The organism is Opitutus sp. ER46, from assembly GCF_003054705.1.
Lineage (GTDB): Bacteria > Verrucomicrobiota > Verrucomicrobiia > Opitutales > Opitutaceae > ER46.
The window spans coordinates 634,386-725,000 of record NZ_QAYX01000024.1; the positions used below are offsets into that span (position 1 = coordinate 634,386).

The following is a 90,615-nucleotide window of genomic DNA, read 5'->3' on the forward strand; positions in this document are numbered from 1 at the left end:
GGAGTGGGGGCGCGAGGTCGGCTGCAAGGTCCGGTTCAACGACCAGACGAGTCGCGACACGCTCATCAAGTTCGTCACCGACGGCATGCTGCTCGCCGAGCTGCAGAACGATCCGATGCTGCGTGAGTACGACACCATCATCATCGACGAGGCCCACGAGCGCTCGCTCAACATCGACTTTCTTCTCGGCCACCTGCGCACGCTCCGCTTCCGCCGGCCCGAGCTGAAGATCATCATCACCTCGGCCACGATCGACACCGAGGCGTTCAGCGCCGCCTTCGACGGCGCCCCCGTCCTGCTCGTCGAGGGCCGCACCTATCCGGTCGAGGTCATCTACGCGCCGCTCGACGAACTCGGCTCCGATTACACCGAAAACGACGAGAACGACTCCCGTCCCGAAGGCACCAGCGCCGCGTCCGTCCGCGCCGAGGCGTTGCACTACATCGATGGCACCGTCGAGGCCGTGGAGCGGATCTGCCGCGAAAGCGCCACCGGCGACGTGCTCGTCTTCCTCCCGAGCGAGCGCGACATCCGCGAGGTCGGCGACCTGCTCGATGGCCGCCGGCTCCGCGGCACCGAGGTCGTTCCGCTCTTCGGCCGGCTCTCCATGGCCGAGCAGCAGCGCGTGTTCGCCCCGTCCACCCGCCGTAAGCTCGTCCTCGCCACCAACATCGCGGAGACGTCGCTGACGATCCCGGGCATCCGCTTCGTCGTGGACACCGGCCTCGCGCGGATCAGCCGCTACTCCGCGCAGTCCCGCACCCGCCGCCTGCCCATCGAGGAGATCGCGCAGTCCAGTGCCGACCAGCGCAAGGGCCGCGCCGGTCGCGTCGCCGAGGGCGTCTGCATTCGGCTGTACTCGGAAAAGGACTTCCTCGAGCGGCCGCGATTCACCCAACCCGAAATCCAGCGCGCCAACCTCGCCGACGTCATTCTGCGGATGAAGGCCTTCGGACTCGGGGACATCGAGCGCTTCCCGTTCATCAACATGCCCGCGACCAAGGCCGTTCGCGCGGGCTACAGCCTCCTCGAGGAACTCGGGGCGATCGGTGAGGCAGAGGCCGGAAGCCGGAAGCCGGAGGCCAGAAGCCAGAGGCCAGAAGCCAGAAGCCAGAGGCCAGAGGCCGGAGGCCAGCCTGTCCTCCGAAGCCTTGGCGAAGGAGGAAAGCCAGAAGCCGGCCTGTCCGCCGGAGCCTGGGCGAAGGAGGATGGTCAGACGTCAGAGGTCAGACGTCAGAAGTCAGAGGAAGGAAGCCGTAGCCCGGCGGCGAGGGAGCCGGTCGGCGAGGCGGATGTGGGCGGCGCGGCGTTTGCCACACATGTGCTGACGTCGATCGGGCGTGAGCTCGCGCGGCTGCCGGTCGATCCGACCGTCGGTCGCATGATCCTCCAGGCGCGCGCCGAGAAAGCCCTGCGCGAGGTCATCGTCATCGCCGCCGGGCTTTCCATCCAGGACCCGCGCGAGCGCCCGCTCGACAAGCAGCAGCAGGCCGACACCGCACACCGGCGGTTCGCGCACCCGGACTCCGACTTCCTCACGCTGCTCAACATCTGGACGTCGTACCACGGCGAGTTCGAGTCGCTCTCCCAGGCCAAGCTCCGCCGTTTCTGCCGCGATCACTTCCTCAGCTACACGCGCATGCGCGAGTGGCGCGATATCCACGCCCAGCTCCTGGAGGTCCTCGAGCAGCGCGACGATTTCCGCCTCACTTCCGCGCTCGACGCCGTGGCGCGCCAGGGCGAGCGCACCGTCCGCGCCACTGAGGGCCACGGCCACGGGCGCCGCGGTGACACGCCGCCCGCCCGGCCCAACGCCCCCGGCAAGCCGGACCCTCGCGCCCGCGCCGCCGGGCCCGAGCCCAAGCGCTCTGGCGGTCCCGCCGCCCCCGCCGGCGGGCGTCGTCCTGCGGCCGAGCCGGGCGATCCGCTCGCGTTCGGCACGCCTGCCTACCGCGCGATCCACCGGAGCATCCTCGCCGGCCTTCTGGGCAACATCGCCGTGATCGACGAGGAGAACGGCGGCTACAGGGCCACCCACGATCGCAAGGTTTCGCTCTTCCCGGGCTCCGTGCTCTTCCGCCGCGAGGACCCGAAACGCAAGGGTGCCGCCGCCAAGCCCGCCGACGCCGGCGAGTCCGCCGCCCGCCGCAACCCGCGCTGGATCATGGCTGCCGAGATCGTCGAAACCGCGCGGCTCTACGCGCGCACCTGCGCCCGCCTCGACCCGCAGTGGGCGCTCGACCTTGGCCAGCACCTTGTCCGCGTCGCCCACAGCGAGCCGTTCTGGAACGAGGCCGCCGGCCGCGTGATGGTCCGCCAGCGCACCCGCCTCTACGGGCTCGAACTCGAGAGCCGCGCCGTCGGCTACGGCCGCATCGATCCGGATCACGCCACCGAGATCTTCATTCGCGAGGGGCTCGTGAATGACACCATCCGCTTCCCGCTCGATTTCATCCCGCACAACCGCGCCGTCCGCGACGAGGTCGAAGACCTCCTCACGCGCGCTCGCGACAGCGGTTATCTCAACCTCGACGAGGCGGCGTACCGCTTCTACGCCGCCCGGCTGATGCCCGACGCGCTCGCCGCCACCGCCGCGCCGGGATCCGGCGAGTCCCCTGCGAATCCCGCAGAATCGTCCGGAGCGGAAGCCGTGGCTCGCACTGAACCCGCACCCGCCGCCGCCCCACGCGCGCCGAAGCCTCTGCCTGCTGCGGTATCGTCGGTTCCCGAACTCGTCGACCTGGTCCGCCACCGCCGCACGACCGATCCGCGTTTTCTATTCATGGCCGCCGAGGACCTGCGCGATCCCGCGACGCTCACTGTCGATGCGGATGCGTTCCCGAAATCGGTCCCGCTCGAGAACACCGCCCTCCCGCTGAACTACGCCTATAAGCCGGGCCAGCCCGACGATGGGGTGAGCGTGAACGTCACGGTGCGCGAGGCGGAGGCGCTCACGCCGGCCGCGCTCGACTGGGCTGTGCCGGGACATCTGGAGGCCAAGGTCGAGCACTACCTGCGGGCGCTACCCAAGGAGCTGCGCCGCGCCTTCGTGCCGCTCGGCGAATCCGCCAAGACCCTCGCCGGCGAACTCACGCACCGCGAGCTCTCCGATCGCCCGCTGACCGATGCACTTTCCCTGCTGATCGCGGAAAAGTACCGCGTGGCCGTTGATCCCGCCGTCTGGGCCGACAAGCTGCCGCCGGAGCATCTGCGCGTGCGCATCCGCGTCGTGGACGCCGAGGGCCGCGAACTGTGCGCCAGCCGGGAGCTCGCCGAGATTCGCGCGGCCCTGCTCGCCCAATCACGCGAAGCCAGCATTGCCGTCGCCCGCGAGGAGCCCGCCGCCTGGCGCGCCGCCCGCGCGCAGTGGGAGACGCCCGAGTTCGGCTCCTGGGCTTTCGATTCGATTCCCGAGCGGGTGCTCGTCGCGGAGCAGGGTGGGGCGCCCGTGTACGCATTCCCGGGACTACTCGCCGGCGCCGGCGGCGTGGCGCGCCGGTTGTTCAAGACGCCGGAAGAGGCCGACGCCGCCACCCGCCGCGCCGTGAGTTTCCTCCTCGAGCGCCAGCTCGGGCACGACCTGATGTGGACGCAGCGCGACTTGCGCTCCGTGCGCGAGGTCGGGCCGCTCGCCGCCACGCTCGCATCCGTCGAGTCTCTCCAGGAGCAGGCCTTCGTAGCCGTGCGTCGGTGGGTCACCGATCCTGCCCGCGCTCTGCCGCCCGCCGCGCGCAGCCGCGAGGGTGCCGCCGAGGGCCGGCTCCTGCCCGATGGCGCGGGCTTCGCTGCCGCCGCCGAGCAGGCGAAGACCGACCTGCGCGGACTCGTGCCGCGGCTGGTGGATCTCCTGCGCGAAATCCTCGGGCTGCGCCTGGAATTGCTGGTGCTCAAGGATCCGCCAAAGGGGCTCGGCGAGGACCTGGCCGCGCTCTTGCCGGCCGACTTCCTCGCCAGCACCCCGTACGAGCAGCTGCGCCATTTTCCGCGCTACCTGAAAGCGATGAAGCTTCGTGCCGAGCGCTGGCGGAAGAATCCCGGCAAGGACTCCGAGCGCGCCGCCCAACTCGCGCCGTACGAGAAGGCGCTCGCCGAACTGCAGCGGCGCCCTGGCACCGATGCCGCCGCGCTCGCGGCGTTCCGGTGGCAGCTCGAGGAGTTTCGCGTCAGCCTCTTTGCCCAGGAGCTCGGCACCGCGGAGCCCGTCTCTGCCGTGAAACTCGACCGTGCGATCGGCGCGCTTCGCGCCGGTCCCGCTGCGGCCAGGGCCGAGAGCCCCGCCACCGCCTCAGCCGCCCGGCCGATCCTCACCGCGCCGATCGTCCCGCGCGAAAAGAAGTCCGCACCGCTCAAGAACCTCGGCGCCCTCGACAAGCTGTTCGGTCGGTAGGGAACGGACAAGGTCTGGAGCTTGAGGCGTGAGGTGCGGGTTCCGCGCACCGGCGGGCGTTATGCGTTCACAATCAGGGAGGCTCCCACCGGGTTACATCCACCGCGTGGCTGTGTCCACTGGCGCCATGGCAAAGCAAGGATTGCCGTCCCATGGAAATCAGTTCTCCTACTTCGCGCGTTTCCAGTCGCTTATGTCGATCCACACCGACGCCCGGCCCGGTGCGACGGATGCGTTCCCACACCCATGCCCAAGATCCTGCTCGTTGAAGACAATGAAATGAACCGTGACATGCTCTCGCGCCGCCTGCTGCGCCGGGGGTATGAGGTGATCATCGCGGTGGATGGCCAGCAAGGGGTCGACCTTGCGGGCACCAGTATGCCCGACCTGATCCTGATGGACATGAGCCTGCCGGTGATCGACGGCTGGGAAGCGACGCGCCGGCTCAAGGCGAGCGACGTCACGAAAAAGATCCCCGTGATCGCGCTCACCGCGCACGCCATGGCCGGGGATCGCGAACAAGCGCTCGCCGCGGGATGTGACGATTACGATACGAAGCCGATCGAGCTGGATCGCCTGCTGCCGAAAATCCAACGGTTCCTCGGTTCCGCCGCCGCCTGAGCCGCGCGTTTCGCCGTTCCTAACCGGGTTCATTGATGTCCCCCGCGCCTTCCGAGGCCCGCGCGCCTTTGTCGCATTTGCGGCACGACCTGCGCACGCCGATCAACCAGATCATCGGCTACAGCGAACTGCTTGCCGAGGAGGCGCTCGACGCCGGGCACGACGCCTACGCCCCCGATCTCCAGAAGATCAATGGCGCGGCGCGTGCACTGCTGGCGCTGATCAACGCGAATCTCACTGATGATCGGCTCACGTTGAACGGGGCGGTGGCAGCGGGCGCAGCGCTCGCACCTTCACCGGCAGCCGCCGAGCCCGCCGAGTCCGCGGCTGCCGACGACCCATCGGAGGGCGACCCCCGGCCGGCGCCGACGCCGGGTCGCATTCTCGTCGTCGACGACCAGGAGGGGAATCGTGAGGTGCTCCGGCGGCAGCTCGTGCGCCAGGGCCATACGGTCACCGCTGTCGAACACGGCCAGGCGGCGCTGGAGGCACTGCGCGGCGAGCCTTTCGACCTGGTGCTCCTCGACATGATGATGCCGGTGCTCGACGGCTACAGCACGCTGGTCGAGATCAAGAACGATCCGGCGGTGCGGCACCTGCCGGTGATCATGATCTCGGCGCTCGATGAACTGGGCAGCGTCGTGCGCTGCATTGAGCGCGGCGCCGAGGACTACCTGCCGAAGCCCTTTAATCCGACGCTGCTGCGCGCGCGCATCGGCGCCGGGCTCGAGAAGAAACGCTTTCGGGACCAGGAACGCCAGTACGTCGAGGCCATCGAGCGAACCCAGCGCCGGCTGCACGCCGAGCTGGCTGAAGCCGAGAACTACGTCCGGTCCATCCTGCCGGCGCCGCTGACGACCGGACCGGTTCACACCGACTGGCGGCTGGTGCCGTCGACCGAACTCGGCGGCGACTCGTTCGGGTATCACTGGATCGATGACGATCATCTCGCCGTCTATCTGCTGGACGTGTGCGGCCATGGCGTCGGCGCGGCGCTCCTGTCGGTCACGGCGATCAACGTCCTGCGCAACGCCGCGCTGCCGGCGGTGGACTTTCGGGATCCGGGCGCGGTGCTCACCGCGTTGAACGAGGCGTTCCTGATGGAGAAGCAGAACGGGATGTACTTTACCGTCTGGTACGCCGTGTGGCGGCCGTCCACCCGCACGCTGTGCTTCGCCAGCGCGGGCCACCCGCCGGCCGTGCTCGTGACGAACAGGGAGGCGGAGCGGCGTCACGCGGAAGTGCTGAAAGGCGGGGGGCTCATTCTGGGCGGCATGTCGGGCGTCCGGTACCGCTCGTTCACCGCGACGGTCGACCGGCCGGCGGTGCTCTACGTCGTCAGCGATGGCACCTTCGAGATCACGCGGCCGGACGGGTCGATGTGGAGCTTCGCCGCCCTGCAGGAGTACCTCGGAACCATGCCGGCCGCCGGCGAGGCGGATCTGGACCGGCTGTTCAGCCACGTGAAGGAGCTGCACGGGTCGGATTCGCTCGAGGACGATTTTTCGATCATGCGGCTCGCGCTTTGAAGCCGCCCTCCCGCCCCCGGCATCGAGCCCCCCCTTTCCTCCATGAAGATCTCTCGTTTCCTGCCCAAGACGATCGGCGCGCGGCTCATGGTCGCCGGTGGGATGGCATCCGCGCTGGTCATCGGGAGCATTTCGCTGATGGCGTACCACAAGGGCCGCTCCGCGCTGGAGGCCCAGGTCGAGGCTGAGGCCTTCACGGAGGTGCAGACCGCCGCCGCGGCCGTCGACGAGGCGCTCAACCGGCTGGCGTACGTGCCGCGGATGCTGGCCGCGTACCAGGCCGGGATCGGCCGCGAACCGGCGCCGAATCTCGAATCGGTCATCCGCAATCTCCTCCGGCGCATTCCGGCGCGTGAGATCTTCGGCCTATACATCGCGTTCGAGGCGAAGAACGCCTATGACCCGCAGGGCATGGTATGGATGGACCGCGCCAGCTGGCCCGCCCTGCGGCGGGTCGACTACGACTACCACGACCCCGCGAATGGCTGGTACGCCCGCGCGAAGGCGAAAGGCAGTCTGCACCTGACGGAGCCGTTCTTCGATCGGGGCGGCTCGGATCACACGATGGTTGGCATCACGTTTCCCGTGTTGGTGAACGGCGAGTTCGTTGGTGTCACCGGCATCGATCTGCCGCTCACGGAAATTGCCGGCCTGCTGAAGTCCATCCATCACCAGGCGACGAATCGACGCGCGTCGGCCGCCTCCGAGTTTCTCTTTCTCGCCGGCGGTTCCGGCCAGCTGCTCGTGCACCCGAATGCCTCCCTGCTGCTACGCGAGGACTTTGCGGGTACGTCGCTGTCCACCCTGCCGCAGGGCGCGCGGCTCGCGGCGGAAGCATCCGGGACCACGCGTTACCGCGGCGCGGATGGCGAGCGGATCATATTCTGGGCCATCGCCCCAACCACGGGGTGGAAGGTCGTGCTCGATCAACCCGCGTCGCTCGTGCTGGCTCCGGTTCATGCGCTGGCGTGGCGGACCGCCGCCATCGGGGGCGGCGGGCTCGTGGTCCTGCTGGCTTTGATCGGCTTCATCGCCCGGCGCGCCACCCGCCCGATCGTCACGCTCGAGCAGGCGGCCAAGGCCCTGGAAAGCGGCTCGTTCCGCGTGGCCGAACTCGAGCCCCTCACCACCCGCGCCGACGAAAGCGGCCGGCTGGCCCGCTCGTTCCTCAGCATGGCCCGCGAGATCCAGGCGCGCGAGGAACGGCTGGCCGACTGGAACCAGAACCTGGAGCGCACGATCGAGGAGCGGACCGCGGACCTCCGGCTCGCGCGCGAGGCGGCGGAGGAGGCGAGTCGCACCAAGAGCGCGTTCCTTGCGAACATGAGCCATGAGCTGCGCACGCCGATGAACGCGATCATCGGCTACAGCGAGATGCTCATCGAGGAGGCGGAGGACGCCGACCAACCCGATTTCATCCCCGACCTGAAGAAGATCCACGGCGCCGGCAAGCATCTGCTCGGACTGATCAACGACGTCCTCGACCTGTCGAAGATCGAGGCCGGCAAGATGACCGTGTACCTCGAGCAGTTCGCGGTGCCGGCGATGATCAACGAAGTGACGGCCACGATCCAGCCGCTGGTCGACAAGAACGCCAACCGGCTCGTCGTAACGTGTCCGCCGGAGATCGGCACGATGCGGGCCGACGTCACGAAGATCCGGCAGACCTTGTTCAATCTCCTCAGCAACGCGGCGAAGTTCACGCACGAGGGCACCGTCTCCCTCACGGTTGAGGAAATCGCCCGTGGTGACGTGGACTGCATCGCGTTTCGCGTCACCGATACGGGCATCGGCATGACCCCGGAGCAGGTGAGCCGGCTTTTCGGCGCGTTCGTGCAGGCCGACGCATCGACGACGCGGAAATACGGTGGCACCGGACTCGGGCTCGCGATCAGCCGCCGGTTCTGCCGGCTCATGGGCGGCGACATCGAGGTCGCCAGCGCCCCGGGCCGCGGCACGACCTTTACGGCCGTGGTGCCCCGGATGGTAGCCGACGCGGCCGCTCCCACGCAGCCGCCGTTCGCCGGCCACACCGCCCAACCCGCCGACGCCGTGCCGCGAAGCCCGGATGCGCCGCTGATCCTCGTGGTCGATGACGACCCGACGGTGCTCGATCTGCTCAGCCGGACCTTGAACCGCGAAGGTTATCGCGTGCGCACGGCGGCCAACGGTGCGGCGGCGCTGACGGCCGCCCGCGAGCTGCGGCCGAAGCTCATTACCCTGGACGTGATGATGCCGAGCATGGACGGGTGGTCCGTGCTGACGGCCCTCAAGGCCGATGCCGCCACGCGGGATATTCCGGTCGTCATGGTGTCGATCGTCGACGACAAGCAGCTCGGTTTCGCCCTGGGCGCCGCGGACTACCTGACGAAACCGTTGGATCGCGATCGCTTCACCGAAATCCTCGCCAAGCATGCGCCGCTCGCCCGCGAACGGCTGGCGCTCGTGATCGACGACCTGGAAGACAACCGGGCGATGCTGCGCCACGCGCTCGAGCGCGAAGGGTGGTCGGTCCTCGAGGCCGAGAATGGTCGCGCCGGTCTCGCCCTGGTGACCGATCATGCGCCCGCGCTCATCCTGCTCGACCTGATGATGCCGGTGATGGACGGCTTTGAGTTTCTGCGCGAGTTGCGCGCCCGGCCGGACGGCCGCGCCGTCCCGGTGGTCGTCGTGACCGCGAAGGAGCTCTCCCCGGCCGAGCGGGATCTTCTCCGCGCGGGCGTGGAAAACATCGTGCAGAAGGGGACCGTCAGCCACGAGGCGCTGCTGGCCGACATTCGCGAGAAAATCGCCCGGCCCGCGCCGCCGGCCTCCCTGCGCACCCCCTGAATTCAATCCGATGAACACCTTCGTATTCCGCCCTGCGGTCGCGCTGCTTGCCGCCGCCCTGCTGTTCACCGCCAGTGCATCCGCCGCGCCGCGAATTGGCGTCCTGTTGAAAGGTCGCACCGATTTCTGGACGGCCGTGGAGAAAGGCTGCGTGGCCGCGGCTCCGGGCGGACGCGCCGAGGTGACCGCGAAAATGCCGCCGTCGGAGTCCGATATCGACGTGCAGATCCGGATGCTTGATGCGCTCGTCGCGCAGGGCATCGACGCACTCGTGATCGCGCCGTGCAGCACCACGGCCCTGTCCGGCCCCGTGGCTGCGGTCGCGGCCAAGGGCGTCAAGATCGTCGTCATCGACACACCGCTGGAGGGCGAGATGCCGGCCTTCATCGCCACCAACCACACCGCCGCCGGCGCCGCCGCGGGCAAGCTGCTCGCCTCGCTGGTGGCCGATACCGACGAAGTCAGCATTCTGAAGCATTCGCGGACCAGCGGTGCGACCACCCTGCGCGAGGTGAGCGCCTTCGCCGAATTGCGCCGCGCGCATCCCGGCCTCGTGATCCATCGCGACATCTTCAGCGGCACCGTGGCCGGACGCGAAGTGGAGCAGGCCCGGCGCCTCCTGACCGAACATCCGCGCACCGGCGGCATCCTGGCCTCCGGGACTCCGGGTTCGATGGCGATGTTGCGGGTGCTGCAGGAGTCCGGCCATGCCGGCCGGATCCGGTTCGTGGGTTTCGGCTTCAATCTCAATCCGACGGCCGCGGCTGCGCTCGAAAACGGCACGATGGATGGCTGGATTGCCCAGTTGCCCGGCGAGATCGGCGCGCGGGCGATCAACGCCGCCCTCGCGCTCCTGCAGGACCGGCCCGTGGCGGAAGTTTCGTTCTGTGACTTCCTCGTGATCACCCGCGCAAATCTCCACGAACCGCGCGTCCAGGCGCTTTTGTCCCAATGAGGCCGCCTCCCGTGTGCCTTGCCGTCGCTGCGCTCGCGCTGGCGGGGTGTGCCCGCGAGCCGGTCACCCTGGTGAGCGCCGCGTCCGCCGCTCCCGGCGCCGCCGCGGAAGGCGTGGCGGCGTTGGGTCGCATCATTCCGGGCGACGGAGTCGTGGAACTGAGCGCGCCGTATGCATCCACCGGCGGCCCGTCGCTGATCGCCGAGATCAAGGTGCGTCGGGGCGAGGCGGTCAAAAAGGGGCAGGTTCTCGCGGTCCTCGGCTCGCAACCCGCCGCGCTCGCCGACCTCGAGACGGCGAGGGCGCGGGTGGCCGTCCAGGAAGCGGCGCTGGCGCGGGTGCGCGCCGGCGCCAAGCCCGGAGCGATCGCGGCGCAGCGGGCCACCGTGGAGATGCGGCGGGCGGAGCTGGAGCACGCGCGCGAAAACCTGACCCGCACGTCCACGCTTCGCCGCAGCGCGGTCGCGGCCGAAATGGATCTCGAGGCCGCGACGACGCAGTTGACCGTCGCGGAAAAGGCGCTCGCAGCCGCGCTGCACGAAGCGGAGGCGATGGCGGAAGTGCGGGACGTCGATGTGCGGCAGGCGGAGTACGAGCTCGCGTTGGCCCGTGCCGAGGCGGTGGCGGCGGAACGCCGTTGCGACCTTTCCGTGCTGCGCTCGCCACTCGATGGCGCCGTGCTCGAAATCCTGCGCTGGCCGGGTGAGTTGGCGAGCGGGGGAACGATCATGGAACTCGCGGAGGTGTCCCGGATGGGCGTCGAGGCCTTCGTGTACGACTCCGACGTGGCGCGGGTCCGTCGTGGCGCCGACGCGGTGGTGGCCGGTCCCGCCTTCACCGGGGTGCTGCACGGCAAGGTCGACGAGGTGGGTGGCGTCGTCATGTCCAGCCCGACGCGGGCCGTGAATCCGGACGCGCCGGTCGATCGCCGCGTCGTCCGGGTCCGCATCGCGCTCGACCCCGCGGATGGCGCCCGCGTCGCCGCGCTCAACCGGCACGAGGTCTCGGTCGTGATTGCGCGATGAAGGGCCGGTTGTTTCCCCTCGGTGCGCCGCTGTCGTGGCTGCAGTTGCGGAGCGATCCCCACCGGTTCGCGACCGCGGTTGCGGGCGTCGCGTTCGCCGCCGTGATGATGCTGTTCCAGCTCGGTCTCGTGCACGAGCTCTTCGCGCGCGCCGTCGCCCTGCACGAGCGGCTGAACGCCGATCTCGTCATGGTGGGCCGCGAATACAGCTCGCTGGCGTTCAGTTTCCCGTTCGCCGAGGAGCGCTTGTACCAGAGTCGCGGCGACGCCGCGGTCGCGTCGGTTTCACGCTTGTACGTCGCGTTCATGCCCTGGCGGAACCCGGCCACCCAGCAGCGTCAGGCCAATGTGATGGTCCTGGCCTTCCGGCCGGATGAGACGCCGCTCGCGCTCCCGGACCTCGTCCGGCAGGCGGCGCTGCTGAAGCGCGTCGGCACCGCGCTCTACGATCGCGACGCGCGCCGCAATCTCGGTCCCGTGGCCGAGCTCCTCCAGGCGCAGGGGCCCTTCTATGCGGAGCTCCAGCAGCGCCGGCTCCAGATCGCCGGAACGTTCGCGCTCGGCCCGACCTTCTCGATCGATGCCAGCGTTGCCATGAGCGAAGAGACGTTCCTTGAGCAGTTTTCGAACCGGCGCGGCGGGCTGGTCGATCTGGGGCTCATCCGGCTCCGGCCCGGCCGCGACCCCGCGGCGGTCGCGCGCCACCTCGAGCGGCGCGCCGGCCCCGACGTGCGCGTCCTGACCAAGGCGGAGTTGATCCGGCTCGAGCAGAAATACTGGCGTGAGCGGACCCCAATCGGGTTTACGCTGCTCGCCTCGATGCTCGTCGCGTTTTTCGTCGGCGCCGTCGTCGTGTATCAGATCCTCTACGGCGACGTCGCGGAGCACCTGCCCGAATATGCGACGCTCAAGGCCATCGGTTTCGACGATCGTTTCCTGGTGCGGCTGATCATCGAGCAGGCGCTCACGTTGTCCGTGGTGGGCATGTTGCCGGCCGTGCTGGCCGCGACCGGCTTGAGCGGGATCATGCACGCCGTGACCGGCCTCACGCCGGCGGTGACGTGGAGCCGGTTCGGGGTGGTGTTCGCGCTCACGGTCGGCATGTGCGGCATCGCGGGCCTGCTCGCGACGCGGAAACTCCGGCACGCGCGGCCGGCGGAGGTGTTCTGACATGACCACGATCCCCGTCATTTCGGTGCGTGGTCTCCATCACGCGTACGGTTCCGGGGCGCTGGAGCGCAAGGTCCTGCACGGGCTGAATGTCGATTTCCATCCGGGCGAGATCACGATCGTCATGGGCCACAGCGGCTCGGGGAAATCCACCTTTCTCACCCTCGTCGGCGCGTTGCGCACCGTCCAGACGGGGCAGGTGAGGGTGCTCGACCAGGAATTGGGCGGCGCAACTGCCAGCCAGCTTGTGCGCGTGCGCCGCTCGATCGGGTTCATCTTTCAACGGCACAACCTCCTCGCGGCGTTGACGGCGCGGCAGAATGTCCACCTCGCCCTCGCGTTGCACCACCCGGCCGCCGTGGCCGCCGATGCCGACCGGCTGCTCGCCCGGGTCGGACTCGGGGCGCATGGCCACAAACGGCCCCGGGAGCTCTCCGGCGGACAACAGCAGCGGGTCGCCATCGCGCGCGCGCTGGCGGGACACCCGCGCGTGTTGATCGCGGACGAACCGACCGCGTCGCTCGATCGCCAGAGCGGGCGCGACGTCGTCGAGCTCATGCGCGCGCTGGCCCGCGACGAACAGTGCGCGGTGCTGATGGCGACGCACGACCCGCGCATTCTCGACATCGCCGATCGCATCCTGACGCTGGAAGATGGGGTGATGACGGAGACGGATGCGGCGTTGCAGCGGCTGGCGGATGAGCTCGCGGAACTCGTCGGAGTGCTGACGCAGTACCCGGCATGTTTTCCGGCGGAACGGACGGCGCCCACGGCGGAGCTTCCGCCGCTGCGGGAACGATTCAGTGCCGGAGCCACGACGCTCGCGGTGCAGACGGCCGACTACGTGCACCTCCGACTCCGGCCGGGACTCGCGGACAAGGCGGGCGCGACGCAGCAGCTCGCCGCGACGGTCCAGACCCTCGAGCAGACGCTCGTCGATTTCCTGGCCACGCTGCGCGCGAGCCCGGCCGATCTGCAGTCCGGCTTGGGCGACCGGCTTTTCCAAGCGATGGAGGTCCTGCTGTTCGCGACGCTCGATGCCGCGCGCTCACGCAGCCGCGCGGACACGGACATGCTGGGCGAGCTCACGCGGGATCGGGGCCACGCCATGCGGCGGCTGCGTCAGACCTACCTGACGGCGGGCGAAACCGGCAGCGAGGAACGTCGCGCGGCGGTGTTTCAGCTCACGCAGGGATTCGAGCGGCTGGTTTTTCTGTTGAGCGAAATGGCCCGGTTCGTTGCCCTCGCGCCGCAGGATTCCCCCCAACCCTGACCCCCCGTGTCCTCACCCGCCGTGCAGACCCTGGAATTGCGCAGCGAGCTCGCCGAGATCGAGCGCCTGGCGGCATTCATCGAGAGCTTTGGCGAGGCGGCAAAGCTCGGGCCCGATGATGTATTCTCGCTGCAGTTGGCGCTGGAAGAAGCCGCGACAAACGTGATTACCCACGGGTACGGCGCCCCGGGCCAGGTCTTCACCGTGACCCTCGCCGCCGGGCCAGACGCGGTCACGGCCACGCTCTCCGACACGGCGGCACCCTACGATCCGCTGGCGCGCGCGGACGTGGTTACGAATGCTCCGCTCGAGGATCGCGCGGTGGGCGGGCTGGGCGTGCATCTGCTGAAGAGACTGATGCACCGGGCCGAATATGAGCGGCGCGGCGACACCAACGTGCTGACGCTGACCCGCAACCTCGCGCCGCGGAGGTGAAGATTTATGGACATGACTGAAACCAGACACGACACGACGACTGTTCTCGCGCTGAACGGGCGCCTTGACGGCATCGCAAGCCCGGGCGCTGAACGCCGGATCGACGGGCTGATTGCGGGCGGAGTTCGCCGGCTCGTGTTTGATTGCAGCCAGTTGAGCTATGTCAGCAGTGCCGGGCTGCGCGTGTTTCTGACCGCGGCGAAGAAGCTGAAGGCAACCGGCGGCCAGGCGGTGTTTGCGGCGCTGACACCCCCGGTCGCCGAGGTGTTCGAACTCGCTGGGTTCACCGGCATTCTCGAGGTCCATGCCAGCGTCGCCGAGGCAGCCGGCGGGGGACGTAACGATTGAAGAAGTAACAGGTGCCAAGCGCCGGCAGCAGCTGGCGCCGCTGCCCTGTACGGCGCCGGCGCGGCTCGGCGCCGGGACAAAATCGGGCTCCGGGTTGCGGGCCGCCCGAGCCCGGCGACAGTGTGCGCCTACCCACCCCGCACCCATGAATGTTCCCGTCTCTGCCTTGCTGGAGCGCAAGGGTCACGGCGTCTTCTCCGTCACGCCCCAAGTCACGGTCTCCCAGGCCGTCGCCGAAATGAACCAACACCGCGTCGGCGCCATGCTCGTGCTCGAGTCGGGCCGGCTTGTCGGCATCTTCACCGAACGCGATGTGCTTCGCCGCATCGTGGGCCCCGGCCTCGACCCCCACCAGGTCCTCGTGAAGGACGTGATGACGACGCGCGTCACGACGATCTCGCCGGACGCCACGATCGACAACGCGATGGCCTTGTTCACCGAGGAGCGGTTCCGGCACCTGCCGGTCATGGATGGCGAGCGGCTCATCGGCACGATCTCGATCGGCGACGTCACCCGCTGGATCTCGGACCACCACCGGATGGAGGCCGAGCATCTCAAAAACTACATCGCGGGCGGGCTCGCGACCTGAGTTCCGGCGCCGCCTTTCTGCGCGCATTTCGCGTCCGTCCTGTCCCGGCCGGAGACGCGAGTCCGCGCGGCGCGCACCTCACCCATTTCCCACACCATGAAGCTCCTTGCCTGCCTATGCCTCCTTGGCGCCGCCCTCACGGCCCAAGCGAAGATTGTGACCCGCGCCGTGCCCTACGAACACAACGGCGTGAAGCTCGAGGGCTACCTCGCCTACGACGACGCGAAGAGCCGCTCCGGCCGCCTGCCCGGCGTGCTCGTCCTGCCCGAATGGTGGGGCCTCAACGAGTACCCGAAGAGTCGCGCCGAACAGCTCGCAAAACTCGGCTACGTCGCCTTTGCGGCCGACATGTACGGCGCGGGCGTGACCACGACCGACGCGAAGAAAGCGGGTGAACTCGCGAGGCAGTTCTACGGCAAATCGCTCATGGCCGAGCGCGCCCGCGCCGGACTCGACACCTTGCTCGCCAGCGGGCTCGTGGATCCGCAGCGCGTCGCCGCCATCGGCTACTGCTTCGGCGGCGCGGCCGCGCAGGTTCTCGCGTGGAGCGGTGCGCCGCTCGCCGGGATTGTCAGCTTCCACGGCAGCCTCGTGCCGCCGCCGAGCGAGCCGGGCCGCGTCAAGGCCCGCATCCTCGTCTGCCATGGCGCGATCGATCCCTTCGTGAAGCCGGAGGAGCTGGCGAAGTTCAAGGACGCGCTGGATGTGGGCGGGCTCGATTACCAGTTCATCCAGTACGCGGGCGCGGTGCATGCGTTCACCAATCCGCGGGCCGACGACGTTGCGCGCGCGGCCGGGCTGAAGGGCATCGGTTACAATGCCGCGGCGGACCGGCGTTCCTGGCAGCACATGCAGGACTTCTTCGCGGAACTGTTTGGGCCGCGGCCGTAAAGGGACTGCGAACCTGAGGCAAAAAGGCCGGCGGCTTGCCTTGGCCGCCGGTTTGGCCTTTCTCGCGGGACATGGATCTCGAGACCGCTCGTCAGATAACCAAGACGTACGTGGACCGAATGCGGGTCGCGTACCGGCAGCCGGTTTTTGACGAATGGGCGATCCTCGGCGTGACGGCTGGTACGGGCGGTGTGCTGGCCTACACGGGTCCGCGCGCCGAACAATTCCGGGCCAATGTTCCGAACGATGCCGAGCTCCTCAGCCGAGGCACCAAGGGCAAGCCGCTGCACGACGGTGATATCGAATTCGTCAGCGACGCCCATGGCACGCAGTACGACGCGCTGATGAAAACCGGCGCGACGAGTTATCTCGTTTTGAATCACACCACGAAGACGCTCGCCGATATTCGCGCCGACGTGAAGTGGCTCGCGGTGCAATCGATCCTCTTCGAGCTCAGCGAAAGATTCCGCGCGGATCCGCTCGAACTCTGAAGAATTTCCTTCGCCCTCCGCGTTCGCTTTTGCGCGCGGGGCCGCAGGATTTCTTCACGAAATCGTACGCGCTTTCGTCTTGGCGCGCGCAAAGACGAAAGAGCTTCGAGCGAAAACCCGCGCGCTCCGCGTCACAATTCTCGCCAAGCTCCTTTTGTTTTCGCCGCCGGCGAAAACAAAAGATCCGGACATTATGAAAAAGTATCCGGACATTATGCTGGAGTATCTGGACATTATCCCGGAAGTGCCATGTGCGTAGCGATTTATAATTGTTGCCCTCGTCCCCTCGTATCGAGGGTTTTTGCTACCGCAGAACTGAAAGCTGAGGGCTTTGCGACCAAGCTGCTGGGGATCGCGCATGAAGCGGGGGCGCGAGGAGGGCGCGAAAAGGGCGGCCCGGGGCAGTGCCGGGGGCGGCAAGTGTGACGAAACGGGGCCGCGAAGGGGCGAGACGCGGCCCGATCTGCGCGCCCCAAAGGGCGCGGATCCGGGCGCGAAGTCCCGCCGGTTGGGGCAGGGCCCACCAACTTCGGGTCGCCCCTCTGTTGGCTCCCTTATCTCCTGTGAGATGCCCTGGAATTCCGTGGCTCGAATCTCCAAGTCCCGATCCGCCTTACAGGAGGCAACAGAGGCAACGGAGGGTTTGTTTCAGGATGCCCAACCTCGGATCGGATCCTCTGTTGCCTCCGTTGTCTCCTGTGAGATGCCTTGGAATTTCGTGGTTCGGATTGCCCAATCCTCGCAAGGGAAGGTTCGTCCAACGGGCCCGAACCATCGATGCGCTCCGACGAGTGGCGAAGGGGCGCAATTCCGGCATCGTGCGCGCATGAGCGTGCGCATTGTTCGCCTCGGAACTCCCCGACATCCTCACGAAGGTCTGCGACTCGGCACGGTGCGGCGGCCGCCGCGCGGCGTGCCCAAATCTGAGTTTGCCGCGCAGAACTGGTACGACGTTTGGTTTCCCAATCTCGCGCCCAGTCTCGCATCCATGCAGCAGGCGCTGCGCGCCGAAAACCCCGCCCAGTGGAACGCGTTCGTGCGCAGCTATCGGAAGGAAATGGCCGCGCCCGCGGCCACGCATGATCTCGAGCTTCTCGCCCGGCTGTCGCACACCACAGACTTCTCCGTGGGCTGTTACTGCGAGGACGAGAGCCATTGCCATCGCTCGATCCTTCGCGAGTTGCTCCGCGCCCACGGCGCATCGTTTGCGGACGACGACGCGCCGCCCGCGAAATCCGATCCCGCGCGGTGAGCCGTGCGAGTGGGCGAGGCGGCCGCGCCCGTTCAGCCCAGGAGCCCAACGCCGACAAACCACGCGTACGCGCCCAGCAGCGGCCAGCCCATCCAGCGCGGCAGGCCGTCGGCAAACGCCACGCACAAGGCGTGGACGACCGCGACGATCACCAACAGCGCGAGGCCGGGCGCGAAGAACGCCGGCACCTTCACGGGATGCAGCATCGCGCTCAGGCCGATGCACAGCGGGATGCAGATATGTCCGTCGCCGACCTGTGAGGCGAAGGCGATGTCGGCGCGGCCCCGCGCCGCGTAGTAGAACGCGAGCAGCGCGTTGGGCAGCACCATCAGCCAGCCGGTGATCCAGCCGAGATGCGCGGCGTTGACGAACGCGCCCTGCTGCGCCGCCAGCCAGGTCACGAGCCAGTCGAGGCTCACGTACACCCCGAACGCCCCCACGAGCACCACGGCCACGTCGAGGTAGAACATTGAAGAGAAGCGCTGCCGCTGCCGCACGTTGTGCTTCAGGACGTCGAAGACCTGGAACGTCTGCCAGAAAAGGAAGAGCCCGACGAGGACCAGCCCGTCGCTCAGGTCGAGCACGCCGTCACGCGCCAGCGCCCAGGACACGCCGCTGAAGAAGCCCACCGCCGCGAGCGTGAGCAGGAGCGAGAGCCGGTTGAGCTGCCGGCTGGTCTCGTCGTCCTTGCCGCCGCCCGTCTTGCCGGCGCCCGCCGCCTTGCGCTTCCCCGCGCCGCCGGCGGGGCGTTTCCGCGCGAGGGTCAGCCCCCAGAACAACGTCGGCAGCCCGAGCACCAGCGTGAGATTGGTCGCGTTGTTCACCAGACAGTTGGTCAGCACCTCCTGCCCGGGCCCGCCTTGCATGCCGATGATTGCGACGAAGAGCAGATTTCCGAGCCCGGAGCAGTACGGCATCACCACCGTGCCGAGCGCAGTGCCTTCGAGCCCGTGCGCGAGCAGCGCCTCGAGCCGCCAGATCATCAGCAACGACGCCGCGAGAAAGAGCCCGAAATAGGTCCACGCGCTCGTCAGCCCGAGGGTTTCGATCGTATCGGTGAGCGGGTTCACGCGCGCGCAAACTGCAGGGCGTACCGGCCGTCGGGGCGCCGGGATAGCGTCAGCGCCGCGCCGAAGGTGGTGCTGAGCAGCGCCGGCTTCAGCACCGTGCGCCGCGGACCGGCCGCGATGATCCGGCCCTGCCGCAGGAGGAGCGCATGCGTGAAGGCCGGCATGATTTCCTCCACGTGGTGCGTGACGAGCACAAGCGCCGGGGCGCCGCGCCGCCGCGCGAGCCGCTCGATGAACTGCAGGAAGTGTTCGCGCGCCACCGGATCGAGCCCGGAGCAGGGTTCGTCCAGGATCAGCAGCCGGGGGCGCAGCATGAGCGCCCGCGCGATCAGCACGCGCTGCCTTTCGCCTTGCGAAAGAAACGCCCACTCGCGCTCCGCCAGGGCCTCGAGTCCCACGAAGCGCAGCCACCGCCGCGCCTGCGCCCGGTCCTCCCGGCTCACACGATGCCAGAGGTCGAGCTGCGCGAACTTGCCGCTGACGACCGTGTCGAGCGCCACCTCCGCCGGCGGGATCGCCGCGATGAAGGCGCTCGTCACCACGCCCACTTTGAGCCGCAGGTCGCGCCAGTCGCTGGCGCCGTAACGCTGGCCCAGCACCATGATCTCGCCGGACGTCGGCGGCAGGTAGCCCGTCAGCGTCTTGAGCAGCGTGGTCTTGCCGGAGCCGTTGGCTCCCAGGATCACCCAGTGCTCGCGGGGCGCGACGCGCCAGGACACGTCCGCGAGGATCGCGGTGCGTCCTCGTGTCACGCATAAACTGGATACGTCGAGCAGGGCCGGCATGGAAGGGCCGGTAGCATGGGCGTCTGGTCCTCTCTGCGTCAAACCGCCCTTCGCGCCCTTCTCTTTCTCCTACTCTTACTCGTTCTCTTTCTCTCCCAATCTGCGCCACCTCTCGCCCGTCCCGCCCCGCGGCGCGTCCAAACGCGCAAAGCCCGCGGTACCGGGCGAGCGTAGGATGTGCGCGCCACCGGTCGCGGGCTTCCGGTCTCAAACTAGGTCGGGGGCGTCCGTTATCGCGCGTCGACCCGGATGTTGCCGCCACTCGAACGGAGCTTCAACAGCGGGCCGCCGCCATTGACGGCACCGATGAGCTTGTCCCGGTCGCGCCGGCCGGTCTCAGCTTCGATGGAGAGGCCGTTGCCGCGAACCGTCCCGCCCCCCGTGGCCGCGTCGAGCCGGAAGGCGGCCGACGCGTCGATCGTGAGAATGATGCCGCCGCCGGACGTGGAGAGTTCGCAGTCTCCGGCGAGCTTGCCGACGAAGCCGACGCGGACGTTGCCGCCGCTCGTATGCGCGAGCACGCGGTTCCTGACCGACTCGATCTCGATGCTGCCCCCGGAGGTGCGTACATCGACTCCGGCACCGATATTGCCCAATCGGATGCTGCCGCCCGACGTGCGCGCTTCCACGTTTCCGCCCAAGTCGCCGACGATGATGCTGCCGCCGCTCGTGTGCAGATTGGCGGCATAGGCCGCCGGCACCGAAGCAATGAACTCCACCGAGACCGAGGAGGTGTCGGAGCCGGTTTTGTCCGCCGGCCCGCATTTCGCGGTCGCCTGCACGTCATTTCCGCTCTGGTCGAAGGCGAGCTCCACATTGGCCAGCAGCTTTTCGGCCTGGGCCTCGGAGTCCGCCCGGGCGGTCTGTTTGGCGACGATGGTCACAACTCCGTCTGGGCCCGCGGCCACGCGGATCGTGCCGCCGCAGGTGTTGAGCCGGAGCGTGCCGGCGCCTGTGACGGTGAAGGTCTTTTCGACGGTCCGCTCGGTTTTGGCGCCGAGCGGGAGCACGGCGAAGGACAGCGCGGCGGCGATGGCGAGGTAGGAGGGAAGTTTCATGCTGGTTTGTGGCTCAAGAACACGGCGTGGCGCAATTAGTTGCACGCGCCAGCGAAAAACCTTCGACCCCGCGTTGGGAGAGAAGGCCTCCCAATGCAAAAGCCCGCCAAACCGGCGGGCGCGAAGGCGCCGCCGGTCGCGGGCTTCTGGGCTCAGGCTGGGCGGGCTGGCGTGCTTACCGCGCGTCGACCCGGATGCTGCCGCCGCTCGAGCGGAGCTTCAGGAGCGGGCCGCCGCCGTTCACCGGGCCGGAGAGCTTGTTCCGGCTGTGGTGCCCGTTCTGAAGCGTCATGGTAATGCCGTTGACGTTCACGCCACCGCCGCTGGTGGAGGCGTCGAGTTGGAAGCTGGCGGCCTTGTCGACGGTGACGCTGACGCTGCCGCCGGAGGTGGAAAGTTCGCAGTCGCCGTTGAGCTTTCCGGCGATGCCGGCGCGCACGCTGCCGCCGCTGGTGTGGGCGTTCACGCGGTTGCTGACGGACTCGATCTCGATGCTGCCGCCCGAGGTGGAGAGGTCGGCGGTGCCGGCGACGTTACCGACTTCGATCCGGCCGCCCGAGGTGTTCAGCTTTACGTTACCGCTGGCCGAACGGAGCGTGATGCTGCCGCCGGAGGTGTGGGCGTCCACGTCATTGCCGATGCGGCCCAGCCGGATCCCCCCGCCGGAGGTGCGGGTTTCGACGCGGCCGTTGAGATCGCCGACGGTGATGCTGCCGCCGGAGGTGCGCAGATCGGTCACGTAGGCGGCGGGGACGGTGGCGATGAATTCGACGACCACCGGGCTGCCTCCCCAGCGGAAGAAGCCGCTGACCGGCCGGTCATACTTCGCCGACGCCTGCACGTCGTTGCCGTTCTGCGCGAACGTCAGCTCCAGGTCCTCCAGCAGCTTGTCGGCCTCCGCGTCGGAATCGGCCCGGATCGTCTCCTTGGCGACGATCGTCACGACGCCATCCGGCCCGGGCGAAACCCGGATCGCGCCGCCGCTGGTGTTGAGTCGGAGCGTGCCGATGCCTGTGACGGTGAAGGTCTTTTCGACGGTTCGCTCGATCTTGGCGGACAGCGGGAGCGCGGCGCAGGTGAACGCCGCGACGAAGGCGAGGGTGGTAAGGGCTTTCATGCAGGTTGGTGGCCCAAGAACACTACGACCGCCCCAAAAGTTACAGCCGGCACAGCAGTTTCTGCTGGTCGGCTGTAAGTGAGGCGCGGAGCAAGGCGCAGTCGCCCGCGCGCGGTGTGTACGGAGGTGCAGGGATTATTGGCGTGCTGGCGTGGCGGGCGCATTGCCGGCCAGGGCGTCGATGCGCGCGACGGCGGCGACGTAAGCCTGGTACTCTGCCGCCACTTGGCTGCGCTTTTCGTCCCAGTTTTGTTCTGCGCCGCGTCCGGCCGAGCGGAGACTCTTTTCGAGCGACTTCTCCCGGGCGCGCGCCTCGGCGTCGGCAGCGTCGAACGCCGCGCGGCCCTCGGGGCTCATTTCGCCGCGGGAGCGCCGATATTCGCGCATCGCGACCTGGCTCTCGCGCACGCGCACCCGGACGCTGTCGATCACCTCGTCGCGGCGGGTGCCGGCGGTGTTTTGAATGAGGGTCTGAACCTGCGGCGCGTCGAGGGTGGCGGCGGCGGCGATCACCGGGCGGCCCGTGGGCAGCAGCCCGGGCGCGACGGTCGGCTGCAGAATCGCGAACGCCGGGGGCGGCGCCGCAAACGGCGCTGGCGTGCTCGCAGGCGTGTTGGGCGGCACCGTCTCGTCGAACGCCTGGCCGTTCGGCGGCAGTGCGTCGTCCTGCGGACGAAAGGCGAGGAAGGGCGCGCGGCTGTAATTGCTGCCGTCGGGCACGGCGGGGATGGCGATCACGACCGGCGCGCTGGCGCGTTTCGGAGTGCCGGCGGAGAGAGTCGGGGCCAGGGCAAGCGAGCCGGCCGCGGAGGTAAGCAACAGAGTGACAAGGGTGTTTTTCATGTGAGCTCCCGTTCGAATTCGCGGCATAGAGCCCGGCCTCCGGCGTACGTTGCGCTACGGCCGGCAGGACCCACCGCATTCGCCGATGGGCGGGGCTCGAGACCCACCGGACCCCGGGTCTGCGCCGCGTACGGCGGGCGGTCCGCGCCCCAGGCCGGGCCGCGTCTCTCGCGTTTCACTCGTGGTCCGGCGCGTGCCAGCTTCGGGATTGTTTCGCCTTCGAAATCTGACTCAGTGGCGGGGCTTCCCATGCGCATCACCGGTCTTGCCCTCGTCCCGCCGCCTTCGGCCGCCGACCTGCCGAAGGTTACGCCTGAACTCCTTGCGTCGGTGCTCGCGCGCTATTCGCGCAGCAACGAGGGCATCGCCTCGATCCTCTCCAAGGTCGACGTCACCAACCCCGACGCCTCGATCGACCGCATCCTGAAGTTCGTCGACTACGGCCATGCCTCGATCGGCGGCCTCACCGGGGGGCTGGCGATCGCGCTGGACGGAGTGTCGATGTGGCTCGCGTACAAGATCTTTGAGATCGCGCAGATGGCCGACGGCCAGGAGTCGAGCACTCGCTACATCGCGATGGATGCGGCGAACCTGCCGACGGCGGAGGAACTGGGCGTCCCGGCTGACCTCGCGGGCCGGTGGCACGACGTGCTTGCCCGCGCGTTTGCCGCGTACCACGCGGAGTACGACCGGCTCGACGCGCTCGCGAACGCCGAGCCCGGCCGCGTTCGGCTCCCGGCCGACGCCAAGCCCGCCGTCGTCACGCGGCTGCGCAAGAACTACGCGCTGGACCGCGCGCGGTACTTCGTGCCGCTGGCGACGCGGACCAACCTCGGCCTCGTGCAGAGTTCCCGCATGTGGGCGATCACCGTGAAGCAGCTCGACTCACTTGCGCATCCCGAGGCCAAGGCGGCCGCGCGGCTGATTCGCGACGAACTGCTGAAGCAGTCGCCGCGGCTCATGCGGCACAGCTCCGCGGAAAAATCTTTTGAGGAGCAGGCCCGGCAGGAGCTTCAGACGTCGCTCGCGCTCGGTCTCGAGCGGCTCTCGGCGGACGCGTTGCCCGACGAGACCTGGGTGCACGTCGACCGCGCCACGCCGCCGTGGCTCGCGGAGCGTCAGTCGCTCGCCGAGGCGCTGCGGCATCGCACGAACCGCTATGGCCAGCAGGGCACCGCGACGCGCCGCATGCGGGTGACGTTCGCCTGGAACAACCTGGCGCTGGCCGAGCTGCGCGACCTAAACCGCCACCGGACGGGGCATCGGTACACGCCGCTGATCCAGGCCGGCTTCTATCTGCCGCCGGAGATCGACCGCGGGACACATGCCGCGCTGTTGCGGGATCAACTCGCCCTGACGCGCGAGCTCATGACGCGCAAGTCGCCGGCCTACGTGTACTCGCTCCTGCTCGGCGCGCAGACGCCGTTCGAGCACAGCACGCATGCCGACAAGTTCATCTACGAAGCCGAGCTGCGCACCGGCATGGGCGCCCACTTCCGCTACGCCGAACACCTGAGCGCCGCCCTGAAGGAGTTCTTCCGTCAGGTCCCCGAAGCCAAAGAGTGGGTGGTGGAGGGTACCGCCGAGCCCGAATAAGCCCCGAGCAATCCCGGCCCGGCCCTTCATCGTTCTCGTTCTCTTTCTCGTTCTCCCCGTCCATCCCCCCGCCGTACTCTTTCTCTTCCTCTTACTCTTCCTCTTTCTCTCATCTGTCAGCCCCTCGTCCTCACCGCCTGCGCTTACGGTCCCCGATCCCGAGCCCGAGCCCGAGCCCGAGAACGAGAACGAGAACGAGAACGAGAACGAGAACGAGAACGAGAACGAGAACGAGAACGAGAACGCGCGCGTCGGCTACCTCAACGCGCGCTGACCCTCAATCCTGCGGTTCTCGGCCCCACACTCCCTTCATCCCTCACTCCCTGCGCGCGGCGAGCCGCTGCGCCGCGCGCCCAAAAGGGGGTTGCGAGCCGGATTCCGGGGTTCATCCTCAGCGGCGCGCCGTCATGCCGGTTTTCTCCCGTCTCCCCATGGGCTTGGCCTTGCGCGGCAGGGAAATTCCCGCCGCCGCCAGCCGCGCGACCACGCCATGAAACCGCTGCGGGTGCTCCAGTTTAACATGCAGTTCGGCCAGGGGTGGGACGACGCCGATCCCGACCACGCGCCGATCCGGCTTGAGGACACGATCACGGTGATCCGGGAGCAGGACGCCGACATTGTCTTCCTGCAGGAGGTCGAGCACGCGCAGAACGGCGGAGTGCAGATTACGCCGCCGCCCAACTACACACGCCTGCTCGCAGAACTGTCCGGTTACCACGGCTGCTTCACGTACCCGCGGGCAGACCCGCGCGAGCTGCCCTTCGGCATCGGCCTGGCCATCCTGACGCGGACGCCCTTGCGCGGGGTGACGGTGCGCGACCTCCCGTCACCACCGGTGACCTTCGATTTCTATGGGCGGAAGACGACGCCGACGGATCGCGTCATGTTGCGGGCGGACACGACGATCGGCGGTCGGGAGCTGCGGCTCCTGAACACGCACCTGCTCGCGTTCTTCATGCTCGGGGCCAGCAGTGCCGACCACCCCGGCCAGCGACAGCGGGTAGCCGAGGAACTCGCCGCCGCGCCCGGCCCAATGCTCCTCGCCGGTGATTTCAACGTCAGCCACCACGAGTCGCTCGTCGCCCAGTTTGCGGCGCAAGGCTTCCGCACCGTGCAGGACCAGGAGATCACCTGGCGGCGCCGGCCGTACGTGCTCGACCACATCTTCTTCAACGCCCCGCTGGCGCGCGTCGCTCACCGGGTCATCCCCACGCCCGCCAGCGACCACCACGCGTTGGTGGCTGAGTTCGAGTGGGTGAAGTGAGCCGCGTGTCGCCGACGTCCGGTGGCGCCGCTCTGTTATCCCCGTTTCCCCGCGTGCCGTCGCGGAACTCGCTCGTACCGAGTGTCACGCAATACGTGACACTGGCACGGGGCGCCACGAGGGAGCGGAAGAAAAAGTGTCACGTATTGCGTGACACTTAGCGGAGCCAATTTTTCGGTCCGGTCGGGCCTGTGCCGGCGGCGACCCGGGGTGCGGCATCTCCTTCGACCTGAGCGGCATGCCCGGGAATTCGCCGCGGGTGAGGGCCGATCGCGCTGACGGGCACGAGCGCCGGCGCGGCAAGCGGGCTGACGCAGGGCGGTTGCAGGACAGAAATTCGATTTGCGCGGCGGACAAAATCCGCGACCTTGGCGCCGTCTAGCGCGAACACGATCGCGACCGGACACTCAAAACCACAACTCATCCTTCCTCGGGACCCGAGGCTTCATCGCCATGCGACAAGCACCCATGTCCTCTTCCGCCGCCTGCCCGCCGGTTTTCCGAAGTCGGAAAACAGCGAAGGCCAGGTGAAGACGATCCTCGATTTGGCGCGCGCAAAGCGCGAACAGCAGCCGATTGTAATGTTGACGGCGTACGACGCGCTCATGGCGCGCATCGTCGCAGCCTCGGAAGCCGACCTCATTCTCGTGGGCGACAGCGTGGCCATGGTCGTCCATGGCTTTCCTTCCACCGTGCACGCGACGCCGGAAATGATGGCCGCCCACGTGGCGGCGGTGCGCCGCGGGACGCCCGACATGGTCGTGGTGGCCGACATGCCTTTCCTCTCGGTGCGCCGCGGGACCGCGTACGCCGCCGAGGTGGCGGGCCAGTTGATGCAGGCGGGTGCGACTGCCGTGAAGGTGGAGGGCGTCACCGGGCACGAGGAGGTGATCTCGCATCTCGTGGGCAGCGGCATTCCCGTGATGGCCCACCTCGGGCTCACGCCGCAGTCGGTGCACCAGTTTGGGGGTTACCGTTTCCAGGGCCGCAGCGCCGCCGACGCCGAGCGGCTGCGCGACGAGGCGCGACAGGTCGAGGAACTGGGCGCGTTCGCCCTCGTGCTCGAGTGCGTGCCGTCCGCCCTCGCGAGCCAGATCACCGAGGAGCGTGCGATTCCAACGATCGGCATTGGCGCCGGCGCGGGGACTTCGGGTCAGGTGCTGGTCATCTCGGACCTGCTCGGGCTCGATGCGCAGTTCCAGCCGCGCTTCGCCCGTCGGTACCTCGAGGGCCACCAGTTGATCGGAGAGGCCATAAACCGTTTCACCCGCGACGTGCGGGGCGCCCGGTTCCCCGCGCGCGAGGAGGTGCTTGCATGAAGATCCAACGCGAACTCGGAGTTCCACCCCGGCCGGACGTCCCGCCGGTCTACACCCGGCGTGCCGGCTGGCAGGCGGTGCGCGGCGATGCCGCCTGGGCAGGCCGCAGCATCGGCTTTGTCCCAACGATGGGGGCGCTGCACGCCGGACATGAGGCGCTGCTCGCCCGCGCGCGCGCCGAGAATGAACGCGTGGTGCTCAGCATCTTCGTCAATCCCACCCAGTTCAACGATCCGACCGACCTGGCAAAATACCCGCGCACGCTCGAGGCCGACCTCGCGCTCGCGCGGTCGTATGTTGACGCCGTCCTCGCGCCCGAGCCGGAGGAGCTGTATCCGGATGCCTATCGCTACCGGGTCACCGAAAACGAGCTGAGCCGCCGCTGGGAGGGTGCGCATCGCCCGGGTCACTTCGACGGCGTGCTCACGGTTGTCCTGAAGCTCTTCAATCTCGTGCGGCCCACGCGGGCCTACTTCGGTGAGAAGGACTGGCAGCAGTTGCTGCTGGTGCGCGGCATGGTCCAGGCCCTGTTGTTGCCGATCGAGGTCGTGCCGTGCGCGACCGTGCGCGAGGCCGACGGGCTCGCGATGAGTTCGCGCAACCGCCGGCTGGCTCCCGCCGATCGCGCGCGCGCCCCGGAGTTTGCCCGGGCCTTGCGCGAGTCGCCCGACGCCCCCACCGCCGCCGCGCGGCTGCGCGCCGCCGGTTTCGAGGTCGATTACGTCGAGGATGCCGACGGCGTCCGCATGGGCGCGGTTAGGCTCGGCGACGTGCGGCTCATCGACAACTGCCGCCTGCCCGCGGCGCGGTGAGCGCGGCCGCGCCTTCTCCTTCCGCTTCCAGCTTCCATGAGCAACGTTCTGTTCATCCTCACCGGCTCGATCGCCTGCTACAAGGCGTGCGAGGTGATTTCCCAGCTCGTACAGCGGGGCCATCACGTGCGCCCGGTCGCCAGTGCGGCCGCCTTGCGCTTCGTTGGCGCCACCACCCTCGAGGCCCTCACCCACGAAAAAGTGCGCACCGACCTTTGGGCCGAAGGTGAGGCGCTCGATCACATCAATCTCGACCGCTGGGCCGACGTGACCGTCGTGTGTCCCGCCACCGCGAATACCCTCAACGCGCTCGCGGCCGGCCTGGCGGACAACCTCGTGGGTTCGCTGCTCCTGGCGCACGATCCGCACAAACCGCTCCTCGTCGCCCCGGCGATGAATCCGGCGATGTGGAAACACCCGGCGACGGTGGCGGCGAGCCGGCGGCTCCGTTCCTGGGGCGTGCAGTTCATCGAGCCCGCCGCCGGGCGCACTGCCTGCGGCGAAGTGGGCGAGGGGCGTCTGGCCGAACCGGAGACCATCGTCGCCGCGATCGACGCCGCCCTGGTGCGACCCGAACACCGGCTCCGCGTCCTCGTCACCAGCGGCGGCACCAGCGAGCCGATCGACGGTGTCCGCGTGCTAACCAACATCAGCACAGGCGCCACCGGCGCCGGCATCGCTGAGCATTTCTCCCGGCTCGGCCACGACGTGCTGCTGGTGCGGGCCGCTACGTCCGTGCCGTTGTCCGCTCCGGGCCGCGAGGAGACCTACGGGAGCTTTGGCGACCTCGATGCCGTCCTGGAGCGCCGGCTCCGCGAAGAGCACTTCGACGTCGTCATCCATGCGGCGGCCGTTTCCGACTACGCGATCGAGGCGATCGAGGTGGACGGGCAGACGTGGCGACCCGGCGCCGGCAAGATCCCGTCGCAGGCCACGCCGCTGATCCGGTTGCGGCGCAATCCCAAGCTCCTCGACAAACTGCGGAGCTGCAGCCTCAACCCCGCCATCCGCGTCGTGGCTTTCAAGCTGACCAAGGAGGCCGACGACGCCGCCATGCGCGCGGCGGTCGAGGCGATCCTCGCCCACGGGACCGCAGATTACGTCGTGCAGAACGATCTCGCGCAGCGTGAGCCGGACGGGGCGTTTCCCGCCGACATCTGGGGCCCGCAGCGCACCATCGTCGCCCACTGCCGCGACCGCGCCGACATCGCCTTGGCCCTCGCAACGCTCCTGTCGTAGCCGGCTCTTTCTCTTACTCCTACTCTTACTCTTTCTCTCCAACTCCGTCAGCCCGCCGAATCCTGAGGATACCGGCACAAACTCGGAGAGAGTAAGAGAAAGAGGAAGAGTAAGAGAAAGAGTACGATCAGACGGGCTCCACCCACTCTCACTCTCACTTTCACTCCGAAGGCACTCGTACTTTTTTGCCCCATGCTCCTCTGTCTCGATATCGGTAACTCCCAGATGCACGCGGGCGTGTTCGATGGCGACACGCTGCGTCTCCAGTTTCGCAAGACGACGCACCCCCTCGGGGCGTCGGACGAGTTCGGCGTGTTCTTCACGTCGGTCCTCCGGGAAAACGGACTCGATCCGCGCGCGATCACGCAGGTCGCTCTCTGCTCCGTCGTGCCGGCGGCCGTGTATCCGATCCGCAACGCCTGCCTGAAGTACTTCCACCACGAGCCGTTTGTGCTGCAGGCGGGCGTCAAGACCGGTCTCCGCGTCCGCTATCGCAACCCGCTCGAGGTCGGCGCCGATCGCATTGCCGGTGCCATCGCGGCGGCGCAGCGCCGGCCGGGCGGCAATCTCATCGTTGTCGATTGCGGCACCGCGACGACCTTCGATGTCGTCACCAGCTCAGGCGACTACCTCGGCGGTGCGATTCTCCCCGGCATCGGCATCTCGGTGGAGACGCTCGCCGGCCGCACCGCCAAGCTGCCTTCCGTCGAGATCGCGCGTCCCGCGGCCGCCCTCGGGCGCTCCACGGTCGAGAGCATCCAGGCTGGCGTCTATCACGCGCATGTCGGCGCCATCCGACACCTCGTCGCCGAGCTCAGCCGCGAAGCCTTCGACGGCAACCGGCCGTTCATCGTCGCGACCGGCGGATTCGCGCGGCTCCTCCTGACGGAGAACCTGTTCGATGAGGTCGTGCCCGAGCTGGTCCTGCTCGGCATCAAGCGCGCCGCCGAACTCAACCCCGAGACTGCCGCCACCCCCGCCTGATTTCCATGCAACTGACACTTCTGAAATCGAAGCTGCACCGCGCCACGGTGACAGCGGCCGACCTCCATTACGAAGGCTCGATCGCGCTCGGGCCCGACCTGCGTGCGGCGGCCGGGCTGCTCGAGTTCGAGCGGGTCGAGATCTACAACGTCACGAATGGCGCGCGCTTTGCCACCTACGTGATCGCCGGTCGCTCGCGCGGCGAGGTCATGCTCAACGGCGCCGCCGCCCGGCTCGTGCAGCCTGGCGACCACGTTATCATCGCCGCCTACGCGCAGTTCACGCCCGAGGAGGCCGCGAAGCACCAGCCGACCGTCGTCCTCCTCGACGCCAAGAACCGGCCGAAGCAGAAGAGGGCCCCGGCGCGGGAGTGAGCGGCCCAAGTCTTTCTCTTACTCTTAATCTTCCTCTTTCTCTCAAGCGTTGCGCCGGACCGGCACTTTTGGCCGTCCCGAAGCGCTGGCTCGCCTCGACGACCGACCGGCTGAGACTGGGAGAAAGAGGAATAGTAAGAGAAGGCGGTGCAGAGCGCCCCCGTGCCGGTTTGGCGCGGTGGCGTGACACGCTGTCCACCGGCGGCACACCCCGGGGCGGCATTTGCCGAGGGCGCCGCGCGGGGCTATCTTGGCGCGCCGGCTGCGAAGGAGGATGCACTATGGATTTTGCCAAACTCACCCAGAAGTCGCGCGAGGCGGTCGCGGAGGCCCAGAACCTCGCCCGCCGTCAGTCGCACAACGAGGTTGATACCTGGCACCTGCTCGCCGCGCTGATCGAGCCGGAGGACGGCATCGTCAACGGGCTCCTGCACAAGCTGAACTCGACTCCGAGCGCGATGCAGCTCGCCGTCAGCCGCGAGTTGGAGCGGCTGCCCAAGGTGTCCGGCAGCGTCGACACCTCCAAGGTTTACGTCACCCAGGCCGTCAACGAGGTGCTCACCCGCGCCGAGGAGGAGGCCGACAAGCTCAAGGACGAGTACGTCTCGGTGGAACATCTGTTTCTGGCGCTGCTCGACGTGGGCAAGCCGGATGCCCTCAAGAAGCTGTTCAAGAGCTTCGACCTCGACCGCGCGAAGGTGCTCGCGGCGATGAAGGAGATCCGCGGCTCGCAGCGCGTGACCACCGACAACCCGGAGAGCACGTACCAGGCGCTCGAGAAGTACGGCACCGACCTCGTGGCCCTCGCGCGGAAGGGCAAGATGGACCCCGTCATCGGACGTGATGAGGAGATCCGCCGTACCATCCGCATCCTCTCCCGCAAGACGAAGAACAACCCCGTGCTCATCGGCGAGCCGGGCGTCGGCAAGACCGCCATCGTCGAAGGGCTCGCCCAGCGCATCCTGCGCGGCGACGTGCCTGAGGGGCTGAGGGACAAGACCCTCTTCGCCCTCGACATGGGCGCGCTCGTCGCTGGCGCGAAATACCGCGGCGAATTCGAGGAGCGCCTCAAGGCCGTCCTGCAGGAAATCAAGCAGAGCGAGGGGCGCATCATCCTCTTCATCGACGAGCTCCACGTCATCGTCGGCGCCGGCAAGACCGAGGGCGCGATGGACGCCGGGAACCTGCTCAAGCCGATGCTCGCGCGCGGTGAGCTGCACTGCATTGGCGCCACCACGCTCGACGAGTATCGCCAGCACATCGAGAAGGACGCCGCGCTCGAGCGCCGCTTCCAGCCGGTCGTCGTGGACCAGCCGAGCGTGGAGGACGCGATCTCGATCCTCCGCGGCCTGAAGGAGCGCTTCGAACTGCACCACGGCGTGCACATCCAGGACAACGCGCTGGTGAGCGCGGTCACGTTGTCGAACCGCTACATCTCCGACCGCTTCCTGCCCGACAAGGCCATCGACCTGATGGACGAGGCGTGCGCCATGATCCGCACCGAGATGGACTCGATGCCGCAGGAGCTCGACGAGCTCACGCGGCGCGTGCTCCGGCTCGAGATCGAGGAGACCGCGCTCGCGAAGGAAAAGGACGAAGCCAGCGCGCGCCGCCTTGAGGCCCTGCGCCACGAACTCGCGGAAGCGCGCGAGCAGGCGAAGGGCCTCAAGCTCCAGTGGGAGCGCGAGAAGGCCGCCATCGACCACACCCGCAAGCTGCGCGAGCAGATCGACGCCGCCCGCCTCGAGATGGAAAAGGCGGAGCGCGCGTACGACCTCAACCAGGTCGCCGAACTCCGCCATGGCCGCATCCCGCAGCTCGAGGCCGAGCTCAAGCGCCTCGAGCAGAAGAGCCGCGACCAGGTTGCGTCACTGTTCAAGGAGGAGGTTTCCCAGGAGGAGATCGCCGAGGTCGTCGCCAAATGGACCGGCGTGCCGGTCACCCGCCTGATGGAGGGCGAGAAGGAGAAGCTGCTCCGGCTGGAGGACGTGTTGCACCAGCGCGTCGTCGGCCAGGAGGAGGCGGTCTCGCTGGTCACCGAGGCCATCCTGCGCGCGCGCAGCGGCATCAAGGATCCGCGGCGCCCGGTGGGCAGTTTCCTGTTCCTGGGTCCGACCGGTGTCGGCAAGACGGAGCTGGCCAAGACTCTCGCCGAGACGCTCTTCGACACCGAGGCGGCCATCGTCCGGATCGACATGTCCGAGTACATGGAGAAGCACAGCGTGGCCCGGCTGATCGGTGCGCCTCCGGGCTACGTGGGCTACGAGGAGGGCGGCCAGCTCACCGAGGCCATTCGCCGCAAGCCGTACGCGGTCGTCCTCTTCGACGAGATCGAGAAGGCGCACCCCGACGTATTCAACGTGCTGCTGCAGGTGCTCGACGATGGCCGCATCACCGATGCGCAGGGCCGCACGGTCGATTTCAAGAACACGATCATCATCATGACGTCGAACATCGGCTCGCGCTTCCTGCTCGATGGCGTGCAGGGCGATTCGATCCCCGACAGTGTGCGCGAGAGCGTCATGGCGGAGCTGCGCCGGTCGTTCCGGCCGGAGTTCCTGAACCGCATCGACGAGACAATCCTCTTCAAGCCGCTCACCCTCGAGGAGATCACGACCATCGTGGATCTGCTCGTGGCGGACCTGAACCGGCGGCTCGCCGAGCGCCGGGTCACGGTCGCGCTCGACCCGAAGGCCAGGGAGTGGGTGGCGGAGAAGGGCTACGACCCGGTGTTCGGCGCCCGCCCGCTGAAGCGCTTCCTGCAGCGCAACATCGAGACCAAGCTCGCCCGCGCGCTCATCGGCGGCGAGATCGCCGAGGACAGCACCGTGACGTTCTCGATCCACGGGGACGAGCTGGTGATGTCCGGTGCCGGCGCCGCGTCGCGCCCTTCCCCCGCCAAGCGCGCCCGCTGAAAACTGTCACGCAATACGTGACAGTTCCCGCCCGCGGCTCCGGCGCACAGTGTCACGTAATACGTGACACTGGAGCGCGCACGCCAGAGGGGGGATCCGGGAAAACTGTCACGTAATACGTGACCGTGGGCGCGCGCGGCGGACGGCGAAAGTGTCACGTAATACGTGACACGATATCTCACCACGGGAGACCGGGGAAAGCGCGATGCGGGCGTGTGGGCCACGCGTCGGGACCCGAAGCGGCGCGGTTTCGGCGTCAGCTCAGAATTTGGCGCAGGCTTTCGAGATCGAGCACGCTTGCGAGCGATTCCTCCTGCACCACGGCGGCGGCGAGGGCTGCCTTTTCCTTCTGCAGGGCGCGGATCTTCTCCTCGATCGTGTCGCGCGCGAGGAGGCGGTAGGCGATCACCTGGTTGCGCTGCCCGATCCGGTGCGTGCGGTCGATGGCCTGCGCCTCCACCGCGGGGTTCCACCATGGATCGAACAGCACCACGTAGCTCGCCGCCGTGAGGTTCAGGCCCGCGCCGGCCGCTTTGAGCGAAAGGAGGAAAACAGGAATTGCCGCGCCGTTCTGGAACCGGTCGACCAGCTCCTGCCGCTTCTCCGTCTGGCCGGTCAGCATCAGGTGGGCGATGCCCCGGGCCGTGAGTTCGTCGCGAATCAGCTCCAGCATCGTGACGAACTGAGAGAAGATCAGCACCTTGTGGCCTTCGGCCGCGAGCGGCTCGACGGTATCGAGGAGGGCCTCAAGCTTGGCGGAGGCTGGGTCGGCGGCGGGCGCGGTGGCTGTGGCGCGCCGGCGGGCGGGGCGGGGCGCTTCCCCCACGCCGACGAGCCGCGGATCGCAGCAGATCTGGCGCAGTCGCAGCAGCGACTGGAGGATGTTGAAGCGCTGCCGGTCGAGCTCGCGTGCGGACTTCACGCGCAGAAGCAGCGCGCGGGCGCGCTTCAGCTCGGCGTCATAGAGGGCGCGTTGGGTGCCTTCCAGTTCGACCACCAGATCCTCTTCGATGCGCGGAGGAAGGTCGCGGGCCACTTGGGCTTTGGTGCGGCGTAGGAGGAAGTGTTTCACCCGCTGCGCTAGGCGCGTGCGGGCGGAGGGGTCGTTCTTGTCGTTGTAGAGCCGCTTGAAGGCTGCTTGGGGGCCGAGGAGTCCCGGTTGCGCAAACGCGAGCAGGCTCCAGAGGTCGAGGAGCCGGTTCTCGATCGGTGTCCCAGTGAGGACGAGTCGGTGCGCCGTCCGCAGCTCCCGCGCTGCCTGCGCGGTGGCGCTGGCGGGGTTCTTGATGTTCTGGCCTTCGTCGAGGATGACGGCGTCCCAGCTCTTCGCAGTGAAGGCCGGAGCGTGGAGCCGGAGCTGGGCGTAATTGACGACGAGAATGTGCGCATCGAATGGCGCCAGACGCGCGCTGTCGCCGGAGCCCGCGCCGCGCTTCGGCGGAGGCGTAACCAGGCCGGAGTGAAACACGACCGTCGTGAGGCCCGGGGCGAAACGCGCGGTCTCGAGTTGCCAGTTAACCATGACGGACTTGGGGCAGACGACGAGTGCGCGGAACGGCTGAGCACCCCGGGAACGGGCCGCAAGGGCGAGGAGCCATGCCAGCGTCTGGAGCGTCTTGCCCAGGCCCATGTCGTCGGCGAGCACGCCGCCAAAACCGTTCTCCGAGAGGAAGGACAGAAAGTGAAAACCCTCCTGCTGGTACCCACGGAGCTCCGCGACCAGCCCTCCAGGGACGGGAGGCGGAGGGAGCGCGCGCAGCGTGGCGGCGCGGGCGCGGACTTGTTCCCAGATCTGCGCCGGCAACGCGTCGCGTAGGGCGTCATCGGCAAGCTGCAGCGCATGGAAGCGCAGTGGCTCGCGCCGGGTCTCCGCGGTCGCAGTGACGGGATCCAGGCCGAGGTGCTCCAGCTTTTCCTGCGCGGCAGGCGTTTCTTCGACGGCTAGGCGGCGCCAGCCGCGGCCCGCCAGCCGTACGAAGCGTCCGCGCGCGGCGTGGAGCAGCGCGACCTCCTCCGGCGTGAGCGTCGTGTCCTCGGCGCGCAGCGCCACGCGCACGTCGAACCAATCCACCCCCCAGGCCGCGCTCGGGGTGAGATCAATGGCATAGTGGGCCCGCGTCGGTGCCTGAGCGAAGGCGGCGAGTTCAGGCGCGAGATCAATCAGCGTGGCGGGGGGAAAGGTGGCGAGCCACGCGGAGAAGGTTTCCGGAAACGTGGCGGACGCGATCTCGACGTGACTGCGCGGGCCTTCTGGATGCCACGTATCGACGAGCCGGGGCAGCCGACCAAACACCTCGACGGCGGCTCGTGTGGGATCGAAGTCAGAAACAATAAAGGCCGCATCCGGGGGCAGCGGTGACAGGCCGGGACCGGTGCGGCGCCACCCGGCGCCCTCGAGGAGGGCGCGAACGGCGCCATCAGGGGCCAGCGCGGCCAGTTCCAGGAGGAGGACGTCGTCTCCCGCCGGCGCATTGGGACGGCGGGGGGCAAGCCAGGCCCGAAGCCGGGGGCGGAGGACCTCGTGCCGGAAACGCCCGGCGGTATCTCCGGGCAGCACGAGACCGGCCCGGGCGGCAAAGCGGCCCGCTTCGGGCAGGGCGAGGGCAGCCCGCGGAAGCGCCACCGGCACCGTCAAATCGTCCTCGCTCGGCGCGTACTTCGTGGTCGGCGGCGGCAGGCCGGAGAACAGCGTGTTCTCGTGCAGGTAGAGCGCTGGATTCTCCGACAAATGCTGGAGCGGGCTGGGGACCGGCGTGCCGTCGGCGAACGCGAGTTGCGCCTGGACCAGGTCGGGGTCGGTCGGGTGGTCGCGAAAGTGCCAGATCAGGCGCCGGGGATCGCGTACGATGGGAAGGCCCTGGCCGCCGACGACGCACTCGCGTGCCAACGGGTGCTGAAGCACGCGACCGAGAAACGCGCGGTCTTCGGCGGCTCCGGGGCGGAGGGTCGTGCGCCCCCGCGCGCCAAAGTGGGCGCGGGCCATGGCGGCAAACGACACTGAGACGGAGGCGAGGGGCGCATTCTCCGCGTTTTCCAGAAGTTCGCGGAGTTCCGCTCCCGCGAGCGGGTTGTAGGGAGAATCGATGGCCGCATTGGTGGAGATTTCCCAAACGGGCTTCTTCTGTGCCAAGCGGAGGCGGAGATGGCGCAGGACGGGAGGCGCGTCGTTTGTGGCGGCACCGGAGGCGCCGGCCAACGCTTCCAGTTGCGCGAACCGCTGGCGCCAGGAATCGATCTCGCGTTGGCGAAGGTGGCCCGCGACTGCGGCGCGGGCCCACGCGAGATCGGTGAGCCTCTCCATGAACGGAGGTGCTGGAACCCCTCTCTCGGTCAGGATCAGCGCCAGATGGGACCACAATTCGAGGGGAGTGCCCGGCCGCTCCGCCCAGCGGTTGGTAAACGGATTCTCGTAATAGCGGAAGCAGCGGTACCGATACGACGTCGGAACCAAATTCTGCAGGGCCTGAAAATCAATGTTGCCCGCGTGCACGCTGCGATGCAGCGCGAGGAGATGACGCAGGTAGTTGAGCTGCTTGCGAACCGGCGCGATGCCGTTCGCCCGGGTAAATTGGGCGGCGAGCGCCTGCTCGTCGGTCGGTCCGGCCGCGTTGGCCGGCGAGGAAAACTTGCTGACATCGGCGTCCAGGAGTTCGTCCAACAGCAGGGCGCCGACGGCGTAGAGGTGTTTGCACGCGATGCCGATCGGGCAGGAGCACTTGCCATCCCAGCCGCGCCCGGGAGCGTGGGCGAGCGTGCAATCGTAAGGCTCCGAACCGCTCACCGAGGCCTCGACGTAGGTTTCATCATTCTCCGTCGACACCTCGAGCGGGCTCACGCGGCCGCTTGCATAGTAGGCGCGCCCCTTTGCGCGGGTGGCGATCGGGAAATTATCCAGCCACCCAGAGAGCGAAACCCGCAGCGGCGATTGAGACAGGACGCGACCGGACATGGGGGTACGATCGAACACACCCTCCGGCGGGCGTCACGCCGGAATCCTGCGCCGCCCAAAAAGCGACGCCGGGTTGCGACGGACCCTTCCCGCGTGGGGCGACGGCGCCGCGTCGGCCCGCTGAAAGTGTCACGCAATACGTGACACTGGAGCGCGCACGCCAGAGGGGGATCTGGGAAAACTGTCACGTATTACGTGACACTGAGCGCGCGCGGCGGACATCGGGAGTGTCACGTAATACGTGACACTTTGCCGGGGGACATCTCACCACGGGAGACCGGGGAAAGCGCGATGCGGGCGTGCGGGCAACGGGGCGGGCGTGCCTCGGTCTAGGTGGCGATGAACAAAGAAACGGTCCTGATCACAGGCGCCTCGAGCGGCATCGGGCTCGCGCTGGCGCGTGAATTTGCCTCGCAAGGTCACCCGCTCGTCCTCACGGCCCCGGTGGCGGCCGAGTTGCGCGACGTCGCCGCGGATGTCGGCCGCTCCTACGGCGTGAGCGTGCGGACGATCGCCAAGGATTTCGAAACGATCTCTGCCTCCGAGGAGATCTTCGCCGAGCTCGCGGCGGACCGGGTGTCCATCGAGATCCTCGTGAACAACGCGGGCTTCGGCCAGCGCGGCAAGTTCTGGGAGACGCCGCTCGATCGCGACATCGGGATGCTGCGGGTGAATATCGAGGCGGTGGTGCGGCTCACAAAGCTCTTCCTCCCGGGCATGGTGAAGCGGGGCCATGGCCGCATCCTCAACACGGCCTCGGTGGCGGGCTTCGAGCCCGGCCCGATGCTGGCGGTGTACCACGCCACGAAGGCATTCGTGCTCTCCTTCTCGGAGGCGATCGCCACGGAACTTGAGGACACCGCGGTCACCGTGACCGCCTTGTGTCCGGGGCCGGTGGACACGGACTTCTTCCCGAAGGCGGACATGATCGACACCCAGGTTTTCCAGCGCGGCAAAGTCGCCGCCCCCGCCGAAGTCGCCAAGGCCGCGTACCAGGCGCTCATGGCTGGCGAGCGCGTGATCGTTCCCGGAGGCGTGAACAAGGCCATGGTGTTCCCCCGTCGCTTCATGACCGAGTCGGCCCAGGCGAAGATGAACGAGAAGATGTACGAGGACGCCGACCCGGCGAAGCGGAAGCGCGAGCGCGGCGACATCGAGGCGGAGCAGTCGAAACCCAAGCCGCACTAGACATTAGGCAGGACGAGGGGTGCGCTCGAGCCAGGGAAGGACGGGGAGACCGAGAACGATTAAGAGAACGAGAACGATAGCGGGGCGCCCCGGCCCTTGCCAAACCCCGGGGTTGTGCCCCGGCCGGGGTTCTGTTTCGTTGCGCGCCGAATGGCCGAACCCATCCGTTTCTACAATCGCTACACCCGTAAGATCGAAGCCGAGAAAATGTACGGCGAGCGCTGGGTGCGCATGGCGTACGAGAACCCCGTCGGCCGCTTCTTTGTGTGGGCGATGGCCCGACGCGCCGCATTCTCGCGTTACTACGGCACGAAGATGAACAAGCGCGTCAGCGCGCTGCGGATCCTGCCGTTCATCGCGCAGTACGACATCAACCCCGACGAGTTCGCGAAGTCGCCGTTCGACTACAAAACCTTCAACGAGTTTTTCTTCCGTGCCCTGAAGCCTGAGTGCCGCCCCATCGCGGCGGGCGAGAAGGTCGCGGTCTTCCCGGCGGACGGACGCCACCTGGCTTTCCAGGACGTCGCGCAGGCGCCGGGGTTCTACGTCAAGGGCGTGACCTTCACGCTGGCGGAGCTTCTCGGGGAGGCGTCCCTGCCGGCGGACCAGCAGACGCTCGCCAAGACGTTCACCGGCGGGGCGATGGTCATTTCCCGGCTCTGCCCCGTGGACTACCACCGTTTCCATTTCCCTGTCTCCGGACTGCCCGCGGAGTCCCGCCGAATCGACGGCTGGCTGTACTCGGTCAGCCCGGTGGCGCTGCGGCGGAACCTGCGCTACCTGATCGCCAACAAGCGCGAAATCACGCTCATCGACTCCCCGCAGTTCGGCCAGGTCGCGATGATTGAGATTGGCGCGACCAACGTCGGCTCGATCAGCCAGACCTTCGTGCCGGGCCGCGAGGTGAAGAAGGGCGACGAGAAAGGCATGTTCGCCTTCGGCGGTTCGTGCGTCGTCACCGTTTTCCAGCGCGGCCGCATCCGGTTCGACGCTGATGTGCTCCAGCAAAGCGCGGAGCACATGGAAACGTTTGCCCGCATGGGCGACCGGCTCGGCGAGGCGCCCTGACGTCCGCGCGCCGGCGGGGCCGCCGCCTTACGGTGACGGCAGCACGAGCACTTCGAGTCGGGAGGCCGCCTCGGGCGATCGGTAAACGCGATGCGTCTGCCGGCGGTAGTCCTCGGGTTTCGCCTTCGCGATGTCCACAAACGTCTGTGGGTTGCGGTCGATCAGCGGAAACCACGAGCTCTGCACGTGCACCATGAGCTTATGGCCGCGGCGGAAGGTGTGGCAGATGTCGGGCATCGTCAGCTCCACCTTTGTGACCTTCCCGGGCACGAAGGCCTCGGGGTGCTCGAAACTGTTGCGGAAGCGGCCGCGCATCACATCGGCGCGGACGAGCTGCTGGTAGCCGGAGTAGATGACGCCGGTCGGATTCGGGTCGGGGTTGGCGGTGTCACCGGCGTACACGTCGATCACCTTCACCACCCAATCCGCGTCGGTTCCCGTCGTCGCCACCTGCAAGGTCACCTTGATCGGCCCGGCGATCGTGAGGTCCTCCTCCAGCACGCCGGTGGTGTAGGCGAGGACGTCGGGACGTGACGTCGCGAAGCTCTGGTCCTCCACCGGATAGTCCTTCGGGTAGCGCGTGGTCCGCGTCATCGTGTACGGCACGGGCTTGGCCGGATCGCTGACGAACTCATCGCACGCGCCCGCCTCGGCGTCCGGGGCGGCGAAACCGATCGTGCCCCCCGCGCCGAGGTACAGCGTGCGCGGCTGGGCGGCCTTCGGCGGCCAGGCATCGAACTTGCGCCAGCGGTTGGTGCCGGTCTCGAACATCGTGGCCTCCACCGGCTGGTAGCTCTGGTCACCCTTCAGGTAGCGGCGGAAGAACGGCAGCTCGATCTCACGCAGGTAGTATTCGGAGGTCTTGGCGCGAAACCCCACGTCGCCCAGCCGGTCGCCGGGGGTGCGACTCCAGCCGCCGTGGATCCAGGGGCCGATCACGACGACGTTGGTGATGCCGGGGTTCTGCTGCTCGGTGCGGCGGTAGGTGTCCAGCGTCCCGGGGAAATCCTCCGCATCGTACCAGCCGCCGACGGTGAGCACGGCGCAGCGGACATTCTTCAGGTGCGGGCGGATGTCGCGTGCCTGCCAGAACGCGTCGTAGTTCGGGTGGGCGAGCACGGTGTTCCAGAACGGGGAGCGCCCCTTCAGCAATTGCGCGTCGGAATTGGCGAGCGGTCCCATACGCAGGAAGTAGTCGTAGCCGTCGGCCGTGCCGAACGTGTAGCCGGGGCCCGACTCGTGCAGCGGATCCGCGACCTTCTGGTCGATGGCGGCAAAGAAGCTGAAGTTCTGGACGAGGAGGAGTGCGCCGTTGCGGTGCGCGTCGTCGTTGATGAACCAGTCGGTGATGGGGGCCTGCGGGGACACCGCCTTCAGCGCCGGGTGGGTGTCGATCATGCCCATCGAGGTGTAGAACCCGGGGTAGGAGATGCCGAACATGCCGACGTTGCCGTTGTGGTTGGGGAGATTCTTCACCAGCCAGTCGATCGTGTCCCAGGCGTCGGAGCTTTCGTCGACCTGCTGTGGGGTGCGTTTTTCGACTTGGAACGGTCGCACGTGCTCGAAGGTCCCCTCTGAGCCGTACCGCCCGCGCACGTCCTGCGTGACGAGGATGAACTTGTCCTTGGCGAACGACAGGAGCGAGCCCTCGGGGGCATCGTAGTTGTCGGTGCCGTAGGGTTTGAGCGAGTACGGCGTGCGCGTGAGGAGGATCGGCCAGCGCTGCGAGGTGTCCTTCGGCAGGTAAACCCGGGTGAAGAGCCGCACGCCGTCACGCATGGGGATGCGGTATTCGTACTTCGTGTAGTGCTCGGCCATCCAGCGGGCGCTGGATTCGGCGGGTTTGTCGTCAGCCCGGGTCACCGGCACAAGCGCCAGGAACGCGAGGCAGAGAAGGGTGCAAGGACGCATCATGATGAAAGTGGTGCCCGAGGCGGGACTCGAACCCGCACGCCTTACGGCAAAGGCTTCTAAGACCTTCGTGTCTGCCATTCCACCACCCGGGCGGGGGCGAACGGGGGGCAGACTGCCGAGGGCCCATTCCTGAGGGCAAGAGCGAAGACAGGGGGGCGGGCCTGGGATGACGCAGGCGGCCGGACGATCCGGGCAAAAAAACAGGCGGGTGGCCGCCGCAGCAGCCACCCGCCCGGGTTTCGCGCCGCGGGGGTTTAGCGCGCGAGTTCCTGCCAGAGCCAGGCGCTCATGCGCTGGCCGGCGGCGAAGCAGTCGAGATCGAGCCGCTCGTCGGGCGAATGGATGTTCGCGTCGGGCAGCGCGATGCCCAGCAGGAGGGTGTCGACGCCGAGGACCTGCTTGAAGTCGTTCACGATCGGGATGGATCCGCCCTCGCGCGTGAGCACGGGCTTCTTGCCGAAGCCGGCCTGCAGGGCGCGCAGCGCGGCCTTGGCGTGGGTGCTCGTGGGCTCGACGAGGTAGGGCGTGGAACCGTGGGCGTCGGTGATCTCCATCCGCACAGTCGGCGGGCAGAGCTTCTTGAGGTAGGCGATGGTGGACTTGAGCACCTTCTCCGGCTTTTGGCCGGGGACGATGCGCAGCGTCAGCTTCGCGCGGGACCACGCCGGGACGATGGTCTTGCCGCCCGGGCCCTGGTAACCGCTGGTGAGCCCGTTGATCTCGAAGGTCGGGCGGGCGACGGTGCGCTCGATCGAGCTGTAGCCGGCCTCGCCGTGGAGCTTGGGCACGCCGAGCATGCGGCGGTACTTTTCCTCGGAGCCGAAGATGCGACGCAGCTCCTTCCGCTCCAGCGCGGAGAGCGGGCGGACGTCATCGTAGAAGCCGGGAATGGTGATCCGGCCCTTGGCATCGTGCATCTGCGCCAGCAGGCGGCAGAGCGCGGTGGCAGGGTTCTCGACGGAACCGCCGAAGATGCCGGAGTGGAGGTCGCGGGCGGGCCCGCGAAGCGTGACCTCAAGCGCGACGGTCCCGCGCAGGCCGTAGGTCAACGCCGGCATGTCCTTGGCGGGCATATCGCCGTCGGAGACGACGACTGCATCGCAGGCGAGCTGCTTGCGCATCTGGCGGAGGAACGGCGTGAGGCTTTCGCTGCCGACCTCCTCCTCGCCTTCGAAGACGAAAATCAGGTCGCACGGCAGTTCGGTGCCGGTCTTCAGGTAGGCCTCGACGGCCTTCAAGTGGGCGAAGAGCTGGCCCTTGTCGTCAGCCGAGCCGCGGGCGAAGAGGTTGCGGCCGCGGCGCGTGGCCTCGAACGGCTGCGAATGCCACAACTCGAGCGGGTCCGGCGGCTGCACGTCGTAGTGGCCGTAGATCAGGACGCGCGGGCGGCGGCCGGAGCGCGCCGGCGTGCGCGCGAGCACGATCGGATTGCCCTTGGTCGGGCAGAGCTTGGCCGTGAGGCCGATGCTGGCGCAGTGCTGGGTGAGCCACTTGGCGCAGGCGAGGAGATCGCCGCGATGTTCGGGCTGCGCCGAGATGCTCGGGAACCGGAGAAACTCGCCCAGCTCCTCGAGGAAGCGGGGCTGGTTCACCTTCAGATAGTCGAGAACGGTTTTCATGAGTTGTGATGGCGCGGCACGAAGCGGCGGGAGCCGCCGCGGGGCCGGGCTGGTGGGCCCGGCGCCGGTCGTGTCGATGCGCATGTCTGCGACGAGTCCGACACAATCCGCGGCGCCGCACAAATCAGATGTCAACGGTGCTGGAGGGGGCTCGATGCACCCGCCGACGGATGGCGTTCTCCGGCGGACGGCGCGCTGGCGCGGGCATCACGGCACCGGCTCGAATTCGCGGTGCGGGACGGGGGGCGCCGGCAGTTCGGGCGGGGGGCCTGCCGGCGCGGGCGGTTGCGACAAGGTGATCGTCCAGGCGTCGTTTTCGCCGCCGAGCGAGACGATCGTGGTGGGCCGGCCGCGATGCGCGGCGAGGAGGGCGTTGATCCAGGGCTCGATCGCGGGGTCGGACGCGCCGGGCGCGTCGCCGGCAAGGACGATAAGGTCGGCGTCGAGCGCGGCGGTCACGGCGCGATCGGCCCAGTAGGAACTCGCGAGTTGCGCGAAGCGCCACAGCCGCGGCTGGATCTCCACGCGGAGGCCGGCGCGACGCACCACGTGTCCGACGATGCCCGTGGCGCGCCGGGCGGCCGCGATGTCGGCGTAGCCGATGAAGACACGGAAGGGGACCACAGGCAGGGGACGCCGCCGGCTCAGGCTCCGGGGACCAAGGTGACGGGCGGCGGGCGGGGTTTTCATCTCGGCCCAGCGTACCGAACGCGGCAGCGTCCTCGCAGTAGGTGGAGCCCGTAGCCAGAGGCGGGTGCCCGGATGGGCGCCCGGCGCGGCCGGTGGAGTAGGCCAAGACCCACCTGTAAACGGGGTGAAGACCGCAGCGTCCGTTTTGGCTGAGGCGCGGACTAACCGGCCACGCGCGACCGCCGGGAACGCGCCCAACCCAAACCACGCATGTACTCGTTATCCGTCCTTACGGCGCTCGTGCGCCGGATCAGCGAACGCGCGCTCTCGCCGCTCGCTGCTGCTTGTCTGTGGCTCGTGCTACTGGCCGCGCCGCACTCCGTCTCCGCGCAGACGTTCCTGGCGGAGTGGGGCTTCGATGACATCGGGCGCATCGGGCCCACCGGGCTCGCGTTGGATACCTCCGGCTCCACGACCCTCCTCTACGTGGCCGACCAGCCGGGCGGGCGTATCCTGAAAATCGATGCCGCCACCGGCGCCCGGCTGGCGGTCTGGGGCCAGACCGGCAACGGCCCGCTCGAGTTCAACAGCCCGTACGGCGTCGCGGTCGATCCGGTGTCGCACGACATCTACGTGGCCGAGCGGACAAACCATCGCATCCAGCGCCTCACCGCCAACGGCGTGTTCGTGATGGGCTGGGGCGAGCTCGGCACCGAGCCCGGGAAGTTCGACGGCCCGATCGGCGTCGCCGCGGACGCGCAGGGCAATGTGTACGTCGTCGATCACAACAACAACCGCGTGCAGAAATTCCACGTGCAGGGCAGCGCCGGCAACGGGTCGGCGCAACTCGTCACCACGTGGGGCGGCCCCGGCTCCGCAGCCGGCCAGTTCAACGCGCCCTACGGCCTCGCGCTCGACGCGCAGGGCAACGTCTGGGTGGCGGATGGCGGCAACCACCGCGTCCAGAAATTCGATGCCAACGGCCAGTTTCTCGCCGCGATCGGCACGTTCGGGACGGGGCCAGGCCAGTTCGTCACGCCGGTCTGGGTGTCGTTCGACAGCGCGGGTGCGCTCTACGTGAGCGAGTCGAATTCCGATCCGACCAACCCGGCGGCGCCCGATCTCGCCAACCAGCGGGTGCAGAAATTCAAGGCCGACGGCACCTATGTGCTCGGCTGGGGCACGTACGGCGAGGGGCCGACCAACTTCAAGCTACCGTTCCAGGTGGTGGTCGACGCGCAGCAGAACGCGTATGTCTCGGACTACTACAACACCCGGGTCGTGAAGTATTCGCTGAACGCCGCGCCGGCGGGGGGCCGCTTCGTGAACATCTCCTCGCGCCTGCGGGTCAGCTCGGGGCGCTCGCTCATCGCGGGGTTTGTGATTTCCGGCACCGCGCCGAAGCAGGTGCTGATCCGTGGCGTCGGTCCCACGCTCAGTGCGCTCAACGTGAGCAACCCGCTCCCGAATCCGGGGCTGCGCGTGTACTCGGGGCAGACGGTGATCGCGAGCAATGAAGACTGGGGCGGGAACGCGGACGTCGCAGCCGCGGCCTCGCGGCTGTATGCGTTTGGCCTGCCGGCGACGAGCAAGGATGCCGCGCTCCTGGTCACGCTCCAACCTGGGCTCTATACCACGCAGGTGACGGACAATGGCGGCGACGGGGTGGGATTGGTCGAGGTTTACGATGCCGACACCTCGCCCGGCTCGAGCCTCGTGAACGTTTCCACGCGCGGCTACGTCGAGCCGGGCGACGCCGGCGTGCTGGTGGCGGGCTTCGTCATCTCGGGCACCGCGCCGAAACGCGTGCTGATCCGCGCGGCTGGTCCGTCGCTCACCCAGTTGCAGGTGCCCGACGCGCTGCCTGATCCGGTCCTGCGCGTGTACAACTCCGACTCGAAGCTGATTGCCCAGAACGACAACTGGGAGGTCGGCATGACCGTGACCGGGGGCGTCACGGTTGGCACCCTTGCCGAGCTGCGCACCGCGACCACGGCGACGGGGACGTTTGGCTTTGGCGCCGGGGGCAAGGACGCGGCGGTGCTGCTCACGCTTCCGCCGGGGCTGTACAGCGCCATGGTCAGCACCAACGGCACCGCCGGCACCGGACTGGTGGAAGTTTACGGCGTACCGTAATCGGACCTCGGTGCGTCGGCCAGAGTCGCGTCGCTCCCGCGGCGGCGCGGCTCCGGTATGCACGGAACCCCGCGTGGGCGATGCGGACAGTTGCGGATCATGCCACGATCCACGACCAACCGATCCATGCGCGTTGAACGGCCGGTGAAGGCGTTGCGCCAAGCGCCCACCGATGCCGGCGAAACCGACGAAAAGAAGGCAGCCGGCGCAAACGGGACGGGCAGCCGGATGCGGCGGCGGCCCGGTCGCGCCGCCTCGCTGCGATCAAGTTCGAACCGCACCCGCTCGCAGCGCTGGCGCGTGCCGAAAAAGGGCGCGCGGCGGATGCGCCGGGGCAATGCGGTGAGGAAGGGTGCGAAGTAGCGACCAGGCCGCGGGGCCGTCACGGCGGTGCAGATGACGTCCGCCCGCTCGACGTCCGCCGCGTTTGCCCAGAAACAAAAAAAGCCCCGCACGAATGGCGGGGCTTTGCTTTGGGCGCGCTGCGGGCCGGCGGAGCCGATGACCGCGGCGCACAAACGCGAACTCAGACGCTCTCGAGCAGCTTGTTCAGCCGGGCGACCATCGCGGTCGCGTCATCGAGCAGTCCGGCGCTGATCAGCGCGTTGTCGAGGAGCTGCTCGGCGACGAGCTTGGCCTTCTCCGGCTGCGCGGTGTGCGTCTCGAACAGCCGCTTGATGACGGCGTGGCGCGGGTTGATCTCGAGGTTCACGCGCAGCGGGGTCTCGGCGTCCTTGTTCATCGCCTTCATGATGCGGCGCATGTGCGGGGACATGAACTTGTCGGCATTGAGCGCGATGACCGGCGAGTCGACGAGGCGGTCGCTGGGCTTCACCTCGGAAACGCGTTCGCCGAGGGTGTCCTTGAGCCACTTGGTGAGCGTGGTGACGTCCTCGTCCTTCAGCGCGCCCTCGGGCTTCGGCAGGTCGGCGAGCTTCACGTCGGCGTGGTCGGCGGCGGTGAGCTTCTTGCCGTCGAATTCGCGGACGTTGTTCATGACGTACTCGTCGACCGTCTCGTAGCAGAACAGCACCTCGAGGTTGCGGGCCTTGAAGCCCTCGAGGTACGGACCGGACTCGATGGAGGCGCGGTTCGGGCCGACGAGGTAGAAAATCTCCTTCTGGTCGGCGCCCATGCGGGAAACGTAGTCGGCGAGCGAGGTGGTCTTGCCCTTCTCGGTGAGCGAGGACTCGAAGCGGAGCAGCTTCACGAGCTGGTCCTTGTGGGTGAAGTCGAGCGCGGCGCCCTCCTTCAGGAATACGCCGAACTCCTTGTAGAACTCGGTGTAGCCCTCGGCCCGGTTCTTGGCTTCCTCCTCCAGGAATTTAAGGAAGCGCTTCGTGATGACCTTGTTGAGTTTCTCGAGGAGCGATTTGTCCTGCATCGTCTCGCGCGAGATGTTCAGCGGGAGGTCCTCGCTATCGACGACGCCCTTCAGGAAGCGGAGCCACTCGGGCAGGATGTCCTTGGGCTTGGCGTCGATGAGGACCTTGCGGCAGTAGAGCGAGACGGACGGTTCGAGGCGGGAGAAGCCGAGCTTTTCAGTGTTCTCCTTCGGCACGAAGAGCAGCGCGTTGATGGCGAGCGGGGCGTCGGCCGAGAAGTGCAGCCGGAGGCGCGGCTCGTCGAAGGCGTGGGCCTGGAACTTGTAGAACTCGGTGTACTCCTCGTCCTTGACCTCGTTCTTGTTGCGCAGCCAGAGGGCCTGGACGGTGTTGATGCGCTTGCCGTTGAGGTTGATCGGGAACGAGACGAACGCGCTGTAGCGCTCGAGGATCTCCTTGATCTTCCAGTCCTGGGCAAAGTCGGCGCAGTCATCCTTCAGCTCGATCACGATCTTGGCGCCGCGGCGCTGGCCCTCGGCCTCCTCGATCTCGTAGGTGCCGCTGCCGTCGCTGGACCACATGTGGCCGGGGGCGTCCTTGCGCCAGGAGTGCGTGTACACCTTGACGGACTTCGCAACCATGAACGCCGAGTAGAAGCCGACGCCGAACTGGCCGATCAGGTTGGAGTTCTTTGCGCCAGATTCGCCGAGCGCCTGGAGGAAGGCCTTCGAGCCGGAGTGGGCGATCGTGCCGAGGTTCTCGACGAGTTCCTCGCGCGTCATGCCGACGCCGAAATCCTGAATCGTGATCGTCTTCGCCTTGTCGTCGGTCGTGACGTTGATCTCGAGCGTCAGGTTGTCGTCGAAGACCTCCTTTTCGGTCAGCTGCGTGTGGCGTAGCTTTTCCAGCGCGTCGGACGCATTCGAGACCAGCTCGCGGACGAAGATTTCCTTCTCCGTGTAGAGCGAGTGGATCACGATATCGAGCAGCTGCTTGATCTCGGTTTGGAACTCAAATTTCTGCGGAGTGGAGTTGGACATGCTTGATGCGATGTGAGGTTGGAAAGGAACGCCGGACGGTCCGGCGAGCCCGCTAGTTTAGCGGCTCAGAGGAAAAATCAAGCCACGCGAACGCGCGGCACGAGCCGGACGGCGCGATGGGGACGAACGGGTAAAGTGTCACGTATTGCGTGACACTGGCGCGGGGCTGGTTGCGACGTTCAGGGTGCGGAACCTGCTATAGAGCGGACGGTTGTGTATCAAATGTGCGCGCGGACAGGCGAATGAAGTGTCACGTAATACGTGACACTGGTGCCGCCGCTCGTGCGACCCCGTTCGGCGGGAGGTGGGATGCAGTGCGGGCGGTCAGACGGTGCGCTCGACGGGGGCGCGTTCGATCTTCACGCGGCGGACGCGCTCGGCGCTGACGTCGACGGCGGTGACGCGGTAATCGCCGGTGACGAAGGATTCGCCGCGCTTGAGCGGGCGGCCGCGGCGGCGTTCGGCCCACTCGCCTACGGTCTCGCGGCGCTCCCATTCGAGATCCCAGCCGGTTTCGGCTTGGAGTTCGCGCATGGTGAACCGACCGCTGACCACGATCAGGAGGTCGGTCTGCTCGAAGACGGGGCCCTCGCCGAGGTCGAGTTCGTCGCGGATGTCGCCGACGATCTCCTCGAGCACATCCTCGAAGCTGATGAGGCCCGCGGTGTTCTGGCCGTCGTCGAGGACAATCGCCAGGTGGCTGCGGGAAGTGCGGAAATGCTCGATCATCGCGTGGATAGGAGTCCGCAGGGTGAAGGTGAGGTACGGGCGGATGAGCGGCTCGTACGAGGCCTCGGGGCCGAGCGCGAGGGTCTGCCACAGCCATTCGCGGACGAGGACGACGCCCTTTACGTCGTCGAGCGATCCTTGGCAGACGGGCAGGCGGCTGAAGCCGGCGGTCTGGGCGATGCGGAGGTTCTCGGCGAGGGGCTTGTCGAGCCAGAGGGCAACGATCTGGTCGCGCGGGCGCATGACCTGCTGGGCGGTGGTCGTGCGCAGCCGGAGCGAGCGGACCATGAGTCGGTTGATCAGCGCATCGCCGGGATGCGAGTGTCGCGCGTGGCTGAAGACGTGTTCCAGCTCGTCAGCGGAGAATTCGTGTTCGCCCTCAGTCGCGGGCTGGAGTCCGCCCCAGCGCAGGAAGGTGTTGGCGGTGCCGTTGAGCGCCCAGATGAACGGGTACAGCAGCCGGTAGAAGATCATCAGCGGGCCGGCGGTGTTGAGGGCCACGCCTTTGGGGCGCTGGATGGCGAGCGACTTCGGCGCGAGTTCGCCCAGAACGATGTGGAAGAAGGTGATCGTCATGAACGCCACGCTGATCGAGATCGACGAGACGGCGCCGGGATCGGTGATGCCGACGTACCGCAGGAGCGGAGCGAGACGGTGGGCCAGGAACGGTTCACCCAGCCAGCCGAGCCCGAGGCTGGCGAGCGTGATGCCGAGCTGGGTGGCGGAGAGGGCGGCGTCGAGATGGCGGGTGGCCTGGATGGCGACCTTGACACGCCAGCCACCCTGCTTGGCGAGAGGCTGAAGCTGGCTCGTCCGGACCTTCACCAGCGCGAACTCGGCGGCGACGAAGAAGCCATTCGCCGCCACCAGGGCGAAGATGGCCAGGAGTTCGAGGATGATGACGAAGACTTCGTGCATGAACGAGTGGGCGGCCGGCGTGGGCGGGCAGGGAAATGCTGGGACGGAAACCGGCCGGCACAACAGGTTTTCGCAGCGGGAAATCCGCCGCGAAGGGTGCGGCAACGGAGCCGCTGCGCGGACAGGGCCTCAGGGCTTGGCGGGCCGGAGCGGGATGAGGGAGACGGGACCGAGGAGTCCGGACGGAGTGACGGGCCAGTTCGAGGCGTCGAACGGCTGGTAGTTGATGTTCACGAAGTTGATCTCGCGCATGATCTTCCAGTCCACGCCCCGGCGATCCAGATCGCGGATACGGTTGGCGGCCAGATTCGTGACCTCGATTTCGAGGACATTGCGCCCGGGCTTGAGCAGGTGACCGACACGCAGGCGGAAGGGGAGGCTCCAGGCGGTGCCGACCGGCTGGCCGTTGAGGCGCACGCGTGCGCTCTCACGGACGTCGCCAAGCGCGAGGTCCCAGTCCTCGGCACTGGCCGTCGGCGCCTCGAACTCAAGACGGTAACGCGCGGTGCCGGCGAACCGCTCGGCGTCGGTGCCGGCGAGTTCGGTCCAGGGCTTCAGCGTGGTCGTCTTCACGGTGGCGGGGAGCGCGGGGCCGCCCTTGATGAACTCGAGCTGCCATTCCCCCGCGAGCGGGACGGCGGCGCCGGCGGTCTGCCGGTACGGCCAGGCGGCGAGCGCGGGGCTCGCGGCGACGGAGCCGCTGCGCGCCAGGAGGGATTCGCCGGGGACGAGCTGGAGGTAGATTTCGGTGTGGCCGGCGTGCTGGCGGAGGGCCGCGCGGCCGGCATGTCCGTTGAGCGGGTCGAGGATGACGACCGATTCCGCGCGCCGGCCGAGCGGCATCCAGCCATCGAGCGCCTGGCCCGTGAGGTTGGCAAAGAAGTAGTCGTAGCCGGTGCCGTTGGCGCGGCGGATGACGCTGATGCCGTGTTGGGCGACCGGTTCCCGGGCCACGCCGAATTGCTCGAGCGCCGCGAGGGCACTCGCGGGCGCAAGCTGGAGGTTCGTGCCGGGCGCGGCGGCGGCTTCGCGGAGGGCGGCCTGGAGTTTTTGGAACTCGGCGCGGCGTTGGGCGAGACGGCCGAGTCCGGGTACGTCCTCGGGCACGGCCTGGAAGATGATCTTCGCGCCCTGGCGGCCGAGCTCGAGGATCTGGCGGAGGGTCTCGACCGGCATGCGCCGGGCGGCGGGGACGAGCAGCACACGATAGCGCGCGCCGGGGGTGACAAGGGCGCCGGCTTCGACGTGGGTCTGCTGGAGTTGCGCATCGGAGATGTAGTCGAAGCTGTAACCCTGAGCGAGCAGCGCGCGGGCGGTCCGGCCGACCGGGTGTTCGGTCAACCAGCTCACGTTGTGCACGCCGAGCTGCATCATGAGGCCCTTCGGGTTTTCGAACACGTCGGCGATGGGCCAGTAGAGCAGCACCTCGTTGTCAGGCGTGCCGCGCTGGAGGACCGACTGTACGCGTGCGACGTAGCGGGTGAGGGCGCTGAAGTCGTCCCACCACGGGTTGTTGGGGTTGAACTGGGTGGAGGCGTAGAAGAGCCAGCCCGGCCACGCGGCGTCGCGGGGCGAGAAGACGGTGCCGTGAAAGACGATGTGGTTGATGCCGTCGGCGAACAACCGGTCGATCTCGGGCTTCGCGAAGGCGAGGGAGACCTTCCAGTGGTCGCGCAGCCAAGTGCAGGTTTCGCTGGAGGTGAGCGGATGGCCGGCCACGTGCGAGGCCGAGGAGGCCATGCGAATCACGAGCGTCTCGGGCAGGTCCTGGTCGTGGCGCACATCCTCGGGCGCGCGGCGGAGGCCGGGGATCGGGAAAGGCGTGGAGCCGAAGACTTCGGTCTCGGCGATGTCGGCGTTGGCGTAGAGATCGAGCAGGTTGCCGGGGGCGCCATGCGACTGGTTGCGCACGAGGAAGCCGTTCTGGTGTGACCAGACGACCCAGGCGTGCAGGAAATCGAGGTGCATGCGCGCGAGTGTGGCGCGGTAGTCGCCTTTGAGACGTCCGAGGGTGTCGGGGTCGGCGGGCTTCTGGCCGAGCAGTTCGGCGGCGTGCTCCTGGATATCGTAGCCGTGCATCTCCTTGAACACGGCGGGGAGCAGGGGCGACCAGCTGGCGGAAAAGTACTCGAAGGAATCGTGAAACTGGCTGCGGATGAGCGGCCGCGGGAAACCGGCGAAGGCGCGGTCGAAGCGCGCGAGGTACCGCTGGAGCGCATCGGGCGAGTAGGGGTCGACGACGAGACCCTCACCGCCAGGCGCCGCGCGTTTGACCATCATGCCGGTCGGCACGCCGGTGAGGGTGCCCTCGATGAGAGCGACTTTCTTCAGGGCGTTGCCCTCATCGATCCAGGGGCCGCCGAACGGCCAGCCGGTGCCGGTGGCCATGTCGACCCCGAGCCCGAGCCGCTGGGCCTCGGTGCCGGTGTGCTCGAGCATCTGCATCCAGCGTTGGGAAAGAAAATCGATGTAGCGGTCCTCGGCGCCCTTCGCGCCGTAGATCGGCGTGATCTCGACGCCGCCGAGCCCGGCGCTGGCGAATTGCTCCAGCTGATACGTGAGGCTGGCGCGGTCGACGGCGCTGCCGGGCCACCACCAGCGCGTCCACGGCTTGTTCTCGCGCGTGATCTCGGGCCACGCCGAGGCCGGAGTGGCGGAGGTCGGCGCGGCGGGGGCGGCGAAGGCGGAAGCGCAGGTGAGGAGGGCAGCGGCGAGCGACGCGACGAGACGGGGTGAGCGCATGCTCGCACCTTTGGTCATCAGCGGGTTGGCGCAACCACCGGCCCGCGTTGACAGTCCAGCCACGCGCGGGTCATCCGCCCAGGTAGGCGGCCTTCAATTGTGGGTCGGCGCGCAACCGGCCGCTTTCGCCTTCCATCGCGATGCGGCCCGTTTCGAGGACGTAGGCGTAGGTGGAGATCTCGAGCGCGAGGTTGGCGTTCTGCTCGACGAGGAGGATGGTGATCCCGTGGTGGCGGTTAATCTCCACGATCTTCTCGAAAATCGTGCTGATCAGCCGGGGCGCGATGCCGAGCGAGGGCTCGTCGAGCATCAGGAACTTCGGACTGCCCATGAGAGCGCGCCCGATGGCGAGCATCTGCTGTTCGCCGCCGGACAGGGTGCCGGCGGTCTGGTGGAGCCGCTCGTTGAGCCGCGGGAAGATGCTGAAAACGTAGTCCCGGTTGCGGGCCTTGACCGCCGGGTCCTGCTCGAGGAAGGCGCCCATCGCGAGGTTCTCGTTCACCGTGAGGTTGGAGAAGATCATCCGACCCTCGGGCACGTGGCAGAGCCCGCGCGCGACGATTTCGTGGGCAGGGAGCGTGGAGATGTCCTCGCCGAGGAAGGTGATCAGCCCCGACTGCGGACGCAGAAGCCCGGAGATGGTGCGCAGGGTGGTGGTCTTCCCCGCGCCGTTGCCGCCGATCAGTGTCACGATCGAGCCCGGTTTGATGGCGAAGGAGATGCCGTTCAGCGCGGAGATGGCGCCGTAGGAAACGTGGAGATCGGAAACCTCGAGCATCGGGAAGGGGCGACGGGCGGGAACGCCGAAGCGTCAGTGGTGCGAAAGGCTCTGCTGGTGATCCTCGCCGAGGTACGCCTCGATGACCTTGGGGTCGCTCTGGATCTGGGCGGGAGTGCCCTCGGCGATCTTCACGCCGTAATCGAGCACGGCGATCCGCTGGCAGCACTTCATGACCACCTTCATCGAGTGCTCGACCAGGAGGATCGAGAGCTGGAACTGCCGCTGGACCTCCTGGATGAGGCGTACGAGCTCGACCTTCTCGGTCGGGTTCATGCCGGCGGCGGGTTCGTCGAGGAGGAGCAGCTTCGGCGCGGTGGCGAGACAGCGGACGATCTCGAGCCGGCGCTGTTCGCCGTAGGGGAGACTGCGCGCGGGGGTGTCGCGGAAGCGGCTGAGATTGAACATCTCGAGCAGCGTCTCAACCCGCTGCGCGATGGCGCCCTCGTCGCGCCGAAACCCGCCGAGCCGCACGAGGGACTGCCATGCGCCCGACCGGCGGTGCAGGTTGCAGGCGACGCGGACGTTGTCGAAGACCGAGAGCGAGCCGAACAGCCGGATGTTCTGGAACGTGCGGGCGATACCGCGCGCGACGATGTCATCGACCCGCAGGCCCTTGAGATCGCGTCCGCCGAACCGCACGGCTCCGTCGGTGGGTTGGTACACCCCGGTGATCAGGTTGAAGACGGTGGTCTTGCCCGCGCCGTTCGGGCCGATGAGGCCGCAAAGCTCGCCGGGGTTGACGGTGAAGTCGACCGCGTTGACGGCGGTCAGGCCGCCGAAGCGGATGGTGACGTGATCGAGTTGAAGGAGAGGGTCGGCCACGGCGACGGATCAGAGTTTGGCCTGGCGGCCCTGCGGACGGTGAAAATTGAAGAGACCCTGCGGGCGCACGAGCATGAGCACCACCAGGAGGAAGGAGTAGATGACCATCCGGTATTCCGCGACCGGACGCAGGAGCTCCGGCAGGAGCGTGAGCAGGATGGCCGCGAGGATGACGCCGACCGTGTTGCCCATGCCGCCGAGGATGACCATGACGACGATCTCGATGCTCTTCGTGAAATCGAAGCCCGTCGGCGTGATCGTCATCTTGAAGTGACCGTAGAGTCCGCCGGCGACGCCGGCGAAGAAGGCGCCGATGACGAACGCCACGATCTTGTAGTGCGTGGTGTTGAGGCCGACCGCCTCGCTGGCGATCTCATCGTCGCGGGTGGCGAGGAAACCACGGCCGTAGGTCGAGTGCACGAGGCAGACGACGACGAAGATGGTGATGGCGGCAACGCCGAGCACCCAGCCGATGGTGGTGTAGGGCGGAATGCCGTTGAGGCCCAGGGCGCCGCCGAGCACGTCGACGTTCTGGAAGATCACCCGGATGATCTCGCCGAAGCCGAGCGTCACGAGCGCGAGGTAGTCGCCCTTGAGGCGCAGCGACGGCACGCCCACGAACCAGCCGGCGATGGCGGCGCACACGCCGCCGCAGAGCAGGGCCAGGAGGAACATGCTGCCCTGCTGCATCGCGGTGCCGCCGCTTTCGCCGAGCAATTTCGGGCCGAGGTAAAGGCTCACGGCGGCGGACAGGTAGGCGCCGATGGACATGAAGCCGGCGTGGCCGAGCGAAAACTGCCCGGTGTAGCCGTTCACCAGGTTGAGCGAGACCGCGAGGATGACGCTGATGCCGATGCCGGTAAGCACATCGAGAAAGTAGGGATCAATGGAATCGGCGAACTGGCCAAAGCCGAAGGCCAGGGCGAGCCCGACGAGAAGGACGAGATGAGGGCGCGGGAGCATGGTCGGCGGGGCGAGCTAGACCTTCTCCACGCTGAACTTGCCGAGCAGGCCGGCCGGGCGGAACAGCATGATCAGAATGAGGACGGCGAAGGCGATGGCGTCCTTGTAGGTCGACCACTCGCTGCCGTTCACGAACGTCTCGATCGTGCCCAGGATGAGCCCGCCCAGCGCGGCGCCGGGAATGTTGCCGATGCCGCCGAGCACGGCGGCGACGAATGCCTTCAGGCCCGGCATGACGCCCATCAGCGGATCGATCGACGGGTAGTTCATCGCGTACAGGATGCCGCCGGCGGCGGCCAGGGCGGAGCCGAGGCCGAAGGTAAACGAGATCACGATGTCGTTGTTCACGCCCACGAGCTGGGCGGCCTGCGGGTTGAGCGCCACCGCGCGCATCGCGGTGCCCATCTTGGTGCGGAAGACGATCAGCTGGAGCCCGATCATCAGCACGATCGCGAGCACGATCACCGCGAGCTGGTTGGTGGAGATCACGAGCCCGCCGAGGTCGAACGACTTCATCGGAAAGATCTGCGGGAACGTGCGGGGCGCGGCGCCGAAGAAGACCTGGCCGCTGTACTCCAGCAGGAGCGACACGCCGATGGCGGTGATCAGCACGTTGAGCGTCGGCCGGCCGCGCAGCGGGCGATAGGCGAGCCGCTCGATGATGATGCCGAGCACGGCGCAACCGAGCATGGCGAGGAGCAGCACGCTGAGGCCGCCCCAGAGTGTCCCCTCGGGCACGAGCTTGCCGGCGTAGTAACCGATGAAGGCGCCGACCATGAAGACGTCGGAGTGCGCGAAGTTGATGAACCGCAGGACGCCGTAAACCATGGTGTAGCCCAGCGCGATGAGCGCGTAGATGGCGCCCAGCGAGAGGCCGTTCAGAAGCTGTTGCAGGAATTCAGACACGGGGAAGGCGCGGGGCCGGAAGCGGAGGTGGGGACAGGCGCCGGGAGCCAAGCACGGCGGTCCCTCGGGGAGCGACTGGTTTCTGCGGCTCGGGGTGAGGCATCAGGGGGCGCCGATACTCAGTGCCAGACTCGGACTTCTGCAAGAGCGGGGACATCCCCATGGCAAACGGACGGCAACGGGGCCGGCGCACCGACCGTGATCATGGGGTGACGGACTCGAAGAACTCGGTTCGCCCCTGGCGGACGACGAGCATGACCGCGGCCTTGGCGCTGTTGCGCTTCTCATCGATCGTCGTGCGGCCGGTGACCCCGGGAAAATCCTTCGTGGCGGCAATGGCATCGCGGAGCGCGGGAGCATCCGTCGTGCCGATACGCGTGATGGCCTGGGCCACGAGCCGGAGCGCATCGTAACCGAGGGCGGAGACGGCCTCCGGCGTCTCGCCGTTCCATCGCGTTTGGTAACGCTGCACAAAGGCGCGGACCTCGGGGGCGGTGTTCCCGGCGGAGAAGTACGTGGAATAGTACGAGCCCTCGACCGCCTTGCCCCCGAGCTCGGTGAGCTGAGGGGCCTCCCAGCCATCGCCGCCGATAAACGGCACCTGCAGGCCGAGTTCGCGCGCCTGGAGGCAGACCAGGGCGGCCTCGGTGTAATAGCCCGTGACCGCGATGACGTCCGGCCGGGTGGAGCGGATGGCCGTGAGCTGGGCCCGGAAGTCCTTGTCGCCATCGGCGTACCGCTGCTCGGCGACGACCTCGCCGCCCAGGGCGATGAAGCGTTCGCGCAACACGCGGGAGAGCCCGACGCTGTAGGGGGCGGTGGCGGCGGTGAGGATGGCGAGCCGCTGCGCGTGCAGGGAGCTGCGGGCAAACTTGGCGAGGACGGCGCCCTGGAATGGATCGATGAAGCAGATGCGGAAGATGTAGTTGCCGACTTCGGTGACCGAGGGGCTCGTGGACGAGATCGCCATCATCGGGATATGCGCGCGCTGGCAGATCGGGGCGGCCTCGAGCGAGTTGGCGGTGGCGTTGGCGCCGAGGACGGCGATGACGCGGTCGCGGGAAATCAGCTTCTTCGTGGCTGTGGCGGCTTCGCCGGGCTTGGACTGGATGTCCTCGACGAGGTACTCGATCGGGCGCCCCAGCACGCCGCCCGCGGCGTTGATCTCCTCGACGGCCAGCAGGATACCCTTGCGGGTCGCGTTGCCAAACGCGGCCTCCTTGCCGGTGAGCGAGGCAATATGGCCGATGCGGATCGGCTCGGCGGCGCGGCTGGCCGCGGTGGCGAAGAGCGCAAGGGCGCCGAGTACGAGAGCGCGAACGAGGCGGTGGACAATCATGAGCAAGGAAATGGCGGAACGGGCGAGGCCGGACGCGACGACCGGCCAGCATCGCGCCGCCGATTGCCGGCGTCCACGTCGCACTGTGTCACCAAACCGGCGTTCGCCGTCGCGCGGCGCCGGTGCGCTTAGGGCTCGATCGACTGGAGGAGCCGGAACCGGCCGCTCTCCACCGCGATGATGGTGGCGGGCTTGGAGGCGTCGCGGCGCGGGTCGATGGTGGTGCGTCCGGTGATGCCGGGGAACGCCTTCGTCGCCGCGAGGGCGTCGCGCACGGCAGGTCCGTCGGTCGTGCCGGCGCGGTGCAGGGCGTCGGCCAGGATCAGCATTGCATCGTAGGAGAGGGCGGCGAGGGAGTCGGGCGTGGCGCCATCGAAGCGGTGGCGATATTTTTGCACGAACGCCTGCGCGGCGGGCTCAGTGCTCTCGGCCGAGAAATGCGAGGAGTAGAACGTGCCGTTGACGGCGGCGCCGCCGATCTGGACGAGCTCCGGCGCCTCCCAGCCGTCGCCACTGACGAGCGGGCAGCTCAGGCCGAGGTCGCGGGCCTGGCGGCAGATCAGCGCGCCCTCCGTGTAGTAGCCCATGGCGGCGATGGCGTCGGGTTTCAGCCCGCGGATGGCGGTGAGCTGGGCGCGAAAGTCCTTGTCGCCCTCGGCGTAGCGCTGCTCGCCCACGATCTCGCCGCCGAGCGCGATGAAGGCGTCGCGGAAGGCGCGGGAAAGGCCGACGCTGAACGCGGAGGACACCGAGGTCAGGAGGGCGACGCGCCGGGCCTTGAGGGTGTCGTGCGCGAACCGGGCGAGGACAGCGCCCTGGAAGGTGTCGGTGAAGCAGGTGCGGAAAACGTAGTTTCCCATCTCCGTCAGCGGCGGGTTGGTGGCGGTGGTCGCCACCAGTGGGATACGGGCATGCTGGCAGATCGGCGCGCTCTCCGTGCATTGGTTGGACGTGCCGCCATTGACGACGGCGACCACGCGGTCGCGGGTGATCAGCTTCTTCGTGATCGTGGCGGTGTCACCCGGCCTGGACTGGTTGTCGTGCGTGACGAGTTCGAGGCGCCGGCCGAGAACGCCGCCGCGGGCGTTGATCTCCTCGACGGCGAGCACGATGCCCTGATGGGAGGACTGGCCGAAGGCGGCCTCCTTGCCGGTGAGCGGCTCGACCTCTCCGATCCGGATGGGTGCGGCAGCCAGCGCGACGGGCAGGAGGAGCAGGCTGAGCCGGAGGATGCAGGTGAAGGAGCCGAGCGTGCGGCGGAGGTCGGAGCCGAAACGGAAGTGCTGGAGGGTCATCGGCGAAAGGAGGTGGCGGACGGTTGGGGCGGATCGCACTCTTTCTCTTACTCCTACTCTTTCTCTTACTCTCCCGATCGGTGGGTTGCCACGAGTTTGGCGAGCGGCGGATCGGAGACGCGGGGAGGGCTGGGGACGTAGGAAATGAGAGTAAGAGAAAGAGGAAGAGTAAGAGAAAGACGTGTTGAGCGGCCCGGAGAACGAGAACGATTCTATGGGGCGACAGTCCGCAGGAAGGTGATCCTGCCGTCCTTGATGACGTTGATGGAGGCGGCCTTTGACGCGTTGCGCTGGGCGTCGAGGGTGGTGACGCCGGTCACGCCGGCGAGATCCTTGGTGGCGGCGATGGCGTCGCGCAACTTGGGGCCGGCGGTGGTGCCAGCGCGTTCGATCGCGCGCGCGATGATGTAGACGCTGTCGTAGCCGAGGGCGGAGAACGCGCCGGGGAGCTCGCCGCCCCAGCGGGCCTTGTACTTGGCGACGAAGGCGACCACGGCGGGATCGGAGTTCTGCGCGGAGAAATGCGTCGAGTAGTAGCAGCCATTCATCGCGCTGCCGCCGGTCTTCATCAGTTGATCGTCCTCCCAACCGTCGCCGCCGATGAAAGGCATGGTGAGCCCAAGGTCGCGGGCCTGGCGGACGATGAGCGCCGCCTCGGTGTAGTAGGCGGGAACGAAGACAACGTCGGGATTGGTGGCCTTGACGGCGGTGAGCTGGGCCCGGAAGTCCTTGTCGCCCTCGGAGAAGCTGTTCTCCGCCACAATCTCACCGCCGGCGGCGGTGAAGGTTTCCCGGAACACCTTGGCGAGACCGAGGCTGTAGGCGTTGGAGACACTCGACAGGATGGCGACGCGCTTCGCCTTCAGATCCTCCTGCGCGAACTTCGCCATGACCTGGCCCTGAAACGGATCGATGAAGCACGCGCGGAAGATGTAGTTGCCCTTCTTGGTCACCTCAGGGTTGGTCGCCGCCGGGGCGATCATCGGGACGCGGAACTGCTGTGCGATGGGAGCGGCCTCCAGGGAACGGGAGGAGGACACCTCGCCGATCAGCGCGACAACCTTGTTGCGCGAGATGAGCTTCTTGACCGCGGTGGCGCTCTCACCGCCCTTGGTCTGGTTGTCCTCGTAGACAAGTTCCAGCTTGCGGCCGAGAATGCCGCCGGCGGCGTTGATTTCCTCGATGGCGAGAATGACGCCGTGGTGGGAGGTCTGGCCGAAGCCGGCCTCCTTGCCGGTGAGCGAGGCGTATTCGCCGATGCGGATGGGGTCGGCGGCGTGGAGGGCAGGGAGCAATCCGGCGAGCAGGGCGGCGAGGTGGAGCAGTCGTTTCATGTGGGAAAAGTGAGAGTGGGCGCGACGGTGGAGGGGGCGGGAACGATGGCGCGAGGGGCGTCGAGGGGGCTACGGGGTGATGGTTTCGATAAAGTGGAACTTGCCGCCGCGGACCTGGAGCACGACGGCGGACTTGGTGGGATTGCGCTGGGCGTCGAGCGTGATGGTGCCGGTGACGCCCACGAGGTCTTTGGTCGCGGCCAGAGCATCGCGCAGTTTCGGAGCATCGGTCGTTCCCGCGCGCTGCAGCGCGTCGGCGAGCATCATGACAGAGTCGTAGCCGAGGCCCGCGAGCGTGTCGGAGCCGACGCCCCAGCGCTTCTGGAAGCGGGTGTTGAACGACACGACGGCGGCGGCGGAATCCTCGGGCGAGAAATGGGTGGCAAAGTAGGCACCCTCCACGGCGGCTCCCCCGAGCCGCACCAGTTCGGGTGACTCCCAGCCGTCGATGCCGAACAGCGGTATCTGCAGGCCCAGCGCGCGGGCCTGTTTGCAGATGAGTGCGGCTTCGACGTAGTAGCCCGGGATGAAAAGTGCGTCCACGCCCGCGGCGCGGACGGCGGTGAGCTGGGCGCGGAAGTCCTTGTCGCCATCGGCGTAGCGCTGCTCCAGCGCCACGGTGCCGCCGTCGCGCGCGAACTGCTCCCGAAAGTAGCGCGACAGCCCGACGCTTTCGGCGGAGGTGATCGAGCTCATGATGCCGACGCGCTTCGCGTGCAGGGTGTGTTGGGCAAAGCGCGCCATGATCGTGCCCTGAAACGGATCGATGAAACACGCGCGGAAGATGTAGTCGCCGCGGGCGGTCACCTCCGGGGCCGTCGACGCCGGCGAGATCATCGGAATGCGTGCAGCCTGGCACACCGCGGCGCCTTCGAGGGATCGGCTCGAGGCCACCTCACCGATCACGGCGATGACTTTGTCGCGGGAGATCAGCTTCTTGACGATGGTCGCGGCCTCGCCGGGCTTGGACTGATCGTCCTCGGCCACGAGCTCGAGCCGCCGGCCGAGGATGCCACCGGCGGCATTGAGCTCCTCGACGGCCATGACGACACCGCGGTGCGCGGACTGGCCAAACGTAGCCTCCTTGCCGGTGAGCGAGGCATATTCGCCGAGCTTGATCGGTTCGGCTGCGGGCGCGGCAAGCGGGCCGGAAACCAGGAGGGCGAGGGCGAGGAGCCGAAGGGGGCCAGGCATTGGGGACGAAGCGGCGGCAGCCAAGGTGAGGACCGGGGGCTTTTCAACCAAACGTTTGGACGATGGTCCGCGCCGCCGCGCGCGCGTTCCCGGCGGCATGGCGTTCGCGGGAGCGGATGGAGGTGTCGAGATCGGAGCGTTGCACGAGAGTGGGTTGGCCGTTCGGGGGAGCACGCCGTGGGCCAAGCGGGCAGCCCGGGGCAACGTGGACCGGCGGGGCGGCGCGGACGTGCGGGCTGGGTTTTGGGCTTTCCGCGGGAAGAGGGGACGCTTTGATGGCCCCGCGTTGAACACTTTCGACCGGCACCTCCTCCGCGAATGGCTGCAGATCCTCGGGCTCGTCCTGGCGGCGACCTGCGGGCTGCTGGTGATTCAGGTGCTGTACGATGATTTTCAGGACCTGCGGGGCTACGGCGCCCGGGGCTGGGTGTTCTGGCAGTACCTCGGCGTGACGCTTCCCAGTTTCCTGGCGATCGTCCTGCCGCTCGCGCTGCTGGTCTCGCTGCTCTACGTGCTGGGCAAGCTGCACCGCGCGAACGAACTCACGGCGATGCGCGCCGCGGGCGTGAGCATCTTCCGCATCACCGCGCCCGTCTGGTTCGTGGGCATCCTGTGCTGCGGCATCTCGTGGTGGCTCAACACGACCGTCGTGCCCTGGTCGGTTGCGCAGTCGCGCGCGATGCGCGAGACGCTGGAGTTTCGGCAGCAGGCGAAGAACGCCCTCCCGGAGGACCGGCGCGGGGCGGTGGGCAGCGTCGCGTTCGACAACTCGAAGGACGGCCGGATGTGGTTCTTCAACCGGTTCAGCAAGTACACGGGCCACGGATACGGGGTGGCGGTGTCGGAACTCGATCGCCAGCGCCGCGAAGTGCGCCGCTACGTGGCCGCCGAGGCCTGGCCCATCCCAGAGGGGGGCTGGGTGTTCATCAACGGCCGCACGCTCACCTACGCGCCCGAGACCGGCGAGATGATCGGGTCGAAGCCGTTTGCTCGCTTCGTGGCCCCGACCTTTCGGGAGGATCCGGCGCTGATGCTGCTGATTGACCGCAAGGCCTCCGATCTCTCCCTGCACGAGCTCAAGAACCTGATGGCGTACCTTGAGGCCGAACGGAGCCCAAAGCTCGTCAGCTACGCGGTCCGCTACTACTCGCTGATCGCCGGCACGCTTGGGCCGTTGATTGTGATCGCCATCGCCATCCCGTTTGCCGTGTCGGGCGTGCGGGTGAATCCGGCGGTGGGGGTCTCGAAGTCCATCGGCCTGTTCGTCGTGTACTACCTGCTCTCGAACATCTCCGCCTCGCTCGCGACCAAGGGGCTGGTCGACGCCTCGGTGGCGGCCTGGCTGCCGAACATCGGGATGTGCGCGCTCGCGGCCTGGCTCTTCACGCGGATCCGCTAGCGCGGCGCCGGTGGTCCGCGTCCGGGCGGCGGAATTTTTTGTGCGGTGCCCGTCGAGGCGGCTACTTACCCTGACGCCACCATGACCGAGGATGCTGAACTGCTGCGCCGGTATGCCCAGGAAAGGACGGAGTCGGCCTTCGCCGAGTTCGTGCAACGGCATGTGGACTTCGTGTACGGCTGCGCGGTGCGGCGGGTGGGCGGCGACGCGCATTTCGCGCACGATGTGACGCAGCAGGTGTTCGTGACCGCGGGGCGCGAAGCGGCGGTGCTGGCGCGGCATCCCGTCGTGACCGGCTGGCTCTACACGGCCACGCGCAACATCGCGGCGCAGCTGGTGCGTTCCGAACGTCGCCGGCACGCCCGAGAACTACAGGCCCAAGTCATGGAAGAACTCACCCGAAACGAGGACGCGAACGTTGACTGGGCGCGACTGCGTCCGGTGCTGGACGAGGCGATGGACGGATTGAGCGAGGCGGACCGGCAGGCCGTGCTGTTGCGGTATTTCGAGGGGAAGTCGTTCGCCGAAGTGGGCGGGCGCCTGCGCCTGGCGGAGAATGCGGCGCGGATGCGCGTGAATCGTGCGCTCGACAAGCTCGCGGCGGCGCTGGAGCGGCGCGGCGTGACGTCGAGCGCGGCGGCCCTCGCGGTGGCGTTGGCGAGCCAGCCGACGGTGGCAGCGCCGGCGGGATTGGCGGCCGCGGCGACCGGGGCGGCGCTGGCCACGGGCGTGGGCGGCGGCGGGGCGATCGCAGTCTTTATGGGCATGACCAAGCTACAACTCGGGTTGGCCAGTGCAGTCGTCGTGGCGGGCACGACGGGCTTTGTGGTGCAGTCGCAGACCCTTTCCTCCCTGCGCGCCGAATCGGCGCGGCTTGAGCAGCAGGTGCAGGCGGGCGCTGAGGTGGAGAAGGAGAATGCGCTGTTGCGCGACACGCAGCGCGAGGCCGATGCGCTCGCGCGTGCCCGCGCGGAGGAACTGGCGGCGCTGCAGCAGAAGATTGCTGACGCCCGCGCCAAACTGCAGGCGGCGAGCGACGCCCGCATGGCCGCCATCACTCGCACGACGGCCGGGAGCGCGGTGGTCCTAACCGGCCAGCTGTACGACCTCGCCGCACTTTCGGTGAAGCCCAATGCCACATTCCGGAGCCCGCCGAGCTATCCGGTCGAACTGCGAAAGCTCGGCATCACGGGCGAGGCGATGATGGACTTCGTGGTCGATGCTTCGGGAGCCGTGCAGAACCTCCGCGCGATCAAGGCCACGCACCCGGAGTTCGCCGAAGCTGCGGTGGCGGCGGTGCAAAATTGGAGATTCGAGCCGGGCCGGAAAGACGGCGCCGCGGTGGCGACGCATATGCAGATGCCGGTCAGGTTCACGTTGTCGGACGGAAAATCGAAGTCCGCCGAAAAGCGGACGCCGGTCCTGCCCTGGTTCTGACCATGACCTCGAAATTTGGCTGGGTGATCACCCTTGGGCTCGCCATGGCGGCTGGCGCGCTGGTGCTGGCGCGGTGGCGCGATGTGGGCGTGCTGCGGGCCGAAGTGGCCGGGCGCCAGTCGGCCGTGGCCCGACTCGAAGATCTCCGGCGCGAGAACGAACAACGCCGGGTGCGCGCGACGCAGGCGCCATCGGTGGCGGCCGATGAGGCGGCGATCGCGAAGGCGCAGGCGGAGCTCAAGCCACTGGAGGCGCGGCTCGCGCGGGTGTCCGGAATGAACCTCGGTGCCGGCGACAAGGCGGGCGCGGAGCGGTTTGCCGCCGGCCGGAAGGTCCCCGTGAAGGACTGCCGGCAGGCGGGGTACGCCACGCCACAGGCCGCGTTCGAGACGGCTCTCTGGGCGGCGGCGGGCGGTGATGTGGACGCCTTCGCGCGCTCGATCTTCTTCGTCGATGATCGCACGCGAAAGGCAGCGGCCGACCTGCTGGCGAGCCTGCCCTTTGATGCCCAGCAACGTTACCAGACGCCGGAACGGCTGGTCGCGGAGCTCACCATTCCGAACGTGCCGCTGGGCCAGTTTGAGGTGAATGGCTGGGGCGAGGCGAAGGACCTTACGATCACGACGGTGGCAGGGCGCTTCTGGTCCGCGGAAGGCGAGGCCAGCGGCAAGACCACCGTCGTGCCGTTTCGGCGTCAGGGTGACGAATGGAAGGTGATGGTGCTGCCCCAGGTCGTGGCGCACTTCGCCGCCCAATTGCAGGGTGGCGCCACGAAGTGACGTTCTGCTTTCTGCGTCTGAGGGGAAGCGGAACGGCGGCTAGATGCCGCTGGCGTCGCGCTCGGCCGCCTCGGCGAGGCGCTTGCGCAGCTGCGAGGCGCGGTTGAGCACCGTCTGCTCCGCGCAGCCGATGACCCGGGCGATGCGGCTCGGGCTTTCGTGCGCCAGGACGCGCCGCTCGAGTTCCCGCACCTGTGCCGCAGTGAGCCGATGGCGCACGCGGTCCGGCGTGGTGAGCAGGTTGTTCGCCCGGGCGAAGGCATAGGCGAAAGCACGTGCATCCCGAAAACCGTACCGTTTGGGGAGGGCCCGGAGCATCCGATCCAGGAGGGCACGACGGTCGGCCTCCTCGCGCGGATGACGCTTCCGTTGCTTCGCGCCATAGGGGCTCGGCAGCGCGATCACGTTGTCGCGCTGTGCGTCGATCGTATCGAGCTCCTCGTGGAGCCGATTCAATTGCCAGGTAACGAACGAAGGCGTCACAGAGCCACCACCGTAAGGAGGCGGCCCGAGGCGGAGCAAGATTGCCACCCCTCGACTGGCCCTTCGGGGTGCGACAAAGAAGCCGGCCGGCCGCCAACTATAAGTGACAAGACTCGGGCGCGATGTCTTCCCGCCGATGAGTTGCCACAACCGGCCGCCGAAAGCGTATCGGCGCGCCGCCCCAGCCGCAGAAGGCGGCGAAAGCCGTCAATACTGCCGGATGTGGGTCAGCGCGATGGTCTGGTTCTCGAACTGGACGTCCCGGTGCTTCGTCTGGGCGTACTCGTAGGAGAGCATGAGCGCGGTGTCCGGCGCGATGGCACGGATGAAGGCCAGCCGCGCGCCGATCGTGCGGGCGTCGGCCGCGTAGGCGGTCATCGGATCCTTGAACGTATCGACGAGCTTCTGGTGGTGGGCGACGGCGGCGAGATCGGGCCGGTTATACTGGGCGTGGGTGACGACGTCACCCTGGCGCCAGCGGCCGGTGAGCGTGACGCGCATGTCCTCGCTGAAGTCGTGACCGATCTCGATGGCGGTCTCGTGGCTGCGACTGTCGAAGACGACGTCGCCAGCCTTGTACGCGTCGAGACGTTCGCGGAGGGCGGCGCGCCAGCCGCGCGCGAAGCGCTGGTCGACGCGGAATGTGACGGTGCCGCCGAAGCCGTTGCGGTCGCTTTCGCCCGTGATGGCACCATCACCCGCCAGCTCCGCCGTGAAGACCGGGGCGAGCGCACTGGTGCCGAAGGTGTGCTGCCAGTCGGCGCGCCCCCCGAGCGTGCCGCGGGCGAGCGCGTTGAACCGCGGAAAGTACTCGCCCCCCAGGTGGGTGCTGAGGTGAAACGCGTCCGCCGTCGACAGCTCGCGGCGCGACGTCGCGAGGTAGTCGAAGGCGAGCTGGAGCGTGCTGATACGGTCCCACACCGCGCCGCCGTTGGTGACATTGCCCTGCCACGCGACGACGCCGGTGATGTTCGGCGCCCAGTCGGTCGAGGGCGTGGCGGCGAAGAGGCTGGCGGGTAGGAGCAGGAGTGGCAGGAGGCGTTTCACAGCAAGGGACGAAGGGTTTTCCAGACGGTCTCGGCAACGAGTCGGTGGCCGGCGGCGGTCGGATGAATGCCATCGGCCTGATTCAGATCGGGGTGGCCGGCAACTCCTTCCAGCAGAAAGGGCAGCAGCACGGCGTCGGCATCGCGGGCGACGGCCGGGAAAATCGCGCGATAGCGGTCAATGTAGGCCTGGCCCATGCCCGGGGGCATTTCCATGCCGGCGACGATGACGCGAGCGGTGGGATTGCGGGCGCGGACGCGCTGCAGGATCTGCGTGAGGTTGGCCTGGGTAACGGCGGGGTCGACGCCCCGGAGACCGTCGTTGGCGCCGAGGGCGAGAACGAACACCTGGCAGGGCTGGCGCAGGATCCAGTCGACCCGGCGCAGGCCGCCGGCGCTGGTTTCGCCGCTGAGCCCGGCATTGACGGCGCGCCACCGGACGCCGCTTTCGTCGAGCTTCTGCTGAACGAGGGCGGGATACGCTTCTACGCCAGGGTTATCCAAGCCGTAGCCAGCGGTAAGGCTGTCACCGAAGAAGATGATCGTCGACACGGCGGTTGGGTCGGCGGGAGAAGGGGGCGCGGCGCGCATCGAGAACGGACAGACAGAGGCGATGAGCAACAGGAGTGTCAGCGCAACGTGGCGGCCAACCGGTCGTGGAGCATTCGGGCCATTCAGCATCAAGGGCTTCCTTTCGGAGACTTTGTGGGTTTTGTGAGCGATGGGCATGAGTGTTCAACCGATGCTGAAAGTCGAGCGGCTCACCAAGACGTACGCTGCCGCGCATGGCCCGCTGACCGTGCTGAAGGAGGTGAGCTTCGCGCTGGCGGCGGGCGAGAGCCTGGCAATTGTCGGCCCGAGTGGCAGCGGGAAGACAACCCTCCTTGGGCTTTGTGCCGGACTTGACCAACCCAGCACCGGCGAGGTGGTTCTGGCGGGCGAGTCGCTGGGCCGCCTGGGCGAGGACGATCGCGCGCGGGTGCGCAACCGCCATGTCGGCTTCGTTTTTCAGAACTTCCAACTGGTGCCGACGCTGACGGCGCTGGAGAACGTGCTCGTTCCGTTGGAGCTGCGGGGTGAGGGTGGAGCGGCCGCGGAGAAGGACGCGGGCGAGTTGCTGAACCGCGTCGGCCTGGGCGAACGCTTTGATCACTACCCGGTGCAGTTGTCGGGTGGAGAGCAGCAGCGCGTGGCGCTGGCGCGGGCGTTCATCAACCGGCCGAAGATCCTGTTTTGCGACGAGCCGACGGGAAACTTGGATGGCGATACGGCTGCGGCGATGGCGAATCTCATTTTTGGCCTGAATCGCGAGCGCGGCACGACGCTGGTGCTGGTGACGCATGATCTGGCGCTGGCGGGCCGGTGTCAGCGGATGCTCAAGTTGCGCTCGGGGGCGGCCATCGATGGCGAGCCTGAGACACTGGCCGGAGCGGCGCGGGGCCGCTGAGGACGACGGACTGAGATCATGCGCTTTGTCCTTCGGATGGCCTGGCGGGATTCCCGGGCATCGCGGCGACGCCTGGTGTTGGCGTCGCTCTCGGTGGTCCTCGGGATTGCAGCGTTGGTGGCGATCGGCTCGTTCAGCGCGAATCTGGCGCGGGCGATCGACACGCAGGCGCGGGGACTCCTGGGCGCGGATCTCGTGGTCACGCTGCGGGCCGAGCCCTCGGCCGCGCTGCGGGCGGCCCTGACGGAGTTGGGCGGAGAGCAGGCGCAGGAGATCGGGTTCTCCTCGATGATGGTGTTCCCGACGGCGGACAATCTCACGCGCCTGGTGGAGGTGAGGGCGATGAGCGGGGCATTTCCGTTCTACGGTGATTTTGCGACGGTGCCGGCGGATGGGCCGCAGCGGTTGCGTGCCAACGCAGCCGACGCCACGGCTCCGAACCTGATCATTCTCGAGGAGACGCTGCTGCGGCAGTTCGGCGCCCGGCCCGGGGACGAGGTGAAGCTGGGCGAGGCGCGCTTCGTGATTGCCGCGGGGCTGCAAAAGCTGCCCGGGGAAGGCTCCGCGGTGTCGGCCACGTTCGCCCCGCGGGCGCTGATCACGCGACGCGGGCTGGAGGCGAGCGGGCTTACCGGCAAGCCCACGCTCCTGCGTTACCGGACGCAGATCAAACTGCCCCCGGGGCGTGATCCCGACGCCATCGGACGCGAACTGCGCACGCGCTTCGCCGGCGAGCGGCTGTCGTACGACACCGTGCAGCGGCGCAAACGCGACCTCGGCCGCGCGCTCGAGAACATCCAGGGCTTCCTGAGCCTCGTCGGCTTCGTGGCGCTGTTCCTCGGCGCGATTGGCGTGGCGAGTGCGATCGCGGTCTATGTGCGGCAGAAGATCACAACCATCGCCGTGCTGCGTTGCCTCGGGGCGAGTGCGCGGCAGGCGTTCGCGGTGTATCTCGTGCAGGGCCTCGCGCTCGGCGTGGCGGGCGCAGTGATGGGGGCCACGCTGGGCGTGGCGGTGCAGCGGCTGCTGCCTCCGCTGGTCGCGGGGTTGCTGCCGTTTGAGGTGGAGTTTTTCGTCGCGTGGCCGGCGGTTGCTCGTGGCGCCGTGGCCGGGCTGGTCATCTGCCTGCTGTTCACCCTCCTGCCGCTGCTGGCGGTGCGGCGCGTGTCGCCGCTCGTTGCCTTGCGATCCGCGTTTGCCGAGCGCGTTGGCGGCGGACCGGATCCATGGCGGATCACACTCGGTGTCGGAATCGTCGTAGCCGTGAGCGGCTTCGCGGTTTGGCAGACGGGGAGCGCGCGGATGGGACTTGGTTTCGCGGGGATGCTGGCGGTCGGCCTGGGCGTGCTGGCAGGGGCGGCGAAACTCGTGGCGGCACTCGCGCGCTGGTTGATTTCGGGCCGCGGTCGCCGGTGGCTGCCCGGGCGGGCGCCCTACGTGGTGCGTCAGGGCGTGGCCAATCTCTACCGGCCGCAGAATCGCACGGTCCTGCTGCTTTTCGCGCTGGGGCTGGGGACGTTCCTGATGCTGACGCTCTTCCTGTCGCGTTCGACGCTCCTGCGGGAGATCGAGCTGACGGGCGGCGAGGGTCGGCCGAACCTGCTCTTCTTCGACATCCAGGACGACCAGCTCGAGCCGTTGACGAAACTCGTCGCGGACGAGGGGGCGCCGGTGCAGGTCGGGGCGCCCGTGGTGACCATGCGAATTGCGGCGGTGAACGGCGTGAAGACTGAGGACCTGCTGGCGCGACGGGGGCGGCTGGCGGACGGGACGCCGGGTGGCGACGCCGGCGAGCAGGCGCCTGCAGCGAGGGCGTCGGAGCGCAGCGCGGAGAAGGCCAAGCGAGGCGAAGGCGCGCCGATCGCGGGATGGACGCTGCGGCGCGAGTACCGATCGACGTTTCGCGGCACGCTCGGACGTTCCGAAAAGGTGGTGCAGGGCGAGTTCGTGGCGCGGGTGGAACCGGGGGCGGAGGTGGTGCCCATTTCGATCGAGGAAGGACTGTTGAAGGAGATGAACCTGCGCCTGGGGGATCGGATTGACTGGGACCTGCAGGGCGTGCCGCTGGCGTCGCGTATCGCCAGCGTGCGGACGGTGGAGTGGCGGCGGCTCGAGCCGAACTTCTTCGTGGTGTTCCCCGAAGGCGTGCTCGAGGGCGCGCCGAAGTTTCACGTTGTGGCGCTCCGCGCGGCCTCGACCGAGGCCTCGGGTCGATTGCAGCGGGCGGTGGTGGCGGCGTTCCCGAATGTGACGGCGATCGACCTGGCGCTGGTGATGCAGACGGTGGACGGAGTCGTCTCGAAGGTGGCCTTCGTGGTGCAGTTCATGGCGCTGTTCACGGTGGCGACGGGCGTGATCGTGCTCGCGGGCGCGGTGCTGACCGGACGTTTTCAGCGACAGCGCGAGACCGTATTGCTGCGGACCGTGGGCGCGACGCGCCGGCAACTCACGCAGATGATGCTGGTGGAGTACGCCGTGCTGGGCGGGTTGGCGGCGGTGACGGGAGGTGGGCTGGCGATCGTGGCCAACGCGTTGCTGGCGGCGTTTGTTTTTCGCACCACCCCGGCGGTGGCACCGCTGGAAATTCTGGGGGCAGTCGTGGCGGTCATCGGCGTGACGCTCGCCACGGGGTTGTGGGCGAACCGGGGCGTAACGCGCCACCCACCGCTGGAAGTACTGCGCCAGGAAACCTAGACGGGGCGCGGCGCAGGAGCGCGGTGGCCGGATGATGCCGGGCGGGTCGTCGGGGCGAGGGAATGGCGCACGCTTGCTTCTTTGCCGTTGTTCCTTCCCTTCATGCGGCCATGCCACGCGTCGTTAGCTTCCACTACACCCTCCGCGATCCGTCCGGTCGGGTGCTCGACACCTCCGCTGGGAACGATCCCATCACGTACATTGAAGGGGCGGGTCAGATCATTCCCGGACTCGATCAGCAGCTGCGGGATGCGCAGCTGGATGAGAAGCGGAAAGTGATCGTGCCGGCGGCGCAGGCGTATGGCGAACGCGACCCCGAGCAGGTGCAGCGCGTGAAACGCGAGCTGTTGCCGATCGATGGCGAACTCAAGGTTGGTGATCAGTTCCAAGCGGGTGCGGACCGGCACGCTCCGATCGTGACCGTGACCGCGATCGAAGGTGAGGATGTGGTGCTGGATGCGAACCATCCTCTGGCCGGAGTTGAGCTGACTTTTGACGTGCAGGTGACCGCGGTGCGCGAAGCCACCGAAGCCGAGCAGCAGCGCGGCCATGTTCATGGCGGCGAAGGCTGTTGCGGCGGTGGTGGCGGTGAGTGCGGTTGCGGCGGGCACTGATTTGCCGCGGTCCTGACCCAAGCCGGCGGCGCTGGGGCTTTTTGCCGGGCGCCGCCTAGGCGGCACCGGACGAAAGGAGGAGCCAAGCGGACGCTACCCGACGGCTCTTGGGCTGGAGGTGGTTGTCTGTAAGCAGGCCCGCCTGCAGCTTGCCGTTTGCGGCAAACGCCCCGGGTGTGAATCCTTTCGTCATGAACGTACTCGGCATCGACATCGGTGGCTCGGCGCTCAAAGGCGCGCCGGTGAACACGCTCACGGGCGAATTGCTTGCGGAGCGGCACCGTATCGCGACACCGGACACGCTGTCGCCGAAGGAGATGGCGGCGAGCGTGGGCGAGCTGGCGCGGCATTTCCGGTGGCGCGGGCCGATCGGCGTGGGTTTTCCCGGCGTGGTGCACGGAACCCGGATTCTGACGGCGGCGAACCTGCACAAAGGGTTCGTGGGGTGCGATGCGGGGAAGCTGTTCGCCGGGGCGACGCGTTGTCGTGTGGCGGTGACCAACGACGCGGCCGCGGCGGCGATGGCGGAGATGCGTTTCGGTGCCGGCGAGGGGTTTGATGGCAAGGTGTTGATCCTGACGCTCGGGACCGGCGTGGGCTCGGCGGTCGCATTCGGCGGGGTCGTGGTGCCGTTCGAGCTGGGGCATCTGCCGTGGAAAGGGAAGGATGCCGAGAAACATGTGGCGGCGTCGGTGCGCGAGCAGAAGGATCTTACCTGGAAAGAGTGGGGCGGGCGGTTGCACCACTACGTTGCGATCCTCGAACGGGTGATCTGGCCGGAGCTGATCATCGTGGGCGGCGGCGTGAGCTCGAAGCACCACAAGTTCTTCAAGTACATCAAGCCGCGGGCGCGGCTGGTGCCGGCGGAGTTCTTCAACGAGGCGGGGATTGTTGGGGCGGCGCTGGCGGCGACGGCGGTGCACGCGCGAAAACGCTGAGGCCTGGGAGCGGAGCACCGTCCGGTCGGGGCGCGGCGCGACATTGCGATTTTCCGTGTCTTCGCCGTTTTTGGCCGCCACAAACCAGCCCCGATGAAAAGCGCCTACGAACTCGCCATGGAGCGGCTCGCCAAGTCCGAGCCGACGTCCGCCCCGCTGACCGCCGAACAGAAGGCCCGCCTTGCGGAGATCGATCGCGTGTACAAGGGCAAGCTCGCCGAGCGGGAGATCTTCCTGCGCCAGCACCTGGATCAGGCGCTGGCCGACCAGAAGATGGAGGAGGTCGACAAGATCAAGCAGCAGATCGCAAATGAGCGCGCCCGGATTGAGGAGGAGCGGGAGGCGGAGAAGGATCGCGTGCGCAAGGGCGCCTGACGGCGTTTGCCGCGGGCGGAGCTACAGTTGGTAGCGGACTCCGGCCGCGAGCGTGAGGGCGACGACGACGAACGGCGCCCACCGCAGCCCGTGATTCCAGCGGCCGGCATAGCCGGCGATCAGGGTTGCGGTGAGGAGGGTCAATGCGGCGCCGCCGATCCAGGGCGCCCGAAACTCCGCGGTGATGTAGGCGCCGGGCACCCGCACGCCGTGGCGGACGAGTTGCTCGATCACGAGCAGCACGAGCGCGGAAGCATGGTTGCACAAGGCTGCCCAGCTCGCGCAGCCGATGAGACCGAAGAGCAGCGCGGCAAAGCCGCCGAGCGTTACCAGCATGGCGGCCGGAATCAGGACCAGGTTGGCGACAAATGCGCCCGGGGTGACGAGTTTGAAGAACTGCACGCTGGTGAGCATCCCGACGAGCGATGTGGCGACCCCAACCGCCACCGCCAGGACGAACTTGCGCCAAGCGCCATCGAGCGCGGTTTGCCACGGCCGCCAGGTGGCCTTTGGCAGGTCCCGCCAGAGCGCGGCTCGCTCTTCCCAATGCTCAGCCAGCGGCAAACCCAGCAGGAGCAGCACGAGCACGATCGCGTAGCTCATCAGGAAGCTGGCGCCGAAGAATTGCAGGGGTGCCACCAGCAGGACAACCGCGGCGGAGGCGACCAGCGCCGCGATCGGGTTGGGTGGGCGCCGCAGCACGAACGCGGCGTGGAAGAAGACCGCCATCGCGAACGCGCGCACCGCGGAGGGCGCCGCTCCCGTGATGTCGACGAACAACCAGAGCAGCGGCGAGCCGATGAGAAAGCGCGACCAGGAACCGAGGCGGACCAGCAGGAGGAGTGATTGGATCGCGAGCGCGATGACCCCGATGTTCAAGCCGCTGATGGCGAACAGGTGCATCGTGCCGCTCTGCATGAACACCTCGCGTTGCTCGTCGGTCAGCTCACGCGTTTCGCCGAGCATCATCGCCCGGAGCAGCCCGGTGAGCCGCGGCTGCCGTTCCTCGATGCCGAGTCCGAGAATGACCCGGAAGCGTCGCACCGCTCGATCGCAGAACGCATAGTACGGTGACGGCGGAATCGCTTCGGCGCGAATCCACCCACGCGTGAGGCGCTGGCGGATCCCCGCTGCCGCGAGAAAGCCTTCGAAGGTGTCCGCCGCCGGTCGGGCCGGCAGCGGAGCCAGCACGCCTTCGACCGTCATCACCGCGCTGCGGCGGGGGCGTGGCACGCCCGGGGCGACAAGGCCGGCAAAGTACACCCGCTGTCCCAGGAGCTCCCGAAAGATGTCTGGTGCCTGCACGACGCGGCCGAGCCCGGCGGATTTTCGCGCATCGCGGGTCGCGAAGGTGCGTTCGACGCGGAGTTGGAGGACCGTCTCGCGGGCCGGTCGCGGCTCGGTTTCCGGTGGAGGCGTCGTGCCTTGGTATCGGGCAACGCCGGCGGCGCCGAAGGCGGTCACAATCCCCGTTACCCAGAGCACGCGCGGCCAGTCGCGCAGCGCGGCCAGCAGCGCGACGATGGCTCCGGCGGCGGCGAGCCCCAGCGGCCAGCCGGAGCCCGCCGGCTCAGCCAATCGCGCCAGCAGCAGCCCCATCCCATACGGCAGCACCAGCCACAACAGTGGCGCCCGGTGTCCAAGGCTGCGCGAAACCATGCGAGAACGCTAAGTAATGTGAAAATAACGGCGACAAAGAAAATGATGACAAGTAGCAGGCTCGAAGTGTCACGTAATACGTGACACTGGGAGTGCGTGGCGCATGCCGAAAAGTGTCACGTATTACGTGACAGTTGGCTCGAGAAACAACCCCGATCATCAGTGTGAAAGTGGCCGACGGGAGCCCGGCGAGAGTGTCACGTAATACGTGACAGTGGACAGGAGGTGCGGAGCGGGGAGGTGTCACGTAATACGTGACACTTTGAAAATGAAGTAGACATCACGAAGACAAATAAACAGAGACAGTTATGGCTGCTCCTTTTGATATGCCAAAGTCGGCGATGCTGCCGCTGGAGATGATGGCGTTGATTTGCCGGGCGGGGGTGGAGCTGGGCGGCGAGGTGCGGCGGGCGGGGGCGGTGCGCACCGAGGGGGCGCCGGGTGCGGGGCGGCGGGGGCGGACCCTGCGGCCCGGGGAGGGGACGCCGTTGTGGAATGCGCTGCGTCGCCGGCTGGGCGCCGAGCTGCGTTTTGGCGATCAGGCGCGGTTGGCGCGGATGCTGGGTTTGCCACGGCAGAGGGTGAACGAGTTTCTGACGGGCGGCCGGCAGATGCCGGATGCGGAGCGGGCGTTGCAGTTGCTGGCGGCGGTGAGCGCGCTGGCGGCGGAGCGGACGGCGGACGGCGTGGAGGCCGACGGGACGAAACGGCCGCGGACGCGAACGAAACCCGCGCCCCGGCAGGTTCGCGTTTGAACCGGGGCCGGGGCGCGTCTATCGGTGCGGGCCAATGGCAGCACCTGATGACGAACCTGAGCTTTTTGGCGACGAACCACTGGCGGAGCCGGTTGGGGCGGGCAAACCGGCGGCAAACCAGCCGCTCGCCGCGAGGATGCGTCCGCGGAAGTTGAGCGAGGTCGTTGGCCAGGAGCACATTCTCAGACCCGGCAGCCTCCTGCCGCGGCTGGTGGCGCAGAACCGGTTTGGCTCACTGATTTTCTACGGACCGCCGGGCTGCGGAAAGACGAGCTTTGCGGAGGCGATCGCGGCCGAGACCCACAGCCGGTTCGTGCGGGTGAATGCGGTGATGTCCAACGTGGCCGAGTTGCGGGAGATCCTCGGCCGGGCGCGGCGCCATCCGGAAGCGGGCACGATCCTGTTCATTGACGAGCTGCACCGGTTCAACAAGTCGCAGCAGGACCTGCTGCTGCCGGACGTCGAGGAGGGCAATGTGCGCCTGATCGGGGCCACGACGCACAACCCGGGCTTCTACGTGAATCCGCCGCTGCTCTCACGCAGCCATCTGTTCCGGCTCGAGCCCTTGTCCACGCAGGCGGTGGTGGGCGTGCTCAAGCAGGCGCTGACCGACGCGGAGCGCGGGCTGGGCACCCGGGGCGTGACGGCGGACGACAAGCTGCTGGCGGACCTGGCGGTGTTGTGCGGCGGCGATCTGCGCCGGGCGTTGAACTCACTGGAGGTCCTGGTGCTGGGATTGCCCGAGCAGGGGACGATGTCCCCGGCGGATCTCGAGGTTTTCGCGCGCGAACGCCGGATCCGTTACGATGCGGACGAGGATGAGCACTACGATACGATCTCGGCGTTCATCAAAAGCTGCCGGGGAAGCGACCCGGATGCGGCGATGTACTGGCTGGCGAAGATGTTGGAAGGCGGCGAAGACCCGCGGTTTATCGCGCGCCGGCTGGTGATCCTGGCCAGCGAGGACGTGGGGCTGGCGGATCCCCAGGCGTTGCCGCTTACGGTGGCGGCGCATCATGCGGTGGATTTCATCGGCCTGCCGGAGGCGGAGCTGACGCTGGCGCATGCGACGCTCTACATCGCCACGGCGCCGAAGAGTAATTCAGCGACGCTGGCGCTGGGCGAGGCGCACCGAGCGCTCAAGGAACAGCCGGTGCAGACGATCCCGGCGGCGTTGCGCAGCAAGAGCGGACAGGCCAACAAGCGCATGGGGCAGGGGAAGGGGTACAAGTACGCGCACGACTTCCCGGAGAATATTTCGGGCGACGATTACCTGGAGAAGCCGCTGCGGATCTACGCCCCAAAAACGGCGGGCTGGGAGCAGAAGATCGCGGATCGGCTCGCGCGGTGGGCGGCCTTGAAGGCGGAGATTCGCGCGCGGGAACGTTGACCGGACGGGCGCAGAGGCGGCGGAGATTTTGCGGAATTCTTGACGAGGTCGCCGCTTGCCCGGGAGGGCGGCACGGCTAGCGTCGGCGCCATGAAACGAAGCGCCTGGATCGGCGGCCTTGCGGGAATCGCCCTCCTTCTCGTCGACGCGAGCGGGGCGGAAAACACCCCGAAAAAGAGCGGCGTGCGGATCAACCTGGACGAGCTTGAAGCGAAAGCGGCGGCCGCGCCGAAACCAGCCGCACCGGCGGTCAGCCCGATCCCGGCGGACACACCCAAGGCCAGCGCACCCGCGGCCGCGAGCACGGCGACGAAACCCGTGTCCGCGACGCCGGCCGCCAAGGCGGCGCCGGCGCAACCCCCGCAGCCGGAGCCGGGTGTGGAGATCCCTCGGGGTGAGAAGGGCTTCCTGCGGATCGCGATTCAGGACGGGAAATTCCGGCTTTCGTTCTACGACAAGTTTCGAGAGCCGATCATGGCGGACGTGCTGAGTGCGGCGCTGCGGTGGCCGGTGAAGTATCAGCCGAACGATGAGCGGGCACTCCTCACGCCGACGGAAGCGGGGATGGCGCTTGGCTCGGAGAAGATCGTCCGGCCGCCCTATGCGTTCAAACTCTTCATCACGCTGAACAAGGATCCGGACGCGAATCAGACGCCGGAGAGCTACGTGATCGACTTCCGCTGAGCCCGCGGCGGCCCGGGCAGCGCGCCAGACCGCGCCGACGTTGACGGAGACGCGGGCCCAAGCGCCGCGCGCACCTGGTCAATTCCGGTGGAGCTTGCGGTACTTGATGCGGTGGGGCTGGTCGGCTTCCTTGCCCTTGCGGCGCCGGTAGTCCTCGAGGTAGCTTGAGTAGTTGCCGTTGAACCACTGCACGGTGCTGTCGCCCTCGAAGGCGAGGATGTGCGTGGCGACGCGGTCGAGGAACCAGCGGTCGTGCGAGACGACGACGGCGCAGCCGGCAAAGTTCTCGAGCCCCTCCTCGAGCGCACGAATGGAGTTCACGTCGAGATCGTTGGTGGGTTCGTCGAGGAGGATGAGATTGGCGCCGCTCTTGAGCAGGCGGGCGAGGTGAACGCGGTTGCGTTCCCCGCCGGAGAGGACGCCGACCTTCTTCTGCTGGTCGGCGCCGGTGAAGCCGAACTGGGCGCAGTAGGCGCGGCTGTTCACCTCGCGACCGGCAAGCTTCATGATTTCTTCGCCGCCACTGATCGCCTGCCAGATGGTCTCCTGGGCGGGCAACGAATCGCGCGACTGGTCGACATGGGCGATCTTCACGGTGTCGCCGACGCGGAGCGTTCCGGCGTCGGGCAGTTCGGCTCCGGTGATGAGGCGGAACAGCGTGGTTTTGCCGGCGCCATTGGGACCGATGACGCCCACGATGCCACCCGGCGGGAGGGAGAAGGTAACGTCCTCGAAGAGCAGGTTGTCGCCGTAGCTTTTGGCGAGTTGGTCCGCCTCGACCACGACGGTGCCGAGCCGGGGGCCGGGCGGGATGAGGATCTCGAAGTCGCGCTCCTTCTCAGCGACGTTCTCCTTGAGCATCGCCTCGTAGGCGTTGATGCGGGCCTGCGACTTGGCCTGCCGGGCCTTGGCGGATTTTTGGATCCACTCGAGTTCGCGAGCCATGGCCTTCTGGCGGCGGTCCTCGGTGCGCTGCTCGATGGCGAGCCGGCGCTGCTTCTGTTCGAGCCAGGAGGAGTAGTTGCCCTTCCAGGGAATGCCGTGGCCGCGATCGAGCTCGAGGATCCACTGGGCGACGTTGTCGAGGAAGTAGCGGTCGTGGGTGACGGCGATGACCGTGCCTTCGTAGCGGGAGAGGTGCTGTTCGAGCCACTGGACGCTCTCGGCGTCGAGGTGGTTGGTCGGCTCGTCGAGGAGAAGGATGGAGGGCTTCTGCAGGAGCAGCCGGGCGAGTGCGACGCGACGGCGCTCACCGCCGGAAAGCTTGTCGACGGGCTGGTCGCCGGGCGGGCAGCGGAGGGCGTCCATGGCCATGTCGACGTGCGACGCGACATCCCAGGCGCCGAGGGCGTCGATCTTCTCCTGGAGTTCGCCCTGCTTGGTGGTGATGGCGTCGCGCTCGGCATCGCTGGTGGCTTGGCCGATTTCGTCCCACGTGGCGTCATAGGCGGCGACGAGGTCCGCGAGATGCTGGACACCCTCTTCGACGCAGGCACGGACGGTCTTGCCCGGTGTGAGGTGAGGCTCCTGCTCGAGAAAGCCAACGGTGTAGCCGGGCTCGAAGTGGACGCGGCCATCGATCTCGGTGTCGCGGCCAGCGAGGATGCGCATGAGCGAGGATTTGCCGGAGCCGTTCAGGCCGAGGACGCCGATCTTGGCGCCGTAGAAGAAGGAGAGGGAGATGTCGCGGAGGATCTCCTTGCGTTCGATCTTCTTCGAGACGCCGAGCATCGAGAAAATGATGGTGGGAGCTTCGTCGGGTTTGGCCACGCGCGTGACTGAATCGGCGGGCACGGCGGCGGCAAGCTTGGGCTCCGGCAGGGGCGAGGCACGGTGTGGGTGCGTCGACGGGCGGCGCGCCGCGCCGGTTTAGGCGCATGATTATTCCACCGGCATACCACCGTTGCGCGCTTGCGGCGGTTTCGCGCGGCGTTGTTCGATGCAGGCTCCCCTCATGAATTCCTATTCTATCCCCAGATTCACGATGGTGCTCGCGGGTGTGTTGATGGGCTGCCTCGCGATGGCGGCGCCCGATCAGCCCCCGGTCAGCGCCGAGAAGGCCGATGAACGCGCGGGTGCGTTGCTCGCGAAGATGACGACGGAGCAGAAGCTCGAGCTGATCAGCGGCCACAATCAGTTTTTCATCAAAGGATTCCCGGAGCTGGGGATTCCGCAGCTGTACATGTCGGACGCGACGCAGGGCGTGCACATCCGGCCGCAGCTCAGCAACCAGCTCGAGAAATCGGTCGCGTTTCCGGCGCCGATTGCACTGGCGGCATCGTGGAACCCGGACCTCGCGTATGCCTACGCGAAGGCGGTGGGGGAGGAATGCCGGGCCGGTGACGTCGCGGTGCTGCTTGGGCCCGGAATGAACATCTATCGCGTGTCCCAGTGCGGGCGGAACTTCGAGTATTTCGGTGAGGATCCCTATCTCATCGCGCGCATGGTGGAGCGGTACGTGCGTGGGATGCAGGATACCGGCACGATGGCGACGCTGAAGCATTTCGTCGCGAACAACACCGATCACCGGCGGCGGACTTCAAACTCGATCGTCGATGAACGCACGCTGCACGAGATCTATCTTCCGGGCTTCAAGGCGGGCATCGATGCGGGGGCGCTGGCAGTCATGACCTCGTACAACCAGGTGAATGGCGAGTGGGCGGGCCAGAGTCGCGCCGTGATCACCGACCTCCTGCGCGGGCAACTCGGATTCAAAGGGCTGGTGATGTCCGATTGGACGTCGGTCTGGGATGCCGAGAAGATCATCAAGTCGGGCCAGGACCTGGAGATGCCAGGCAAGGCGAATATCGTGAAAGACGCCGCCCGGCTGCTGGCGGAGGGCAAGGTGGCGATGGCGGACGTCGATCGGATGGCGCGGTCGATCCTGCGGACGTGCATCGCGCTGGGGCTGCACGACCGACCGGTGAAGGACGAGAGGTTTCTGGCGAAGTTTGCCGATCACGAGAGTGTCGCGCTGCAGAGTGCGCGCGAAGGCGTGGTGCTGCTGAAGAACAACGGTGTGCTCCCGCTCGCCCCGAAAGGCACGGGCAAGATCCTTGCGACGGGCACGTTCATGGAGAAGCTCCCGCGCGGGGGCGGTTCGGCGGACGTGCTCGGCTACAACGCCGTGCTGCTGAAGCAGGCCATCGCCGAGACGTATGGCGAGCGGGTCACCTTCGTGGCGGAGCCGACGGACGAGCAATTGAAGGCGGCGGACGTGGTGCTGCTCAGCACGGGTACGCTCGATAAGGAAGGCGCGGATCGGCCGTTTGCCCTGGCGAAGGCCGACGAGGCGCGGGTGCAACGCGCAGTGAGCCTCAATCCGCGCACGGTGGTGATCGTGAACAGCGGCGGCGGCATTCAGATGACCGACTGGAACGAGCAGGCGGCGGCGGTGGTGTACGGCTGGTATCCCGGCCAGGTGGGCAACCGCGCGCTGGTCGAGGTGATCGCAGGCCTGACGAATCCATCGGGGCGGCTGCCCATCACGATCGAGCGCCGGTTCAAGGATTCGCCCGGCTACGGGTATGTGCCGGCCGGTGAGGACGTCGGCAAAGGTCTGAAGCGCGGTGAGGAGATGGCGAAACCGGTCTACCCCATCGAGTACAAGGAAGGCGTCTTCGTGGGTTATCGCTGGTACGAGGCGAAGAAGATCGCGCCGTTGTATGCGTTTGGCGCGGGACTCTCTTACACGACCTACGCGTACGGTCAGCCGGTGATCGCGAAGGCCAACGCCAAGCGGGGCGAGGCCGTGACCGTGACCTGCACGGTGCACAACACGGGCAAGGTCGCGGGCGCCGAAGTCGTGCAACTCTATGTGCGGCCCGCGAAGGCGCCGGTGCCGCGGCCTGAGAAGGAGTTGAAGGGCTTTGCGAAGATCCCGCTGGCCCCGGGCGAAGTGAAGACGGTGACATTCACCCTGAACCCGCGGGACTTCGCGTATTGGGATGTGGCGCGCCATGACTGGTCGGTGGCTCCCGGTCGCTACCAGGTGCTCGTGGGCGGCGCGTCCGACCGCATTGCGGGCGAGGCGAGTGTCACGCTGGAGTGACGCGCTGCCCCCTGAAAACTCCCAGCCGCGGCATCCAGAGCCGCGCGGTTCGCGCAGTCGCCGCACGTTTGCGGTCTTGACACGCGTGAAGCAGCGCGGCTTCCTCCGCGGCGCCATCACTCCCATGTCGTCGCTCGTCACAACGCGTTCCCTCCTCGACCTCGCTCTGGTCGTCGTCGTTGTGGCCGTTACCAAGGCGCCGCGAGGGAGCTGAGCATTTACGCTTTTCGCCCCTCCGGTGCCGGACACCGGAGGGGCTTTTTGTTTTCCCCGGTGCACTGGCGGCGGAGGTGGCAACGAAACCACCACACGCACATGAAAACCTACACCGGGGCCACGTTGCTCCGAACCCTGCTCGAACGACAGGGCATTCACACCATCGCCGGCATCCCGGGCGGAGCGATCCTGCCCTTCTACGACGCCTTGCACGGCAGCCGCATCCGACACGTCCTCGCCCGCCACGAACAAGGGGCGGGCTTCATCGCGCAGGGCATGGCGCGCGTGACCGGACACGCGGCGGTCTGTGTGGCGACCTCCGGGCCGGGGGCCACAAATCTGCTCACGGCGATCGCGGATGCGCGGCTCGATTCGGTGCCGCTGGTGGCAATCACCGGCCAGGTGCCGCAGCCGCTGATTGGAACGGATGCCTTCCAGGAGGTGGACACCTACGGGCTCACGCTGCCGATCACGAAACACAATTTCCTCGTGCGTTCGGCGGCGGAGCTGCTCGAAGTGGTGCCGCTCGCCTTTCAACTGGCGGAGTCGGGACGACCGGGGCCGGTGCTGATCGATGTGCCGAAGGACGTGCTGAACGCGCGGATCGACGTGGCCGGATTACCGGAACGCGGGCATCGCACCTCGGTGGCCTGGTGTCCGGACGAGCCCATCGAGCAACTCGCCACGCTCCTGGTCGGCTGTGAGCGGCCGGTGCTCTATCTCGGCGGCGGCGTGATCGGGGCCGGTGCCGCGGAACTGGCGCGGACGCTCGCGCAGCGGTTGAACGCGCCGGTGGTGGCGACGCTGATGGCGTTGGGCGCGATGGAGCACGACGACCCGTTGTTCATGGGCATGCTGGGCATGCACGGCGGCAAAGGCACCAATCTCCTCCTGCAGGAGGCGGATCTCGTGCTGGCGGTGGGAGCGCGTTTTGACGACCGCGCAACCGGGAAAGTGGCGGAGTTCTGCCCGCGGGCCATGATCGCGCACATCGACATCGACCGTGCGGAAATCGGGAAGATCAAGACGACGGCGCTTGGATTGCAGGGCGACGCGGCCGATATCCTGCGCCGGCTCGTGGCCCAGTTGCCCGATGCTCCAGCGCGGCCGGCGTGGCGGCGACGGGCGATGGATCTCAAGGTGAAGCACCCGCTGCATTGCCCCGCGCCGGCGCACCATCCGCTGCACCCGCTCAACGTGATCCGTGAACTCGGCCGTCAGCTGCCGGAGGACGCGATCGTCACGACCGACGTGGGGCAGCATCAGATGTGGGTGGCCCAGGCGTATCCCTTCCGTCAGCCACGCACGCTGCTGACGTCAGGCGGGTTGGGCACGATGGGCTTCGGGCTCCCGGCGGCGATCGGCGCGGCGCTCGCGGCGCCGGATCGGCGCGTCGTGTGCGTGAGCGGGGATGGGTCGATCCTGATGAACGTGCAGGAACTGGCGACGCTGGCGGAGTTGCAGTTGCCGGTGGCGATCGTGCTCTTCAACAACTCGAACCTCGGGCTAGTGCGGCAGCAGCAGGAGCTCTTTTACGGCGGCCGGTACGAAGCATCGCGGTTCGCCCACGCCCCCGATTTCGCCGCCGTGGCGCGGGCGTTCGGGCTGCGGGGCGTGCGGCTCGACCGCGAGGGCGATCCCTTGGCGCAATTGGCAGCGGCGCTGGCTGAACGCGGGCCGTGTCTGATCGATGTGCCGATCGACGATCAGGCCAACGTCTACCCGATGGTGCCCCCGGGCGCCGCGAACCTGCAGACGATCACCGCACCGGAACTCGAACTGGCCACGGCCCATGAATAACACCACTCCTTCCTCCCCGACGATGGCACCGGCGCTCGAGCCGAGCCATGGCCACGCGGCCAAGGCCGTCCTTGAACTTCGGGTACGCAATCACCCTGGAACGATGTCGCACATCACCGGGCTCTTTGCCCGCCGGGCCTTCAACCTCGAGGCGATCGCGTGCGCCCCGGTGGGCGATGGTGCCACCAGCGCGATGTTGTTGCTTGTGGCGAACGAGCCCCGCCTCGAGCAGGTTGTGCGGCAACTGGAGCGACTCTACGACGTGCTTTCGGTGCGGCCGCGGAGCGACCTGACGCCGGAGTTCTTCACTCGCTGGATCCACGACGGCGGCGAGCGCTGATCCTGATGGCGTGACCTGCGTTTCAGGCGCCGGACCGGTCGGGCGCGGCCAACGCCCCGGTCCGGCGTGGCGTGGTCGTCAGCCGAAGAGCGGCCGCGGCGCCTGTTGTTCCGCATTGAGCCGGCGCAAAAACTCAGCGCGGGTAATCTCGTGGGCTCCCAGCAGGGCGAAGTGGGGCGTGAGCTGCTGGATGTCGATCCAGGTGGCGCCCCGGTCCCGGAGGTGGTCCACCAGATGCAGGACGCAGAGCTTGGAGACATCGCTCAGCCGATGAAACATGCTCTCGCCGGTAAAGACGTCGGCCGCCGTGACGCCGTAGAGGCCACCGACGAGAGCGGCACCGTCCCAGGCCTCCACGCTGTGAGCAAGGCCACGGCGATGGAGTTCCACGTACGCGCCAATCATTGCCGGGGTGATCCAGGTTCCTGCCTGACCGGGGCGGGGGGCGGCGGCGCAGGCGTGGATGACGGTTTCGAAGGCGCGATCGGTCGTGAAGGTGAGGTGCGAGAGGGCACGACGAGCGCGCCGCAGGTTGTGGGGCACGTGCAGACGGTCGAATTCGAGGATGGCGCGGTGTGGCGGGCAAACCCAAGGGATGGGATTGAGCGGAGAGCCGTCGGGCCAGGGGAAGATGCCGTGCCGGTAGGCGGACACGAGGCGGTCGGCGGACAGTTGGTAATCAAGGGCGACCAAACCGAGCCCATCGTCAGGCTCGGGTGGGCCCCAGGAAAATTCCGGGACGGCGTTCACGTGCGGCGGCAACAGGGTGAGTGAAGGAGGGGGGCGCGCCAGTTTGTTTTTGCGGCGGGACGGTTCGGTTTCAGTCTGGGCGCGTGATGTTCTCGAAACGTATCTGGGCAGGGGTGTGGCGGTGCCGGATGGACGATCGCGGGCGCGGTGCCACGAGAGAAATCGGAATGGCGGCGGGTGGATGGCGGCTCGCACTCGGGCTGGTTGCGACCGCGGCAGGAATTGCGCCGGGCCGAGGAGAAGTCACGTGGCTCCAGCCGGAGGCACCGGCGGTAACTCCCGGCGCGGTGTTGGCGCTGCAGGTGGTTTCCGGAGAGAGTTTTGGGGAGCCCTTTGCTCCCGTGCTACCGACGAGAATACGCGTGATTGGAGGATGGCTGGCGGATGGGCCGGTGGCGGTGGGTGCGCCAGTACTGCAGACCACGGGGAACGCCACGGTGACGCATCCGGCGGCCAGGCCGGTCGCGCCGAACCCGGCTCCGGCTGCCAATGGCGAGCAGCGTTTGGTCGCAACGTTGGCCCGCCCGGCGGTGGCGGCGTTCACGGCGGAACTGGAGCCCGAGGTGCGGACGGTGCCCCGGCCAGGTGTGCACGGCTATTTGAGGAAGGTTTTCGCGTCCGAGGACGTGCTGGAGGCGTGGGGCGAAGTGCCGGCGCCTGAGCCATGGCGGGAAGTGCGGAGAATCCGACTCAAAACGTATGTCCGGGTGGGCGAACCGAGTGCGACGGATCGGAGTTGGGCCAAGGCGGAAAGGCGTGGCTTGGACGTGGTGCCTGATGGCGATCCGACCGCTGTGCAGGAAGGCGCAGAGTTGGCGGTGTGGGTCTGGCGTGATGGTCGGCCGGCGTCTGGGGTGTTGGTCCAATTCTTGGCGTGGGGAGGGGATCGGGAGCACGTCGTGGCGTCCGACGACAACGGGCGGGCGGTGAGTCCAGTGGACGCAGCGGGGCTGTGGCAGGTCCAGGCGGTGGACATTCGGAAAGCGGCCGTGCTGGAAGCTGCGTGGGAGGTACAGGTTGTCCGGTTGACATTCAACGCCCGCGCTAGGCCGCGGGGTTGATGGAAAAATGCTGGGCGGCCGGGATGGGAGGGCTCCCGACTCTCGCCGTGGAAGCATCCGGTTACCTGAACACGGGGCCGATTGGGGCAAATGGGTGGCAGCCATCGCGAGGGGATGGGGAGGGGAACCCAAAACAGGGCGGTGGGGCGCCCCCGGGGTGGCAATTGCGTTCGTTGGCCGGATGCCGCGAGGACGCAGCAGAGGGTAGGTTGAGGCTCCAGTGGAAACTCAATCGCAATAAAACCACCACAGCCCAACCCACGTATGAAATCTATTTATATCGGTCCGATTCTCGCCGCGGTTTCTCTCGGTGCGACGGCGGCGCTCGCGCAGATGAACTCTACCGGTGGCGTGCCAGCCGGAACGACCGGTTCGATGCCGGAGAGCATGGTCTCTCCGGCCGGGACTTCGGTCGCTGGCAATGTAACCACCACCTCAGACGGAGGATCGCTCAACGGTTCGATGAGCGCTCAAGCTGGTTCAAGTGCCGGGTTCGCTCCGGTCAATTTTGGCAACATGATCCTGAGTAGCACCCCGAGCGAGGCGACCGGCTCGTCAGGAACAAGCAGTCTCTTCACGGCCTCCGGGGCTGGATACGTTTTGGGCACCGGCGGGGCGTTGGTGAATCCGACGACGTTCGACTATAAGGTCACAGGACCGAACACTGCCCTGATTTCGGCACGGTCCACCAGCAACGCGGATGACGAGATCAAGACGACGCTGACGTTTACGGGGCCGCATGAGGGGATCTATTCGACTGAGTCGAGCTCCGGGACTGCAACCGGGGCGTTTGATCTGGCTGCGATCCCGACATCGGCACCCATCGCGAATGTCTCATCGCGGGCGACGGTGGTGGAAGGCGGCTCAACGATCGTCGGATTTGTCATTGATGGCACGATGCCGCGGCGGGTGCTGGTGCGAGCCGTTGGCGCTGGACTGGAGCAATTTGGGGTGGCCAATCCGTTGGGTAATCCGCGGCTGCAACTGTACCGCGGCAACGAAGTGCTGGCCACGAACGACGACTGGGGCGTGGAGGCGACTCAGGCATCGCTGGCGTTCGCGACGGATATCTCCGGGGTCCAAGCGTCGGGAGGAATGACCCGTGGCAGCAGTTCTACGGCGGCGGGCGATTCCACGACGGGAACCGGGACCTCGGCTGTCATGGGGAGCGCTGGGGGAATGGGATCGACGACGGGAACTGGGAGCGGATTGGCGGGCGGGGGCGCAACCTCAGGCACTGGAAGCGCGAGTGGGACGGGGTCGACCGGAGGCGCGGGATCGACGATCGGCACCGACGATGGGCCGATGGTGGGAGGCTCTTGGGATCGCAGCCTGCTGAAGGCGGAGCTGGCGACGGCGGATGATTTTAAGCGGGTCGGGGCCTTTGGCCTGACCGACGGCAGCGCTGACTCCGCCTTGGTGGTCACGCTTCCTCCCGGGCCCTACACTGTGGTGGTTTCGGCCAGCAGGAGTTCGCGCGTGACAACGAAGGCAGCGGCGGATGCGGGCTCGATCGCTGGCGGCGTGAATGGTGGCACGAATTCGACCGGAGGGATGGGTGTGGGCGCGTCGGCCGGGATGAACGGAGGTACGGGAACGAGCGGTGGAACGGGTGGTGTGACCGACACGGGTGCCGGCACCTCGGTACGGACATCGGGCGAGGTCCTGCTCGAGGTCTATTTCATCGAGTAGCTCCCCACGCGTCCGCCCAAGTGCCTCCATGGGGCGCCGCGGGCGCAGACGCCGAAATCGAGCCCGCTCTAGAGGCGCGACGCGAAAGAGAGGGGACTCATTGAGTCCCCGTTCTCCGATTAGGAGAAGAGATCGACCGCCGTGCGGCTGAGGAAGTCTTCCATGTAGGCCGTGGTCGCCTTGCCCTCGATGAACACGGGGTCCGCCATGATGGCGCGATGAAGCGGGATGGTGGTCTTGACGCCACGGATAAGATATTCGCTAAGAGCGCGATAGGCACGCTCCAGGGCCACTTTGCGGGTGGATCCGTAGCAGATCAGCTTTCCAATCATCGAATCGTAATACGGCGGAATAGTGTACCCGCTATACACGTGGGAGTCGACGCGGACGCCATGGCCACCCGGAGCGTAGTACAAACCGATCATTCCGGGAGATGGCGCGAAGTTGCGGGCCGGGTCCTCGGCATTGATGCGGCACTCGATGGCGTGCTTCTCAAACTTGATGTCGCCCTGGTCGAAATCGAGCTTCTCGCCATTGGCGATTCGGATCTGTTGCTTGATCAAGTCGATGCCGGTCACCTCTTCGGTGACGGGGTGTTCGACCTGAACACGGGTGTTCATCTCGATAAAGTAGTAATTTCCTTTGGCATCGACGAGAAATTCAATCGTCCCGGCATTCTCGTATTCCGCTGATTCAGCGGCTTTTACTGCAGCCTTGCCCATGCGTTTTCGCAGGTCGGCGGTGAGGAAGGGAGATGGAGACTCTTCGATGAGTTTCTGGTGGCGGCGTTGCACCGAGCAGTCGCGTTCGCCCAGATGCAGAACCTTGCCATGGGAGTCGGCAAGGATCTGAAACTCGATGTGGCGGGGTTTCTCGATGTACTTCTCGATATAGACCGCGCCGTTGCCGAACGCCTTTTCGGCTTCGCCGCGGGCCACGTGGTATTCCTTGGCGAAGGAGACGTCGTTGTGGGCGATGCGCATGCCGCGACCGCCGCCGCCCGCCACGGCTTTGATAATGACAGGATACCCAATTTTCCGGGCGATCTTAATCGCCTCGCCCTCGTTGTCGACGGGGCCGTCGGAGCCAGGGACGATGGGCACCCCGGCTTTGCGCACGGTGTCCTTCGCCACGGACTTGTCGCCCATCATCTTGATGGCGCGCGCGCTGGGCCCGATAAACTTGATGTTACAGGATTCGCATTGCTCCGCGAACTTGGCGTTTTCCGAAAGGAAACCGTAGCCCGGATGGATCGCGTCGACGTCGGCGATTTCGGCGGCGCTGATGATGCGATCGGCGCGGAGATAGCTGTCGGAGCTGCGGTTGCCGCCTATGCAGATCGCCTCGTCGGCGAGTTGCACATGGAGGGACTGAACGTCTGCTTCGGAGTAGACCGCGAGGGTCTTGATTCCGAGTTCCCGGCAGGCACGAACGATGCGGAGGGCGATTTCACCGCGGTTCGCGATGAGGACTTTCTGAATCATGTATCTGAAAAGCTGGGAGCTGGGAGCTGGGAGCTGACGACCGAGAGCCCAGAACCGCCGCAGGCGGGTGCCTGGACTCCCGAGCTCTGGAGGCTTGCTCCCGACTTTGGAGATCAGGCCTGCTTTACCTTGAACAGCCGTTGGCCGTATTCCACGGGCTGGCCGTTCTCGACGAGCACTTCAACGATGGTGCCCTTGGTTTCGGCCTGAATCTCATTCATGATCTTCATGGCCTCGATGATGCAGACGACGGTGTTTTCGACCACCTTGGCCCCGACATCTGCGAACGGCTTACTTTCGGGTGAGGCGGCACGGTAGAACGTGCCAACCATCGGCGATTTGACGTAGGTGACGCCGACCTCTTCTTTCGGAGCCGCAGGAGTCGCAGCGGCGGGAGCCGCAACCGGCATCGGGGGCGTGGTGTCGCCGATCACAAAGGGCGGCGTGGAGCCGCGGTTGGCGGAGACCACAGGAAGTCCGTTGGTGCCGCGCCGGATCTTGAGCTTGAATCCCTCTTCCTCGACCGCGAACTCGGTCAGCTCCGAGCGCTTCATGAGTTCGATGATGAGCTTAATCTGTTTCAGGTCCAAAGGCGTGCCTTGGTTGAGTTAGGAGTCGGAGAAGTTAGTGCCGATTTGAGGCTGTGCGTTCAAAAGTATTCCGATACGCCAAGCAACCTCTGAATCGGTCTCCGGCTAATGCGGCAAATTAGCGAGAACTCGAAAGGCCGCCAAAATGCCCAAAAATTGGGCGAAAATTGGCCAAAATTGGCCAAAAAGCGGGTCCTCGGGGCATTCTCGCTGGTTTCGGGAAAGTGAGAAATTTGGCGGGTCGGCCTACGACCGAATGCTGGTTTTCGGCCCAAAACGGTCAACTGACGGTCACTTCGAGCCCTGATTCGGCGATTTCAAAGTCGATGAAGCGCGCGCGGCGATTTGGCGGTTCTTGCTCCAATTTCGTCCGAATTCGGGCCCCGGCGTCAGGATTTGATGCACAAAGGAGCATATATCCGCCTCCGCCAGCTCCCAACAGTTTGGCGGCGGCCAGGTCGCTTCCGCAACGATCCAAGATGGTGTTTATCTCGGGCGTCGTGGTGCCTGGGTCGAGACGCTTGTTCAGGTCCCATGACCGGGCGATGCAGCGATGAAGGGCATGGGGGTCGCTTTGCTGGACCGCATTGAACAGCGCGTGAGCATTGGCCCGGATCAGGCCGAGGGTCTGAAGCGTGTCGAACCGCGCCAGGAACATGTCATGGACGATTTCCTTAAGAATGCCTTTGGCGAGTCGGGTGATGCCAGTGTAGTACAGCAGCATGGTCCGATTTGCGTGAGTGGGCCCAAATAGATGTTGGGGCAGGTACCGGACGCTGGGCGTTTGGGCCGAGCCGGCGCTGGTTTCGACCAGCTTGATTCCCCGGAAGAGGGCGCCGGCCTGATCCTGCCAGCCGCCACCGGTTGTCAAAAGCTGCTCCACGCCAAGCACGCGATTATATAGACTTACTTCATCCCAACCGAGGCCGCAGGCACGGTTAAGCGCACCGAGGATGGTTGCGGCGAGGATGGACGAAGTGCCCAAGCCTGAACCTTTGGGCACGGCGCTGAGGAGAGAAATTTCGAGGCCCCCGCCGAAGCGCTTGAGGCGGGAAGCCAAGGTGGGGGCGGGGCGCCCAGCGCTGAAGTCCGGGTGAAAGCCGGCCATCGCGAGGGCGGCCTTGGGTAGGCTGAATCCCGACCGGGGATCCCGAAATGTATTCAGCCCATTGTAGGTCTTGATCACTTCAGCAGCACCGAGGTCGATCGACCGAAGGCTGATGACAGGCTCGGTGAGGGGGCGGACGAAGACTTGGATGGGGGGCTGGCCGTTGAGGAGTACGGCAAGGTTGAGGACCGAACCTCCATGCTCGAGGCAATACGGAGGAGTGTCGGTCCATCCACCGGCGAGATCGAGCCGGACCGGGCTGCGGCCCCACACGATCTGATCCTCTTTGAGGGCGAGTCGGGGCTGGGAGCGGCCGAGTTCGTCGGACGCGATGACGCCCCGTTGGAGGCAGGCGTGTGCTTCACTGCTAAGGCGTGCGGCAGATTTGGAGGGGCTAATGTCGGCCAGCAGCATGAGGAGTCGCGACCGGTGCTCGGGGCGGTTCACGCGGCACAGAAGCTTCCGGCCATTCCGCAGAAGCCATGATTTGAGGGAGGGCTGCCGCTTTGCATGACGGGCGATTGCCGCGAAGTCCTGAAGGAAGACGCGTCCGTCGCCGGTTTCCAGGCAGGCGGATAATTGGGAGACCAGCACCTGGGTGTGACCGGCGTCACGTTCGGCGAAATACCGGTCGAAATTGACCGACGCGGGAATTGCTGAGGCTGACAATCGCGTGGCATCGTGAACCTCAGCGGAGATGACCGGGTCTGGTTCGGCGGCAAAGAACCAGTTGATGAGCGCTTGGTTGATCCTTTCACGCG

71 protein-coding genes and 1 tRNA gene (2 of these 72 running past the window's edge) are annotated in these 90,615 nt (G+C 67.4%); 41 read left to right on the forward strand and 31 right to left on the reverse strand.

Annotated elements, in window-relative coordinates; translation table 11 throughout:
* The 14 genes from DB354_RS17960 to DB354_RS18025 form a co-directional block, all read left to right on the forward strand.
* Nucleotides 1-4,387: the 3' portion of a DUF3418 domain-containing protein gene (locus tag DB354_RS17960; protein WP_107837003.1), read on the forward strand. 269 nt of this gene lie to the left of the window's left edge; the window shows 4,387 of its 4,656 coding nt (coding positions 270-4,656); its start codon lies beyond the left edge, outside the window; the stop codon is at nt 4,385-4,387.
* A gap of 246 nt (nt 4,388-4,633) precedes the next feature.
* Nucleotides 4,634-5,008 carry a response regulator gene (locus DB354_RS17965; RefSeq protein WP_107837004.1) on the forward strand — a complete coding sequence of 125 codons (375 nt, stop codon included), beginning with the start codon at nt 4,634-4,636 and terminating at the stop codon, nt 5,006-5,008.
* Nucleotides 5,009-5,043: 35 nt separating this feature from the next.
* Nucleotides 5,044-6,537 carry a SpoIIE family protein phosphatase gene (locus DB354_RS17970; RefSeq protein WP_107837005.1) on the forward strand — a complete coding sequence of 498 codons (1,494 nt, stop codon included), beginning with the start codon at nt 5,044-5,046 and terminating at the stop codon, nt 6,535-6,537.
* A gap of 42 nt (nt 6,538-6,579) precedes the next feature.
* Nucleotides 6,580-9,366 carry a response regulator gene (locus DB354_RS17975; RefSeq protein ID WP_107837006.1) on the forward strand — a complete coding sequence of 929 codons (2,787 nt, stop codon included), beginning with the start codon at nt 6,580-6,582 and terminating at the stop codon, nt 9,364-9,366.
* 10 nt (nt 9,367-9,376) lie between these two features.
* Entirely contained in the window at nt 9,377-10,321 is a 945-nt protein-coding gene (locus DB354_RS17980; protein WP_107837007.1) for a substrate-binding domain-containing protein, read from the forward strand.
* A complete protein-coding gene (locus tag DB354_RS17985; RefSeq protein ID WP_107837008.1) occupies nt 10,318-11,346 on the forward strand; it encodes an HlyD family efflux transporter periplasmic adaptor subunit in 1,029 nt (342 codons plus the stop codon). Before DB354_RS17980 ends, DB354_RS17985 begins: the two co-directional genes overlap by 4 nt.
* Nucleotides 11,343-12,515, forward strand: coding sequence for an ABC transporter permease DevC (gene devC, locus DB354_RS17990; protein ID WP_107837009.1), 1,173 nt, complete (start codon nt 11,343-11,345; stop codon nt 12,513-12,515). Before DB354_RS17985 ends, devC begins: the two co-directional genes overlap by 4 nt.
* A 1-nt stretch (nt 12,516) precedes the next feature.
* Nucleotides 12,517-13,788: an ATP-binding cassette domain-containing protein gene (locus DB354_RS17995; protein ID WP_107837010.1), complete on the forward strand. Its 1,272-nt coding sequence runs from the start codon at nt 12,517-12,519 to the stop codon at nt 13,786-13,788.
* Nucleotides 13,789-13,794: 6 nt separating this feature from the next.
* A complete protein-coding gene (locus DB354_RS18000; RefSeq protein ID WP_107837011.1) occupies nt 13,795-14,223 on the forward strand; it encodes an ATP-binding protein in 429 nt (142 codons plus the stop codon).
* A 6-nt stretch (nt 14,224-14,229) separates the two neighbouring features.
* Nucleotides 14,230-14,571 carry an STAS domain-containing protein gene (locus DB354_RS18005; RefSeq protein ID WP_107837012.1) on the forward strand — a complete coding sequence of 114 codons (342 nt, stop codon included), beginning with the start codon at nt 14,230-14,232 and terminating at the stop codon, nt 14,569-14,571.
* 145 nt (nt 14,572-14,716) lie between these two features.
* A complete protein-coding gene (locus tag DB354_RS18010; RefSeq protein ID WP_107837013.1) occupies nt 14,717-15,160 on the forward strand; it encodes a CBS domain-containing protein in 444 nt (147 codons plus the stop codon).
* Nucleotides 15,161-15,256: 96 nt separating this feature from the next.
* Complete coding sequence (locus DB354_RS18015) at nt 15,257-16,051, forward strand: dienelactone hydrolase family protein (RefSeq protein WP_107837014.1); 795 nt, start codon at nt 15,257-15,259, stop codon at nt 16,049-16,051.
* A gap of 71 nt (nt 16,052-16,122) precedes the next feature.
* Nucleotides 16,123-16,542, forward strand: coding sequence for a hypothetical protein (locus DB354_RS18020; RefSeq protein ID WP_107837015.1), 420 nt, complete (start codon nt 16,123-16,125; stop codon nt 16,540-16,542).
* An 826-nt stretch (nt 16,543-17,368) separates the two neighbouring features.
* On the forward strand, nt 17,369-17,794 hold the full coding sequence (locus tag DB354_RS18025; RefSeq protein ID WP_107837016.1) for a DUF488 family protein: 426 nt from the start codon (nt 17,369-17,371) through the stop codon (nt 17,792-17,794).
* Nucleotides 17,795-17,826: 32 nt separating this feature from the next.
* On the opposite strand, the gene DB354_RS18030 is transcribed toward DB354_RS18025, so the two are convergent.
* The 5 genes from DB354_RS18030 to DB354_RS18050 form a co-directional block, all read right to left on the reverse strand.
* Nucleotides 17,827-18,864: a sodium:calcium symporter gene (locus tag DB354_RS18030; protein WP_233256683.1), complete on the reverse strand. Its 1,038-nt coding sequence runs from the start codon at nt 18,862-18,864 to the stop codon at nt 17,827-17,829.
* The gene (locus DB354_RS18035; protein WP_107837017.1) at nt 18,861-19,649 is read right to left on the reverse strand and encodes an ABC transporter ATP-binding protein; all 789 of its coding nucleotides are present in this window, start codon (nt 19,647-19,649) and stop codon (nt 18,861-18,863) included. Before DB354_RS18035 ends, DB354_RS18030 begins: the two co-directional genes overlap by 4 nt.
* A gap of 230 nt (nt 19,650-19,879) precedes the next feature.
* Nucleotides 19,880-20,707, reverse strand: a complete 828-nt coding sequence (locus DB354_RS18040) for a hypothetical protein (protein ID WP_107837018.1) — start codon at nt 20,705-20,707, stop codon at nt 19,880-19,882.
* A gap of 175 nt (nt 20,708-20,882) precedes the next feature.
* Nucleotides 20,883-21,824, reverse strand: a complete 942-nt coding sequence (locus DB354_RS18045; protein WP_107837019.1) for a DUF4097 family beta strand repeat-containing protein — start codon at nt 21,822-21,824, stop codon at nt 20,883-20,885.
* 135 nt (nt 21,825-21,959) lie between these two features.
* Nucleotides 21,960-22,667, reverse strand: a complete 708-nt coding sequence (locus DB354_RS18050) for a hypothetical protein (protein WP_107837020.1) — start codon at nt 22,665-22,667, stop codon at nt 21,960-21,962.
* Between the two features lie 249 nt (nt 22,668-22,916).
* On the opposite strand from DB354_RS18050, the gene DB354_RS18055 reads away from it, so the two are divergent.
* From DB354_RS18055 to clpB, 8 genes are all read left to right on the forward strand, one after another.
* A complete protein-coding gene (locus DB354_RS18055) occupies nt 22,917-24,263 on the forward strand; it encodes an FAD-dependent thymidylate synthase (RefSeq protein WP_107837021.1) in 1,347 nt (448 codons plus the stop codon).
* 490 nt (nt 24,264-24,753) lie between these two features.
* Entirely contained in the window at nt 24,754-25,527 is a 774-nt protein-coding gene (locus DB354_RS18065; RefSeq protein WP_107837022.1) for an endonuclease/exonuclease/phosphatase family protein, read from the forward strand.
* A 527-nt stretch (nt 25,528-26,054) separates the two neighbouring features.
* Entirely contained in the window at nt 26,055-26,846 is a 792-nt protein-coding gene (gene panB / locus DB354_RS18070; protein WP_107837023.1) for a 3-methyl-2-oxobutanoate hydroxymethyltransferase, read from the forward strand.
* Nucleotides 26,843-27,658: a pantoate--beta-alanine ligase gene (gene panC, locus DB354_RS18075; protein WP_107837024.1), complete on the forward strand. Its 816-nt coding sequence runs from the start codon at nt 26,843-26,845 to the stop codon at nt 27,656-27,658. The genes panB and panC overlap by 4 nt, the downstream gene beginning before the upstream one ends.
* Nucleotides 27,659-27,694: 36 nt before the next feature.
* Nucleotides 27,695-28,897 carry a bifunctional phosphopantothenoylcysteine decarboxylase/phosphopantothenate--cysteine ligase CoaBC gene (gene coaBC / locus DB354_RS18080; RefSeq protein ID WP_107837025.1) on the forward strand — a complete coding sequence of 401 codons (1,203 nt, stop codon included), beginning with the start codon at nt 27,695-27,697 and terminating at the stop codon, nt 28,895-28,897.
* A gap of 192 nt (nt 28,898-29,089) precedes the next feature.
* Complete coding sequence (locus DB354_RS18085; RefSeq protein WP_107837026.1) at nt 29,090-29,881, forward strand: type III pantothenate kinase; 792 nt, start codon at nt 29,090-29,092, stop codon at nt 29,879-29,881.
* A gap of 5 nt (nt 29,882-29,886) precedes the next feature.
* Nucleotides 29,887-30,255: an aspartate 1-decarboxylase gene (gene panD, locus DB354_RS18090; RefSeq protein WP_107837027.1), complete on the forward strand. Its 369-nt coding sequence runs from the start codon at nt 29,887-29,889 to the stop codon at nt 30,253-30,255.
* 281 nt (nt 30,256-30,536) lie between these two features.
* Nucleotides 30,537-33,170, forward strand: coding sequence for an ATP-dependent chaperone ClpB (gene clpB / locus DB354_RS18095; protein ID WP_107837028.1), 2,634 nt, complete (start codon nt 30,537-30,539; stop codon nt 33,168-33,170).
* Nucleotides 33,171-33,426: 256 nt separating this feature from the next.
* Here the strand turns inward: clpB and DB354_RS18100 are convergent, their stop codons facing one another.
* The gene (locus tag DB354_RS18100) at nt 33,427-37,119 is read right to left on the reverse strand and encodes a DEAD/DEAH box helicase (protein ID WP_107837029.1); all 3,693 of its coding nucleotides are present in this window, start codon (nt 37,117-37,119) and stop codon (nt 33,427-33,429) included.
* A 339-nt stretch (nt 37,120-37,458) separates the two neighbouring features.
* Here DB354_RS18100 and DB354_RS18105 point away from each other — a divergent pair, with 339 nt between their 5' ends.
* Together DB354_RS18105 and asd are read left to right on the forward strand one after the other, a co-directional pair.
* Entirely contained in the window at nt 37,459-38,307 is an 849-nt protein-coding gene (locus DB354_RS18105) for an SDR family oxidoreductase (RefSeq protein WP_107837030.1), read from the forward strand.
* Nucleotides 38,308-38,457: 150 nt separating this feature from the next.
* The gene (gene asd / locus DB354_RS18110) at nt 38,458-39,375 is read left to right on the forward strand and encodes an archaetidylserine decarboxylase (RefSeq protein ID WP_107837031.1); all 918 of its coding nucleotides are present in this window, start codon (nt 38,458-38,460) and stop codon (nt 39,373-39,375) included.
* A 27-nt stretch (nt 39,376-39,402) separates the two neighbouring features.
* Here the strand turns inward: asd and DB354_RS18115 are convergent, their stop codons facing one another.
* From DB354_RS18115 to DB354_RS18130, 4 genes are all read right to left on the reverse strand, one after another.
* Nucleotides 39,403-41,289: a CocE/NonD family hydrolase gene (locus DB354_RS18115; RefSeq protein WP_107837032.1), complete on the reverse strand. Its 1,887-nt coding sequence runs from the start codon at nt 41,287-41,289 to the stop codon at nt 39,403-39,405.
* Nucleotides 41,290-41,297: 8 nt separating this feature from the next.
* Nucleotides 41,298-41,381: transfer RNA gene (locus DB354_RS18120), tRNA-Leu, on the reverse strand.
* Nucleotides 41,382-41,543: 162 nt separating this feature from the next.
* Nucleotides 41,544-42,908 (reverse strand): dipeptidase, encoded by a 1,365-nt coding sequence (locus DB354_RS18125; RefSeq protein WP_107837104.1) that lies wholly within the window; start codon nt 42,906-42,908, stop codon nt 41,544-41,546.
* A 207-nt stretch (nt 42,909-43,115) separates the two neighbouring features.
* Nucleotides 43,116-43,532 carry a hypothetical protein gene (locus DB354_RS18130; RefSeq protein WP_107837033.1) on the reverse strand — a complete coding sequence of 139 codons (417 nt, stop codon included), beginning with the start codon at nt 43,530-43,532 and terminating at the stop codon, nt 43,116-43,118.
* A gap of 276 nt (nt 43,533-43,808) precedes the next feature.
* Here DB354_RS18130 and DB354_RS18135 point away from each other — a divergent pair, with 276 nt between their 5' ends.
* Both DB354_RS18135 and DB354_RS22745 read left to right on the forward strand, forming a co-directional pair.
* A complete protein-coding gene (locus DB354_RS18135; protein WP_107837034.1) occupies nt 43,809-45,674 on the forward strand; it encodes an SMP-30/gluconolactonase/LRE family protein in 1,866 nt (621 codons plus the stop codon).
* A 126-nt stretch (nt 45,675-45,800) separates the two neighbouring features.
* Nucleotides 45,801-46,037, forward strand: coding sequence for a hypothetical protein (locus DB354_RS22745; RefSeq protein WP_233256684.1), 237 nt, complete (start codon nt 45,801-45,803; stop codon nt 46,035-46,037).
* A 163-nt stretch (nt 46,038-46,200) separates the two neighbouring features.
* On the opposite strand, the gene htpG is transcribed toward DB354_RS22745, so the two are convergent.
* From htpG to DB354_RS18190, 11 genes are all read right to left on the reverse strand, one after another.
* Nucleotides 46,201-48,039: a molecular chaperone HtpG gene (gene htpG, locus DB354_RS18145; RefSeq protein WP_107837036.1), complete on the reverse strand. Its 1,839-nt coding sequence runs from the start codon at nt 48,037-48,039 to the stop codon at nt 46,201-46,203.
* Between the two features lie 324 nt (nt 48,040-48,363).
* Nucleotides 48,364-49,686, reverse strand: a complete 1,323-nt coding sequence (locus DB354_RS18150) for a hemolysin family protein (protein WP_107837037.1) — start codon at nt 49,684-49,686, stop codon at nt 48,364-48,366.
* 129 nt (nt 49,687-49,815) lie between these two features.
* A complete protein-coding gene (locus tag DB354_RS18155) occupies nt 49,816-52,428 on the reverse strand; it encodes a glycosyl hydrolase (protein ID WP_158277600.1) in 2,613 nt (870 codons plus the stop codon).
* 70 nt (nt 52,429-52,498) lie between these two features.
* Entirely contained in the window at nt 52,499-53,206 is a 708-nt protein-coding gene (locus DB354_RS22750; RefSeq protein ID WP_233256685.1) for an ABC transporter ATP-binding protein, read from the reverse strand.
* 33 nt (nt 53,207-53,239) lie between these two features.
* The gene (locus DB354_RS22755) at nt 53,240-54,031 is read right to left on the reverse strand and encodes an ABC transporter ATP-binding protein (protein WP_233256686.1); all 792 of its coding nucleotides are present in this window, start codon (nt 54,029-54,031) and stop codon (nt 53,240-53,242) included.
* A gap of 9 nt (nt 54,032-54,040) precedes the next feature.
* Entirely contained in the window at nt 54,041-54,994 is a 954-nt protein-coding gene (locus tag DB354_RS18165; RefSeq protein ID WP_107837039.1) for a branched-chain amino acid ABC transporter permease, read from the reverse strand.
* A 15-nt stretch (nt 54,995-55,009) separates the two neighbouring features.
* Complete coding sequence (locus tag DB354_RS18170) at nt 55,010-55,900, reverse strand: branched-chain amino acid ABC transporter permease (protein WP_107837040.1); 891 nt, start codon at nt 55,898-55,900, stop codon at nt 55,010-55,012.
* A gap of 202 nt (nt 55,901-56,102) precedes the next feature.
* On the reverse strand, nt 56,103-57,239 hold the full coding sequence (locus tag DB354_RS18175) for an ABC transporter substrate-binding protein (protein WP_107837041.1): 1,137 nt from the start codon (nt 57,237-57,239) through the stop codon (nt 56,103-56,105).
* A 128-nt stretch (nt 57,240-57,367) separates the two neighbouring features.
* Nucleotides 57,368-58,534, reverse strand: coding sequence for an ABC transporter substrate-binding protein (locus DB354_RS18180; protein ID WP_107837042.1), 1,167 nt, complete (start codon nt 58,532-58,534; stop codon nt 57,368-57,370).
* A 212-nt stretch (nt 58,535-58,746) separates the two neighbouring features.
* Entirely contained in the window at nt 58,747-59,868 is a 1,122-nt protein-coding gene (locus DB354_RS18185) for an ABC transporter substrate-binding protein (RefSeq protein ID WP_107837043.1), read from the reverse strand.
* A 69-nt stretch (nt 59,869-59,937) separates the two neighbouring features.
* The gene (locus DB354_RS18190; RefSeq protein ID WP_233256687.1) at nt 59,938-61,062 is read right to left on the reverse strand and encodes an ABC transporter substrate-binding protein; all 1,125 of its coding nucleotides are present in this window, start codon (nt 61,060-61,062) and stop codon (nt 59,938-59,940) included.
* A gap of 286 nt (nt 61,063-61,348) precedes the next feature.
* Between DB354_RS18190 and DB354_RS18195 the strand changes: the two genes are divergently transcribed.
* The 3 genes from DB354_RS18195 to DB354_RS18205 all read left to right on the forward strand — a co-directional run bounded on the left by DB354_RS18195 (nt 61,349) and on the right by DB354_RS18205 (nt 64,677).
* Nucleotides 61,349-62,461 (forward strand): LptF/LptG family permease, encoded by a 1,113-nt coding sequence (locus DB354_RS18195; protein WP_107837045.1) that lies wholly within the window; start codon nt 61,349-61,351, stop codon nt 62,459-62,461.
* Between the two features lie 81 nt (nt 62,462-62,542).
* The gene (locus DB354_RS18200; RefSeq protein ID WP_107837046.1) at nt 62,543-63,898 is read left to right on the forward strand and encodes a TonB family protein; all 1,356 of its coding nucleotides are present in this window, start codon (nt 62,543-62,545) and stop codon (nt 63,896-63,898) included.
* Between the two features lie 2 nt (nt 63,899-63,900).
* A complete protein-coding gene (locus DB354_RS18205) occupies nt 63,901-64,677 on the forward strand; it encodes a hypothetical protein (RefSeq protein WP_107837047.1) in 777 nt (258 codons plus the stop codon).
* 39 nt (nt 64,678-64,716) lie between these two features.
* Here DB354_RS18205 and DB354_RS18210 read toward each other — a convergent pair whose 3' ends face one another.
* The 3 genes from DB354_RS18210 to DB354_RS18220 form a co-directional block, all read right to left on the reverse strand.
* The gene (locus tag DB354_RS18210; protein WP_146180318.1) at nt 64,717-65,160 is read right to left on the reverse strand and encodes a hypothetical protein; all 444 of its coding nucleotides are present in this window, start codon (nt 65,158-65,160) and stop codon (nt 64,717-64,719) included.
* A gap of 207 nt (nt 65,161-65,367) precedes the next feature.
* Nucleotides 65,368-66,207 carry a hypothetical protein gene (locus DB354_RS18215; RefSeq protein ID WP_107837049.1) on the reverse strand — a complete coding sequence of 280 codons (840 nt, stop codon included), beginning with the start codon at nt 66,205-66,207 and terminating at the stop codon, nt 65,368-65,370.
* Nucleotides 66,204-66,758: an arylesterase gene (locus DB354_RS18220; protein ID WP_233256688.1), complete on the reverse strand. Its 555-nt coding sequence runs from the start codon at nt 66,756-66,758 to the stop codon at nt 66,204-66,206. Before DB354_RS18220 ends, DB354_RS18215 begins: the two co-directional genes overlap by 4 nt.
* 175 nt (nt 66,759-66,933) lie before the next feature.
* On the opposite strand from DB354_RS18220, the gene DB354_RS18225 reads away from it, so the two are divergent.
* The 3 genes from DB354_RS18225 (at nt 66,934) to DB354_RS18235 (ending at nt 70,961) form a co-directional block, all read left to right on the forward strand.
* Nucleotides 66,934-67,653, forward strand: coding sequence for an ABC transporter ATP-binding protein (locus DB354_RS18225; RefSeq protein WP_107837050.1), 720 nt, complete (start codon nt 66,934-66,936; stop codon nt 67,651-67,653).
* Nucleotides 67,654-67,671: 18 nt separating this feature from the next.
* Nucleotides 67,672-70,347, forward strand: coding sequence for an FtsX-like permease family protein (locus DB354_RS18230; protein ID WP_107837051.1), 2,676 nt, complete (start codon nt 67,672-67,674; stop codon nt 70,345-70,347).
* A 110-nt stretch (nt 70,348-70,457) separates the two neighbouring features.
* Nucleotides 70,458-70,961, forward strand: coding sequence for a peptidylprolyl isomerase (locus DB354_RS18235; RefSeq protein ID WP_107837052.1), 504 nt, complete (start codon nt 70,458-70,460; stop codon nt 70,959-70,961).
* Between the two features lie 55 nt (nt 70,962-71,016).
* Here DB354_RS18235 and DB354_RS22410 read toward each other — a convergent pair whose 3' ends face one another.
* The gene (locus DB354_RS22410) at nt 71,017-71,154 is read right to left on the reverse strand and encodes a hypothetical protein (RefSeq protein WP_158277601.1); all 138 of its coding nucleotides are present in this window, start codon (nt 71,152-71,154) and stop codon (nt 71,017-71,019) included.
* On the opposite strand from DB354_RS22410, the gene DB354_RS18240 reads away from it, so the two are divergent.
* A complete protein-coding gene (locus DB354_RS18240) occupies nt 71,153-71,899 on the forward strand; it encodes an ROK family protein (protein WP_107837053.1) in 747 nt (248 codons plus the stop codon). The two genes, DB354_RS22410 and DB354_RS18240, sit on opposite strands and share 2 nt — an antisense overlap.
* A gap of 93 nt (nt 71,900-71,992) precedes the next feature.
* The gene (locus tag DB354_RS18245) at nt 71,993-72,274 is read left to right on the forward strand and encodes a hypothetical protein (protein ID WP_107837054.1); all 282 of its coding nucleotides are present in this window, start codon (nt 71,993-71,995) and stop codon (nt 72,272-72,274) included.
* Between the two features lie 21 nt (nt 72,275-72,295).
* Here DB354_RS18245 and DB354_RS18250 read toward each other — a convergent pair whose 3' ends face one another.
* Entirely contained in the window at nt 72,296-73,933 is a 1,638-nt protein-coding gene (locus DB354_RS18250; RefSeq protein ID WP_107837055.1) for a ComEC/Rec2 family competence protein, read from the reverse strand.
* Between the two features lie 326 nt (nt 73,934-74,259).
* Here DB354_RS18250 and DB354_RS18255 point away from each other — a divergent pair, with 326 nt between their 5' ends.
* From DB354_RS18255 to DB354_RS18265, 3 genes are all read left to right on the forward strand, one after another.
* On the forward strand, nt 74,260-74,688 hold the full coding sequence (locus DB354_RS18255) for a hypothetical protein (RefSeq protein WP_107837056.1): 429 nt from the start codon (nt 74,260-74,262) through the stop codon (nt 74,686-74,688).
* Nucleotides 74,689-74,722: 34 nt separating this feature from the next.
* Nucleotides 74,723-76,078 (forward strand): replication-associated recombination protein A, encoded by a 1,356-nt coding sequence (locus DB354_RS18260; protein ID WP_107837057.1) that lies wholly within the window; start codon nt 74,723-74,725, stop codon nt 76,076-76,078.
* A 90-nt stretch (nt 76,079-76,168) separates the two neighbouring features.
* Nucleotides 76,169-76,762 (forward strand): hypothetical protein, encoded by a 594-nt coding sequence (locus DB354_RS18265; RefSeq protein WP_107837058.1) that lies wholly within the window; start codon nt 76,169-76,171, stop codon nt 76,760-76,762.
* A gap of 78 nt (nt 76,763-76,840) precedes the next feature.
* Here DB354_RS18265 and ettA read toward each other — a convergent pair whose 3' ends face one another.
* Nucleotides 76,841-78,556, reverse strand: coding sequence for an energy-dependent translational throttle protein EttA (gene ettA / locus DB354_RS18270; protein ID WP_233256689.1), 1,716 nt, complete (start codon nt 78,554-78,556; stop codon nt 76,841-76,843).
* Nucleotides 78,557-78,716: 160 nt separating this feature from the next.
* On the opposite strand from ettA, the gene DB354_RS18275 reads away from it, so the two are divergent.
* The 3 genes from DB354_RS18275 to DB354_RS18285 all read left to right on the forward strand — a co-directional run bounded on the left by DB354_RS18275 (nt 78,717) and on the right by DB354_RS18285 (nt 83,169).
* Nucleotides 78,717-80,813, forward strand: coding sequence for a glycoside hydrolase family 3 N-terminal domain-containing protein (locus DB354_RS18275; protein ID WP_233256690.1), 2,097 nt, complete (start codon nt 78,717-78,719; stop codon nt 80,811-80,813).
* A gap of 315 nt (nt 80,814-81,128) precedes the next feature.
* Nucleotides 81,129-82,829 carry a biosynthetic-type acetolactate synthase large subunit gene (gene ilvB / locus DB354_RS18280; protein ID WP_107837060.1) on the forward strand — a complete coding sequence of 567 codons (1,701 nt, stop codon included), beginning with the start codon at nt 81,129-81,131 and terminating at the stop codon, nt 82,827-82,829.
* Between the two features lie 22 nt (nt 82,830-82,851).
* A complete protein-coding gene (locus DB354_RS18285) occupies nt 82,852-83,169 on the forward strand; it encodes an ACT domain-containing protein (RefSeq protein ID WP_107837061.1) in 318 nt (105 codons plus the stop codon).
* Between the two features lie 78 nt (nt 83,170-83,247).
* Here the strand turns inward: DB354_RS18285 and aat are convergent, their stop codons facing one another.
* Nucleotides 83,248-83,919 carry a leucyl/phenylalanyl-tRNA--protein transferase gene (gene aat, locus DB354_RS18290; RefSeq protein ID WP_158277602.1) on the reverse strand — a complete coding sequence of 224 codons (672 nt, stop codon included), beginning with the start codon at nt 83,917-83,919 and terminating at the stop codon, nt 83,248-83,250.
* 1,325 nt (nt 83,920-85,244) lie between these two features.
* Here aat and DB354_RS18300 point away from each other — a divergent pair.
* On the forward strand, nt 85,245-86,672 hold the full coding sequence (locus DB354_RS18300) for a hypothetical protein (protein WP_146180320.1): 1,428 nt from the start codon (nt 85,245-85,247) through the stop codon (nt 86,670-86,672).
* Between the two features lie 119 nt (nt 86,673-86,791).
* On the opposite strand, the gene accC is transcribed toward DB354_RS18300, so the two are convergent.
* From accC to DB354_RS18315, 3 genes are all read right to left on the reverse strand, one after another.
* Nucleotides 86,792-88,156 carry an acetyl-CoA carboxylase biotin carboxylase subunit gene (accC, locus tag DB354_RS18305; RefSeq protein WP_107837065.1) on the reverse strand — a complete coding sequence of 455 codons (1,365 nt, stop codon included), beginning with the start codon at nt 88,154-88,156 and terminating at the stop codon, nt 86,792-86,794.
* A 113-nt stretch (nt 88,157-88,269) separates the two neighbouring features.
* Complete coding sequence (accB, locus tag DB354_RS18310) at nt 88,270-88,746, reverse strand: acetyl-CoA carboxylase biotin carboxyl carrier protein (RefSeq protein ID WP_107837066.1); 477 nt, start codon at nt 88,744-88,746, stop codon at nt 88,270-88,272.
* A 280-nt stretch (nt 88,747-89,026) separates the two neighbouring features.
* Nucleotides 89,027-90,615, reverse strand: partial view of a bifunctional fucokinase/fucose-1-phosphate guanylyltransferase gene (locus tag DB354_RS18315; RefSeq protein WP_158277603.1) — the 3' portion only. The gene runs 1,276 nt beyond the window's last position; only the last 1,589 of its 2,865 coding nucleotides appear in the window; the start codon falls outside the window, past its right edge — the gene reads right to left on this strand; it ends in the stop codon at nt 89,027-89,029.

What these genes read in the sequence shown, in the direction of transcription:
- DB354_RS18165 (WP_107837039.1), bottom strand. Translation starts at nt 54,994, where the DNA reads ATGCTCCCGCGCCCTCATCTCGTCCTTCTCGTCGGGCTCGCCCTGGCC.
- DB354_RS18245 (WP_107837054.1), top strand. Translation starts at nt 71,993, where the DNA reads ATGAAAAGCGCCTACGAACTCGCCATGGAGCGGCTCGCCAAGTCCGAG.
- DB354_RS18155 (WP_158277600.1), bottom strand. Translation starts at nt 52,428, where the DNA reads ATGCGCTCACCCCGTCTCGTCGCGTCGCTCGCCGCTGCCCTCCTCACC.
- DB354_RS18175 (WP_107837041.1), bottom strand. Translation starts at nt 57,239, where the DNA reads ATGATTGTCCACCGCCTCGTTCGCGCTCTCGTACTCGGCGCCCTTGCG.
- DB354_RS18065 (WP_107837022.1), top strand. Translation starts at nt 24,754, where the DNA reads ATGAAACCGCTGCGGGTGCTCCAGTTTAACATGCAGTTCGGCCAGGGG.
- DB354_RS18230 (WP_107837051.1), top strand. Translation starts at nt 67,672, where the DNA reads ATGCGCTTTGTCCTTCGGATGGCCTGGCGGGATTCCCGGGCATCGCGG.
- DB354_RS18050 (WP_107837020.1), bottom strand. Translation starts at nt 22,667, where the DNA reads ATGAAAAACACCCTTGTCACTCTGTTGCTTACCTCCGCGGCCGGCTCG.
- coaBC (WP_107837025.1), top strand. Translation starts at nt 27,695, where the DNA reads ATGAGCAACGTTCTGTTCATCCTCACCGGCTCGATCGCCTGCTACAAG.
- asd (WP_107837031.1), top strand. Translation starts at nt 38,458, where the DNA reads ATGGCCGAACCCATCCGTTTCTACAATCGCTACACCCGTAAGATCGAA.
- DB354_RS18055 (WP_107837021.1), top strand. Translation starts at nt 22,917, where the DNA reads ATGCGCATCACCGGTCTTGCCCTCGTCCCGCCGCCTTCGGCCGCCGAC.
- DB354_RS22410 (WP_158277601.1), bottom strand. Translation starts at nt 71,154, where the DNA reads ATGACGAAAGGATTCACACCCGGGGCGTTTGCCGCAAACGGCAAGCTG.
- DB354_RS18185 (WP_107837043.1), bottom strand. Translation starts at nt 59,868, where the DNA reads ATGAAACGACTGCTCCACCTCGCCGCCCTGCTCGCCGGATTGCTCCCT.
- DB354_RS18125 (WP_107837104.1), bottom strand. Translation starts at nt 42,908, where the DNA reads ATGAAAACCGTTCTCGACTATCTGAAGGTGAACCAGCCCCGCTTCCTC.
- DB354_RS18085 (WP_107837026.1), top strand. Translation starts at nt 29,090, where the DNA reads ATGCTCCTCTGTCTCGATATCGGTAACTCCCAGATGCACGCGGGCGTG.
- DB354_RS18100 (WP_107837029.1), bottom strand. Translation starts at nt 37,119, where the DNA reads ATGTCCGGTCGCGTCCTGTCTCAATCGCCGCTGCGGGTTTCGCTCTCT.
- accC (WP_107837065.1), bottom strand. Translation starts at nt 88,156, where the DNA reads ATGATTCAGAAAGTCCTCATCGCGAACCGCGGTGAAATCGCCCTCCGC.
- DB354_RS18240 (WP_107837053.1), top strand. Translation starts at nt 71,153, where the DNA reads ATGAACGTACTCGGCATCGACATCGGTGGCTCGGCGCTCAAAGGCGCG.
- DB354_RS18040 (WP_107837018.1), bottom strand. Translation starts at nt 20,707, where the DNA reads ATGAAACTTCCCTCCTACCTCGCCATCGCCGCCGCGCTGTCCTTCGCC.
- DB354_RS18020 (WP_107837015.1), top strand. Translation starts at nt 16,123, where the DNA reads ATGGATCTCGAGACCGCTCGTCAGATAACCAAGACGTACGTGGACCGA.
- DB354_RS18250 (WP_107837055.1), bottom strand. Translation starts at nt 73,933, where the DNA reads ATGGTTTCGCGCAGCCTTGGACACCGGGCGCCACTGTTGTGGCTGGTG.
- DB354_RS18275 (WP_233256690.1), top strand. Translation starts at nt 78,717, where the DNA reads ATGAATTCCTATTCTATCCCCAGATTCACGATGGTGCTCGCGGGTGTG.
- DB354_RS22750 (WP_233256685.1), bottom strand. Translation starts at nt 53,206, where the DNA reads ATGCTCGAGGTTTCCGATCTCCACGTTTCCTACGGCGCCATCTCCGCG.
- DB354_RS17980 (WP_107837007.1), top strand. Translation starts at nt 9,377, where the DNA reads ATGAACACCTTCGTATTCCGCCCTGCGGTCGCGCTGCTTGCCGCCGCC.
- DB354_RS18025 (WP_107837016.1), top strand. Translation starts at nt 17,369, where the DNA reads ATGAGCGTGCGCATTGTTCGCCTCGGAACTCCCCGACATCCTCACGAA.
- DB354_RS17975 (WP_107837006.1), top strand. Translation starts at nt 6,580, where the DNA reads ATGAAGATCTCTCGTTTCCTGCCCAAGACGATCGGCGCGCGGCTCATG.
- ilvB (WP_107837060.1), top strand. Translation starts at nt 81,129, where the DNA reads ATGAAAACCTACACCGGGGCCACGTTGCTCCGAACCCTGCTCGAACGA.
- DB354_RS18205 (WP_107837047.1), top strand. Translation starts at nt 63,901, where the DNA reads ATGACCTCGAAATTTGGCTGGGTGATCACCCTTGGGCTCGCCATGGCG.
- DB354_RS18180 (WP_107837042.1), bottom strand. Translation starts at nt 58,534, where the DNA reads ATGACCCTCCAGCACTTCCGTTTCGGCTCCGACCTCCGCCGCACGCTC.
- DB354_RS18105 (WP_107837030.1), top strand. Translation starts at nt 37,459, where the DNA reads ATGAACAAAGAAACGGTCCTGATCACAGGCGCCTCGAGCGGCATCGGG.
- DB354_RS17995 (WP_107837010.1), top strand. Translation starts at nt 12,517, where the DNA reads ATGACCACGATCCCCGTCATTTCGGTGCGTGGTCTCCATCACGCGTAC.
- DB354_RS22745 (WP_233256684.1), top strand. Translation starts at nt 45,801, where the DNA reads ATGCGCGTTGAACGGCCGGTGAAGGCGTTGCGCCAAGCGCCCACCGAT.
- DB354_RS18255 (WP_107837056.1), top strand. Translation starts at nt 74,260, where the DNA reads ATGCCAAAGTCGGCGATGCTGCCGCTGGAGATGATGGCGTTGATTTGC.
- DB354_RS18005 (WP_107837012.1), top strand. Translation starts at nt 14,230, where the DNA reads ATGGACATGACTGAAACCAGACACGACACGACGACTGTTCTCGCGCTG.
- htpG (WP_107837036.1), bottom strand. Translation starts at nt 48,039, where the DNA reads ATGTCCAACTCCACTCCGCAGAAATTTGAGTTCCAAACCGAGATCAAG.
- DB354_RS18300 (WP_146180320.1), top strand. Translation starts at nt 85,245, where the DNA reads ATGAAATCTATTTATATCGGTCCGATTCTCGCCGCGGTTTCTCTCGGT.
- DB354_RS18045 (WP_107837019.1), bottom strand. Translation starts at nt 21,824, where the DNA reads ATGAAAGCCCTTACCACCCTCGCCTTCGTCGCGGCGTTCACCTGCGCC.
- DB354_RS18150 (WP_107837037.1), bottom strand. Translation starts at nt 49,686, where the DNA reads ATGCACGAAGTCTTCGTCATCATCCTCGAACTCCTGGCCATCTTCGCC.
- DB354_RS18260 (WP_107837057.1), top strand. Translation starts at nt 74,723, where the DNA reads ATGGCAGCACCTGATGACGAACCTGAGCTTTTTGGCGACGAACCACTG.
- clpB (WP_107837028.1), top strand. Translation starts at nt 30,537, where the DNA reads ATGGATTTTGCCAAACTCACCCAGAAGTCGCGCGAGGCGGTCGCGGAG.
- DB354_RS18190 (WP_233256687.1), bottom strand. Translation starts at nt 61,062, where the DNA reads ATGCCTGGCCCCCTTCGGCTCCTCGCCCTCGCCCTCCTGGTTTCCGGC.
- panC (WP_107837024.1), top strand. Translation starts at nt 26,843, where the DNA reads ATGAAGATCCAACGCGAACTCGGAGTTCCACCCCGGCCGGACGTCCCG.
- DB354_RS18015 (WP_107837014.1), top strand. Translation starts at nt 15,257, where the DNA reads ATGAAGCTCCTTGCCTGCCTATGCCTCCTTGGCGCCGCCCTCACGGCC.
- devC (WP_107837009.1), top strand. Translation starts at nt 11,343, where the DNA reads ATGAAGGGCCGGTTGTTTCCCCTCGGTGCGCCGCTGTCGTGGCTGCAG.
- DB354_RS18010 (WP_107837013.1), top strand. Translation starts at nt 14,717, where the DNA reads ATGAATGTTCCCGTCTCTGCCTTGCTGGAGCGCAAGGGTCACGGCGTC.
- DB354_RS18200 (WP_107837046.1), top strand. Translation starts at nt 62,543, where the DNA reads ATGACCGAGGATGCTGAACTGCTGCGCCGGTATGCCCAGGAAAGGACG.
- DB354_RS18135 (WP_107837034.1), top strand. Translation starts at nt 43,809, where the DNA reads ATGTACTCGTTATCCGTCCTTACGGCGCTCGTGCGCCGGATCAGCGAA.
- DB354_RS18035 (WP_107837017.1), bottom strand. Translation starts at nt 19,649, where the DNA reads ATGCCGGCCCTGCTCGACGTATCCAGTTTATGCGTGACACGAGGACGC.
- DB354_RS18225 (WP_107837050.1), top strand. Translation starts at nt 66,934, where the DNA reads ATGAGTGTTCAACCGATGCTGAAAGTCGAGCGGCTCACCAAGACGTAC.
- DB354_RS18285 (WP_107837061.1), top strand. Translation starts at nt 82,852, where the DNA reads ATGGCACCGGCGCTCGAGCCGAGCCATGGCCACGCGGCCAAGGCCGTC.
- panD (WP_107837027.1), top strand. Translation starts at nt 29,887, where the DNA reads ATGCAACTGACACTTCTGAAATCGAAGCTGCACCGCGCCACGGTGACA.
- DB354_RS17965 (WP_107837004.1), top strand. Translation starts at nt 4,634, where the DNA reads ATGCCCAAGATCCTGCTCGTTGAAGACAATGAAATGAACCGTGACATG.
- DB354_RS17970 (WP_107837005.1), top strand. Translation starts at nt 5,044, where the DNA reads ATGTCCCCCGCGCCTTCCGAGGCCCGCGCGCCTTTGTCGCATTTGCGG.
- DB354_RS18235 (WP_107837052.1), top strand. Translation starts at nt 70,458, where the DNA reads ATGCCACGCGTCGTTAGCTTCCACTACACCCTCCGCGATCCGTCCGGT.
- DB354_RS18115 (WP_107837032.1), bottom strand. Translation starts at nt 41,289, where the DNA reads ATGATGCGTCCTTGCACCCTTCTCTGCCTCGCGTTCCTGGCGCTTGTG.
- DB354_RS17985 (WP_107837008.1), top strand. Translation starts at nt 10,318, where the DNA reads ATGAGGCCGCCTCCCGTGTGCCTTGCCGTCGCTGCGCTCGCGCTGGCG.
- DB354_RS18265 (WP_107837058.1), top strand. Translation starts at nt 76,169, where the DNA reads ATGAAACGAAGCGCCTGGATCGGCGGCCTTGCGGGAATCGCCCTCCTT.